The sequence below is a fragment of the Mycobacterium sp. TKK-01-0059 genome (assembly GCF_000709305.1).
GTDB lineage: Bacteria > Actinomycetota > Actinomycetes > Mycobacteriales > Mycobacteriaceae > Mycobacterium > Mycobacterium intracellulare.
The window spans coordinates 1,122,523-1,235,953 of sequence record NZ_KL446993.1; the positions used below are offsets into that span (position 1 = coordinate 1,122,523).

General features: G+C 68.7%; 113 protein-coding genes and 4 pseudogenes (1 of these 117 cut by a window edge). 48 read left to right on the top strand and 69 right to left on the bottom strand.

The features are described from left to right. Positions 1–183, top strand: partial view of a DUF7937 domain-containing protein gene (locus tag K883_RS05580; protein WP_036453963.1) — the final stretch only. Its footprint begins 1,527 nt before the window's first position; only the last 183 of its 1,710 coding nucleotides appear in the window; its start codon lies off the left edge, out of view; it ends in the stop codon at positions 181–183. A gap of 4 nt (positions 184–187) precedes the next feature. On the opposite strand, the gene K883_RS05585 is transcribed toward K883_RS05580, so the two are convergent. Beyond that, complete coding sequence (locus K883_RS05585; protein WP_036453965.1) at positions 188–1,216, bottom strand: NAD-dependent epimerase/dehydratase family protein; 1,029 nt, start codon at positions 1,214–1,216, stop codon at positions 188–190. Beyond that, a complete protein-coding gene (locus K883_RS05590; RefSeq protein ID WP_255358923.1) occupies positions 1,213–1,989 on the bottom strand; it encodes an S-methyl-5'-thioadenosine phosphorylase in 777 nt (258 codons plus the stop codon). Before K883_RS05590 ends, K883_RS05585 begins: the two co-directional genes overlap by 4 nt. A 78-nt stretch (positions 1,990–2,067) precedes the next feature. Between K883_RS05590 and K883_RS05595 the strand changes: the two genes are divergently transcribed. Both K883_RS05595 and K883_RS05600 read left to right on the top strand, forming a co-directional pair. Continuing rightward, on the top strand, positions 2,068–2,940 hold the full coding sequence (locus K883_RS05595; protein ID WP_036453967.1) for a 1,4-dihydroxy-2-naphthoate polyprenyltransferase: 873 nt from the start codon (positions 2,068–2,070) through the stop codon (positions 2,938–2,940). An 82-nt stretch (positions 2,941–3,022) separates the two neighbouring features. Further along, positions 3,023–4,030 carry a beta-ketoacyl-ACP synthase III gene (locus K883_RS05600; protein WP_008261082.1) on the top strand — a complete coding sequence of 336 codons (1,008 nt, stop codon included), beginning with the start codon at positions 3,023–3,025 and terminating at the stop codon, positions 4,028–4,030. 4 nt (positions 4,031–4,034) lie between these two features. Here K883_RS05600 and K883_RS05605 read toward each other — a convergent pair whose 3' ends face one another. Then, on the bottom strand, positions 4,035–4,397 hold the full coding sequence (locus K883_RS05605; RefSeq protein WP_036453968.1) for a DUF4229 domain-containing protein: 363 nt from the start codon (positions 4,395–4,397) through the stop codon (positions 4,035–4,037). 46 nt (positions 4,398–4,443) lie between these two features. On the opposite strand from K883_RS05605, the gene K883_RS27440 reads away from it, so the two are divergent. Next, on the top strand, positions 4,444–4,605 hold the full coding sequence (locus tag K883_RS27440; RefSeq protein WP_008261085.1) for a hypothetical protein: 162 nt from the start codon (positions 4,444–4,446) through the stop codon (positions 4,603–4,605). Between the two features lie 56 nt (positions 4,606–4,661). On the opposite strand, the gene K883_RS05610 is transcribed toward K883_RS27440, so the two are convergent. The 8 genes from K883_RS05610 to K883_RS05645 form a co-directional block, all read right to left on the bottom strand. Continuing rightward, positions 4,662–5,969 carry a MinD/ParA family ATP-binding protein gene (locus K883_RS05610; RefSeq protein ID WP_036453970.1) on the bottom strand — a complete coding sequence of 436 codons (1,308 nt, stop codon included), beginning with the start codon at positions 5,967–5,969 and terminating at the stop codon, positions 4,662–4,664. 73 nt (positions 5,970–6,042) lie between these two features. Next, the gene (gene ccsB, locus K883_RS05615; RefSeq protein WP_009952545.1) at positions 6,043–7,020 is read right to left on the bottom strand and encodes a c-type cytochrome biogenesis protein CcsB; all 978 of its coding nucleotides are present in this window, start codon (positions 7,018–7,020) and stop codon (positions 6,043–6,045) included. After that, positions 7,017–8,612, bottom strand: coding sequence for a cytochrome c biogenesis protein ResB (locus K883_RS05620; RefSeq protein ID WP_036453973.1), 1,596 nt, complete (start codon positions 8,610–8,612; stop codon positions 7,017–7,019). The genes ccsB and K883_RS05620 overlap by 4 nt, the downstream gene beginning before the upstream one ends. A gap of 113 nt (positions 8,613–8,725) precedes the next feature. Next, entirely contained in the window at positions 8,726–9,505 is a 780-nt protein-coding gene (locus tag K883_RS05625) for a cytochrome c biogenesis CcdA family protein (protein ID WP_008261093.1), read from the bottom strand. Continuing rightward, positions 9,502–10,086 carry a TlpA disulfide reductase family protein gene (locus K883_RS05630; protein WP_036453975.1) on the bottom strand — a complete coding sequence of 195 codons (585 nt, stop codon included), beginning with the start codon at positions 10,084–10,086 and terminating at the stop codon, positions 9,502–9,504. The genes K883_RS05625 and K883_RS05630 overlap by 4 nt, the downstream gene beginning before the upstream one ends. Positions 10,087–10,103: 17 nt before the next feature. Continuing rightward, on the bottom strand, positions 10,104–10,712 hold the full coding sequence (locus tag K883_RS05635) for a histidine phosphatase family protein (protein ID WP_036453977.1): 609 nt from the start codon (positions 10,710–10,712) through the stop codon (positions 10,104–10,106). Beyond that, on the bottom strand, positions 10,712–12,061 hold the full coding sequence (gene hemL, locus K883_RS05640) for a glutamate-1-semialdehyde 2,1-aminomutase (protein WP_036453979.1): 1,350 nt from the start codon (positions 12,059–12,061) through the stop codon (positions 10,712–10,714). Before hemL ends, K883_RS05635 begins: the two co-directional genes overlap by 1 nt. A 69-nt stretch (positions 12,062–12,130) precedes the next feature. After that, entirely contained in the window at positions 12,131–12,472 is a 342-nt protein-coding gene (locus K883_RS05645) for a hypothetical protein (RefSeq protein WP_008261101.1), read from the bottom strand. 73 nt (positions 12,473–12,545) lie between these two features. Between K883_RS05645 and K883_RS05650 the strand changes: the two genes are divergently transcribed. The 3 genes from K883_RS05650 to K883_RS05660 are packed head-to-tail and all read left to right on the top strand — an operon-like array spanning position 12,546 to position 15,048. Continuing rightward, on the top strand, positions 12,546–12,941 hold the full coding sequence (locus K883_RS05650) for a nitroreductase family deazaflavin-dependent oxidoreductase (protein ID WP_008261103.1): 396 nt from the start codon (positions 12,546–12,548) through the stop codon (positions 12,939–12,941). Positions 12,942–12,952: 11 nt separating this feature from the next. Beyond that, the gene (locus tag K883_RS05655; RefSeq protein ID WP_008261105.1) at positions 12,953–14,134 is read left to right on the top strand and encodes an enolase C-terminal domain-like protein; all 1,182 of its coding nucleotides are present in this window, start codon (positions 12,953–12,955) and stop codon (positions 14,132–14,134) included. Then, positions 14,131–15,048, top strand: coding sequence for a ketopantoate reductase family protein (locus K883_RS05660; protein WP_008261107.1), 918 nt, complete (start codon positions 14,131–14,133; stop codon positions 15,046–15,048). Before K883_RS05655 ends, K883_RS05660 begins: the two co-directional genes overlap by 4 nt. A gap of 167 nt (positions 15,049–15,215) precedes the next feature. Here K883_RS05660 and K883_RS05665 read toward each other — a convergent pair whose 3' ends face one another. The 3 genes from K883_RS05665 to K883_RS05675 form a co-directional block, all read right to left on the bottom strand. Further along, positions 15,216–16,574, bottom strand: coding sequence for an amino acid permease (locus K883_RS05665; protein WP_036453980.1), 1,359 nt, complete (start codon positions 16,572–16,574; stop codon positions 15,216–15,218). Positions 16,575–16,654: 80 nt separating this feature from the next. Further along, the gene (locus K883_RS05670; RefSeq protein ID WP_036453982.1) at positions 16,655–18,007 is read right to left on the bottom strand and encodes an MFS transporter; all 1,353 of its coding nucleotides are present in this window, start codon (positions 18,005–18,007) and stop codon (positions 16,655–16,657) included. A gap of 5 nt (positions 18,008–18,012) precedes the next feature. Next, the gene (locus K883_RS05675; RefSeq protein WP_014942971.1) at positions 18,013–19,158 is read right to left on the bottom strand and encodes an LLM class flavin-dependent oxidoreductase; all 1,146 of its coding nucleotides are present in this window, start codon (positions 19,156–19,158) and stop codon (positions 18,013–18,015) included. A gap of 346 nt (positions 19,159–19,504) precedes the next feature. On the opposite strand from K883_RS05675, the gene K883_RS05680 reads away from it, so the two are divergent. From K883_RS05680 to K883_RS05690, 3 genes are all read left to right on the top strand, one after another. Beyond that, a complete protein-coding gene (locus tag K883_RS05680; protein WP_179300164.1) occupies positions 19,505–20,368 on the top strand; it encodes an alpha/beta hydrolase in 864 nt (287 codons plus the stop codon). A gap of 49 nt (positions 20,369–20,417) precedes the next feature. Beyond that, positions 20,418–22,541 (top strand): acyltransferase family protein, encoded by a 2,124-nt coding sequence (locus K883_RS05685; RefSeq protein WP_014385863.1) that lies wholly within the window; start codon positions 20,418–20,420, stop codon positions 22,539–22,541. Positions 22,542–22,819: 278 nt separating this feature from the next. Then, a complete protein-coding gene (locus tag K883_RS05690; protein WP_014712424.1) occupies positions 22,820–26,140 on the top strand; it encodes a LuxR C-terminal-related transcriptional regulator in 3,321 nt (1,106 codons plus the stop codon). Here K883_RS05690 and K883_RS05695 read toward each other — a convergent pair. Then, on the bottom strand, positions 26,125–26,811 hold the full coding sequence (locus K883_RS05695) for an Rv0518 family GDSL lipase (protein ID WP_036453986.1): 687 nt from the start codon (positions 26,809–26,811) through the stop codon (positions 26,125–26,127). The two genes, K883_RS05690 and K883_RS05695, sit on opposite strands and share 16 nt — an antisense overlap. 90 nt (positions 26,812–26,901) lie before the next feature. Beyond that, entirely contained in the window at positions 26,902–28,140 is a 1,239-nt protein-coding gene (locus K883_RS05700; protein WP_014712426.1) for an acyltransferase family protein, read from the bottom strand. Between the two features lie 356 nt (positions 28,141–28,496). On the opposite strand from K883_RS05700, the gene K883_RS05705 reads away from it, so the two are divergent. Further along, complete coding sequence (locus K883_RS05705) at positions 28,497–28,937, top strand: STAS domain-containing protein (protein ID WP_014712427.1); 441 nt, start codon at positions 28,497–28,499, stop codon at positions 28,935–28,937. Here the strand turns inward: K883_RS05705 and K883_RS05710 are convergent. The 7 genes from K883_RS05710 to K883_RS05740 form a co-directional block, all read right to left on the bottom strand. Further along, positions 28,921–29,181 carry a hypothetical protein gene (locus K883_RS05710; RefSeq protein WP_008261140.1) on the bottom strand — a complete coding sequence of 87 codons (261 nt, stop codon included), beginning with the start codon at positions 29,179–29,181 and terminating at the stop codon, positions 28,921–28,923. The genes K883_RS05705 and K883_RS05710 overlap by 17 nt on opposite strands. Continuing rightward, positions 29,178–29,708 carry a DUF3093 family protein gene (locus tag K883_RS05715; RefSeq protein WP_008261142.1) on the bottom strand — a complete coding sequence of 177 codons (531 nt, stop codon included), beginning with the start codon at positions 29,706–29,708 and terminating at the stop codon, positions 29,178–29,180. Before K883_RS05715 ends, K883_RS05710 begins: the two co-directional genes overlap by 4 nt. Before the next feature lie 55 nt (positions 29,709–29,763). Further along, entirely contained in the window at positions 29,764–30,744 is a 981-nt protein-coding gene (hemB, locus tag K883_RS05720; protein WP_014712428.1) for a porphobilinogen synthase, read from the bottom strand. Further along, complete coding sequence (locus tag K883_RS05725) at positions 30,744–32,402, bottom strand: bifunctional uroporphyrinogen-III C-methyltransferase/uroporphyrinogen-III synthase (protein WP_014712429.1); 1,659 nt, start codon at positions 32,400–32,402, stop codon at positions 30,744–30,746. Before K883_RS05725 ends, hemB begins: the two co-directional genes overlap by 1 nt. A gap of 23 nt (positions 32,403–32,425) precedes the next feature. Then, positions 32,426–33,373: a hydroxymethylbilane synthase gene (gene hemC, locus K883_RS05730; RefSeq protein ID WP_014712430.1), complete on the bottom strand. Its 948-nt coding sequence runs from the start codon at positions 33,371–33,373 to the stop codon at positions 32,426–32,428. 13 nt (positions 33,374–33,386) lie between these two features. Beyond that, positions 33,387–34,757 carry a glutamyl-tRNA reductase gene (locus K883_RS05735; protein WP_014712431.1) on the bottom strand — a complete coding sequence of 457 codons (1,371 nt, stop codon included), beginning with the start codon at positions 34,755–34,757 and terminating at the stop codon, positions 33,387–33,389. 115 nt (positions 34,758–34,872) lie between these two features. Continuing rightward, on the bottom strand, positions 34,873–35,142 hold the full coding sequence (locus K883_RS05740) for a glutaredoxin family protein (protein ID WP_014712432.1): 270 nt from the start codon (positions 35,140–35,142) through the stop codon (positions 34,873–34,875). Between the two features lie 59 nt (positions 35,143–35,201). Between K883_RS05740 and K883_RS05745 the strand changes: the two genes are divergently transcribed. From K883_RS05745 to K883_RS05775, 8 genes are all read left to right on the top strand, one after another. Beyond that, positions 35,202–35,510 carry a WXG100 family type VII secretion target gene (locus K883_RS05745; protein WP_036453989.1) on the top strand — a complete coding sequence of 103 codons (309 nt, stop codon included), beginning with the start codon at positions 35,202–35,204 and terminating at the stop codon, positions 35,508–35,510. Beyond that, positions 35,503–35,793, top strand: a complete 291-nt coding sequence (locus tag K883_RS05750; RefSeq protein WP_014712434.1) for a WXG100 family type VII secretion target — start codon at positions 35,503–35,505, stop codon at positions 35,791–35,793. The genes K883_RS05745 and K883_RS05750 overlap by 8 nt, the downstream gene beginning before the upstream one ends. A 4-nt stretch (positions 35,794–35,797) precedes the next feature. Continuing rightward, entirely contained in the window at positions 35,798–38,248 is a 2,451-nt protein-coding gene (locus K883_RS05755; protein WP_014712435.1) for a putative adhesin, read from the top strand. Further along, positions 38,245–39,033, top strand: a complete 789-nt coding sequence (locus K883_RS27445; RefSeq protein WP_036453991.1) for a hypothetical protein — start codon at positions 38,245–38,247, stop codon at positions 39,031–39,033. The genes K883_RS05755 and K883_RS27445 overlap by 4 nt, the downstream gene beginning before the upstream one ends. 170 nt (positions 39,034–39,203) lie before the next feature. Beyond that, positions 39,204–39,419 carry a hypothetical protein gene (locus K883_RS26500; protein WP_081914349.1) on the top strand — a complete coding sequence of 72 codons (216 nt, stop codon included), beginning with the start codon at positions 39,204–39,206 and terminating at the stop codon, positions 39,417–39,419. A gap of 242 nt (positions 39,420–39,661) precedes the next feature. Beyond that, positions 39,662–40,573, top strand: coding sequence for an HAD family hydrolase (locus tag K883_RS05765; RefSeq protein WP_014712437.1), 912 nt, complete (start codon positions 39,662–39,664; stop codon positions 40,571–40,573). Between the two features lie 44 nt (positions 40,574–40,617). Continuing rightward, the gene (locus tag K883_RS05770) at positions 40,618–41,139 is read left to right on the top strand and encodes an FAS1-like dehydratase domain-containing protein (protein WP_008261173.1); all 522 of its coding nucleotides are present in this window, start codon (positions 40,618–40,620) and stop codon (positions 41,137–41,139) included. Then, positions 41,140–42,066 carry a cyclopropane mycolic acid synthase family methyltransferase gene (locus K883_RS05775; RefSeq protein ID WP_008261174.1) on the top strand — a complete coding sequence of 309 codons (927 nt, stop codon included), beginning with the start codon at positions 41,140–41,142 and terminating at the stop codon, positions 42,064–42,066. It begins immediately after the preceding gene. A 69-nt stretch (positions 42,067–42,135) separates the two neighbouring features. On the opposite strand, the gene K883_RS05780 is transcribed toward K883_RS05775, so the two are convergent. The 9 genes from K883_RS05780 to K883_RS05815 form a co-directional block, all read right to left on the bottom strand. Next, complete coding sequence (locus K883_RS05780; protein WP_170320613.1) at positions 42,136–43,224, bottom strand: lysophospholipid acyltransferase family protein; 1,089 nt, start codon at positions 43,222–43,224, stop codon at positions 42,136–42,138. Beyond that, complete coding sequence (locus K883_RS05785) at positions 43,206–44,333, bottom strand: SDR family oxidoreductase (protein ID WP_008261176.1); 1,128 nt, start codon at positions 44,331–44,333, stop codon at positions 43,206–43,208. The genes K883_RS05780 and K883_RS05785 overlap by 19 nt, the downstream gene beginning before the upstream one ends. 107 nt (positions 44,334–44,440) lie before the next feature. Next, positions 44,441–44,542: a 30S ribosomal protein bS22 gene (locus K883_RS26505; RefSeq protein ID WP_003402602.1), complete on the bottom strand. Its 102-nt coding sequence runs from the start codon at positions 44,540–44,542 to the stop codon at positions 44,441–44,443. 146 nt (positions 44,543–44,688) lie between these two features. Continuing rightward, a complete protein-coding gene (locus tag K883_RS05790) occupies positions 44,689–44,946 on the bottom strand; it encodes a cell division/environmental response transcriptional regulator (RefSeq protein ID WP_026071177.1) in 258 nt (85 codons plus the stop codon). A gap of 139 nt (positions 44,947–45,085) precedes the next feature. Further along, positions 45,086–45,961, bottom strand: coding sequence for a pyrroline-5-carboxylate reductase (gene proC, locus K883_RS05795; protein ID WP_179945045.1), 876 nt, complete (start codon positions 45,959–45,961; stop codon positions 45,086–45,088). Positions 45,962–45,988: 27 nt separating this feature from the next. Then, positions 45,989–46,825 carry a thioesterase family protein gene (locus K883_RS05800; RefSeq protein WP_036453994.1) on the bottom strand — a complete coding sequence of 279 codons (837 nt, stop codon included), beginning with the start codon at positions 46,823–46,825 and terminating at the stop codon, positions 45,989–45,991. Positions 46,826–46,850: 25 nt separating this feature from the next. Beyond that, entirely contained in the window at positions 46,851–47,693 is an 843-nt protein-coding gene (locus tag K883_RS05805; RefSeq protein WP_036453995.1) for a sugar phosphate isomerase/epimerase family protein, read from the bottom strand. 15 nt (positions 47,694–47,708) lie between these two features. Beyond that, the gene (locus K883_RS05810; protein ID WP_036453996.1) at positions 47,709–48,653 is read right to left on the bottom strand and encodes a dihydrolipoyllysine-residue succinyltransferase component of 2-oxoglutarate dehydrogenase complex; all 945 of its coding nucleotides are present in this window, start codon (positions 48,651–48,653) and stop codon (positions 47,709–47,711) included. Then, positions 48,650–49,666, bottom strand: a complete 1,017-nt coding sequence (locus K883_RS05815; RefSeq protein ID WP_008261202.1) for a Ppx/GppA family phosphatase — start codon at positions 49,664–49,666, stop codon at positions 48,650–48,652. Before K883_RS05815 ends, K883_RS05810 begins: the two co-directional genes overlap by 4 nt. Positions 49,667–49,785: 119 nt before the next feature. Between K883_RS05815 and K883_RS05820 the strand changes: the two genes are divergently transcribed. Further along, a complete protein-coding gene (locus tag K883_RS05820) occupies positions 49,786–50,589 on the top strand; it encodes a hypothetical protein (RefSeq protein WP_036453997.1) in 804 nt (267 codons plus the stop codon). Positions 50,590–50,592: 3 nt separating this feature from the next. On the opposite strand, the gene regX is transcribed toward K883_RS05820, so the two are convergent. The 6 genes and pseudogenes from regX to K883_RS05850 all read right to left on the bottom strand — a co-directional run bounded on the left by regX (position 50,593) and on the right by K883_RS05850 (position 56,657). Next, positions 50,593–51,276, bottom strand: a complete 684-nt coding sequence (gene regX / locus K883_RS05825; RefSeq protein ID WP_008261205.1) for a two-component sensory transduction protein RegX — start codon at positions 51,274–51,276, stop codon at positions 50,593–50,595. 90 nt (positions 51,277–51,366) lie between these two features. Next, a complete protein-coding gene (locus K883_RS05830; RefSeq protein WP_008261206.1) occupies positions 51,367–52,596 on the bottom strand; it encodes a sensor histidine kinase in 1,230 nt (409 codons plus the stop codon). 153 nt (positions 52,597–52,749) lie between these two features. Then, positions 52,750–53,499, bottom strand: a complete 750-nt coding sequence (locus K883_RS05835) for a phosphoglyceromutase (RefSeq protein ID WP_036453999.1) — start codon at positions 53,497–53,499, stop codon at positions 52,750–52,752. A gap of 25 nt (positions 53,500–53,524) precedes the next feature. Further along, positions 53,525–54,113, bottom strand: a pseudogene (locus tag K883_RS05840) (YbjN domain-containing protein). Beyond that, a complete protein-coding gene (mshA, locus tag K883_RS05845) occupies positions 54,110–55,384 on the bottom strand; it encodes a D-inositol-3-phosphate glycosyltransferase (RefSeq protein ID WP_036454003.1) in 1,275 nt (424 codons plus the stop codon). The pseudogene K883_RS05840 and the gene mshA overlap by 4 nt, the downstream one beginning before the upstream one ends. Before the next feature lie 22 nt (positions 55,385–55,406). After that, positions 55,407–56,657: an ROK family transcriptional regulator gene (locus tag K883_RS05850; RefSeq protein ID WP_196771132.1), complete on the bottom strand. Its 1,251-nt coding sequence runs from the start codon at positions 56,655–56,657 to the stop codon at positions 55,407–55,409. Between the two features lie 259 nt (positions 56,658–56,916). On the opposite strand from K883_RS05850, the gene K883_RS05855 reads away from it, so the two are divergent. Then, positions 56,917–57,666: an SDR family oxidoreductase gene (locus K883_RS05855; RefSeq protein ID WP_036454005.1), complete on the top strand. Its 750-nt coding sequence runs from the start codon at positions 56,917–56,919 to the stop codon at positions 57,664–57,666. Here K883_RS05855 and K883_RS05860 read toward each other — a convergent pair. Further along, positions 57,650–59,023: a L,D-transpeptidase gene (locus K883_RS05860; RefSeq protein ID WP_179945084.1), complete on the bottom strand. Its 1,374-nt coding sequence runs from the start codon at positions 59,021–59,023 to the stop codon at positions 57,650–57,652. The two genes, K883_RS05855 and K883_RS05860, sit on opposite strands and share 17 nt — an antisense overlap. Before the next feature lie 32 nt (positions 59,024–59,055). Further along, positions 59,056–60,174, bottom strand: coding sequence for a UDP-N-acetylmuramate dehydrogenase (locus tag K883_RS05865; protein WP_036454006.1), 1,119 nt, complete (start codon positions 60,172–60,174; stop codon positions 59,056–59,058). A gap of 26 nt (positions 60,175–60,200) precedes the next feature. On the opposite strand from K883_RS05865, the gene K883_RS05870 reads away from it, so the two are divergent. From K883_RS05870 to K883_RS05880, 3 genes are read left to right on the top strand one after another with little or no spacing between them, the layout of a single operon-like run. Further along, positions 60,201–60,725, top strand: a complete 525-nt coding sequence (locus K883_RS05870) for a DUF2505 domain-containing protein (protein ID WP_036454007.1) — start codon at positions 60,201–60,203, stop codon at positions 60,723–60,725. 34 nt (positions 60,726–60,759) lie between these two features. After that, complete coding sequence (locus tag K883_RS05875; RefSeq protein WP_036454009.1) at positions 60,760–61,587, top strand: carbon-nitrogen hydrolase family protein; 828 nt, start codon at positions 60,760–60,762, stop codon at positions 61,585–61,587. Next, a complete protein-coding gene (locus K883_RS05880; RefSeq protein WP_026071176.1) occupies positions 61,584–62,639 on the top strand; it encodes an LmeA family phospholipid-binding protein in 1,056 nt (351 codons plus the stop codon). Before K883_RS05875 ends, K883_RS05880 begins: the two co-directional genes overlap by 4 nt. Positions 62,640–62,658: 19 nt before the next feature. On the opposite strand, the gene deoC is transcribed toward K883_RS05880, so the two are convergent. From deoC to K883_RS05910, 6 genes and pseudogenes are all read right to left on the bottom strand, one after another. Next, a complete protein-coding gene (deoC, locus tag K883_RS05885; protein ID WP_009953535.1) occupies positions 62,659–63,336 on the bottom strand; it encodes a deoxyribose-phosphate aldolase in 678 nt (225 codons plus the stop codon). Then, positions 63,333–63,737, bottom strand: a pseudogene (locus K883_RS05890) (DUF2599 domain-containing protein). The gene deoC and the pseudogene K883_RS05890 overlap by 4 nt, the downstream one beginning before the upstream one ends. Positions 63,738–63,741: 4 nt before the next feature. Further along, positions 63,742–64,029 carry a DUF2516 family protein gene (locus tag K883_RS05895; protein WP_008261234.1) on the bottom strand — a complete coding sequence of 96 codons (288 nt, stop codon included), beginning with the start codon at positions 64,027–64,029 and terminating at the stop codon, positions 63,742–63,744. A gap of 87 nt (positions 64,030–64,116) precedes the next feature. Beyond that, positions 64,117–64,734: a heparin-binding hemagglutinin HbhA gene (hbhA, locus tag K883_RS05900; RefSeq protein ID WP_008261246.1), complete on the bottom strand. Its 618-nt coding sequence runs from the start codon at positions 64,732–64,734 to the stop codon at positions 64,117–64,119. Positions 64,735–64,923: 189 nt separating this feature from the next. Then, positions 64,924–65,362, bottom strand: a pseudogene (locus tag K883_RS05905) (helix-turn-helix domain-containing protein). An 82-nt stretch (positions 65,363–65,444) separates the two neighbouring features. After that, complete coding sequence (locus K883_RS05910) at positions 65,445–66,827, bottom strand: DUF445 domain-containing protein (protein ID WP_086427098.1); 1,383 nt, start codon at positions 66,825–66,827, stop codon at positions 65,445–65,447. A gap of 177 nt (positions 66,828–67,004) precedes the next feature. On the opposite strand from K883_RS05910, the gene K883_RS05915 reads away from it, so the two are divergent. Together K883_RS05915 and pcaA are read left to right on the top strand one after the other, a co-directional pair. Then, complete coding sequence (locus K883_RS05915; RefSeq protein ID WP_026071174.1) at positions 67,005–67,691, top strand: TetR/AcrR family transcriptional regulator; 687 nt, start codon at positions 67,005–67,007, stop codon at positions 67,689–67,691. Positions 67,692–67,871: 180 nt separating this feature from the next. Further along, positions 67,872–68,738 carry a cyclopropane mycolic acid synthase PcaA gene (gene pcaA / locus K883_RS05920; protein WP_008261257.1) on the top strand — a complete coding sequence of 289 codons (867 nt, stop codon included), beginning with the start codon at positions 67,872–67,874 and terminating at the stop codon, positions 68,736–68,738. Between the two features lie 60 nt (positions 68,739–68,798). Here the strand turns inward: pcaA and K883_RS05925 are convergent, their stop codons facing one another. The 4 genes from K883_RS05925 to K883_RS05940 form a co-directional block, all read right to left on the bottom strand. Next, a complete protein-coding gene (locus K883_RS05925; protein ID WP_009953526.1) occupies positions 68,799–69,659 on the bottom strand; it encodes a cyclopropane mycolic acid synthase family methyltransferase in 861 nt (286 codons plus the stop codon). A 99-nt stretch (positions 69,660–69,758) separates the two neighbouring features. Further along, entirely contained in the window at positions 69,759–70,622 is an 864-nt protein-coding gene (locus K883_RS05930) for a 3-hydroxybutyryl-CoA dehydrogenase (RefSeq protein ID WP_036454013.1), read from the bottom strand. A gap of 205 nt (positions 70,623–70,827) precedes the next feature. Further along, entirely contained in the window at positions 70,828–72,114 is a 1,287-nt protein-coding gene (aceA, locus tag K883_RS05935) for an isocitrate lyase (protein ID WP_036454015.1), read from the bottom strand. A 268-nt stretch (positions 72,115–72,382) separates the two neighbouring features. After that, positions 72,383–73,180: an acyl-[acyl-carrier-protein] thioesterase gene (locus K883_RS05940; protein ID WP_008261265.1), complete on the bottom strand. Its 798-nt coding sequence runs from the start codon at positions 73,178–73,180 to the stop codon at positions 72,383–72,385. A gap of 158 nt (positions 73,181–73,338) precedes the next feature. Here K883_RS05940 and ramB point away from each other — a divergent pair, with 158 nt between their 5' ends. Both ramB and K883_RS05950 read left to right on the top strand, forming a co-directional pair. Further along, positions 73,339–74,754, top strand: a complete 1,416-nt coding sequence (gene ramB, locus K883_RS05945; RefSeq protein WP_036454017.1) for an acetate metabolism transcriptional regulator RamB — start codon at positions 73,339–73,341, stop codon at positions 74,752–74,754. Continuing rightward, positions 74,751–75,311: a carboxymuconolactone decarboxylase family protein gene (locus K883_RS05950; protein ID WP_036454018.1), complete on the top strand. Its 561-nt coding sequence runs from the start codon at positions 74,751–74,753 to the stop codon at positions 75,309–75,311. Before ramB ends, K883_RS05950 begins: the two co-directional genes overlap by 4 nt. On the opposite strand, the gene K883_RS05955 is transcribed toward K883_RS05950, so the two are convergent. From K883_RS05955 to K883_RS05980, 6 genes are read right to left on the bottom strand one after another with little or no spacing between them, the layout of a single operon-like run. Then, positions 75,306–75,587, bottom strand: a complete 282-nt coding sequence (locus K883_RS05955) for a hypothetical protein (RefSeq protein ID WP_036454020.1) — start codon at positions 75,585–75,587, stop codon at positions 75,306–75,308. The two genes, K883_RS05950 and K883_RS05955, sit on opposite strands and share 6 nt — an antisense overlap. Before the next feature lie 7 nt (positions 75,588–75,594). Beyond that, entirely contained in the window at positions 75,595–76,992 is a 1,398-nt protein-coding gene (gene lpdA / locus K883_RS05960; RefSeq protein ID WP_036454021.1) for a dihydrolipoyl dehydrogenase, read from the bottom strand. A gap of 49 nt (positions 76,993–77,041) precedes the next feature. Then, entirely contained in the window at positions 77,042–77,614 is a 573-nt protein-coding gene (locus K883_RS05965; protein WP_036454022.1) for a hypothetical protein, read from the bottom strand. Continuing rightward, a complete protein-coding gene (locus K883_RS05970) occupies positions 77,607–77,885 on the bottom strand; it encodes a putative holin (protein ID WP_026071173.1) in 279 nt (92 codons plus the stop codon). Before K883_RS05970 ends, K883_RS05965 begins: the two co-directional genes overlap by 8 nt. A 19-nt stretch (positions 77,886–77,904) precedes the next feature. Next, a complete protein-coding gene (locus K883_RS05975) occupies positions 77,905–78,411 on the bottom strand; it encodes a DUF779 domain-containing protein (protein WP_051701172.1) in 507 nt (168 codons plus the stop codon). A gap of 28 nt (positions 78,412–78,439) precedes the next feature. Continuing rightward, the gene (locus K883_RS05980) at positions 78,440–79,963 is read right to left on the bottom strand and encodes an acetaldehyde dehydrogenase ExaC (RefSeq protein ID WP_008261276.1); all 1,524 of its coding nucleotides are present in this window, start codon (positions 79,961–79,963) and stop codon (positions 78,440–78,442) included. Positions 79,964–80,028: 65 nt separating this feature from the next. Here K883_RS05980 and K883_RS05985 point away from each other — a divergent pair, with 65 nt between their 5' ends. The 6 genes from K883_RS05985 (at position 80,029) to nrdF (ending at position 85,788) form a co-directional block, all read left to right on the top strand. Then, a complete protein-coding gene (locus K883_RS05985) occupies positions 80,029–82,155 on the top strand; it encodes a prolyl oligopeptidase family serine peptidase (RefSeq protein ID WP_036454026.1) in 2,127 nt (708 codons plus the stop codon). Positions 82,156–82,165: 10 nt separating this feature from the next. Further along, positions 82,166–82,477, top strand: coding sequence for a hypothetical protein (locus K883_RS05990; protein WP_008261279.1), 312 nt, complete (start codon positions 82,166–82,168; stop codon positions 82,475–82,477). Positions 82,478–82,484: 7 nt separating this feature from the next. Next, a complete protein-coding gene (locus K883_RS05995) occupies positions 82,485–83,396 on the top strand; it encodes a crotonase/enoyl-CoA hydratase family protein (protein WP_036454027.1) in 912 nt (303 codons plus the stop codon). Positions 83,397–83,475: 79 nt separating this feature from the next. Further along, the gene (locus K883_RS06000; protein WP_008261284.1) at positions 83,476–83,928 is read left to right on the top strand and encodes a DUF5078 domain-containing protein; all 453 of its coding nucleotides are present in this window, start codon (positions 83,476–83,478) and stop codon (positions 83,926–83,928) included. Positions 83,929–84,175: 247 nt separating this feature from the next. Beyond that, positions 84,176–84,823, top strand: a complete 648-nt coding sequence (locus K883_RS06005; protein WP_008261287.1) for a superoxide dismutase — start codon at positions 84,176–84,178, stop codon at positions 84,821–84,823. Further along, positions 84,820–85,788 carry a class 1b ribonucleoside-diphosphate reductase subunit beta gene (gene nrdF, locus K883_RS06010; RefSeq protein ID WP_008261290.1) on the top strand — a complete coding sequence of 323 codons (969 nt, stop codon included), beginning with the start codon at positions 84,820–84,822 and terminating at the stop codon, positions 85,786–85,788. Before K883_RS06005 ends, nrdF begins: the two co-directional genes overlap by 4 nt. A 33-nt stretch (positions 85,789–85,821) precedes the next feature. On the opposite strand, the gene K883_RS06015 is transcribed toward nrdF, so the two are convergent. The 3 genes from K883_RS06015 to K883_RS06025 all read right to left on the bottom strand — a co-directional run bounded on the left by K883_RS06015 (position 85,822) and on the right by K883_RS06025 (position 90,061). Further along, a complete protein-coding gene (locus tag K883_RS06015) occupies positions 85,822–88,752 on the bottom strand; it encodes an MMPL/RND family transporter (RefSeq protein WP_009953516.1) in 2,931 nt (976 codons plus the stop codon). Then, positions 88,749–89,297, bottom strand: a complete 549-nt coding sequence (locus tag K883_RS06020; protein ID WP_008261293.1) for an MmpS family transport accessory protein — start codon at positions 89,295–89,297, stop codon at positions 88,749–88,751. Before K883_RS06020 ends, K883_RS06015 begins: the two co-directional genes overlap by 4 nt. A gap of 77 nt (positions 89,298–89,374) precedes the next feature. Continuing rightward, entirely contained in the window at positions 89,375–90,061 is a 687-nt protein-coding gene (locus K883_RS06025) for a TetR/AcrR family transcriptional regulator (RefSeq protein ID WP_085976859.1), read from the bottom strand. Between the two features lie 112 nt (positions 90,062–90,173). On the opposite strand from K883_RS06025, the gene K883_RS06030 reads away from it, so the two are divergent. Further along, entirely contained in the window at positions 90,174–91,916 is a 1,743-nt protein-coding gene (locus K883_RS06030) for a cytochrome c biogenesis protein DipZ (RefSeq protein ID WP_008261296.1), read from the top strand. Between the two features lie 9 nt (positions 91,917–91,925). Here K883_RS06030 and K883_RS06035 read toward each other — a convergent pair whose 3' ends face one another. From K883_RS06035 to K883_RS06045, 3 genes are read right to left on the bottom strand one after another with little or no spacing between them, the layout of a single operon-like run. Further along, positions 91,926–92,780: a hypothetical protein gene (locus tag K883_RS06035; RefSeq protein WP_014385881.1), complete on the bottom strand. Its 855-nt coding sequence runs from the start codon at positions 92,778–92,780 to the stop codon at positions 91,926–91,928. 10 nt (positions 92,781–92,790) lie between these two features. Continuing rightward, positions 92,791–93,309, bottom strand: a complete 519-nt coding sequence (locus K883_RS06040) for a mycothiol transferase (RefSeq protein WP_008261300.1) — start codon at positions 93,307–93,309, stop codon at positions 92,791–92,793. 10 nt (positions 93,310–93,319) lie between these two features. Then, complete coding sequence (locus K883_RS06045; protein ID WP_008261301.1) at positions 93,320–93,691, bottom strand: VOC family protein; 372 nt, start codon at positions 93,689–93,691, stop codon at positions 93,320–93,322. A 47-nt stretch (positions 93,692–93,738) separates the two neighbouring features. Here K883_RS06045 and K883_RS06050 point away from each other — a divergent pair, with 47 nt between their 5' ends. From K883_RS06050 to K883_RS06065, 4 genes and pseudogenes are all read left to right on the top strand, one after another. Next, a complete protein-coding gene (locus K883_RS06050; protein ID WP_036454029.1) occupies positions 93,739–95,469 on the top strand; it encodes an N-acyl-D-amino-acid deacylase family protein in 1,731 nt (576 codons plus the stop codon). Between the two features lie 39 nt (positions 95,470–95,508). Then, positions 95,509–96,129 (top strand): annotated as a pseudogene (locus K883_RS06055) (PPE family protein); the annotation flags it as partial. Between the two features lie 62 nt (positions 96,130–96,191). Then, the gene (locus tag K883_RS06060; protein WP_036454030.1) at positions 96,192–96,593 is read left to right on the top strand and encodes a hypothetical protein; all 402 of its coding nucleotides are present in this window, start codon (positions 96,192–96,194) and stop codon (positions 96,591–96,593) included. A gap of 105 nt (positions 96,594–96,698) precedes the next feature. Continuing rightward, the gene (locus K883_RS06065; protein WP_036454031.1) at positions 96,699–97,262 is read left to right on the top strand and encodes a carboxymuconolactone decarboxylase family protein; all 564 of its coding nucleotides are present in this window, start codon (positions 96,699–96,701) and stop codon (positions 97,260–97,262) included. Here K883_RS06065 and K883_RS06070 read toward each other — a convergent pair. From K883_RS06070 to K883_RS06080, 3 genes are all read right to left on the bottom strand, one after another. Further along, positions 97,251–98,075 carry an SDR family NAD(P)-dependent oxidoreductase gene (locus K883_RS06070; RefSeq protein ID WP_036454033.1) on the bottom strand — a complete coding sequence of 275 codons (825 nt, stop codon included), beginning with the start codon at positions 98,073–98,075 and terminating at the stop codon, positions 97,251–97,253. The two genes, K883_RS06065 and K883_RS06070, sit on opposite strands and share 12 nt — an antisense overlap. A 291-nt stretch (positions 98,076–98,366) precedes the next feature. Next, on the bottom strand, positions 98,367–99,992 hold the full coding sequence (gene groL, locus K883_RS06075) for a chaperonin GroEL (RefSeq protein WP_008261313.1): 1,626 nt from the start codon (positions 99,990–99,992) through the stop codon (positions 98,367–98,369). Positions 99,993–100,167: 175 nt separating this feature from the next. Continuing rightward, the gene (locus tag K883_RS06080; protein WP_014385884.1) at positions 100,168–100,860 is read right to left on the bottom strand and encodes a M24 family metallopeptidase; all 693 of its coding nucleotides are present in this window, start codon (positions 100,858–100,860) and stop codon (positions 100,168–100,170) included. 29 nt (positions 100,861–100,889) lie between these two features. Between K883_RS06080 and K883_RS06085 the strand changes: the two genes are divergently transcribed. After that, positions 100,890–101,381 carry a cupin domain-containing protein gene (locus tag K883_RS06085; protein ID WP_014385885.1) on the top strand — a complete coding sequence of 164 codons (492 nt, stop codon included), beginning with the start codon at positions 100,890–100,892 and terminating at the stop codon, positions 101,379–101,381. On the opposite strand, the gene K883_RS06090 is transcribed toward K883_RS06085, so the two are convergent. Next, entirely contained in the window at positions 101,369–101,935 is a 567-nt protein-coding gene (locus K883_RS06090; protein ID WP_036454034.1) for a TetR/AcrR family transcriptional regulator, read from the bottom strand. The genes K883_RS06085 and K883_RS06090 overlap by 13 nt on opposite strands. A gap of 145 nt (positions 101,936–102,080) precedes the next feature. Between K883_RS06090 and K883_RS06095 the strand changes: the two genes are divergently transcribed. From K883_RS06095 to glp, 3 genes are read left to right on the top strand one after another with little or no spacing between them, the layout of a single operon-like run. Then, the gene (locus tag K883_RS06095) at positions 102,081–103,139 is read left to right on the top strand and encodes an alpha/beta fold hydrolase (RefSeq protein WP_014385887.1); all 1,059 of its coding nucleotides are present in this window, start codon (positions 102,081–102,083) and stop codon (positions 103,137–103,139) included. A 42-nt stretch (positions 103,140–103,181) separates the two neighbouring features. Further along, positions 103,182–104,132 (top strand): SDR family NAD(P)-dependent oxidoreductase, encoded by a 951-nt coding sequence (locus tag K883_RS06100; RefSeq protein ID WP_036455283.1) that lies wholly within the window; start codon positions 103,182–103,184, stop codon positions 104,130–104,132. Positions 104,133–104,151: 19 nt separating this feature from the next. Continuing rightward, a complete protein-coding gene (gene glp / locus K883_RS06105; RefSeq protein WP_009953499.1) occupies positions 104,152–105,357 on the top strand; it encodes a molybdopterin molybdotransferase MoeA in 1,206 nt (401 codons plus the stop codon). 26 nt (positions 105,358–105,383) lie between these two features. Here glp and K883_RS06110 read toward each other — a convergent pair whose 3' ends face one another. After that, positions 105,384–106,601 carry an MFS transporter gene (locus K883_RS06110; protein ID WP_051701145.1) on the bottom strand — a complete coding sequence of 406 codons (1,218 nt, stop codon included), beginning with the start codon at positions 106,599–106,601 and terminating at the stop codon, positions 105,384–105,386. A gap of 65 nt (positions 106,602–106,666) precedes the next feature. On the opposite strand from K883_RS06110, the gene K883_RS06115 reads away from it, so the two are divergent. The 3 genes from K883_RS06115 to K883_RS06125 are packed head-to-tail and all read left to right on the top strand — an operon-like array spanning position 106,667 to position 110,474. After that, a complete protein-coding gene (locus K883_RS06115) occupies positions 106,667–107,389 on the top strand; it encodes a phosphatidylserine decarboxylase (RefSeq protein WP_179945046.1) in 723 nt (240 codons plus the stop codon). Beyond that, positions 107,386–108,246, top strand: coding sequence for a CDP-diacylglycerol--serine O-phosphatidyltransferase (gene pssA / locus K883_RS06120; RefSeq protein ID WP_008261338.1), 861 nt, complete (start codon positions 107,386–107,388; stop codon positions 108,244–108,246). Before K883_RS06115 ends, pssA begins: the two co-directional genes overlap by 4 nt. A 56-nt stretch (positions 108,247–108,302) precedes the next feature. Next, a complete protein-coding gene (locus tag K883_RS06125) occupies positions 108,303–110,474 on the top strand; it encodes an AAA family ATPase (RefSeq protein ID WP_036455285.1) in 2,172 nt (723 codons plus the stop codon). On the opposite strand, the gene K883_RS06130 is transcribed toward K883_RS06125, so the two are convergent. Continuing rightward, positions 110,448–111,044, bottom strand: a complete 597-nt coding sequence (locus K883_RS06130; RefSeq protein ID WP_009952557.1) for a TetR/AcrR family transcriptional regulator — start codon at positions 111,042–111,044, stop codon at positions 110,448–110,450. The two genes, K883_RS06125 and K883_RS06130, sit on opposite strands and share 27 nt — an antisense overlap. 21 nt (positions 111,045–111,065) lie before the next feature. On the opposite strand from K883_RS06130, the gene K883_RS06135 reads away from it, so the two are divergent. Continuing rightward, positions 111,066–111,461 carry a hypothetical protein gene (locus K883_RS06135; protein WP_014381261.1) on the top strand — a complete coding sequence of 132 codons (396 nt, stop codon included), beginning with the start codon at positions 111,066–111,068 and terminating at the stop codon, positions 111,459–111,461. Beyond that, on the top strand, positions 111,458–112,021 hold the full coding sequence (locus tag K883_RS06140; protein WP_036454036.1) for a hypothetical protein: 564 nt from the start codon (positions 111,458–111,460) through the stop codon (positions 112,019–112,021). Before K883_RS06135 ends, K883_RS06140 begins: the two co-directional genes overlap by 4 nt. On the opposite strand, the gene K883_RS06145 is transcribed toward K883_RS06140, so the two are convergent. Beyond that, positions 111,963–113,339 carry a tetratricopeptide repeat protein gene (locus tag K883_RS06145; protein ID WP_225337356.1) on the bottom strand — a complete coding sequence of 459 codons (1,377 nt, stop codon included), beginning with the start codon at positions 113,337–113,339 and terminating at the stop codon, positions 111,963–111,965. The genes K883_RS06140 and K883_RS06145 overlap by 59 nt on opposite strands. Between the last annotated feature and the right edge of the window lie 92 nt (positions 113,340–113,431).

Below are 113,431 nucleotides of genomic sequence, written 5' to 3' on the forward strand. Positions count from 1 at the left end.
GCCGGGCCGTCGGCCGCGGCCACCAACCGCATGCCGACCGGGGGGCCCGGCGCGGAGAGCGACCCGCCCACCGCGGAGATCCCGCCGCTGGCCGGCTCGCCCCGGATCTTTCGCGGCGACGACTCCGGCACGCGGCAGATACCGGTGCGGGGGCCCCAGATCTTCCGGCCGCCGCAAACGTAGGGGTTCACCGAAGGGGCGCGAACGCGAACTCGCGCAACCCGTCACCCGGTAAGACCGCCGCGCGAAACCCCAGCACCTCGGCCGCCCGGGCCGGGTCGGCGACGATGTGGCGCACGTCGCCGCTGCGGTACTGGCCGGTGACCACCGGCGACAGCGAACCGCCCCGCGCGTCGCACAGCGCCGCGGCCACCTCGAAGATCGAAATCGGCCGCCCCGAGCAGACATTGGCCGCGAGGAAACCGTCGTCGTGCGCTAGCGCCGCGACGTTGGCGGCGGCCACGTCGTCGACGTGCACGAAGTCGCGCATCTGGCCGCCGTCCTCGAAAACCCTTGGCGGCTCGCCCTTTTCCAGTGAAGACCGGAAGATCGCCGCCACGCCCGAGTACGGGGTGTCGCGCGGCATGCCGGGGCCGTAGACGTTGTGGTAGCGCAGCGCCACCACCGAGCCGCCGGTGGCCTCCGACCAGGCCAGCGCGTAATGCTCCTGCGCGGTCTTGCTGGCCGCGTACAGGCTGCGGGGGCGCAGGCAGGCGTCCTCGTCGACGAGGCGCCACGCCAGCTCCTCCCCGCCGACCGGGCACCGGTGCTCGAAGGTCCCGGCGGCGAGGTCCGCGCGCCGGCGCGGCAGCGGGTCCACGCGCCCGTGCCGTCGGCAGTGATAGTTCCCCTGCCCGTAGACGACCATCGACGACGCCAGCACCAGGCGCCGCACCCCGGCGGCGAACATCTGCGCCAGCAGCACCGTGGTGGCCAGGTCGTTGTGGCCGCCGTAGGCGGGCGCGTCGGCGGCGTCCACGCCGGCGCCCACCATCGCCGCCTGATGGCACACCGCGTCCACGCCGTCCAGGAGCGGGGCCAGCGCGTCGGCGTCGCGCACGTCGACGCGCTGACATCCCTTCGGCAACACCGGGTTTGGGCCATGCGCGGCGGGCAGCAGGACATCGACGGCGACGACGTCGTGGCCGGCGGCGCGCAGCGCGGCGCCCACCCGCGAGCCGATGAACCCGGCCGCGCCGGTCAACAGCACCCTCATGGCAGCTCGATGGGCAGCGTCACCCCGGTGTGCGGCAGGCAGTGGGTGCAGGTGCGGTCGGCGGCGACCCGGCCGATGGCCGCGCGCACCAGCGCCTTGAACGGCCCGATGTTGCGTTCGAATTCGGCGAACACCTCGACGGTCCGCACGCCCTCCCCGGCGCTCACGCCGGCGTCCAGGTCGGTCACCAAAGCGATTGCCGCATAACAGATTTCGAGCTCGCGGGCGAGCACGGCCTCCGGGTATCCGGTCATGTTCACCAGCGAGAACCCGGCGGAGGCGAACCACCGGCTTTCGGCGCGGGTGGAAAAGCGCGGCCCCTGAATCACCACCATGGTGCCGCCATCGACGACGCGAGGGAGGTCGGTGACCGCCGCGCGCAGGGTCGGGCAGTACGGATCGGCGAAGTCGACGTGGATCCCGCCGGAGTCGAAATAGGTGTCGGCGCGGCCCCGGGTGCGGTCGACCAGCTGATCGGGCACCACGATGGAGCCCGGGCCGAGTTCGGGTTTGAGGCTGCCGACCGCGCACGGCGCGAGCACCCGCCGCACGCCGAGTTTCCGCAGGGCCCACATGTTGGCCCGATACGGCACGGTGTGCGCGGAGAATTCGTGCTTGGCGCCGTGGCGGGGCAGGAAGGCGACGTCGTGTCCCTCGATGGCGCCCACGGTGACCGGGGCGCTGGGCGCTCCGTAGGGGGTGTCGACCGTGACGTCGTCGGCGTCGGATCCGAAGAAGGTGTAGAAGCCGCTGCCGCCGATGACTCCGAGCATCCGACCATTGTGGTGCATGACCACGCGGTGATCGCGGGGCCTGGGGAGCGGCGGCCCGCATCCTGGCAGGATGGCGTTGTGGCCAATCTCGGGCAGTGGGTTTCGGGTGCGCGGCCGCGGACGTTGCCCAACGCGGTGGCGCCGGTCGTCGCCGGCACCGGCGCCGCGGCCTGGCTGGGATCCGCGGTGTGGTGGAAGGCGCTGCTGGCGCTGGCCGTCGCGCTCGCGCTGACCGTCGGCGTCAACTACGCCAACGACTACTCCGACGGCATCCGCGGCACCGACGACGACCGGGCCGGCCCGGTGCGCCTGGTCGGCTCGCGGCTGGCGGCTCCGCGGGCGGTGCTGGGCGCCGCGGTCGCGAGCCTGACGATCGGGGCGCTCGCCGGGATGGTGCTGGCGCTGCTGTCCGCGCCGTGGCTGATCGCGGTGGGCGCGGCCTGCATCGCCGGGGCGTGGCTGTACACCGGCGGCTCGAAACCCTACGGCTACGCCGGTTTTGGCGAGGTCGCGGTGTTCCTGTTCTTCGGGCTGGTCGCCGTGCTCGGCACCCAGTACACGCAGGCGTTGCGGGTGGACTGGGTGGGGCTGCTGCTGGCGGTGTCGGTGGGGGCGCTGTCGTCGTCGGTGCTGGTGGCCAACAACCTGCGCGACATCCCCACCGACGCGCGGTCGGGCAAGATCACCCTCGCGGTGCGGTTGGGCGACGCCCGCACCCGCGTCCTGTATCAGGCCCTGCTGGGCACCGCCGGTGTGCTGACCCTGGCGCTGATGGTGGCCACCCCGTGGTGTGCCGCCGGGCTGGTGGCCACACCGCTGGCCCTGCGCGCCATGGCCCCGGTGCGATCGGGCCGCGGCGGCCCGGAGCTGATCCCGGTGCTGCGCGACACCGGCCTGGCGATGGTGGTGTGGGCGATCGCGGTGGCGGCGGCGCTGGCGATAGGTACCTAGAGTGCGAGCAGAGGCAAAGGCCCCCGAAAACGGCGCTGGTGGGGTACTTTTGCGTCTGCCCCGGGGATAGCGAAGGACCGCAATGAAGCAGATTTCCGCGACCAGCGGGCCCACCAACATCGGCTTGCTCAGCGTCGGGTCATACCGCCCCGAACGCGTGGTGACCAACGACGAGCTCTGCGAAAACATCGACTCCTCCGACGAGTGGATCTATTCGCGCACCGGGATCAAGACGCGCCGGTTCGCCGCGCGCGACGAATCCGCCGCCTCGATGGCGACCGAGGCCGGGCGGGAGGCGATCGCCAAGGCCTCCCTCGAGGCCTCCGACATCGACTGCGTCATCGTGGCCACCAGCACCCACCTCCTGCAGACCCCCGCGTGCGCGCCCGCGGTCGCGGCGGCGCTGGGCGCCACCGGCGTGCCCGCCTTCGACATCTCGGCGGGCTGCGCCGGCTTCGGGTACGCGCTGGGCGTCGCGGCCGACATGATCCGCGGCGGGACCGCCGCCAGGGTGCTGGTCCTGGGCTCGGAGAAGCTGTCCCCCACGATCGACATGCAAGACCGCAGCAACTGCTTCATCTTCGCCGACGGCGCGGCCGGCGTGGTGGTGGGCGAGACGCCCACGCAGGGCATCGGGCCGACCGTCTGGGGTAGTGACGGCAACCAGGCCAGCGCCATCCGCCAGGACATCGACTGGCTCGACTACCTGGAGAATCCCACCGGCCCGCGCCCCTTCCTGCGGCTCGAGGGCAGCGCGGTCTTCCGCTGGGCGGCTTTCGAGATGGGCAAGGTCGGCCAGCAGGCCATGGACGCGGCGGGGATCCGGCCCGACGAGATCGACGTCTTCGTGCCGCACCAGGCCAACAGCCGAATCAACGAGATTCTGGCCAAGAGCCTCGAGTTGCGGCCGGACGCGGTGATCGCCAACGACATCGAGCACACCGGCAACACCTCGGCGGCGTCCATCCCGTTGGCCATGGCCGAGGTGCTGGCGACCGGGGCGGCCAAGGCCGGCGACCTGGCCCTGCTGATCGGTTACGGCGCCGGCCTGAGCTATGCCGCCCAGGTCGTCCGGCTGCCCAACGGCTGAGCCCTCACCCGTCCTCGCGCGCCTCGTCGGGCGGGGCGTCCCCGTGCAGCCGGGCCTGCAGCCGCTCGCGCTCCCGTCGGCGCCGTTCGCCGGCGATCGCCAGCGCCGCGGTGGCGCGCCGGCGCAGCGGCCCGAACACCCAGATGCCCAGCGGCATCGCGATGATCAGCGCGAACAGCGCGGCCACCACGAGGGGGAACTGCGCGATGCCCGCCAACCGCGCGACGCCGTAGATGACGGCGGTGAGCACGACCGCCAGCAGCAACCGCGCGGCCATGTATGCCAAAACGGGGACGACGACGTGGTTTTCGGCGCCCGCGCCGTTTCCCGGGCCCCCGGTGCTGTTGTCGCTACCTTCGTGTGACACAGCCAAAGCCTACGGCGCGGGTATATTCGCCCGAAGGAGGTGTTGTGTGGTCTACCTGCTGCTCGTCGTGATTTTGGGAACGCTGATCTACGTCGGCTGGCGTGCCGCGCGATCCCAGGTCCACCGACCGAAGACGCGCGTCATCGGGCCCGACGACGATCCGGATTTCCTGCGGCGGCTGGGCCACGGCGATAACAACCCGCGCTAGGTTATGGCGACGGCCCGCCGCGCCCGGCTCCGCCGCGCTTGCGACCGTCGCGCCAGTTAGCCGAGGACGCCCGGGTTGCGCTGGTCGCCGGGGAATCCGTCGGCGACGATGGCGGCCAGCTCGGTGAGCGCTTCGCGAGTGGGCCGCCGCAGCCGCTCCAGGTCGATCTCGGCGCCCTCCTCGAGGTGCGGGTCGAAAGGCACCAGCTGGACCGCGCGGCAGCGCCGGGAGAAGTGCTCGATCACCTTGTTCATGTCGACCTTGCCGGGGCGCGGGCGCACCCCGTTGATGACCGCGATCGAATTGCGGACCAGGTCTTCGTGGCCGTGGGCGTCCAGCCAGTCCAGCGTGGCCGACGCGCTGCGCGCGCCGTCGATGGAGGCCGAGCTGACCACGACCAGGGCGTCGGCCCTGTCCAGCACCGACTTCATCACCGAGTGCAATAGTCCGGGGCCGCAGTCGGTGAGCACCAGGCCGTAGAACCGTTCCAGGATGTCCAGGATCCGCCCGTAGTCCTCGGCGCTGAAGGCCTCCGAAATCGCGGGGTCGGTCTCCGACGCGAGCACCTCCAGGCCGCTGGGACCCTTCGAGGTGTAGCGGCGCACGTCGCTGTAGCGCTCGATAGTTCCGGCGTCGTGCAGCAGCTGACGCACGGTCGCGGCGGTCTCCAGCGGGATCTTCTGGCTCAGCGTGCCGCGGTCGGGGTTGGCGTCCACGGCCACCACGCGATCGCCGCGAATGGAGGCGAAGGTGGCGCCCAGCGTCGCCGCGATCGTCGTCTTGCCGACACCGCCCTTCAGCGACAGGAACGCCACCCGATACGAGCCGCGCAATGGCCGGTTCACCTGGGCGACCAGGTTGTTGTAGCGACTGGCGCGGGGGCTTTCGCCCAGGTTGATCAGCCCGCCGGACATCTTGTACAGCAGCAGCCGCCACCCGTCGGACGGCGGTGGCTGGACCGGCCGCAGCAACATGCCGGTGGACAGCTCCGGATACGGCGTGTGCGGCAGGTGCTCGGGGCGCTGCGGCGCCCCCTGCATCTGGGTGGGCGGGGCGTCCGGCCCGGCGTAATAGGCGCCGTAGGCGGTCGGGTCGACGCGCGGGATGCCGGTGACCGGCGTGGAGTCCCACGGCGGCATGGCGCCGGGCCGCGGCGCGGTGGGCGGGGCCGCCTGCTGGTGTTCGGGAGTGGGGACGCGGCGCTCGGTGCGGAATCCGGCGAAGGCGCGAGTCGGGGCGTCCCCGCCCGACTCCGGTTGCGGTTCGGCCGCGTCCTGCTGGGCGGGCGCCGATGACGTCTGTGGGGGAATTTGCGTGGTTGGTTGTTCGGGCGCCCCCACGCCCGCCGTTGGATGCTCGGACACTGCATTCCCCCTTGTTGTGCGCTTTGTCGTGCGCTATTCCGTTGTGTGCGCTATTCGGGGCGGTTGTTCGCTCTCACCCGACGCCCGCATACGAATGCAGGCCGACAGTCACCAGATTAACGAAGAACAAATTGAAGACCATCGCCACGAACCCCGCGACGTTGATCCAGGCGGCTTTGCGGTCCCGCCATCCGGCGGTCGACCTGGCGTGCAGGTAGGCGGCGTATATCACCCACGCGACGAAGGACACGGTCTCTTTGGGGTCCCAGCCCCAATACCTGCCCCAGGCCTCTTCGGCCCAGATGGCCCCGAAGATGACGCCGAACCCGAAGACCGGAAACGCGAAGATCGTCGTGCGGTAGGCGATGCGGTCCAGGGTTTCCGCGTCCGGGAAGCGCCGCACCAGCCGGGCCGCGGCGCTGTCGGTATCGGGGTCCCCCAGCCGCGAGGTGCGCAGCAGGAACAGGATGCTGGCGATCCCGGCGACCAGGAACACCCCGGATCCCAGGCTGACGACCGACACGTGGATGGGCAGCCAGTAGGACTGCAACGCGGGCATCACGGGCGCGGCGTTGGTGTAGAGCCAGCGTCCCGACACCGTGAGCAGGATCAGCACCGGCAGCAGCAGAAAGACCCACAGCGGACGGTATTGGGGGCGGCGCAGCACGACGGCCCCGGCGATCAACCCGCACAGGCAGGTCAGGTTGATGAATTCGTACATGTTGCCCCACGGCACCCGCACCGTGGCCAGCCCGCGCAGCACCAGGCAGGCGAACAGCAGGCCGATGCCCAGGTACACCACGGACAACCCCGCCCGCCCGACGCGCTCGTCGAGCGGGCGCTGGGCCGGCTGTTCGACCACGCCGGGGGTGGCGGAGTCGGCGCTCACCGCGCCCGCCAACACCCGGGCGCGCTGGTCCGCGCGGCGCCCGCCGGCGTACGCGAGCTCGAAGGCCAGCAGCAGCAGCGCGATGACCAGCGCGACGACGGCCGACGTGAACGCCCAGTCGGAGTAGCGCGCCAGCTCGACGTTGACATGCAGCGTGTTCATGTGACGTCCACCTGAGAACTCCTTTGGGACGCGGGGGGCGTCTCGGCGCGGCCGGCCCCGCCCAATCCGTCCAGCAACCGCTCGGTCAATCGCTCGAACTCGTCGCCCCACCCGGAGTTGTCGGTGCGCGCCAGCCCGCCCAGCTCGACGTTCACCGTACCGGGTGTCCCGCCGGCGTCGGGCGTCAGACGGACCCACACGCGGCGGCGGCGCACCAGCAGCGACACCAGCAGACCGCCCATCATCGTGATCGCGAAGACGAGCACCCAGGTCTGGCCGGGGTCGTGGGAGACCTGAAGGTTGACGAACGGAACGGCGCCGACGAAGCGGATCACGGTGCCGGCGGCCGGTCCCTGGTCGATCCGGACCGCCTGGCCCGCGCGCAGGTTGACCCGCTTCTCCTTGGTCAGCCGGCCCTGCTCGATCAGCCGGGGATCGAGGGTGAACAGCGACTGGGGCCGCCCGGTGTCCAGGCCGGTGTCGCCGCGGTAGATGTCGACGGCCACCGCGGGGGCGTTCAGGGCCGGGAACCGCGACGACAGCAGCGTGCCGTCCAGCTGCTCGGTCGGCGCGAGCAGGCCCTGGATCGCGATCTGGTGCGAGCGGCGCTCCGCCGGGGTGGGATAGCTGCCGGCCGGCGGGTCGATGCGGGCCACGCCCGAGGAGAGCAGGGTCTGCGGATTGTCGGGTCGCCACTGCACGGTCGACGTGCGGACCTGCCCGTCCGGGAACGTGACGCTGAAGGTGGGCGCGTAGCCGTGCCCCTGCAGGTACACCCGGTCACCGCCGAGCCGCAGCGGGTGGTTGACCTCGAGCCGGTAATGCCGCCAGGTGTTGGCGGTCAGGTCCTCGCCGGACTGGTAGGCGATGTTCGCCGCGAACGAGGTGGCCTGCCCGGACGGCAGGTAGTGCGCCGCGAAGTCGTCGACCCGGATGCACAGCGGGTGCAACGAGGTGCCGTCGACGGTGTTGCCGGCCCGGAACGAGTCGAACGCGGCCGGCGACGCGGAACAGAAGCCGGGGCCGCCGTCGGCGATGACGATCACGTTGCCCTCGTAGCCGAACAGCTTGCCGACGGCCACCGCGACCAGCAGGCCCAGCAGCGAGAAGTGGAAGACGATGTTGCCGAATTCGCGGAGGTAGCCCTTTTCCGCGGACACCTCCACGACGTCTGAAGCCGCGCCGTCTTCGTGGCGGATGGCGGTGCGCCAGCCGCGCAGCCGGTCGGTGATCGCGTTGGCCAGGGTGTTGAGCTCTTCGGCGCCGGCCCGGATCTGGTGGCTGGCGTGCTTGGGCAGCCGGGCCAGGTTGCGCGGGGCGGCGACCGGGGTCGACCGCAGGCTGCGGACGTGCTCGATCATCCGTGGGGTGAGGCAGCCGACCAGGGACACGAACAGCAGCACGTAGATGGCGGTGAACCAGAAGCTGGAGAACACGTTGAACGCCTGCAGCCGGTCCAGCCAGGGCCCGATCACCGGGTGGGCCTTGAGGTAGTCGTCGACCTTGCCGGCGTTGAGGTTGCGCTGCGGCAGCAGGGCGCCGGGGATGGCGCCGAGCGCGAGCAGGAACAGCAGCACCAGCGCGGTGCCCATCGAGGTCAGCGCGCGCCAGGTGTTGCGGGCTTTTTGCGCGAACAGACGCAGAATCGCACTGGGGCCGGTCTTTTTGTGCGATTCTGCGTCTGTTCGCGGCTCTACTGGTGCGCTCAAATCGGGAGCCTCACGTCGGACACGAACGCGTCGCGCAGCCAGGAGACGAAGTCGTTCCACACCCCGGTGACCAGCAGGGCGCCGACGGTGATGAGCAGCACGCCGCCGAACACCTGGATGGCCCGGGTGTGCCGGCGCAGCCAGCCCAGGCCCGCCACGGCGCCCGCCGAGCCGAATGCCAACAGCACGAACGGGATCCCCAGCCCCAGGCAGTACGCGATCACCAGCACGATGCCGCGCGCCACGCTGGCGCCGTCGGTGGCCGAGGCGACGGTGATCACGCCGGCCAGCGTCGGCCCCAGGCACGGCGTCCAGCCCAGCGCGAACACCGCGCCCAGCACCGGGGCCCCGGCGACCGTCGTCAGCTGCCGCGGGCTGAACCGGGCCTGGCGCTGCAGGGCCGGGATGAGCCCGACGAACACCAGGCCCATCACGATGGTCAGCACGCCGCCGGCCCGCTGCAGCAACAGCTGGTTGGTGATCAGGGTGGTCGTCATGCCCAGGACGGCGACGGTGCCCAGGATGAACACCGCGGTGAACCCGGCGACGAACAGCGCCGCCGATCCCGCGACCCGCCAGCGCGCACCCGGCGGGGCTTTCACGGCGCCGGGGGGCGGTTGTTCGTCCACGCCGACGACGGCGGCCAGGTACGACAGGTAGCCGGGCACCAGCGGCACCACGCAGGGCGAGGCGAACGACACCAGCCCGGCCAACAGGCACGCGCCGAGCGCCACCAAAAGCGGTCCGGCGGCGGCGATCTGGGTGAAACCGGTCACTCGTGGGCCAATCGTTGCACCACCGGCTGCAGGTCGCCCGCCAGCATCTCGCGCAGGAAGACCGCCGCGACGCGGTGCTGACGGTCCAGGACCAGCGTGGAGGGGATCACGGTGGTGGGGTACTTGCCGCCGAACGCGATCAGCGTGCGCATGGCCGGGTCGTAGATCGACGGGAACGTGACCTGGCGGTCGTTGACGAAGTCCAGCGCCGCCTGCCGGTTGTTGTCGCGAACGTCGATGCCGAGAAACGACACCCCGGCGCCGCGGGTGGCGTCATACACCTGCTGCAGCTGGGTGACCTCGGCGCGGCACGGCCCGCACCACTGCCCCCAGACGTTGATGACCACCACCCGGCCGGCGAAGATCGGATCGTCCAGCGACAGCGTGTGCGCGGGGTCGGCCAGGTCGGGGCCCGCCAGGGTGCCGGGGCGGCCACGGCTGGACGGCGGGTCGTAGGAGATGTCGGTCTTGCCGCCGGGCGAGACGAACTCGAAGGTGCCGCCCTGGGCGACCGCGTCGTGGCCCGAGGAACAGCCGGCGAGCAGGCCGGAAACCAGGGCCGCCAGCGCGGCCCCGGTCATCGCCAGCCCTCGTATGTTCAAGGGGCCGCCGGCTCGGAATACTCGACGCCGGCCAGCCGGTCGCCGTCGTAGACCAGGGTGGTCACCGACGCGAGGCCGCATTGCCGCCGCCGCGGGTCGTGCCACAGCCGCTGACCGGTCAGGTGCAGGCGCAGCGTCCACACCGGCAGTTGGTGGCTGACGCACACCACCTCGTGGCCGGCGCCGCGGGCGCGGGCCTTGTCCACCGCCGTCTCCATCCGGGCCGCGATCTCGGTGTAGGGCTCCCCCCACGACGGCCGGAACGGGTTGCGCAGCTGCCACCACACCCTGGGGTCGCGCCAGGCGCCGTCGCCGGGGCTGACGCGCCGGCCCTGGAAGAAGTTGGCGGACTCGATCAGGTCCGGGTCGGTGTCGACGGGGAGGCCGTGCTTGGCGGCGATGGGCGCGGCGGTTTCCTGGGCGCGTTGCAGGGGCGAGGCGATCACCGCGACGATGTCGCGGTGGTCGAGGGCCTCGGCCACCGCGGCCGCCTGCGCCCGGCCCGCCTCGGACAGGTGAAACCCGGGCAGCCGCCCGTAGAGGACGCCGCTCGGGTTGTACACCTCGCCGTGCCGCACGACGTGCACCCGGGTCTGCTCGGCCATCAGGACTTCCCCTCCTCGGCTTCGGCGGCGGCCCGCGCCGCGGCCGGCAGCGCCTCGGCGATGCGGTCGAAGGCGCCGTCGTCGAGCGCGGTCGAGACGAACCACGCCTCGAAGGCGCTGCACGGCGGGTAGACGCCCGCGTCCAGCAGCGCATGAAAGAACGGTGGATAACGCCAGGTCTGGCTGGCGCGCGCGGAGCCGAAGTCCGTGATCGGAGTGTCGGAGAAGAACACGCTGAGCATGTTGCCGGCCCGCGGAATCTGGTGCGCCACACCGGCATTCGTCAACGCGTCGGAAAAGAGCCCGGCCAGGCGGTCGGCGTTGGCGTCCAGCGTCGTGTAGGCGGCGGCATCGGCGTTGCGCAGTGTCGCCAGCCCGGCGGCCATCGCGACCGGGTTTCCCGACAGCGTGCCGGCCTGATACACCGGGCCCAGCGGCGCCAGCCGCTCCATCACCTCGGCCCGCCCCCCGAAGGCGGCGGCCGGCAACCCGCCGCTCATCACCTTGCCGAAGGTGAACAGGTCGGCGTCGACGGGATCGATTCCGTACCAACCGCTTCGGCTGACACGGAAGCCCGTCATCACCTCGTCGATGATCAGCAGCGCGCCGTGTTCGGCGGTGATGGTCCGCAGTGCCGCGTTGTAGCCGGGCGCGGGGGGAACCACCCCCATGTTGCCGGGACTGGCTTCGGTGATCACCGCGGCGATCTGGTCGCCGAACCGGGCGAAGGTCTCGCGCACGGCCTCGATGTCGTTGTAGGGCAACACGATGGTGTCGGCCGCCGTCGCCCCGGTGACGCCCGGTGAGGACGGCAGACCCAGCGTCGCCACCCCGGAGCCCGCGTCGGCGAGCAGCGCGTCGACATGGCCGTGGTAGCAGCCGGAGAACTTGATGACCTTGGCCCGGCCGGTGAAGCCGCGGGCCAGCCGCACCGCGCTCATGGTGGCCTCGGTGCCGGAGTTGACCAGGCGGACCCGGTCGACCGGTGCCACCCGCCCGATCATCTCGGCGGCCAGCTCGCTCTCCGCAGGCGTGGGCGCCCCGAACGACAGGCCCGAGGCGGCGGCCTTCGCGACGGCGTCGACCACGGCGGGGTGGGCGTGGCCCAGGATCATCGGGCCCCACGAGCAGACCAGGTCCACGTAGCGGTTGCCGTCGGCGTCGGTCAGCCAGCAGCCGCGCGCCTGCGTGATGAACGGCGGCGTCCCGCCGACCGCGGTGAATGCTCGAACGGGAGAGTTCACGCCGCCCGGAATGACGGCGCAGGCGTCCTCGAACAGCCGCGCCGAGGCCGCCGTGGCCCGAGGGGCTCCGGTGGCGTGCGCGGTCGCCCGATCACTGCTTCCCATGACGACTAGTGTCCCAGCCTTCGCGGCCCGTCCAACTACAGGGTGTAGCAGGGCAGGCCGGTCGGCCGGTCAGGCCCCTTGCCGTTCGGCTTCCTGCGCCTTTTGATAGTCGTGGCGCGCGGCGTCGCGTTCCTTTTCCGCCGCGCGCTGGTGCGCGGCGACATCGCCGAGGCGCTGGGCGACCGCGCGCTCATGGACTTCGGCGGCCCGCTCGTGCGCGACGGCGGCGTCGTAGTGGCGCTGCACTCCGCGGCGGTGAGCCTCCTCGTCGCGCTCGTGCGACGCCTCGGCGCGCTCGGCGGCGCGGCGCGCGTCGTCCACGGTGACGGCCTTGCCCGCGGCGAGTTCCTCCCCCCGGCGCACCAGCTCCTCCGCGCGCCGGGCGGCCTCGTTACCTGCCGCCTGCCCCATGAGACGACATTAGACCCGTGGCCCCACAAAGATCGGGTTGTCCTGGCCCGGGGCCTGCGAGTTGGATGGGAGGATGCAACTCCCCCAAGGACTTGCCCGGTTCAACCGTCACGTCACCAACCCGATCCAGCGGATGTGGGCCGGTTGGCTCCCGTCCTTCGGGATCCTGGAGCACGTGGGGCGGCGCTCGGGCAAGCCGTACCGCACACCAGTGAACGTGTTTCGCACCGAGGTCGACGGCAAACCCGGGGTGGCGATCCTGCTGACGTATGGCCCCGACCGGGATTGGCTGAAGAACCTGACCGCGGCGGGCGGCGGGCGCCTACGCACCCGGGGCAAAACCGTGGGTGTCGCCGATCCGCGCGTGGTCTCCAAGGCCGAGGCGGCGGCGCACGTGTCCCGCGGCGTGCGACGGGTTTTCGCCAGGCTGCCGTTCGAGCAGGCGGTATTGCTCACCCTGACGTCCTGAACGCGCGGGTGATGCGGATCGCGGCGATCGTCGAGCGGGCGGTCGGCCTCGAGGGCGGTCGACGCGGCGGGCCCGCCAACGCGGTGGTCAACTTCTCCGGTCACACCGTCTCATTGGTCGCGGTGATCGCCGACGTGATCCGGGGCGGGCGGCCCGTGGCGGGCGTGGCGTTCAACTCGATCGGGCGGTTTGCGCAGAGCGGGATCCTGCGCGACCGGATGATCCCGCGGGTAATGGCCGCCTCCCCCGACACGCTGCTGGATGCGTCCGGGTTCCTCGATCCGGCCGCGGTCGTGGCGCGCGCGCTGGCCGACGAGAAACCCGGCGGTCATGGGGACCGGGCGGCCGCAGCGGGAGCGCTGGAACTGGCGTGCTGGGACCTCAACGCCAAGCTGCGCGACGAGCCCGCGTGCGTGACGATCGCCCGCCACGCCGGGCGGGATCCCGCGCCGGCGGTGCCGGTGTATGCCGCCGGCGGCTACTACTACGCCGAGGGCGGCGTCGAGAGGCTGCGCCGCGAAATGCGCGGGTACCTCGACCTCGGCTATGACGCGGTCAAGATGAAGATCGGCGGCGCCGCGCTGGGCGAGGACCTGACGCGGATCGAGGCCGTCGTCGACGCCGTCGGCGACGCGGGACGGGTCGCGGTCGACGCGAACGGCCGCTTCGTCCGCGCACAGGCCACCCGCTGGGCGGACGCGCTGGCCCCCTACGGCCTGCGCTGGTACGAGGAGCCGGGTGATCCCCTCGATTACGCGCTGCACCGCGCGGTGACGGACCGCTACGACGGCGCGGTGGCCACCGGCGAAAACCTGTTCTCGGTGCCGGACGTCACAAACCTGGTTCGCTACGGGGGCATGCGGCCGAATCGTGATGTCTTCCAAATGGATCCGGGGCTGAGCTACGGGCTGGGCGAGTACATGCGGATGCTCGACGTCCTGGAGGCTCATGGTTTCGATCGCCGGTTCGCGTTTCCGCACGGCGGGCACCTGATCAACCTGCACGTCGCCGCCGGGCTCGGCTTGGGCGGGTGTGAGGCTTACCCGGGAGTGTTCGCGCCGTTCGGCGGCTATTCCGATGCCTGCGTGGTCTCGGGCGGCCGGATCGCGCCAACGGACGCAGCCGGGTTCGGCCTCGAGGAGAAGGCCGGCCTGGCCGAACTGATCGCGGAGCTGACCGGAGGGTGCGGATGAAGATCGCGGTAATCGGTTGCGGGGCAATGGGTTCCATTTACGCCGCCCGGCTGGCGACCGCGGGTAACGACGTGCTGGCCATCGACCGCCACGAGCCCAGCGTCGAACGGATCAGCCGCGACGGCCTGCGGGTCACCGGCCCGGGCTACGACCGGGTGGTGCCGCTGCGGGCCAGCACCACCGCGCCGGACGAGCCGATGGATCTGATCGTGCTGGCGATCAAGGCGGCCGACGTGACAGTCGGTGCGCGCCAAGCCCTTCCGATGCTGGGGCCGGCCACACCGGTGCTGACCATCCAGAACGGTTTGGGATCGGCGGAGACGGTCGCCGGCATCGTCGGCGCCGAGCGCGTCGCCGTCGGCATCGCCAGCGGGTTCGGGGCGTCGCGGGTGGCCCCCGGCCATGTGCATCACAACGCCATGCGGGCGATGCGCTTCGGCGCCCACTCGTCGCTGCCGCATGCGACGGTCGAAACGATCGCGCGGGCCTGGACCGACGCCGGATTCGACGCCGCCGCGGTCACCGACATCGCCGCCATGCAGTGGGAGAAGCTCATCTGCAACGCCGCCTACAGCGCGCCGTGCGCGCTGACCGGCATGACCGTCGGCCAGGTGATGGACGATCCGGAGATGGCTCCGGTCAGCCGGGCCGCCGCCACCGAGGCGTGGACCGTCGCCCGCGCGTCCGGCATCGCGGTGGCCGTCACCGACCCTGTCGCCCACGCGCGCGACTTCGGCGCGCAGATGCCCGACGCCAAACCGTCGGCGCTGCTGGACCACGAGGCCCGCCGCGTCAGCGAGATCGACGTCATCAACGGCGCGGTGCCGCGCCAGGGCGCACGGGTCGGCGTCGCGGCGCCGGTGAACGCGACGCTGACCGCCTTGATCAAAGCGATCGAACGGCAGTGGGGCTGACCGGGCTCCGCTAGAACGGGCCAGGACGGGTATACGGCACCGGCACGCGCCGCGATGAGAGGAAGCCGCCGATGACCGACACCGTCACCGACTCGGGCCGCGAGCAGCGCCTGACCGAGCGCGTCGAACAGCGCACGCGGGCTGAGGGACCGCGCGCCGGTGTGTGCTCAGTCGCCGGGAGCCACGCCGACGCGTCCGCGCCGCCGGGCGACGACGTAGAGCCCGATCACCACCGCCCAGGACAGCAGGCCGAGCCACAGCTGACTGCGCGCCCGCTGATCGAACGCCATCTGCACCAGCACCGCGGTGATCCCGGCCAGGGTGAGGATGGACAGCACCGGGAAGAACCACATCTTCACCGTCAGCTTGTCCGCGGGTGTGCGGCGGCGCAGGACGATCTGCGACAGCGCGATCAGCCAGTAGACGAACAGGATGACCGCGCCAGATGAGTTGAGCAGGAACAAGAATACCGTGTGGGGCGCGACCCGCGCCATGATGACACACCCGAATCCGACGGCCGACGAACACAGGATCGCGAGATAGGGGACGCCGCGGCCGCTCAGCCGGACCAACCGCTTCGGCGCCTCCCCCCGATCGGCGAGGACGAACAGCATGCGCGACGCCGTGTACAGCCCGGAGTTCAAACACGACAGCACCGCGGTGAGCACGACCGCGTTCATCACCTGATCCGCTCCGGGCAACCCCATGTGCTTGAGCGCGGCCACGTACGGCGAGCCGCCGAGTTGCACCGCGTCCCACGGCAGGATCGCGACGAGCAGGAAGACCGAACCGACGAAGAAGATGCCGATGCGCACCACGACCGACCTGGTCGCCCTTTGGACTGCGAGCTCGGGGTCGCGGCTTTCCGCCGCGGCGACGGTGACGATCTCGGCGCCCACCATCGAGAAGATCACCACCACGATCGCGGCGAACACCGCGCCCACACCGTGAGGAAAGAACCCGCCGTGTGCGTGCAGGTTGGCCAGGCCCCCGGGATGGCCCGGCACCAGGCCCAGGACGTACGTCGAGCCGACGGCGAGGAAGATCGCGATGCTCGCGACTTTGATTCCGGCGAACCAGAATTCGAACTCCCCGAACGACGTCACGGAGAAGAGGTTGGTCGCGGTCATCAACACCATCAAACCCAGCGACAGCGCCCAAAGCGGCGCGTGCAACCAGTAGGTGAGGACTTTACCGCCGGCGACCGCCTCGAAGCCCACCACGATCACCCAGAAGTACCAATACAGCCAGGCGACCGAAAACCCCGCCCATCGGCCCAGGGCGCGGGCCGCGTAGTCGGCGAACGAACCCGTCGACGGGTTCGCGGCCGCCATCTCGCCCAGCATCCGCATGACCAGGACGACGAGCAGGCCGCACAGGGCGTAGGTGAGGAATGCGGCCGGCCCGGTGTCCTTGATCACCACGCCGGATCCGACGAACAGGCCGGCACCGATCACGCCGCCGAGCGCGATCATGCTGAGTTGGCGCTGCGACAGGCCTTGGCGCAGTTGCGAAGTGCCAGCCATGACCAGCCACCCCCTGCGCGCATCCCGGTGTTGGTTATCAACCACAGCACATCGAGCGCCGCGACACCAGGTCCGCGCCCCTAAAGATACAGGTCGCGCTCGCGGATCAGCGCCGTGGCGACCACGCTAATGACCGCTGTCGCAACCAAATACCCGCAGGCTAGCCACGGCGCACCGCGGCGGGCGGCGATCAGCGCGGTCAATATCATCGGGGTGACCCCGGAGGCGTAGATCCCCGAGACCTGGTAGGCGAACGACAGCCCGGTGTAGCGGGTGCTCGTGGGATACAGGGCGGAATACAGCGTGCCCTGTGCCCCGTAGAACAGCGCGTGCACGACGCCGAAGACGATGATCATCGCCAGGCCGAACCACAGCAGCTTCTTGGTGCCGAACAGGGCGAAGGCGGGGAAGGCCGTCAGGCCGTAGCAGGCGATGCCCACCAGGTACACCCGTCGCGCACCGAAGCGCTCGGTCAATCGTCCCGAAATCGGCAGCAGCACAGCCATCAACAACGCGGCGATGGTCACGGCCACCAGGACCGACACCCGGTTCAGCCCCAACGCTCCCGTCGCGTAACTGATCGCGAACACGCCCCAGGTGTTGAAGGCCGAGCCTTCCGCCCAGCGCGACAGCAACCCGAGCAGCGTGTTGCGCCGCGAGCGGGGCTCGCGAACGATGTCCCGCAGCGGCACGGTGGACGCGGCCTGCAGGTCTTGCAGCTCCCGGAACGCGGGAGTCTCGTCGACCCGCAACCGCACCACGATGCCGATCACCACCAACAGCAGGCTCAGCAGGAACCCGATGCGCCAGCCGTACGCGAGGAATCGGTTCGGCCCCAACACAATCTGCAAGAACGCGAATATGCCCGTACCCATGGCCAGTCCGAGCGCCAGCCCGACTTGTGGGACGGCACCATAGCGGCCGCGCCGGTCGTCGGGGCTGTGTTCGACGGCCAACAGCACCGCGCCGCCCCACTCGCCGCCGAGCGCGAAACCCTGCAGCACGCGCAACACCAGCAGCAGTACCGGTGCCCACGCCCCGATCTGCGTAGCGGTCGGCAACAGCCCGATCAATGCCGTCGCGCCGCCCATGATGAGCATCGTCAAGGCCAGGCTGCGCTTGCGACCGATCCGGTCACCGATGTGACCGAACACCACGCCCCCGATGGGCCGCATGACGAACCCGACGGCGAAGGTGGCGAATGCCAATAGTGTCCCCACCAAGGAACTTTCATTCGGAAAGAACACCTTGTTGAAGACCAGTCCGGCCGCGGTGGCGTACAGGAAGAAGTCGTACCACTCGACCGTGGTCCCCAACAGGCTCGCCGCGACGACGATGCGCAACCGCCGACGCCGCTGGTCGGATCGCTCGGCGACCGGATACGCATCGGCCAGCCCGGCGGCGGGTGCCGATGCGGGCAACGTGGCGGCCATGGCCCTTAGTGCGCCGACGCGACCGCGAAGGGCGTCGCCGCGGCCGGATGCGACTGGCGGTTGGGGTGACGCCACAGGCCCATCCGCTCCAGAATCGGCAGCACGCCCTCGCCGAACCAGTAGGCCTCCTCCAGATGCGGATATCCCGACAAGATGAACTGGGTGATCCCCAAATTGGCGTATTCGGCCAGCCGTTCGGCGACCTCGGCGTGCGACCCGACCAGTGCGGTGCCCGCTCCCCCACGCACCAGGCCCACACCGGCCCACAGGTTCGGCGCGATCAGCAACTTGCTGCTGTCGCCGCCGTGCAGCTCCCGCATCCGGCGCTGGCCCTCGGATTCGCTGCGTGCCAGGCTGTCCTGAACCCGTGCGATGTCGGCGGGGTCGATGGCGGCCAGCAACCGGTCGGCCTCCGCCCATGCCTGCGCGGACGTGTCACGGCTGATCACGTGAATCCGCAAGCCGTACCGCAGGATTCGTCCGGCGTCAACGGCCAGCCCACGGACCCAGTCCAACTTCTTGGCGACCGCGGTCAGCGGCTCGCCCCAGGTGAGATACACGTCGGAGTGCTTGGCCGCCACCGGCCCCGCGGCCGCCGACGACCCGCCGAAGAACACCGCCGGTATCGGATCGGGCGGGTTGTTCAGTTGCGCGCCTTCGACCCGGATGTGCTCGCCGGAGAAGGTCACCGGCTCCCTCGAGGTCCACAGCTGCCGCACCACGTGCAAGAACTCGGCGGTGCGGGCGTAGCGCGCCTGCTTGTCCAGGAAGTCCCCGTAGGCGCGCTGCTCGTGCGGTTCGCCACCGGTGACGACGTTGAGCAGCAGGCGTCCGGCCGAGTGCCGCTGGAAGGTCCCGGCCATCTGGGCCGCCAGGGTGGGACTGAGCAGCCCGGGCCGAAAAGCCACCAGAAATTTCAGGGTCGCGGTCGATTCGACCAGCATCGCCGTCGTCAACCACGCGTCCTCACACCACAATCCGGTGGGGGTGAGAACCGCCTCGAATCCGTTGTCTTCGGCGGCCGTACAGATCTGGTGCAGGTACCGCAGCGTGGCGGGCCGGTCGCCGGACATCGGCGTGCCGTGCCCGCCCGCGACCAGATTCCGCGAATCGCCGTAGGTCGGCAGAAACCAATGAAACGCGAGACTCACGTCACAATCCTCTTTCGCCCCTGTGCACAGAAAGCTCCATCCTTCGCAATCCGCAGCCGTCGGGCGAGGGTTGAAACCTTCGAGATTGCATTCCCGGCGCGGGGGTCTGCCGCTGCGCCAGAAGGCAATACGATCGCAATGTTTCCGGTGGTGGCAAGACTCGTCGCCACCGCTACGATGTGAGCCGACGCCGCAACCCGTCGCGGAGGCCCCCTCCCGCCGGGCCGTCCGTGTCGCCCGTAAAGATCACCGCATCGTGACCGAAAGGTCACGCCAGATCACACAATGCTTCCAATACGGCGTGGCTCGGCGGGTAATCCCCGCTACGGGCGGCATCATTGCGATCATGCCTGACCTCACACGCCGGGCGGTGCTCCGGATGGGCGCCGGTGCCAGCCTCGGAGCCGCCGGCGTGTACGCGTTCAGCTCGCTGCTGGCCGCGGAGACGTCGCAGGCCGCGACGCTGCCGCAAGCTCCCGCCCCGTTCGAGCCGCCGACGGCGGGCAGCGCCCTGCCGAACAGGCTGACCGGGTCGTTCGTGTCGGCGGCCCGTGGGGGCATCAAGACCAACTACGTGATCGCCATGCCGCCCGGCCAGAGCAAGATGCTGCGTCCGGTGATCGCGCTGCACGGTGTGGACGGCGACGCCAACCAGATGATCGACATGGGCGTGCCCGACGGGCTGGCCCGGCTGGCCAAGGAGGGCAAGCCGCCGTTCGCGGTCGTCGGCGTCGACGGGGGCAACACCTACTGGCACAAAAGGACTTCCGGCGAGGACTCGGGCGCGATGGTGCTCGACGAGCTGCTGCCCATGCTGTCCACGATGGGTTTCGACACGTCCCGGGTCGGCTTCATGGGGTGGTCGATGGGCGGATACGGGGCGCTTCGTTTGGGCGCCAAGTTGGGCCCGTCCCGGACCGCCGGAATCTGCGCCATCAGCCCGGCCCTGTACACGTCGTACGCGACGAGCGCCCCGGGCGCGTTCGACAGCAACGAGGACTTCGTGCAGAACAGCGTGATGGGTGTGCCGGCGCTGAATTCCATTCCGCTGCGCGTGGATTGCGGCAACTTCGACCGCTTCTATTTCGCCACAAAGCAATTCGTCTACCAGTTGAAGACGCCGCCGGCGGGCAGCTTCTCGCTCGGCGGTCACGACGTCGCCTACTGGCGCAGCCAACTACCCGGCGAACTCGCCTGGATGGCGACCTGAGCCAACGATGACACTTCGGGAGGAATCAGTCGCCGGCAGCCCACACCGCGTGGAGCGGCGGATTACCCGAAGGGGATTCCGGCCCGACATCGAGGGGCTGCGCGCCGTCGCGGTGATCGCCGTCGTGCTCTACCACGCCGGCATCCCCGGGGTCAGCGGCGGCTACATCGGGGTGGACGTCTTCTTCGTCATCTCCGGCTTCCTCATCACCGGGCTGCTCTTCCGGGAGGCGGCCGCCACGAATACCGTTGCGCTGGGCCGCTTTTACGGCGCGCGAGCCCGGCGGCTGCTGCCGGCCGCGGCCATCGTCGGCACCGTCACCGCCATCGCCGCCGCCGCGGTGCTGCCGCCGCTACAGGCCCGCAGCGTGTTCCTCGACGGCATTGCCAGCGCGCTGTACGTCGGTAACTATCGGTTCGCCCTGCGCGGCACCGACTACCTGACCACCGACGCGCCGTCGCCGTTCCAGCACTACTGGTCGCTGGGCGTCGAGGAGCAGTTCTACCTCGTGTGGCCGGTGCTGATCATCGCCATCGCGTGGTTGGTCCAGCGCGTCCCGCTCCTGCGCGGCGCCGCTAAGCGGGCGGCGCCGTACGCGGCGGTCCTCGCGGTGGTCGCCGTCGCGTCGTTGACGGCGGGAGCGCTGTGGACCCGGACGTCGCCGTCGTGGGCGTTCTTCTCGCTGCCGAGCCGGGCCTGGGAACTGGCGGCCGGCGGCCTGGTGGCCCTGTCGCTCCAGCAGTGGCGCCGCCTGTCGCTGCTGACCGCGTCGATCGCCGGGTGGGGCGGCCTGGTGTTGATCCTGCTGACCTGCACCCAGCTGGGCGCCCACACCCCCTACCCCGGCGTCGAGGCGCTGCTGCCCGTGCTGGGCACCGCGCTGATCGTCGGCGGCGGAGCCGTCACCGGCGGGCTCGGGCCCGGCCGGCTGCTGTGCCGCCCGGCGATGCGCGCCATCGGCCGCATCTCCTACTCCTGGTACCTGTGGCACTGGCCGGTGCTGCTGCTGATGCCGGCGCTGCTCGGCGAGCCCGCCGGGCTGCCGGCCCGTCTGAGCGCGACGGCCGTGTCCGCCGGGCTGGCCGTCATCACGCTGCATCTGGTGGAAAACCCGGGCCGCTTCGCCGCGGCCCTGCGCCGCTCGGCGAAGGTCAGCCTGGCCGTGGCGGGCGGGGCCAGCGCCGCCACGGCGTGTGCATGCATGCTGCTGCTGAACGTGATCCCCGCGCCGGTGGGCCACGGCGTCGCGGCGCCGCGGGCCAATATCGTCGCGGCGCCCCCGGCCGGCGTCGCCGCCGTCAGCCCGCAGGAAGCGGCGGTCCGTCAGGCCTTCGACCAGGCGCGCGTCGTGCTCGCGGGGGCGGCCGGCCTGCGCGCCGTCCCGTCGAACCTCGACCCCCCGCTGGACAAGGCGCCGGCCGACAAGGCCGCCGTGTTCGTCAACGGCTGCGTGCGGTCCTGGCGCGACGTCGGCCAAAGCGAATGCGCGACCGGCGATACCGCCTCGCCGACCACCGTGGCCCTGATCGGCGACTCGCACGCCGCCATGTGGAACCCGGCGTTCGAGCAGCTCGCCGAGCAGCGGCACTGGCGGCTGGAGACCCTGGCCAAGGTGACATGCCCGCTGCAGGACCTGCACATCGTGAGCCCGTATCTGGGCCGCGAGTACACCGAATGCGAGCAGTGGCGCGCCGACATCATGGGCCGGATGAACGCCGAACACCCGCGCCTGGTCGTGCTGGACATGAGCCGGCGTTACGGCGGGGACTTCGGCTTCACCTCCTACGATCCGGCGTGGATCGACACCCTGGGACGCACCGTGGCGCAATTGCGCGCCACCGGCGCCACCGTCCTGGTGCTGGGGCCCGCCGCCGATCCGCACTCGCCCGCCCCGACCTGCCTGTCCGCCCACCTCGACGACGCAACCGCTTGTGCGCCAACGCGTTCCGCGGCCGTCAACGACGATGGGATCGCCGCCGAGCGCGCCGCGACCGTCGGCAACGGCGGGCATTACGCGGACCTGACCGACCTGTTCTGCGCCCCCGACCGCTGCCCGCTGATCGTCGGCAACACCCTGGTGTTCCGCGACGACAACCATGTGACGACGCAGTACGCGCGGCTGCTGGCGCCGGTGATGGGTGTGCTGGTGGACCGCGCCGTGGCGGACGGGTGAACGGCGATGAACTTCTCGCGGCGGACGAACGTCAGATCAGTGAAGGGTTTTTGGAGGGTTTAGCTCATGTCTCCACTGCTGCTGGTCTGCATCGCGGTCGCCGCGCCCTTCGCCGGAGTCGGCCTGCTCCACCTGCAAGATCGCCTGGAGCGGTGGGACTACGAGCGCCACGCGGAGGACTAGGCGGCCCGTAGCAAAGGAACCTTGCGAGTAAATCCGCATGGCGTATGTCTGGTTCTACGCGTTTGCGCTGATGTTTTTACACCCCTGGCGCCCGCATGCTGGCTAACATGATCAGCATTGATCCGCCGGCCGACATGCCGCTGCTGAACTGGAGCGAGCAGATCGTGAGCGAGCTGCCCACTGGAACCGTGACGTTGCTGCTCGCCGACGTCGAAGGCTCCACGCGGTTGTGGGAAACCCAGTCCGAGACCATGACAACCGCGCTCGAGCAGCTCAACCACACCGTGAACGATCTGGTCGCCCACTACGGCGGCGTGCGGCCCGTCGAACAGGGCGAGGGCGACAGCTTCGTGGCCGCGTTCGCGCGCGCCAGCGACGCCGTCGCGTGCGCACTGAAGCTGCAGCTAACCGTGCAGCCGCCGATCCGCATCCGCATCGGCCTGCACACCGGGGAGATTCAATTGCGCGACGCCGGCAACTACGCCGGGCCCACCATCAATCGGACCGCGCGGTTGCGTGACCTCGCCCACGGCGGGCAGACCGTGCTGTCCGGCGCGACCGAGCCGTTGGTGATCGACCGGCTGCCGACCGACGCGTGGCTGACCGAGCTGGGTGAGCACCCGCTACGGGATCTGCCGCGGCCGGAACGGGTCGTCCAACTCAACCATCCCGGTCTGCGCAACGACTTCCCGCCGTTGCGCGTGGCGAATGACGGTGCCAGTTCCCGTCTTCCGAGCCAGTTGACCAGCTTCGTCGGGCGCGGCACCCAGATCAGTGACATCGGGCAGGCCCTGCGCGACAACAGGTTGGTGACCCTGACCGGCGCGGGTGGGGTGGGAAAGACGCGGTTGGCGGTGCAGGTCGCCGATGTGATAGCCGGGGAGTCCGCCTGCGGGGCTTGGTTTGTCGATCTCGCCCCGGTGACCAACCCCCTCGTCGTGCCCGTCACCGTGGCGCGCACTCTGGGTCTTCCCGACCAGCCGGGCCGCTCCACCATGGAAACGCTGTCGAGGTTCGTCCGCAATCGAAAGATGCTGCTGATCCTGGACAATTGCGAGCACCTGCTGGACGCCAGCGCGGCGCTGGCCGTGGCCCTGCTCGACGCGGGCCCGGATGTCACCGTGCTGGCGACCAGCCGGGAGCCGATCGGCATCGCCGGAGAGCTCACCTGGCGCGTGCCGTCGCTGTCGGTGGATGGCGAGGCCGTCGAGTTGTTTATCGACCGGGCCCGCCGTACACGGCCGGATTTCCGTCTGTCCGAGGACAATTCGGCCGCGATCGTTGAGATCTGCCGGCGCCTGGACGGCATGCCGCTGGCGATCGAGCTCGCCGCCGCGCGCACCCGCACGCTGTCGCTGACCCAGATCGTCGATGGTCTCCACCACAACTTCCGCCTGCTCGCCGGAGGCGCGCGCACCGCGGTCCGCCGTCAACAGACGCTGCGCGCCTCCATCGACTGGTCGCACGCCATGCTCACCGAGCCCGAACGCATCCTGTTTCGCCGCCTGGCCGTGTTCATGGGCGGCTTCGATCTCGATGCCGCCCACGCGGTGGGCGCCGACGCGGACGTGGAGCACTTTCAGCTCGTCGATCAGCTCGGACTGCTCGTCGACAAATCGCTGATCGTCACCGAGGAAGTCGACACGATGATGCGATACCGCCTATTGGAGACCGTCCGCCAGTACGGACTGGAAAAGCTTGCCGAATCGGGCGAGGCCGAGGCGGTGCGGACCCGTCACCGCGACCACTACACCGCGGCCGCCGCGACGCTGGAATCGCAGACCCGCGGCGACGGGACGCCGTTGGTCCCGTGGGGCGAGCTCGAGATGGACAACCTGCGGGCGGCGCACGCGTGGAGTTGTGACGCCGGTGAGTTCGGCCCTGCGCTGCAATTGGTTTCAGCGTTGCAGCGACTGTGGGTGACGCGCGGGCGGTTTCGGGAGGGCGTCGCGGGGTTCGAGGCCGTCTTCACCGACGAGCGGTACCGCGACGACGACGTCGCTCCCGAGACCTGGATACGCGCCGTTGCCGACGCCGGATTGCTGGCGGTCTGGTTCTCCGTCCCGGCCAGCCTGCAGCGGGCGGAAGAGGCGTTGGCCGCCGCCCGCGAAGTCGGCGACCGGACGCTCGTCGCGCACTGCCTAATGACCTGCGGCATGCTGGCCATCGGCAACCCCGAGTTGGCGGAACCGTATCTCGCCGACGGCGTACAACTGGCTCGCGCGTCGAAAGATGCTGCGGCGCTTTGTCACCTGCGCGCCTATCAGAGTTTCGCCGAGGGCGTCGCCGGAGACCCCATCGCTGCGCAGGCGGCCGGCGAGGAGGGACGAGACCTCGCCGACGAACTCGGTGACAGCTTCATGTCCCGGTACAGCCGGACGTTCCTTGGGACTGCGCTGGCAACACAGGGCAAGCTGGCCGAGGCGCTCTCTGTGGCCCGTTCGCTGGTCGAGGAGGCGCGGGCCGCCGGGGACCGACCGATGGAAACGTTCGGCCTGATCGTATTGGCGCAGGTGCTCGCGTTCACCGACCCCGCGGCGGCGAGCACGGCGGCCGAAGCCGCCCTGGAAGTCGGAGCCGCCTTGGGTGGATTCCACGAGGATTCGGCCTACGTATCCCTGGCCAATGCCGCGCTGGCCAGAGACGATGCCGTCGCCGCCAAACAGGCCTGCGACGCCGCCTTGCGGCACACCTACCCGCTGAAGGAGCTGTTGACCCGAAGCACGCTGCCGATGGCCGAGGCGGCCATGGGCTGTGGTGATCTCGTCGCTGCCCGTCGTTGGGCCGACGACACGGTCCAGACCGTTCCGGGCTGGCATCGGCTGATGGCGCTGATCGCGCGCGCCCGGGTCGCCGTCGCGCAGGGCGAGCCGCAGCAGGCCGACCGCGACCTGCACGACGCCCTCGAAGTCGCCGAGCGCACCGGCGGATACCTGCACCTCCCGGACACGCTCGAATGCCTCGCCGCGCTGGCCGCCGCCACCAACCCCGAGCACGCCGCGCGGCTTCTCGGGGCGGCCGAAGCCGTGCGGCAGCGCCACGCCGAGGTTCGCTTCAGGGTCTTTGATGCGGATTACGCTGCTTCACTGGCGGCCATACGTAAAGCATTGGGGCAAACAAACTTTGAATCCGCCTGGTCCGAAGGCATGGCGCTGTCCACCCCCGAGGCCATCGCGTACGCGCAGCGGGGTCGCGGCGCGCGCGGCCGGCCGGCCAGCGGATGGGAGTCACTCACGCCGACCGAGCGCGATGTCGTTCGGCTCGTCAGCGAAGGGTTGCCCAACAAGGACATTGCGACGCGCCTGTTCGTCTCACCACGCACCGTGCAGACCCACCTGACACACGTCTACGCCAAACTCGCCGTGTCGTCGCGGGTGCAACTCGCGCAGGAGGCGGCCCGTCACGTCGACAGCTGAGTACGGATCAGCGGCGCGATCTTGTCCGCCATGTACTGGTGCCCCGCGTCGTTCGGGTGCACGCCGTCGGGGCCGATCAGGTCGGGCCTGCCGACGAACCAGTGCTCGGCGATCGGGTCGATGAACGTCGCCCCGGCGGCCCCCGCCGCGCCGCCCAGGACGTCGCGAATCAGGAACATCGCTGGCGGAACGTCGGCGGTCGGCCACGGCGGACCGATCACCAGCAAGCGCGCGGCCGGCGCAAACCGGCGCGCCAGATCCAAAGCGGCGTGGGTCTTTTCGGTCAGCAGCAGGGGATCGATACCCTGGTCGTTGCGGGAGCCGAAGAACACCACCAGCGCGTCATCGGGGTGGACGGCCCTGGCGGTCAGGTCCTCGAAGGTGCTGCCGTGGTCGCCGGGCGCGGCGTAACCGGCGCGGCCCTCGGCCGCCACATCGGCCGAAACCCGCGAGCCCCGCGCACCGAGCGCCTGCCACGCGCGCGACGGCCACGACCGCGCGCCCAGGCCGCCCTCATCGGTACCGGTGGTGTACGAATCGCCGATGACTGCCAGGTGATTCAGCCGGAAGTCCAGCGTCAGCGTCGCGTAGGTGCGCACCTGCGGTGGGTATGCGATGCCCACGCCCCCCAGAAAACTCAACCCAATGAGAAAGGTGGCCAGACGACTCACTCATACCTCCACTGTCAACGGCATGGTCGGGTGCCGCCGTGTTCTCATCGAATATTGCCCGTGACTCGCGGCCGGGCGCAAAAGCAGCCATCACACCGCGCGGACCGAAATCGCTTCCAGCGGACGGTCGATCGGATGGGGCTTGCCGTTCGTCGACTCGCCAGGATCACTCCTCGCGTTCACGGCCCGGACGTCGACCATCTTGCGCATCCAGCGGCGGGCGGGCTCTTCGACGGCGTGATACAACACGATCGAAAGGACCACGGCAATCGCGAGCAGACCGATGACGTTCCATTTCCACGGATTGTCCTGCGTTGCGAGCTCGAATTGTTCCACGGCCCAACCCCAGGACGTGTGCACCAGCTCGTGAACCATGTACAGGCAGAACGAGATCTGACCGCCGTACACCATCACCCGCGTCGACAACATCCTCGGCAGGCTCCCCAAGCCGACGGCCAGCGAGATCACCAGCGGAACGAACAACACGTCGACGACGCCGCCGCTGTCGTTTTCCACCACCCCGGATATCGGGTGTGCGCCAAACCAATACAGGACGCCCACCATCGCGGCCAACAGAAGCAGCGAGATGTACCCCGCGACGCGGCGGCCGCGGTCGGTCAGCCGCAATCTGCGCACGGCGGCACAGGCCAGCGCGCCAGCGGTGAACTGCGTGACGATCCGCGGCAGCCAGCTCCACGGCGTGTAGAAGTGCCCGCTGGCCAGCAGCATCACCACCGGCGGCAACGACGCCGCGAATGCCAGCACCATGAGGCTGCGCGCCCGCGTCGCCTGCTTCATCCGCAACAACACCAACACCAGCAGGGCGAAAAGCACGTACGCCAGCCATTCGGCGCTGATCGACCAGGCCGGCCCATCCCAGCTCGAGTCGTCGAAGAACGGCACAAACCACAACTGCACCAACAGGATCTGCCGCACGTAGCTGACCGCGGTGAGCGAGGCGGCGTCCGGCGACGGCACGTGGCCCACGTGCAGGGTGAAGATCACCCACAGGGCGGCGAGGTGCAACGTGACCAGGTACACCGGCCATACCCGGGCCAGCCGCAGCCACAGGAAGTGCAGGGTGGCACGGGTCGACCAGGACCGTCCCATCCGGTCGAGGTAGTTGTACGTCAGCACGAAGCCGCTGAGGATGAAAAAGAGGTCGACGCCCTGGGCGCCACAGTTGAGGACGGGGGCCAGCGCGTCGCGGAAATCGGGCGACGCATCCCCGAGCATCGGCCGGAAGTGAAACAGCACCACCCAGAGCGCGGCGACAATACGGAGTCCCGTCAGGGCCTTGATTTCGCCCCGGATCTCTCCGCCCCGCACGCTGCTCTTCCCGTCTGGATCCTGCCGTTCCGTTCTCCTGCTATCGGCTGAGCGGGCGATCTCGCCATTTCGCAAGCCCCCCCGACTAGCAACCGGCAGCCATGGCAGCCTAGCAGCGCAATCGCCGACATGCGGGGACGGTTGTGGTGTGGCACACGGCCTTCAGGGCCGCCCGGAATGCGCGACGTCGATTATGGAGGTTTGCTCGCCGCGAAATCGCATTTTGCTTCTTAGCAAAGCGTTAGGCGCGGCTACCGGTGTCCTTAGGCTTGCGGCCTAGCGTTTAAGGCAGCTTTGGTGAGCGGGGAGGCGCGCCCCAAGGCCAGCGCGAGCGACACGGAGAGTGAGGGGTCCTCATGACGATCGCAGGCACCGGGAGTCGCCACGACAACTGCGTCTTTGAGTGCGATGGCGCTCAGGTGCGGGCGCACTACCGCCACTTGGCGACAGTGGTGCATATCCGCGGCGAAATCGACGACGCCAATGTCGACCGCGTCAGTCGCCACATTCGGCGTTTCACGCTCGGGGAAAACCCTGTGGTGCTCGATGTCGCCGATGTCGGTCAATTTGCTGAGGCCGGTATTTCGCTCTTGTATGCGTTCGATGCCGATTGTCGGGCCGCCGGTGTGGATTGGACGCTGGTGGCCAGCTCGGCGGTCATCGCGGTGCTCGAGGACACCGATCATGACGCCAATTTCCCGCTGATGCGCTCCGTTCAGGAGGCACTGCGCGACCGGGCCGACGCCATCAGGGTCCGCCGCACGATGGCGTTGCCGCTGGTCAGGAAGACGTCGTAGCGCCGGAGCGGGCACGCCGCAGCCTGGCCGCGCCGACGACCACCAGCACGCCGGCGCTCGTCAACAGCACGAGTGTCAGAAGCAACAGCTGCGGGTCATAGACCACCGACGTCGTAAAGGGCTGCCCCTCCGCGATGGGCGCGACGGCCACCGTGTGATGCGAGCGCGTCCAGCTATATCCCGAGCCCGCGAGGGCGGCGACCGCCACGGCGAGCTCGACCAGCGCTCGGTAGCTGGCGATCATTGCGCGGGCCCGGCCTGATCGCCGGCGGGGTCGTCCGGATCGCCGTCGATGACGTCGGTGCCGGTGGGCTCCACCCGCTCTTGGACCAGCGGAGTCAGGGCCGCCCGCAGCTGGCGATGACGGCGCGCCCACGCCTGGGCGGTGCGGCCGTTGGTGAGCTTGAGGCCGATGCCGATCCGTCCGCGCGGCACCCCGACCAACTCGCCGAGCGCCCGCGCCGACTGCCAGCGCGCCAGCTCCTTGCCGGAGGCTTCGTGGTTCTCGGGCTCGGGATAAACCCTGACGATCTCGCGGACCAAGATGGTCTCGGTGCCTTGGCGCAGGGCGTCTTCGGTCAGCTCGACCGAGACGTGGATCCGCGCCGCCTTCACCTGCAACCCCACGAACGCCGACACCAGGACGAAGAAGATCGCGGGGACCACGAGCGACACCTTGGCACCGCTCCAGATTTCGATCAGGACCATGGCCGCCGCCGAGGCCGGGCCGCACGCCACCCACCACCAGGTGGCGCCGGGTTCGTAGAACAACGGCTTCGGTTGGGTATCGCTTCTGGTCGTCTCTGATGTCAACGCAAGCCCCGTCTCACGAAAGCCACCCTGCCGCATCCGCGGCCCAATAGGTGAGAACGATATCGGCTCCGGCGCGCCGGATGCTCGTCAATGATTCCAGCGCCGCCGCGCGCTCGTCGATCCAATTGTTCGCGGCCGCAGCGCAAATCATCGCGTACTCCCCCGACACCTGATAGGCGGCCACCGGCACCGGCGAAATCGAGGCCGCCGCCGACACAACGTCCAGATAACCCATCGCCGGCTTCACCATCACGATGTCGGCGCCCTCGTCCAGATCGAGCTGGATCTCGCGGAGCGCCTCGCGGGAATTGCCCGCCTCCTGCTGATAGGTGCGCCGGTCGCCGGAGAGGCTGGAACTGACCGCTTCGCGGAACGGGCTGTAGAACGCCGATGCGAACTTGGCGGCGTAGGCGAGGATCGCCACGTCGGTATGGCCGGCCGCGTCCAGCCCGTCGCGAATCGCGCCCACCTGACCGTCCATCATCCCGCTCGGACCTACCACGTGCGCGCCCGATTCCGCTTGCGCCACAGCGAGTTTCACATATCGGGCCACGGTCGCGTCGTTGTCGACCCGACCGCGGTCGTCGAGGACGCCGCAGTGGCCGTGATCGGTGAACTCGTCCAGGCAGGTGTCGGCCATCAGCACGGTGGCCTCGCCGAGGTCCTTGGCCAGGTCGCGCAGGGCGACGTTGAGGATGCCGTCGGGATCGGTGCCGGCCGACCCCACCGCGTCCTTGTCCTCATCACGCGGCACACCGAACAGCATCAGCCCGCCCACCCCGGCGGCGACGGCGCTGGCGGCGGCGCCGCGCAACGAATCGCGGGTGTGTTGGACCACCCCCGGCATCGAGGCGATCGGCCGGGGTTCGTCGATGCCGTCGGCGACGAACATCGGCAGCACCAAATGCCTTGGCTCCAGCGACGTTTGCGCGACCAATCGGCGCAACGCCGGGGTTGAGCGGAGCCGACGCGGACGCTGCCGCGGGTAGGACACTAGCGCCTGCGGCTCTTTTTGCGCGGCGGTGGCAGCGCGCCCTCGGCGCGCAACCGCGCGGCGTGTTCGGCCAAAGCGTCGACCAGCGGACCAACCGCGGCGGTCTCGGGCTGGACATCGACCCGCAGACCGAACTCGGCGGCGGTCTCGGCGGTCTTGGGGCCGATGCAGGCGATGATCGTCCGCGCGTGCGGCTTGCCGGCGATACCGACCAGGTTGCGCACCGTCGAGCTGGACGTGAAGCACACCGCGTCGAACCCGCCGGTCTTGATCATTTCCCGCGTCTCCGCCGGCGGCGGCGCGGCCCGCACCGTCCGGTAGGCGGTGACATCCTCGATCTCCCAACCACGTTCGCGCAGGCCCTCGGCCAGCGTCTCGGTGGCGATGTCGGCCCGCGGCAGCAAGACCCGGTTCACCGGATCGAAAACGCTGTCGTAGGGCGGGAAGTCGTCGAGCAGACCCAGCGAGGACTGCTCACCGGCCGGCACTAGCTCGGGGCTGATCCCGAACGCCCGGACCCGGTCGGCGGTCGACTCGCCCACGCATGCGATCTTCACTCCGGAGAACGCGCGCGCGTCCAGCCCGAACTCGCCGAACTTCTCCCACACCGCACGCACCGCGTTGGTGGAGGTGAACACCACCCACTGGAAGCGGCCGTCGACCAATCCCTTGACGGCCCGTTCCATCTGCGCGGGGCTGCGTGGCGGCTCGACGGCGATGGTCGGCACCTCGATCGGCAGCGCGCCGTAGGACGTCAGCCGCTCGCTCATTTCGCCGGCCTGGTCCTTGGTGCGGGGCACCAGCACGGTCCAGCCGTACAGGGCGCGGCTCTCCCACCAGTTCAGCTTCGCCCGGCTCGACACCGTCTTGCCGATGGTCACCACCAGCGGACCGGTCAGGGGGCCCGCCGGGTCGGTTCCACCCAGCACGGCCGAGTCGGTCAGGCCGTGCAGCGTCGTCTCGATGGAACGCTGCTGGCAGGTGGTGCCCTGCGCGGTCACCACGCACGGCGTGTTCTCGGCGAGCTCGTGTTCGATCAGGGTGCGCGCCGCGTCGGCCAGATGCGACGACGTGGCCTGCAGGATCAGCGGCCCCGGCGCCGCGGCCAAAGCCTCCCAATCCACATTGGGGTCGCGCACGTCGGCCACCGTGTGGGAGGAGCCCAGCGGCAGCCCCGCGTACGTCGGGACGGCGTTGGTGGGCGCCAGCCCCGGCACGATCTCGATGTGCAGGTGGCTCCGCGCGATGGCGTTGACCTCGGTGATGACGGCGTCGACCGTCAGCGGGTCACCGGCCACCAGGCGGACCACGTCGACGCCCGTCCGCGCCTCGTGGGTCAGGGTCTTGGCCACCTCGGCGGGGTCACCCAGCGCCGGGCGGATGTCGGGGCCACCGGAGATCACCGCGGGCTGCGTCTGGCCCTGGTCGGCGCCGTCGCCGCTGGAGGCGGCCGGGTCGGCCGGGGCCGGGCCGGAAACCGGCGGCAGGTCTTTGCCGATCAGCGCCAGCACCGGCTCGGGCACGTCAGGGTCGGTGAACACCAGAGCGGCGTTCGTCAGCACCGCCGCGGCCCGGGTCGTCAACAGTCCCGGGTCACCGGGGCCGGAGCCCACGTACGTGATGCGGCCGGGTGTCGGCTTACGCCCTCGCGTCGTCATTGTCGCTCCCACGTAACTCGCATTTAATTTCCTCGCGTCGGGTCTTGCCGCGCTCCGCGCATCAGCTCCCGGGCGCCAAGTTCGAACAGCTCCGCGGCGACCGAAAGCCCAAGCTCTCGTGCTCGACCGGGAGTGCCGATGCCGGACGCGCGGATCACGTCGGACCCGTCCAGCGCCGCCACGCAGCCACGCAGCGACAGCTCTTCGAAGATCCGGCCTTCCTCATCGATGGACTCGACCACTTCAGCGATCGCGCCCACCGGTGCGGAGCAGCCGGCCTCCAGTTCGGCCAACAGAGTTCGCTCCGCGGTGACCGACGCGCGCGTGTCCGCGTCGTCCAGCTCCGCCAGCACCGCCGCCAACCGGGTGTCATCGGCACGGCATTCGACGGCGAGCGCGCCCTGAGCCGGTGCTGGCAACATCTGCACCGGCTCTAGCGTCTCGGTGACGTCATCGAGGCGACCGAGTCGGGCCAGACCCGCCCGGGCCACCACGATCGCGTCAAGATCACCACTGCTTACCCTGTTCAACCTGGTATCTAGGTTGCCTCGTAGGGGGCGGATTTCCAAACCGAGACCCAATGCTCTAAGCTGCGCGGCCCTCCGCGGCGAGGAGGTACCCACCAGCGAACCCGGTGGCAACTCCCCCAGCACCAGTCCGTCCCGGGCTACCACCGCGTCACGCGGGTCGTTGCGCACGGGTATGGCGGCCACAGCAAACCTCGGGTCGTCGGCCGTCGGCAGGTCCTTGTGGGAGTGCACCGCGGCGTCCACGCGGCCCTCTTCCATGGCCTCGCGCAGCGCGGTGGTGAAGACACCCACCCCCAAGGATTCGATGGGGCCCGACGACCGGTCCCCGGCCGTGGTGATGGTCACCAGCTCCGCCGGGTGACCCAGCGCGATGAGGGCGTCTCTGACGACGCCGGCCTGGGTGGTGGCCAGCAGGCTGCCCCGCGTGCCTATCCGGATCACGTTCGCCAATCGGCTACTCGGCAGGTTGCTGCGGGGGGCCCGCGTCGAAACCGTTTGCGATGACTGGCAATTCGCCCGCGGCCACGGCGTCGACGGCGGTCTGGTCGAGTTCGAAAAGCTCGCGCAACGCCTCGGCGTAGCTGTCGCCGCCGGGGGCGCTGGCGAGCTGCTTGATGCGCACCGTGGGGGCGTGCAGCAGCTTGTCCACCACCCGCCGCACAGTGCGGGCGACCTCTTCGCGCTGCGCGCTGGCGAGCCCGGGGAGCCGGTTGTCCAGGCGCAGCAGCTCGGCTTCGACCACATCGGCGGCGCGCTGGCGCAGCGCCGTCACCGTCGGGGTGACCTCGGCCATCCGCTGGCCGGCCAGGTAGGCGGCAACTTCGGTGGCCACGATGGTGCGGGCCGCGTCGACGTCGGCCGCCGCGGCGTGGGCCGAGGGCTCGTGCTGCACGCGGTCCACGTCGACGACCCACACACCGGGCAGACCGGCCACCGCCGGGTCGACGTCGCGCGGCATGCCCAGGTCGCAGATCACCAGCGGGTCCGTAGCTTCGTCCCGGTTCGCGGCCGCGAGCGCGTGGTGCACGTCGGCCAGCGAGACCACCGGGCTCACCGCCCCGGTACAGCTGACCACCACGTCGGCACCCGCCAGGACGTCGGTCAGCCGCTCCAATGGCAGCGCGTCGGCCCGCACACCGGTTTCGCGGATCTTGCGGACCAGGCGCTGCGCCCGGGACAGCGACCGGTTGAGTACGTGGACCTGGGTGATACCGGCGCGAGACAGATGCGCCGCGGCCAGGGCGCCCATCGCCCCGGCGCCGACCAGCACGGCGGTCCGGCCCGACAGACCGCCCAGCCGGCGTTCGGCCATGTTCAGGGCAACCGACACCACGGAGGCGCCGGCGGCGTCGATGGCGGTCTCGGAATGCACCCGCTTGCCGACCGAGAGCGCGCGTTGGGCCAGCTCGTGCAGGACGCGGCCGACGGTGCGATTGGTCTCGGCGGTGGCGTACGCGCGGCGCACCTGACCGAGCACCTGCTGCTCTCCGATCACCGCCGAATCCAGGCCGCTGGCTACCGCGAACAGATGCTCGACGGCGGCCTCGCTGTACCGGACGTAGGCGTATTTGGTGAGGTCGGTCATCGACATCCCGGAATGCTCCGAGAGCACCTGTCCGATCACCGCGAGCCCGCCGTGGAACGCATCCACCACCGCATAGACCTCGACCCGGTTGCATGTCGACAGCACCATCGCCTCGGTCACCAGCGGCGACTGCAGCACCCGGTCGACGATCTTGCCTTGATCGGACTCGTCGATGCTGAGTTGTTCCAGGACGGAGACCGGCGCACTGCGGTGCGAAACCCCGAAGAGCAAGACGCTCACGGCAGCATCACCTGGCCAGCTCCCTTGCATCTCCCAGTAACTGAACTGCTGTCCACGGTAAACGTTTATCAGCTGGGCTACCAAATAATTGCCCCGCGGCCACCCGGCCGCCTCGTCAGCGGGCGAGATCCGCGCGCAGCCGGGGCTCGTCGAGCTCCCAGTAACTGTGTTCGCGCCCGTCGAGCAGGACCACCGGCAGCCGGTCACCGAACTCGGCGCGCAGCGCGGGGTCGCCGTCCGCGGCCGCGGCGTCGACGTCGGTCGTCGACAGATCGAAGCCCAGCTCACCGGCCAAAACGACCAGCCGGGCGTGGATGCGCTCGCAGATGGTGCACCCGTCGCGGGTCAACAACTCCACCTGCGGGCGGCCGGTCGCTCGGGTCATGGGAATCAGTGTGTCATCAGCGACTTGTGGGGGCGTCTACCAGGAGTTATGTTCCGGCTATGGCCGACAACACGGTGCGGGTCGATCCGGTGGTGATGCAGGGCGCCGCCGTCTCGCTGAGCGGTGCGGCCGAGCATCTTTCGGCCCAGCTGTCCCAGCTCGACGATCAGGTGGGCCAGATGCTGGGTGGTTGGCAGGGCGCGGCCGGGGGGGCCTATGCCTCGGCATGGGAGCTGTGGCACAAGGGCGCCCGCGAGGTCGAGATCGGGTTGTCGATCCTGGCGCGCCTGGTGGGCCAGGCTGGGGGCGCGTATGAGAGCAACGAGTCCGCCTGCGCCCAGGCCGAGCGGGCGGTGCGCGATGGCTGAGGCGTTTCGGGTTGATCCGCAGGCGTTAGCCGACGCGGTGCAGCGGATGGCGGCGTTTCAGCGCTACGCCGAAGATATGGTTGCCGAAATCGATTCTCGCGTAACGCGTTTGCATGGGACGTGGACGGGAGAGGCCGCGGCGGCCCATGCCGAGGCGCATCAGCACTGGGTGCGCGGCGAGGCGATGATGCGCGAGGCGCTGGCGCAACTGGAGAAGGTGGCCACGACAGCGCACGGCAACTACACCGGCGCGATGTCGACGAATCTCGGTATGTGGTCGTGAATACATGGCGCCGCTGGCGTGTGACCCGACTGCCCTAGATCGCGCCGGCGCCACGGTACTGTCCACCGGCGAGTCGCTGGGATCGGTGATCTCGGGCCTGACCACGGCGCTCGCCGGCAGCGTGGGCATGGCCGGTGACGATCCCGTCGGTGCGGCGCTGGGCCGCACGTACAACGGCGCAGCGGCAAAGGTCATCGAGGCGATGACCAGTACCCGCAACGGACTCTGCAGCATCGGCGACGGCGTGCGGATGTCGGCACACAACTATGCGCACGCCGAGGCGATGTCGGATGTGACGGGCCGCGCCGAAGGCTTGCCGACGCCGCCGGTGACCGCGCCATTGAGCGCGCCGTCGCATCCGCCGTCGGCGGTGGGCGCCGGTAGCAGTGCCCCGGCGGGCTGGAGCTGGGTTGCGCCGTACATCGGAATGATCTGGCCCACTGGCGATTCGGCGAAGTTGCGTGCCGCTGCGGCGGCATGGACGACGGCGGGCGTCAACTTCATGACGACCGAGATCGCGGCCGGTGGCGGGAGCATGGCCGCCATTGCCGGGCAGCAGATTCCCGAGGCCGCGGCCATCAACAAAGCGTTGGCCGATGCGTCCGGAGCCACGGCCAGCGTTGCGCAGCAATGCCAAACGATTGCCGCGCAACTCAACAGTTACGCGGCCCAGATCGACAAGGTGCACGCGGCGATCCTGGATTTGTTGTCCCGCATCTGCGACCCGATGACTGGGATCAAAGAGGTGTGGGACCTCCTGACCGATGAAGACGAAGACGAGATCAAGAGGATCGCCGACGACATCCGGACCGTCGTCAATAACTTTGCGCGGGAAGCCGAAACGCTGGGCGGCCAGATCGAGGCCACGATGTCGGCGGCCGAAACCGCCGCGAAGGATATGGCCCACTGGGCGGATAAAGAGTGGGACCACTTTCTGCACGGGACGCCGGTCGGCAGGGCCCTCAATCAAGTGGGCCAGACCCTGAAAGGCGTCGGCGTCGAGGGCTACGACTTCCTTGAGCAGCTCGCGAAGTTCAGCCCGAACCGGCTCCAGACCGATCCGATCGGCTACGCCAAAGACGTATACGGCATGGTCTCCGGGGCCGCGCCGCTCGTCGGCTTGGGCCCCGACGGAGGGCCCGGCGTCGCCGACTCGTGGAAGGCGCTCGGTAAGGACGTCACTCACTGGGACGAGTGGGGGTCCAACCCCGCCGAAGCGCTCGGCAAGACCCTTTTTGATGGATTGACCTTGGCCTTGCCTGGCGGACCACTCTCCAAGGTGGGCAAAGCGGGAAGCCGGGCGGCCGATGTGCTGAAGGGTTTGAAGAAGCCGCCTGAGATTCCTCAGCCTCCGTCGATCAAGCCGCCGGAGGTCAAACCGCCGGAGGTCAAGCCGCCGGAGCCGGGTCGTCCCGCGCCGGCTCCTTCGGGCAAACCGGCACTGGGCCCCGCCGACGGCCCCCTGCCGCACAGCCCGACGGAATCCAAGCCGCCGGTTGGCGGGACACCGCACAGCGCCGAACCGAAAACGCTTGGGGTCCCGCCGGAATCGGGGGGAAAGCCGCCGGTATCGGCGCCCGCGGAAGGCACGCCACCACATCCGCAGTCGCACGAGGCTGCGCCTACGCGGCTACCACCCGCGGAGCCGGCAGCGGCCGCGCCCGCCGCTTCGGCGCCCGCAGCTTCGATGCCGGCGGCCTCGGCTCCTTCGATGCCATCGATGCCGGAGCCGCCGTCGCTTCCCTCTATCCCAGCGGGCGGCCTCCCTGCCGAAGCACCTCCCGGCCTCGGCGAGGTGCCTCATGGCGGAGAACCCCCTGCCCATCCGCCCGAGCCGCCTGGCGGCGGTTCACACCCGCCCGGCGATGGGAACGGGGCTGACCTTCCTGGTGACGGGGCGCGCCCGTCGGGCTCCGGCCCCAATGAAACTTCAAAGGAGCCGCCATACAGCGGTGACCAACCGCCCGACCAAGGCCAGCATCAACCGGGGGAACTTCCCGGTCACGGGATTCCGCATGACGAGATGCCGCAAGGCGAGAGGCACACAATAAGCGGACATGGAAGTTATGATCCCGACAGCGGTTTCTTTACTGTGCCGAAAGGCTCAAGTATTACGACTTTTGCGGAACACGGCTCGACCATCACTGACTCATTGGGCAATCTCATCGAGACCGGCGGAGACACCTCCGGCGTTTATTCCAAGACTTTTAAAGCCGGTGAGCTTATTCCAAACTACACAATACATCCGCCGGACGGGTTAAACATTTTGGGAGCACCACAAACTGTGACGAGCCCTACCCTCATCAGTAATCTCATCCACGAAAACATGGGCCCCGTCGATTTAGCAGTATGCACATTTGACCCAACTTCGCCGACTGGCAAGGTGTATCACGTGCACGGAATATATGATAAATTCAATGACAAGTTCACGCCATACGAAAGGCATAAACATTGACGGCACCCCACAACGCTGGAATCGATGAACTGATTGATTTCGCTGCTCAACAAAAGTCGCCGCAGGCAGATCGACGTCTTTTTTTGGCACTTCGTGGTATCGAATTGTTTTTCCCTCGAACGACTGTTGAGCACGAGGGAAAGCAACTGAACGCCACCCCGTTGCTCCGATTGCCCGACGGTACAAATGCCATGATGCTATATACATCGGAAGACCACCCAGACCTGCCCAACACCTTCGCCGGAGGTGCTTTCGAAGATGCGCTTGCCGCAGCGCTCGACATGCCGGACCTAGACTGGGTGATCGTCTGCAATCGTACGTCGCAGTGGGTGGGAATTAATAAACAACAAATAACCGAAGTCCTCGATGTTCTGCGATCTAGAGAAACTCACGTGAATAAACTCACTGACCGTCCGCCGGATAACGAGAATGCGGTCGAAGATCTGATAACACGCGCTCTTCACACGCCGCCAGAAAAACTTTCGCCGTCGATCGGGTCTGTCCTGCGAGGACGCGAGCTATTCATTGAGCTAGCGAAAGCGCAAAGCGAAGACGGCCAACCGATTATGAAAACGTTTGCCGTCCAGCACATGCCACGGGTAATACGCGCATACACGACGCGAACACGTCCAGGGATCAGATACGGGGGCATGAAGTGGGAGGCGCTCAAGGATATGCTCAGAACCACCACCGAGCTCGACGGGGTCCAGATCGTCAACAACGCCGATGACTGGGTGATCTTCGATCGTGAATCACTGACCGCCAACGGAACAGACGAATCATAAACGTCTTTGCAGCAGACGCGTCCACATAACAATCAGTCGCCCGCGGTGTCCTCGGCTTCGTCTACTCTCAACCCTGGTGCCAGCTGTTCGGGCAGCTAGGACGATTATCGAAATGATCGAACGCTGACTAGCTGTTGACTCGCACCTCCTTGTCATGATGGGAGTCCTCAATGAGCAAAAGGATTGCCGGTAAGACGTTTTCGACGCCAGAAGAAGCCGGTGTCAGCGCGCCAACAGAAGAAGAATTAGCGCGCGCAAGAAACGCCTTCGACGAATTTCAGGCCAGAGTCGACGCTGTTGCGCCAGAAGACCGCAAAACAGACGTCTCGCCGAAATTTTGGGATGACACATCCGGTACCGAGTGGGATCCCAACAAGGAAGCTTAAGGCCGTTTCCTGCACTGACGCCCACGGACAAGTCTTGTCGCGCCCCGACCAACCCGGCCTGCCCAGCCACGAGTGTGACGGTGCAGTCACACTCGGCGTCGAACGTGACGCCAGCGTCACGTTCGGCAGGCCGAGGCATCAGCCCGGCAGCCATAACCGCCCCCACGCCAACTGCCCGATAGGGTTGGATATCGGGCACCCGCCGGGTCACCAGGCACCACAGCGATCTAGGAGGTTGGGCGATGACTTCCTTTGACCCGGTCAACGCAGACCACACCGGTTACGTTGACTTGGAGTCGCTGGGCGCGGACGCCAGCGCGGCCCGCGCGATCGAGGGCATGCAGGAGGAAGCCGCCGCCACCCCGGACCGTCCGCAACCCCCGGTCGACCTCACCGCCGCCGCCTTCTTCGACGTCGACAACACCTTGGTGCAGGGCTCCTCGGCGGTGCATTTCGGCCGCGGGCTGGCCACGCGCAACTACTTCACCTATCGCGATGTGATCGGATTCATCTACGCCCAGGCCAAGTTTCAGGTCCTTGGCAAGGAGAACAGCAACGACGTCGCCGCGGGCCGGCGCAAGGCGCTCGCCTTCATCGAAGGCCGGTCGGTCGAGCAGCTGGTGGCCCTGGGCGAGGAGATCTACGACGAGATCATCGCCGACAAGATCTGGCCCGGCACTCGCGAGCTGACCCAAATGCATCTCGACGCCGGCCAGCAGGTGTGGCTGATCACCGCCACGCCCTACGAGCTCGCCGCGACCATTGCGCGACGGCTCGGCCTGACCGGCGCGCTGGGCACCGTCGCGGAATCGGTCGACGGCGTCTTCACCGGCAGGCTGGTCGGCGACATCCTGCACGGCACCGGCAAGGCGCACGCGGTGCGGTCGCTGGCCATCCGCGAGGGGCTCAACCTGAAACGCTGCACCGCCTACTCCGACAGCTACAACGACGTGCCCATGCTGTCGCTGGTGGGGACCGCGGTCGCCATCAATCCCGACGCCCGCCTGCGCGCCCTGGCCCGGGAGCGCGGATGGGAGATTCGCGACTTCCGCACCGCTCGCAAAGCGGCCCGGATCGGGGTGCCGTCGGCGTTGGCGCTGGGCGCGGCCGGCGGTGCGCTGGCCGCGGTGGCCTCTCGACGGCAATCACGCTGATAGGCTGCGCCGCGCAGACATCTTCGAGCGGAGAGCACAGCGGCATGACAACCCCCAAAGAAGCCGAAGGACTCATCGGCAGCCATTACCGCGCACCTGACTACTTCGAGGTCGGGCGCGAAAAGATCCGGGAGTTCGCCCTGGCGATCAAGGACGACCACCCGGCGCATTTCGACGAGAATGAATCCCGGAAGGCCGGGTATACCGACATGGTGGCGCCGTTGACGTTCCTCGCGATCGCCGGGCGCCGCGTTCAGCTGGAGATCTTTACCAAGTTCAGCATCCCCATCAACATCGCCAGGGTCATTCACCGCGACCAGAAGTTCAAGTTCTACCGCCCGATCCTGGCTCACGATAGGCTTTTCTTCGACACCTACCTAGACTCGGTGATCGAGTCCCACGGCACCGTGCTGGCGGAAATCCGCAGCGAAGTGACCGATGCCGATGGAAAGCCGATCGTCACCAGCGTTGTCACAATGCTGGGGGAAGCCGCAAACCAAGCCGAGACCGAGGCAACCGCCGCGGCGGTCGCATCAATATCCGCAGGAAAGTTAGGGGCGTTGTAAATGTCACTACAGGGGGAAACCGGAACGCAGCTGCACCCGCCGGTCGAGGCGGTGCGATCGCACTACGACAAGTCGAACGAGTTCTTCAAGCTGTGGCTTGACCCGTCGATGACCTACAGCTGCGGTTACTTCGACGAAAACCCGGACCCACAGAATCTGACCAAGACGCTGGAAGAGGCGCAGTACGCCAAGCGCAAGCTCGCGCTGGACAAGCTGAACCTCGAGCCCGGCATGACGCTGCTCGACATCGGCAGCGGCTGGGGCTCGACGATGCGGCACGCGGTGGCGGAGTACGACGTCAACGTAATCGGGTTGACGCTGAGCGAGAACCAGTACGCCCACTGCGTGGCCGAGTTCGACAAGATGGACAGCCCCCGCCGTAAAGAGGTGCGGATCCAGGGCTGGGAGGAATTCCCCGGCGACGTGCCGATCGACCGGATCGTGTCGCTGGGCGCGTTCGAGCACTTCGCCGACGGCGCCGGTGACGCCGGGTACGAGCGCTACGCCACCTTCTTCAAGAAGTACTACGACCTGCTGCCCGACGACGGCCGCATGCTGCTGCACTCGATCGTGGTCCCCACCCGCGAAGAGGGCAACGCGATGGGCTTGAAGGTCAACATGACCCTGCTGCGGTTCATCAGCTTCATCTTGAAGGAGATCTACCCGGGCGGAAAGCTGCCCCAGGTCGACCTGGTCGACAAGTACGCGACGGACGCGGGTTTCAAGATCGAGCGACACCACTTCATCGGCAAGAACTACGTGCCGACCCTAACCGCCTGGGGCGATGCGCTCGAGGCGCACAAGGAAGAGGCGATCGCCCTCAAGGGGCAGGAGACCTACGACATTTACCTGAAGTACCTGAGGGGCTGCTCGGATCTGTTCCGCGACGGCTACACCAACGTCTGCCAGTTCACCATGGTGAAGTAGTCGACTACTTCAAAGGTCAACGCCGCCACGGGTTTCCGTGGTGGCGTTTCCTTTTGGGCGCGCCGCGGCTCAGCCGAAGAAGATGTTGCGGCGGCCGGCCAGCAACCGGTACAGCGTCTGCTGGATGGTCTCGCGCACCTGATCGGTCAGCTCGAAAGTGACCATCGGGTCGTCGGCGTCGGAGGCCGCGTAGTCGTCGGTGTAGATCGGCTCACCGAAGGCGATGTGCCATTTCGACGGCAGCGGCACCAGGCCCATGGGCCCGGCCAGCGGGAACAGCGGCGTGATCGGGAAGTACGGCAGTCCGAACAGCCGTGCCAGCAACTTGACGTCGGTCAGCATCGGGTAGATCTCTTCGGAACCGATGATCGAGCAGGGGATGATCGGCGCCTTGGTCCGCAGCGCGGCGGTGACGAATCCACCGCGGCCGAACCGCTGCAGCCGGTAGCGGTCCTCGAAGCGCTTCCCCAGCCCCTTGTAGCCCTCGGGGAACACGGCGGTGAGCTCGCCGGCGGCGAGCAGCCGGTGCGCGTCCGTCGTGCAGGCCATGGTGTGGCCGGCTTTGCGAGCCGCTTCGCCCACCACGGGCAGGTCGAACACCATGTCGGCGGCGAGCAGCCGCAGCTCGCGGTGCGCGGGGTGCTCGTCGTGCACGGCCACCGACAGCATCAGCCCGTCGAACGGCAGCACCCCGGCGTGATTGGCGACCACCAGCGCGGCGCCGTCGGCGGGCAGGTTCTCGATCCCGCTCACCTCGACCCGGAACCAGGACCGGAAGAACACCCGCAACAACGGCCGGACGATCGCGCTGTTGAAGTGCGGATCGAAACCGAACTCGTCGACGCTGTAGTCACCCGTCAGCCGCTGGCGGAGGAATGCGGCCACCGACGCGACGCGCTGCGCCAGCTCATTCAGCGGTGCCTCGCCGGGCGATGCCCCCGCGGCACGGCGGTGCTCGTCGATTTCGCGAACCACCGCGGCGATCTGCTCCGCCGAGGCGCGGCCGCGCGGATCGGTCAGTAACGAGGGGTGCTGGCGGGCTGACTCTGCCCTCTGGTCGGCTCTCCGACGCGCTGCGACACGGCCCCGATTCGTATGCAGTGGAATGACATTCGCTCTGGTTTCACCCGCCACGATACCTACCTGACCCCACCCCACGGAATTGGATTTCGGCTACCCCAGCGCTGGGCTAGAGATATGGCGCGACTCTCCAAGGAGCGTACCCGATGTGGGTCGATTATGGGAGTCAGGCCTCGGCCGCGAACATAGTCGTCAAAGGCCTCCGCCGTCGTCCATTTCGGCTGGTAGTTGAGTTCCGAGCGCATCCGGCTGGTGTCCATGACGCGGCCGTAACTCAAATAATCGAACTGATCGCGACTGATCTCGTTGTAGCGGTTGGCGCGGCGCAACGAGTCCAGGGCCCAGACACCGAAACCCGGTACGGGCAAAGGGATTCGGCCCGCCCGACGGATCGCCTGCGACAGCATGATGATGCCGTCGGCGCCGATGTTGAACGTTCCCGCCTTGCCGGCCATGGCCGCGCGCTCCAGCGCGCCGAGGGCGTCCTGCTCGTGCAGCAACTGCAGCCGGGCGTCGCGGCCGAACATCGTCGGCACCAACGGCCCGGCAAGATAACGCGACAGCGTGGTGTCCATCGCCGGGCCGATCATGTTGGCCAGCCGCAAGATCGTCACGGCGATGTCGGGCCGGCGCCGCCCCAATCCGCGCGCATAGGCCTCGATGTCGAGGCTGTCCTTGGCGAAACCGTCGCGGAACGGACGACGGCTGGTGCTGTCCTCGGTGAACATCACCGGATCGTGGGCGCTCGAGCCGTACACCTCCGACGTCGACTTGAGCACCACGCGGCGCACCGAGGGCGCCTTTTGACAGGCCGCGAACAGCTGCATCGCGCCCATCACGTTGATTTCTTTCAACGCCGCGGTGCCGCCGGACCGCGGAGCGTACGACGTGGCCGCCGCGTGCACCACGGTGTCGACGTCGCCGTTGCGAATCACCTTGGCAATGAAGGGATTACGGATGTCGGCGCGGACGAACTCGGCGCGCCCCATCCGGCGCAGCATGTCCTTGCTGGGGGCGATCGCGTCCACCGCGATGACCCCTTTGATCATCGGGTTCTGCGCGAGCCGAGCCGTCAGGTAGCCGCCCAGAAACCGGCAGGCACCGGTGACCAGCACGATTTTGGGGTAATGCGCCGCGTTGCCGGCGCTATCGTCCGGCCCGGTGTTCTCCCCATTCGACCCATCCACCCGGTCAGCCTAGCGGTCGGCGAGACGGCGGCACTATGGCGCGAAGCGACCAGTTAGGGCCTTTTTACGGTGGCCTTATGGCGGCCTTAGGAAGGCCGCCGCGGGAGTTACTTGCCGAGTTTTCTGCGCTGCACCCGGGTGCGACGCAGCAGCTTGCGGTGCTTCTTCTTCGACATACGCTTGCGCCGCTTCTTGATTACTGAACCCATGAACTCCGCTATCTAGACCGAGACCTGCTTCAAAGAATGGACCCGGACACTTTACCCAGCCGGACGCACCCAACGCCAAACCGCGTCGCGTGATCGCCGCCGAGCCGCGAAGCCAGGTGCCGCCCGCGAGCGGCCACCGGTTCGGGTCAGCCCGCGTCGAAGTAGGACGTCTCCAGCATGTCGTGGACGGCCTTGGCGTGCACCCGGAAGGACCGACCCACCCGGACCGCGGGTAGTTCGCCGTTGTGCACCAACCGGTAGACCGTCATCTTGGAGACCCGCATCAACGCGGCCACCTCGGCGACGGTGAGAAATTGCGTCCTGCCCTGCTGGCCATCGACGGAACCGGTGTCCCGCGGCTTACCTGCAGAATCTCGCGTTGATGGCCCATTCGTAGACGTCATCGCTACCCAATCGTGTCAGGCACGCGCATGCCAGCGGCTTCCCCTCCGCTGGCACCGACACGTGCTTACAAAGAGGAGAATAGCGGGACTGATGGGGTTACTGGTACTGGTGGGGGACAATCAGTTGAAAAATCTTGGATTACTCTGATGTAATTCTTAGCTGCTCAGAGCGCATTTTGGCGGCCTGAACCGCCGCATCCACGGCCGCTCGCAGGCCTCCCCGTTCCAGCTCACGCAGGGCCGCCGCGGTGGTGCCGCCGGGGGACGTCACGGTCGCCCGCAGCTGCGTCGCGGTGGCGTCCACCCGCATCCCGGACGCCTCGGCCTCGGAAAGCCGGCGATCGGCGTCCATCCGTTCCAGCAGCATCGCCGCCGCGCCGGCCATGGTCTGCGCGGTCAGATCGCCCGCCACCTCGCGGCTCAGCCCCGCCGCAACGCCGGCGTCGATGAGCGCCTCGACCATCAGGAAGAAATACGCGGGACCCGAGCCCGACAACGCGGTGACGGCGTCCATTTGGCCCTCGGGGACGCTCAGCACCCCGCCGACGGAGTCGAACAGGGCCGAGACGCCCTCCAGCTGCGGCGGGGTGACGAACCTGCCCTTGGCCAGGGCCGTGACGCCCGCGCCGACCAGCGCCGCGGTGTTCGGCATGGCCCGCACCACCGGCGTTCCGGCCGGGAGTTTGGCTTCGAAGTAGGCGATGGTGACACCGGCCGCGACCGTGACGAAGACCTGCTCGGCGGTATCGCTCTCCGCCGCCGCGGCCGCCCGCGCGACCTCCGACATCACCGACTCCACGTCGGCGGGCTTCACCGCGACCACGACGAACGACGCGTTTTCCACCGCCTCGGCCACCGACGTGATCAGCACCGAATAGGTGTCGGCCAGATACTTGGCGCGCTCGGGCACCCGCTCGACCACCACCAGGTCCTTGACCTGCCGGCCCGCGCGCAGCAGACCCGACAGCAGTGCCTCCCCGATGCTGCCGCCACCGATGATCGCGATTCTTGCCATGCCGGACAGCATCGCAGACACCGCCGGCTAGCGAGCGGCAGGGACCAACGCCAGCTGGCGGGCCTGCACCACCAGGCGCCCGAGGCTGTCGACGACCGTGTGGTCCTCGTCGAACCAGTCGTGCCCGATCTCGGTGCAGGTCGCGATGATGCGCAGCCAGCCGTCGGCGGGTAACCCCCGCAGGAAGGCGGTGAGCTGGATGGTGGGCGCCCAACCGGTGCGATCCACGGCGAAGGTCACCGGCGCCGACAGGTCGCCGCACATGAGCGCGAACAGCGCGTCCGGGGCCACGCCGCGGGGGCGCGCCCACATCTGGATCACCGGCGGGCGCCCGTCGTCGCGGACCTGCATCGTCGACAACACCGGCCGCACGTCGCAACCCTCGCCCAGGTGCACCAGGCCGGCCAGCGGATGCCCGGGGCCGATCGGCTCGATGTCGTCGGGCGGTTCGGGCGTCATCAGGTCGGCCACCGGGTTGGCCGACAGCAACGGCTTCACCGCGCCGTCGACCGGGTAATGCTCGGGCTCGCCGAGGTTGACCACGGCGTGCACCGCGGTGCGGTCACCCTGGGTGAGCTCGACATCCACGACACTGATCCGGCGGCCGCGCTTGCGGATCGACGTGACCAACTGCACCGGCCCCGGATCGGGCGCCCACAGGAAGCTCGCGGACACGGCGACCGGTTGCAGGTCCGGCCCGGCCGGCTGTCCGCCGCAGGCGGTGCGCGCGGCGTTGGCGCACAGGGCCAGCATCGCGCCGCCGTGCACCTTGGGACCGATGGTCCAGCGCTTGTCGAGCTCCCCTTCGTAAACGCCGGAACCGGCCTCCCGCAACGACATTGCGGTGGTGAATAACGCGTTCATGGACTTTTGCGGGTCTCCTGAATGATCAGCGGAGCAGATGCGTGCGGGCGAACTGCAGCGACTCGGCGAGCATGGCTTCGCGCTCATTGGCTGAGCGCGCGCTGGACGTCGACACCTCCAGGATGACGTGCCCGGCGAACTGGCCGCCGGCCAGCATCTGGCACACCTCGGCGGTGGGTTGGGTGCCGCGCCCGGGCACCAGGTGCTCGTCGGCGGGCAGACCATTGCCGTCGCACAGGTGCAGGTGGACCAGGCCGGCACCCATCCGCTGGGCCATGTCCAGCGAGTCGGTGCCCGCCGTCGCGGTGTGGGACAGGTCCAGCGTGTAGTGCGCGTGGTTGCCGTCGAGCGGGTCGTAGGAGGGCGCGAACGCCGAAATCGCCGGGCCGGGGCCGCCGCCCCGCCGGCGCATCCGTTCCAGCGACTGGCCGGCCCCGAAGAGCCGGTCCGCCCGGAACGGGAACATGTTCTCCACCGCGACCATCACGTCGCTCGACGCTTCCAGCTTCGCCACCTGCTCGCTGAACCCCTCGGCGTAGCGCCGCTGCCAGCGAAATGGCGGATGCACGACGACGGTCTGCGCGCCCAGCTGTTCGGCGACGCGCACGCTGCGGTCCAGCTTTGGGATCGGGTTGGGGCCCCACACCCGTTGCGAGATCAGCAGGCACGGCGCGTGCACCGACAACACCGGCACGCGATAGCGCCTGGACAGCTTCTTGACCGCCGCGACGTCCTGGCTCACTGACTCGGCCCAGACCATCAGCTCGACGCCGTCGTAGCCGAGCCGGGCTGCGTACTCGAAGGCGGCCTCGGCCCGCAACGGATACACCGAAGCCGTGGAGAGGCCGACTTTGATGGCTGGGCGCACTGGATGTGGGCGCCGCTAGCCCGACTGCAACGACAGCGCCAGGGGCCCCAGGGTGATCAGCGCACCCACCGCGACCGCGATCAACGTGCTGGCGATGTCCTCGGTTTTGCGGACCACCCGAACCCCGACCACCAGGCCGAGGATGACCAGCACCGAGAGCACCAGCGCCACGATGCTGTTCCAGCGCCACAGTTGGTCGAAGGCCACGAACAGCCCGCCGCCGAACGCGACCGCCAGGATCGACTGCAGCACAACCACGGCGCCGCGCCACAGCGCGTCGAGCCTCCCCTCCGCCGGGTGAGAGTCGGCGCCCTCCGCATGAGCGTCCTCGTCCTCGAGGCCGAGCAATCCGGTGTCGAGCGACCCCGCGCGCGCGGCGTCCCCGTCCTCGCCCAGATCCTCGTCCAACGAGCCCGAGGACCGCAGGTAGGAGCGCACGTAGGCGGAGTCCTCCAGTGCGGGTTCGGCTTCACGCACGTCGGAATCCATCACGTCGACGGGGATGTCGGCGTAATGGTCCATCGGATCAGGACTCATGTCCTCGGCGCCGGAGGGCTCCTCGGGCCGGGCGGTCCCGTTGGCCAAGGGCCGCGGGTAGGCGCTGCGCTCAGGGCCCGGCACCCGCTTGGGCTGCGGCGGCGACTTGGGCCAGCGCGGCTCGGGCTCGGACCAGTAGGCGGTCTTGGGCTTGTCTTCGGTCACCGGCTCGGCGGCGACGTCCTCGGCGGGTTCGACGGCCTCGATGGTGTCGCTAGCGCCGTGTTCGGCGTCGTCGTCGTCGCGGACCACCGGGATTTCGCCGGTGAGCTCGGCGACGGTCACCGCGTCGCTGTCACCGCGGCGACGGCGGCGCCGCCGGGTGACCGCCGGGGCGCCGATGGTCCCGTTTCTGGCCAGCAATTCGGCCACCGAGATCGGCCGAGTGCCCGGGCTCTCGGTCTCGGAGTGCGGTCCGGTCATGGTTTGTCGCCTCTCGATCGGTGCTGATTCCGATCAACTACCTGACCTCCAGCATTACGCACCGACGGGCCCATGAGGGCAGTTCCGTCGGCTTCACTGTCGAGTTTGCGCAGAATGAGACCTTCCCGTAATGCCCACGGGCAAATATCCACCACTTCGATCGACAGCGCTCGCATGCTCGCCTCCGCCACCAGCGCACCCGCCACAATCTGCGGGGCGCGCTCGGCGCTCACTCCTTCCAGTTCCGCCCGGTCAGCGGTCGTCATCCTAGAGATGAAAGATATGAGTTGCCTGAGGCCGTTTGCTGTCAGCGTCCTCTTGACCCGCGGTCCGGCGCCCGACGGGGCAGCGCCGGTGAGCCGCGCCAACGAGCGGAACGTCTTCGACGACGCCACCGCCAGGTCGGGACTGCCGGCGTCGAGGATCTTCGCGCTGGCCTCGGCGAGTTCGGCGTCCAGCCAATCCCGCAGCATCGCCACCCGGCGCCGCCCGGGCGGATCGTCGGGCAACCACTCGCGGGTCAGCCGGCCGGCGCCCAGCGGCAGCGACATCGCGACTTCGGGCTCCTCGTCCAGGCCGCTGGACATCTCCAGCGAGCCGCCACCGATGTCGAGGTTGATGATCCGCCCCGCGCTCCACCCGTACCAGCGGCGCACCGCCAAAAAGGTCAGCCGCGACTCGTCGACTCCGGTCAGCACCCGCAACTCGACGCCGGTCTCCTTGCGCACCCGGCTCAGCACGTCGTCGGAGTTGCCGGCGTCACGGACCGCCGAGGTGGCGAAGGCCATCAGCTCCTCGCAGCCCGAACTGTCGGCGATCTTGGCGAATTCGTCGATTGTGGAGATCAGCTTCTCGGCACCACGTTTGGTGATCTTGCCGGCGCTGTCGGTGGCCTCGGCCAGCCGCAGGGTGGCCTTCGTCGAACTCATCGGCGTCGGATGACCGCCCCGGTGGGCATCGACCACCAGGAGATGCACCGTGTTGCTGCCCACGTCGAGAACGCCCAATCGCACGTAGACAACCTAACGGGGCGTCGCCGGCAGGGTTTTGCGCGACCCGGTTAACCCACCGTGATCACGGCCATACCGGCGGCGAGTGTCAGCGGCGCGGCCGCGCCGAAATGTGGTCTAACGTGGACTCCGTGGCGAATTCGCACCCAGAACCCGGACAGCCGGGCCACGAGGTCGAACTGGATTTCGCCCGCGAATGGGTGGAGTTCTACGACCCCGACAACCCCGAGCACCTGATCGCCGCCGACCTGACCTGGCTGCTCTCGCGGTGGACGTGTGTGTTCGGCACGCCCGCCTGCCAGGGCACGGTCCAGGGCCGCCCGGACGACGGATGTTGCTCACACGGCGCGTTCTTGTCCGACGACGACGACCGCGCCCGCCTCGACGACGCGGTGAAAAAGCTAACCGCCGCCGACTGGCAGTATCGCGAAAAAGGCTTGGGCCGCAAGGGATATCTCGAGCTCGACGAGCATGAGGGCCAGCCCCAGTACCGCACCCGCAAGCACAAGGACGCGTGCATTTTCCTCAACCGGCCCGGCTTCGCGGGCGGCGTCGGCTGCGCGTTGCACAGCAAGGCCCTCAAGCTCGGTGTGCCGCCGCTGACCATGAAGCCGGATGTCTGCTGGCAGTTGCCGATCCGTCGCAGCCAGGAGTGGGTGACCCGGCCCGACGGCACCGAGATCCTCAAGACCTGGGTCACCGAATACGACCGCCGCGGCTGGGGTTCCGGGGGCGCCGACCTGCACTGGTACTGCACCGGCGACCCGGCCGCCCACGTCGGCGCCAAGCAGGTGTGGGAAAGCCTGGCCGACGAACTCACCGAACTGCTGGGCAGCAAGGCCTACGCGGAGCTGGCCGCAATGTGCAAGCGCCGCAGCAAGTTAGGACTCATCGCGGTGCACCCGGCGACTCGCATCGCCGAGTAGCCGCTAGCCCTCCAGCTTGTAGCCCAGGCCCCGCACCGTCACCAGGTGCACCGGGTTGGCCGGGTCGGCTTCGATCTTGGACCGCAGGCGCTTGACGTGGACGTCGAGCGTCTTGGTGTCGCCGACGTAGTCCGCGCCCCATACCCGGTCGATCAGCTGCCCGCGGGTCAGCACCCGGCCGCTGTTGCGCATCAGGTACTCGAGCAGGTCGAATTCCTTGAGCGGCAAGGTGATCGTGTCGCCGTTGACCGACACGACGTGGCGTTCGACGTCCATCCGCACCGGGCCCGACTCGAGCACGCCATCGCTGATCTCGGAGTCGTCCTCGCCGCCGCGGCGCAACACCGCCCGGATCCGGGCGATCAGCTCGCGCGCCGAATAGGGCTTGGTCACATAGTCATCCGCGCCCAGCTCGAGACCCACGACCTTGTCGATCTCACTGTCGCGGGCGGTCACCATGATCACCGGCACGCTGGAACGCGCCCGCAGTTGCTTGCAGACGTCGGTGCCAGACATTCCGGGCAGCATCAGGTCGAGTAGGACGATGTCGGCGCCGGCGCGGTCAAACTCGGCGAGCGCCGCCGACCCGTCGGTCACCACGGTGGCCTCAAAGCCCTCCTTGCGGAGCAGGAACGCCAGCGGATCGGCCAGCGACTCCTCGTCCTCCACGATCAGCACACTGGTCATCAGCGCGATTCCTCCTCATCGCTACGCTCTGCATCGTCATACGCGCGGGTCATCAGCGCGATTCCTCCTCGGCATCGTCGTACGCGCGGGTCATCGACTTAGTTCTTCCTCTCGTTGGGACCGGTCGGGCCGCACGTCGCGACCCTGCGCCTGCTCGGATTCGCCCTCGTCTCGAGGAGACGGCTTGGCCGCCGGAATGGACAGCGTGAATGTCGATCCGGTTCCCGGTTTGCTCCACACGCCGATGGTGCCGTTGTGGTTAGCCGCGACGTGTTTGACGATGGCCAGGCCCAGCCCGCTGCCGCCGGTGGCCCGCGAACGCGCTTTGTCGCCCCGGAAGAAGCGCTCGAAGACCCGCTCCTGGTCTTCGAGGGCGATCCCGATCCCGCGATCCGTGACGGCGATCTCGACGTTCTCGCCGCGGCGGCGACGGCTGATCGACACCGGCGAACCCGGCGGCGAATAGGCGATCGCGTTGGAGACCAGGTTGGCCAGCGCGGTGGTCAACAGCGTTTCGTCGCCGAGCACCCGCAAACCGCTGGGGGCATCGGTGCGGACCGCGATCTTGGTGTTCTCGGCGGCCACCTTGTGGCGCGAAATCGCTTCGCTCACAACCTTATCGACGTCGACGTCGACGACGTTGGGCAGCGGTTCGGCGCCCTGCAGCCGGGACAGCTCGATCAGTTCGGCGACCATGTCCCCCAAACGGTTGGCTTCGACGAGCACCTTCTCGGCGAACCGCCGCACGGTTTCGGAGTCGTCGGCCGAGGCCAGCAGCGCCTCGGCGAGCAGGGCCATCGCACCCACCGGGGTCTTGAGCTCGTGGCTGACGTTGGCGACGAAGTCGCGCCGAGTCGCTTCCATCCGCGCGTAGTCGGACTGGTCGTGGGCGAAGACCACGGCGAACCGGCGGTCCTCCTCGCTGAGCAACCGGGCCTGCCCGTGCACCGATAGCCCGGACCGGGCGCCCGTCCGTTTCGAGGGCTGCAGGTCGAACTCGACGTCGACACCGGTCAGCGCCTGCTGCGCCGCCTCCCAGGCCTGGTCATCGAGCTGACGATCGCGCACCAGGCCGAGCTCCTTGGCCCGGTCGTTGAGGTAGACGACGTCGCGGTGGACGTCCACCACCGCCGCGCCCACCGGCATCAGCGCCACGATGCATTCCAGCATCTGTCCGACGGTGATCCCGGTCCATTCGGTGCTCACCCGCTGCCGGCGCTGCATCGCGCGCGGCGACAGTCGGACCCCGACCGCCACTCCTGCGGCCAGTGCCAGCACGGACAACACCCCGGCGAGCAACAGCGCCGAGAACACAGTCACATAGCAAATCCTACAAATCTTCCTGAACGCTGCCCTAGCAGAACGAGGCCAAAATCGGACAAGTCACACCTTGCGTCACAGGTGTTCCGCTCCCGTTCACGTGATGTTTGGCTAACGGGGCGTTCGCGCGACGGATTGCGCCGGGCGCAAACGTCAGCCGCGTCCCTGGCCGGCGACCGCGGCGGCACCGGCGGCGGCCGCCTCGGGGTCCAGATAGGTGCCGCCGGGCACCACCGGCCGCAGGTTGGCGTCCAGGTCGTAGCGCAGCGGGATGCCGGTCGGGATGTTCAGGCCCACGATGTCGTCGTCGGACATCCGATCGAGGTGCTTGACCAGGGCCCGCAGCGAGTTGCCGTGCGCGACGATCAGCACCGTCTTGCCGCTGCGCAGGTCCGGGACGATGACGTCGGTGAAATACGGCAGGAAGCGGACGACCACGTCGGCGAGGCACTCGGTCAGCGGTCCGCCGCCGATGTCGGCGTAGCGGGGATCGGTGTCCTGGCTGTAGGTGCTGCCCTTCTCGATCGGCGGGGGCGGCGTGTCGTAGCTGCGTCGCCAGGCCATGAACTGGTCGTCGCCGTAGCGCGCCTTGGTCTCGGCCTTGTCCAGGCCCTGCAGCGCCCCGTAATGGCGTTCGTTGAGCCGCCAGGTGCGCCGCACCGGGATCCACAGCCGGTCGGCGGCGTCCAGCGCCAGGTGCGCGGTGGAGATGGCCCGGCGCAGCAGCGAGGTGTAGAGGATGTCTGGCAACAGATTGTGTTCGGCCAGCAGCTCGCCGCTGCGCACCGCCTCGGTGCGGCCCTTGTCGGTCAGCCCGACGTCCATCCAACCGGTGAACAGGTTCAGCGAATTCCATTCGCTTTCACCGTGACGGAGCAGGATCAGCGTGGCGGAGTCACCCATGCCGGTTAGTCTCTCACGCGCTCATTCAGCGGTCGTCGTCGTCCGCATCGTCGTCGTCGCGCCCGATGCTCGACTCCTCCTCATCGCGCTTCGCGCTCTGCATCGTCGTCTTCGTCGATCAGGTGGGCGAACGCCTGCAGATTCTTCAGCGACTCGCCACGCGATACGCGCCACTCCCACTCTTTCTGGATCGACGAGCGAAAACCCAACTCCAGCAACGTATTAAAGTCCGAGTCCACCGCTTCGAGCACCTGGCCGAGCACCCGGTCGATCTCGTCGGCGTCCACCGACGGCAGCGACATGCGGCCCACCAGGTAGATGTCGCCGACGTTGTCCAGCGTGTAGGCCACGCCGTAGAGCCGGCGATTGCGCTTGAGCAGGAACCGGTACACGCCCTCGTGGTTCTCGTCCGGCTTGCGGCACACGAACGCCTCGACCCGCACCGAATGCTCGCCCACGCTCAGGATGGTGTTGGTCTTGAGCTTGCGCTCACCGGGCAGTTCCACCACCAACCCCGACGGACCGCCATGCGCGCCAGCGTGTTTCGAGTAGTTCAGCCCGCTTGCCCGCAGGGCATCCTCGATCACCCGCGACACACCGGTAGAGGAACTCATGCGCCCACCTCGCGGCGCTCGGCGGTGTACTCGCGGATCGCGCGGCGATAGCTGGCCAGCAGCGCATCGGTGGTGTGATCCCAGGAGAAGGTCGCCGCGTGGGCGACGGCCGCGCGGCCCATCTCCCCGGCCGCCGGCGCCGGCCTGCGCAGCAGCCCGTCCAGGGCGGCCGCCCATCGATCGACGTCGTGCCCGGCGACCAGCGTGCCGGTGACCCCGTCGCGCACGGCCACCGGCAGCCCGCCGACCGCGGCCGCCGCCACCGGGGTGCCGCAGGCCTGCGCCTCGAGGGCGACCAGGCCGAAGGACTCCGAATAACTCGGCACCGCAACGACATTGGCGGCCTGGAACAAGGTGGCCAGGTTCGACCGCGACTGCGGGGGCAAAAAAGTCACCCGCGCGGTGATGCCCAGCTCGTCGGCCAGGCGGGCCAATCCGTCCGGGGAAGCCAGGCCACTGCCCGACGGTCCGCCCGCCACGACGATCCGCACCCCCGGCAGTTTCGCCGCGGCACGCAACACGATGTCGGGGGCCTTCAGCGGCTGGATCCGGCCGACGAACGCCACGATGGGTTCGTCGGGTGGCAGGCCCAGCGCGGCCCGGGCGGCCCGACGATCGCCGGGCCGGAACACGTCGAGGTCCACGCCGGGATGGACGACGTCGATCCGCGCCGGGTCGGCGTGGTGAATCGTGATCAGCTGCCTGGCCTCGTCGTCGGTGTTCACGATCAGCCGGTCGGCCTCGTCGACCACCTGCTGCTCCCCCACCGTGCGCAGCGGCGGCTCGGGCGAGTCCCCCTCGGCCAGCGCCGCGTTCTTGACCGCCGCCAGGGTGTGCGCGGTGTGCACCAGCGGCACCGCCCAGCGGTCGCGCGCCAGCCAGCCCACCTGCCCGGACAGCCAATAGTGCGAGTGCACGATGTCGTAGTAACCGGGCTCGTGGGATGCCTCGGCGCGCAATACGCCGGCCGCGAACGCGCACAGCTGGGTGGGCAGATCGTATTTGTCCAGCCCTTCGAACGGCCCCGCCACCACGTTGCGGACCAGCACCCCCGGCGCCACCCGCGCGACCGGCGGGTCGGCGGACGCGGTCGCCCGGGTGAAGATCTCCACCTCGATGCCCCGGCGCGCCAGATGCAACGCGGTCTGCAGCACGTAGACGTTCATGCCGCCCGCGTCGCCGGTGCCGGGCTGGGCCAGCGGGGAGGTGTGGACCGCCAACACTGCGACCCGGCGCGGTTCGTTCAGCCGGAAAACGTCATCGTGGCGCACCCTGTCATCTTTACAGGACGGCTCAGGCGGACGACTCGTCCCGGGTGACCTCGTGCAGCCGGGCGTCGAGCGCGCCCGCCCGCCGCATCGCGCCCAGCGGGTCGGCGTACAACCCGGACAGCGACACGGTCCCCGCGCCGGCCTCCTGCACCCGGTTGCCGAACGCGGTGAGGCGGATGTCGCGCGGCCCCAGCACCGAGCGTGCGGCGAACGCCGCCTCCACCTGCTCCATCGCCTCGGGGTATTCGGTGAACGCCTGGCCACCGACGACCAGTTCGTCGGGGTTGAGCATGTCGCGCAGCAACGCCACCGCCTCGCCGAGCACCCGGCCCCGCTCGGCGAGCAGATCCTTGGCCTGCTGGTTGCCGGCGCGCGCCACCCGCAACAGGTCGGCGATGCCGGTGGCGGGCCCGTTGGCGCGGTTCGCCGGGGCGAACGGCAGGATGCGCTGCTGGCGGGCGACGGCCACCACGGCCTCGTCACTGACGGTCGATTCCAGCTGACCGGTGCCGCCGAGCAGCTCGGACTGGGCCGGCAGGCTCGCGATGGTGCCCGGCCCGCTGGACGGGCAGTGCACCCGCCCGCCGATCACCAGCGCGTAGCCCACGGTCTCGCGGGCGTAGACGTACAGGCTGGTCGGCGAGCTGGGCAGGAACCGGCGCATGCCCAGCAGCAGCTCGGCTCCGGCCATGGCGTCGACGTGCGAGGCCACCGAAACCGGCAGGCCCAGCGCGTCGGCCAGCACCTGGCCGACCGGCGCCTGCCGCCAGCCCAGCCGCGGGTGGTCCACCTGGCCGGTGGCGCCGTCGACGGTGCCACCGATGGCGACCCCGACCCACAGCGGCCGCCGCCGATGCCAGCGCCGCAGGTATCGCCGGGCGCTGTCGGCCAGCGACGCCAGCGCGGGCCCGGCCGGGTTGCGCGGCGTCGGGGTCTCGACGGTGTCGAGGGTGCGGCCGAACAGGTCGGTGGCCACGATGCTGGTGGTGCGCGCACCGATGTGGATGCCCAGCGTCACGAACGGCTCGTGGTTGACCTCGACCGGCACGCGCGGGCGGCCGATCGCGCCCGAGACGGCCAGGTCGGCGCGCTCGCGCAGCAGGCCCGCCTCCAGCAGGGCGATGACCTGACGGTTGACCGTCGCGATGCTCAGCGAGGTGACGCCGGCGATGACGTCACGGCCGACGGGACCGCGCAGCCGGACGGCCCGGAACACGGAGGCCGCCGCGGAGTCGGGGATGTGCAAGGCCGGCGGCACGATCTGCCGGCGCACCGAGCGGTGGCCCTTCTGGCCGGAGTAGCCGACGACGCGGCCGGCCGAAAGATGGGTATGGGTGAGGGTATTGGTGGGCACGAGCGTCCTTTTGTCCGAATTTGCTGGCCATCTTGGCCACACCTGGCATGGGGTCAGGAGCGGCAAAGTGCGCAGCAACAACACGCACCCGCCGCGCACAGACACGCGGCGGTGGTGATGTCGGACAGGGCGCTGTGAAGCACACGGAAAATTTAGCACGTTCACTAAGGTTGTTTCGATGGTTGAAACTGGCAGGAATGAACGCGTCGCGGTGATCACGGGAGCCAGCTCCGGAATCGGCGCGGCGACCGCTCGAACCCTGGCTGCGCAGGGCTTTCACATCGTCGCGGTGGCGCGCCGCGCCGACCGGATCCACGACCTGGCCGAGGAGGTCGGCGGCACCGCGATTGTGGCCGATGTCACAGACGACGCGTCCGTCGACGCGCTGGCGAGCAAACTGAGCCGCGTCGACGTGCTGGTCAACAACGCCGGCGGCGCCCGCGGACTGGAACCCGTCGCCGATGCCGACCTCGACCACTGGCGGTGGATGTGGGAGACCAACGTGATCGGCACGCTGCGGGTCACCCGCGCGTTGCTGCCCAAGCTGATCGAGTCCGGTGACGGGCTGATCGTCACCGTCACTTCCGTTGCGGCACTTGAGGTTTACGACGGCGGCGCCGGCTATACGGCGGCCAAACACGGCCAGGGCGCGCTGCACCGCACGCTGCGGGGCGAACTACTGGGCAAACCGGTGCGGCTGACCGAGATCGCCCCGGGGGCCGTCGAAACGGAATTCTCGCTGGTGCGCTTCGACGGCGACCAACAGCGCGCGGATGCCGTCTACACCGGCATCACCCCGTTGGTGGCGGCCGATGTGGCCGAGGTGATCGGATTCGTCGCCTCGCGCCCGGCCCACGTCGATCTGGACCTGATCGTGATGAAGCCGCGCGACCAGGCGTCGGCCAGTCGCTTTAACCGCCGGGGGTAGCCGGACCGGTGGTGGCGGGCGTCGTCGTGGTCGGGGTGCCCGACAGGGTCGGGGCGTTGGACGGCGTCACGGGCGCGGTGACCGGGATCTGCGTTGACGGCGGGTGCGCGGTGGGCGGCGGCAGGGCCGACATGGCCACCCAGGTGTCCCAGTCCACGGCCCAGTCCCAGATGTCGCCATCGGAGTAGGACAGCTGGATCGAGCTCCCGGTCACTTCGACCGGGTCGCCGTACATCGCCGACTGGTAGTACTGCTCGGCGTCGCTCGTGGACAGGTTGATGCAGCCGTTGGTGACGTTGGTGTTGCCCTGCGCGCCGGCGCTCGCCGGGTTGGCGTGGATGAACTCGCCGTTGTTGGAGATCCGCACCGCCCAGCGTTCGTGGATGTGGTTGTAGCCGGCCGCCGGGTTGGACATGTAGAAGTCGGCGTACTTCTCGCTGACCACGTGGATGCCGTTGCGGGTGACGTTGCGCGCCTTGTCGGCCTCGCCGTAGCTGCACGGGAAGTCCATGACGACGCCCTCGTCGCGGACCACCTGGATGCGGTGCGACGAGACTTCGGCCTTGACCACCTGCCGGCGGCCGATCTGGATGTTCAGCGAGATGTCCTCGGCGCCGTACGCGCTGTCGCCGAAGGGCAGGCCGTACAGCTTGGCCTCGACGCTGACCGTGGTGCCCGCCGGGTAGTACTCGCGGGTGCGCCAGTGCGCGCGGGCGCCCTGCGCCTCGTCGGGCAGCCAGGCCCAGCTGCCCTCGACGGGCGGGTTCGTCGTGACGGTCAGCGCCTTTTCGACGGCGGCCTTGTCGGTGATCGGGGCGTCGAACTGCAGGATGATCGGCGCCGCGACGCCGACGGTCTGGCCGTCGGCCAGCTGGAACGCCCCGCCGATCTTCTTGCTGGGCGAGACCGTGGTGAACTTCCCCGCAACCGGGACCGGCTTGCCGTCGTGCCCGACGGCCGAGCCGCTCCACGTGTAGGTCATGTCGTAGCCCAGGGGTTCGGAGGTCGTGTAGACGGTCCGGTCCTGGTTGAACGTTCCGGCGACGGCCTTGCCCGACGAATTCGACAGCGTGACGTGCTGGAACCACCCGTCGCTCACCTGGACGCTGACCGGGGCGATCGGCACCACGTTCTGGGTGGCGTCGGCGGGCTGGTACTTCAGCTGCAGCGCCGGCTGCTCCTTCTTCTCGGCTTGTTTCGCGGACGTGCCACCGCATGCGGCCAGCGCATTGGGGGCGAGCACGCCGAGCCCGAGGGTCGCCAAAGCAACGCGCCGGTTGAACGGCCGCGGGGCGCGGGACGGGGTCACGAAAATCAAAGATACCGGGGAAAATCCGCCGACCCGCCCGCGACAAATGGGGGTCTGGCCCGCGTCGGCAAATTTTGCGGCTACAGCCTGCACCCCAGCAGGACGGGCTCGGGCATCAGTGTGACACCAAACACGTCCGCGACGCCGTCGCGGACGGCGCGGGCCAGCGCGATCACGTCGTCGGCGCGGGCGCCCCCGCGGTTGGTCAGCGCCAACGCGTGCTTGGTGGACAGCCGGCAGGGCGCTTCGCGTCCGCCCGGTCCCGGCTCCGGATAGCCCTTGGCGAAGCCGGCCCGCTCCACCAGCCAGCCGGCGGCCAGCTTCACGCCGTCGGGCGCCGGGTAGTTCGGGACGGGCCCGTCGACGGTCGCCGCCAGCCGCTCGTAGACCTCGGGGGCGACGACCGGGTTGGTGAAGAACGAGCCCACGCTCCAGGTGTCGTGGTCGGCCGCGTCGAGCACCATGCCCTTGCGCGCCCGCAGGGCCAGCACGGCTTCGCGGACCGCCCGCGGCTCGGCACGCTCCCCGACGCCGACGTTCAGCGCCGCCGCCAACTCCGCGTAGCGCACCGGCGCGCTGCGCCCCGATGCGTCCAGCGCGAACTCCACTTCCAGTACGACGGAAGGGATTTCGAAGCCGCCGGCGCCACCGCGTTTGAACACGCTGGTGCGGTAGCCGAAGCCCAGCTCGCCGCCCGGCACCCAGCGCACCTCGCCGGTGCCGCGGTCGAGCACCTTTACCCGCGTGATGGTGTCGGACACCTCCGCGCCGTAGGCACCCACGTTCTGCACCGGGGTGGCCCCGGCCGAGCCGGGGATGCCGGACAGGCATTCCAGCCCGCCGAGGCCGTGCTCGATGGCGGCGAGCACGACGTCGTCCCACACCGCGCCCGCCTGGGCGCGGATCAGGTTGCCGTCGACCGTGATGCCGTCGTTGGCCAGCTTCACGGCGGTCAGGTCGGCGCACGTGTCGGAGATCACCAGGTTGGAGCCGCCGGCGAACACCAGCACCGGGCCGCCTTGTCCCGCACGCGATTCCGCGTCCAGGTGCCCCAGCGCGGCGACGACCTGGTCGCTGTTGGTGCACGTGACGAGGCGCCGTGCGATCGGCCCGACCCGCAGGGTCGTCAGCGGCGCCAGTGGCACCGAATCGGCCACCGACGCGCCGGCGAACACCGAACCGGCACCGCTGGATTTCATGGCCCGTAACGGTAGCCTGACCTGCTATGCCGCGTTCATTCGACTTGTCGGCCGACTACGACGGCAGTGTTGACGAGGTGCACCGGGCCTTCACCGATGCGAACTACTGGCGGGCCAGGCTGGCCGAATCCGGGGCCGACGTCGCCACGCTGGAGTCGATGCGGGTCGGCGGGCAGTCCGGCGACGACGACACCGTCGAGGTCGTCACCCTGCAGGTGATCCGCAGCGACAAGCTGCCCGGGATGGTCACCCAGCTGCACAGCGGCGACCTGCGCATCCGGCGCGAGGAGACGTGGGGGCCGGTGACCGACGGGGCCGCGGCGGGATCGGTCATGGGCTCGATCGTGGGTGCGCCCGTGAGCCTGGAGGGCACCGCCGTGCTGGAACCGATCGGACGGACCGGGGGCACCCGGCTGACGTTCCGGGCCACCGTCCACGTGCGCGTCCCGATCATCGGCGGCAAGTTGGAGAACATCATCGGCGCGCGCCTGGCCGAGCTGATCGCCGCCGAACAGCGCTTCACCACGGAGTGGATCGCCAAAACGGCCTGAGACCTCACCGGGCCTTCGCTCTAAGCTGGCCTTCATGCGAATCGCCCTGGCGCAGATCCTCAGCGGCACCGATCCCGCAGCAAATTTGCAGCTGGTGCGCCAATACAGCCGCCGGGCCGCCGATGCGGGCGCGAAGCTGGTGGTGTTCCCGGAGGCCACCATGTGCCGGTTCGGCGTCCCGCTCGGCCCGGTCGCCGAGCCGCTCGACGGCCCCTGGGCCGACGGGGTGCGCAGCGTCGCGGCCGAATCGAAGATCACCGTCGTCGCCGGCATGTTCACCCCGGCCGGCGACGGGCGGGTGAAAAACACGCTGCTCGCCGCGGCACCCGATGAGCCGGGCGACCACTACGACAAGATCCACCTCTACGACGCGTTCGGCTTCACCGAATCGCGGACGGTCGCGCCGGGACACGAACCCGTGGTGATCACGGTCGACGGCGTCGGCGTCGGGTTGACCGTTTGCTACGACATCCGTTTCCCGGAGCTCTACACCGAGCTGGCCCGCCGCGGTGCCCAGGTGATCGCCGTGTGCGCGTCCTGGGGAGCGGGCCCGGGCAAACTCGACCAGTGGACGCTGCTGGCCCGCGCCCGCGCGCTCGACTCGATGAGCTACGTCGCCGCCGCCGGTCAGGCGGACCCCGGTGCGGCGCAGGCGGAATCCGGATCGGGCGCACCCACCGGGGTCGGGGGGAGCCTGGTCGTTTCGCCGCTGGGCGAGGTCGTCGCGTCGGCCGGTGCGGAGCCGCAGCTTGTGGTCGCCGACGTCGACGTCGACAGGGTCGCCGAGGCGCGCAAAGCCATCGCAGTCCTCAGCAACCGCTCGGCCTTTGCTCAGGTGGATAGGGCAGAATCGGTACGGTGACGAACCCACAAGGACCCCCGAACCAGGACCCGTCGAAGTGGGCCCGTCCCTCCAACCAGGGACCGTTCGGGCAACCTCCCACGGAACGGCCAACCGAGCGGATCAGCACAGGCGGCCCAGGTCACGTGCCCCCGCCGGCACCGCCACCGCCGCCCGCTCAGGGTCCCCCGCCGGGCCAGACGGAGCGGTTCGGGACGCCCCAGCCCAACATGCAGCAGCGCGGCTACCCGCCGCCGCCCACCCCGCCCGCCGGCCCGACCGAGCGGCTGGCCACTGCGCCCGGCGATGACGCCACGCCGGGGAAGAAGAAGCGCCGCTTCGGTCGTGATCCGGTCTCGGTCCTGCTGATCTTCATCATCGTGTTCGCGCTGATCATCGCCGGGCTCATCGGGGCCGAGCTGTACGTGCGCCACGTCGCGGACACCAAGGTCGCCGAGGCAGTGGCCTGCGAGGTCAAGGACCAGGCCACCGCGTCCTTCGGGGTGACACCCCTGATGCTGTGGCAGCAGGCGACCAAGCATTACACCAACATCTCGGTGCAGACTGCCGGCAACAACATCCGCGACGCCAAGGGCATGAAGCTCTCGCTCAACATCAACGACGTCCGGATCAAGGACACGGCCAACTCGAAGGGCACCATCGGCTCGCTGGACGCGACCATCAGCTGGACGAGTGACGGCATCAAGGAATCGGTGCAGAACGCGATCCCGGTGCTGGGGCCGTTCGTCACCAACACCGTGACCACGCACCCCGCCGACGGCACGATCGAGCTCAAGGGCATGTTGGACAACATCACCGCCAAGCCGGTGGTGGAGGGCACCGGGCTGAAGCTGCAGATCGTCAGCTTCAACGCGCTCGGCTTCACGATGCCCAAGGAATCCGTGCAGTCGACCCTGGACGACTTCACCTCGAACCTGACCAAGAACTACCCGCTGGGCATTCACGCCGACAGCGTGCAGGTCACCGACAAGGGTGTGACCAGCCACTTCTCGACACGCAACGCCAGCATCCCCGCCGGCGACAACAACAACCCCTGCTTCGCCAACCTCTGACGCCCGGGCTCGGGCGGTTTCAGCCGAGCCCGTCGAGCACTCCCCGGGTGCCCGAGAGGCCCAGCCGGGTCGCGCCGGCATCCAGCATCGCGAGCGCGTCCGCGGCGGTGCGGATGCCGCCGCTGGCCTTCACGCCCAGCCGGCCACCGACCGTCTCGGCCATCAGCGCGACGGCCCGCGCGGACGCGCCGCCGGTCGGATGAAACCCGGTCGATGTCTTGACGAAGTCGGCGCCGGCGTCTTCGGCCGCGCGGCACACCCGCGCCAGCGTGCGCTCGTCGGCCAGCGCCAGCAGCGCTGAGGATTCCACGATCACCTTGAGCACCGCGCCGCCGACGGCGTCGCGCACGGCCTGAATATCGGAGCGCACCGCATCGACGTCGCCCGCCAGCGCCGCGCCGACGTCGATGACCATGTCGACCTCGCAGGCGCCGGACGCCACGGCCAGCGCGGCCTCGTGCGCCTTGACCGCCGAAACATGCTTGCCCGACGGGAATCCCGCGACGCTGGCCACCCGCACCCCGGCGCCGGCGTGCACCGCGACGGGAACCATCGAGGGCGAGACGCAGACCGCGTACACGCCGAGTTCGGCCGCTTCGGCGACCAGGGCGGTCACGTCGGCGGCGGTGGCTTCGGGTTTGAGCAGGGTGTGGTCGACGAACGCCGCCAACTCCGCCCGGGTGGGGTGGCCGGTCATCCGAACGATTCTTCCCCACCGCCCGGATTGCAGTCGGAGGCAACCATTTCGGCATCGTCGACGACCGGCCGCCAGGGCTCCAGATTCCAGCTGGTCTTGCCGGGCCGCGCCAGTTCGGCGAACTGCCAGTGGCACAGGAACTGCCCACGCATCCCCGGGGTGTCGGCGTCGGGCGCCAGGGCGAGCACCTCGGACCAGGCCTCGTCGGCCCAGGCCATGCTCGTGGGCGTGCGGGAGGCGGTCCGGCCGGCCGGCGTCGGGAAGACCCGCAGGCTGCTACGGCCCTGCCACTGCGCCCATTCGGTGTGGTCGACCAAGGGTTAGGGCGCGGCGATCGCATGCGGGGGCGGGCAGCACAGCGCGACGAGCGCGGCGGCCGGCGCCGTCAGCAGCAGCCTCATCCCGCTAGCGCGACTTGCCCTGAATTTCCAGGAGTTTGGGCCGCACGTCGACCAGGTACACGCCGGCCGCGCAGGCCGCGATCGCCATGCCCAGCACGCCGAAGACGAAGCCCAGGATGGATGTCAGGGCCACGGCCCCGGCCAGAATCAGCAACCACACGGGCTTGGTCAGCTTGTCGGCGGCGGTGTAGGCGTCGGGTCGCTGCAGCGCGGCGTGCACGAACGCGTAGATCGCCGTGACCAAGACGGCGATCTGCAAAACCAGCATGACGGTACCCACGAGGTGGTTCACGCCTCAAGCGTAGGCGGGCACCCTCCAAAACGTCGACTCCGAGTCACCCGGGGGCGACTCGGAGCCGAACGTCGTGTGAGCGTCGTACTACTTCTGGGTGACCTTCTTGGCCGCCGCCTTCTTGGCGGGAGCCTTCTTGGCCGGAGCCTTCTTGGCGGGCGCCTTCTTCGCGGGCGCCTTGCCGACGGCCTTCTGGGCCTTCTTGGCGGTCGCTTCGGTCTTGCCGGGCAGCTCGATGCCGACCAGCTTGGCGGCGCGCTCGCCGACCGCGCGGGTCTGCGACGCGACGGTGCCCAGCGCCTCCTGGGTCAGCTCGACGGCCTGGTCGACGTAGCCCTCCGCACGCGCGGAGGCGTCCTCGAACGCCGTCTGGCTGCGCAGCCGCTGCAGAGCCGCCTCGCCGCGCTCGACGAGCTCGTTGTACCGGCTGGTCGCCGCCTCGAGGTAGCCCTCGGCGGCCTTGCGCAGCTCGTCGGCGGTGAAGCGGTCGCGCAGCTCGGTGAACTGCTCGGGCAGGTCCTCCTGCAGCTTCGTCAGGCGAGCGCGGCGCTCTTCCACCCGGGTGCGGGTTTCGACGCGGGTCTCTTCGGCGCGCTCGCGCAGGCTGGCGATCAGGTCGTTAACCGTGGCCAGGGCCAGGTCGGCCGCGCCCAGGGCCGCGAGCAAAGGAGCCCGCAAGTCTTCGATGTTCGAGTTTTCCGCCATGGTTTTTCCTTTCATGGTGTGGTTTGGCATTTGGTGTTTTCCGTTGTCAGGTGTCTGGTCGGGAAGTTAGGTGCAAACGTCTCCTTCGCAACTGGGGCCGCCAGAACCCGGGGTAGCTCGCCCAGCACGTGGGCTGGAATCGGTAAATCCCTCTTTGTGGGGTAACCCCGGCGGCCGGTCGTCTATACATCACCGACCCGAGAGCGACTGTTCACTCGGTGTCGGATTGGGTCGAACACTCCTCATCGGTGGATTCGTTTTGCTGGGTGAACGATGCGTAGATGTCGAGCAGGATCTGCTTTTGGCGCTCGGTGATCGCAGTGTCGGTGACGATCGCGTCCCGCACCTGACTCTTGTCGGTGGGCTCGAGAATCCCGGCGCGCACATAGAGAACCTCGGCGGAAACCCGGAGGGCCTTCGCGATCTGGTTCAGGACGTCGGCGGAGGGTTTGCGCAATCCACGCTCCACCTGGCTCAAATACGGATTGCTGACCCCGGACTTCTCGGCGAGTTGCCGCACCGAAACCTGCGCGAGTTCACGCTGGCTGCGGATGAAGCTGCCGATGTCGGAGGCCATATCGGAGGCAGCGTTGGACACCTTGGCGGAGAGCTTCTCCTCGGGCGCCATGCGTGCTCCTGGGTCGGGCGGTTGATCTTGACGCCACCAGGGTACAACAAGTGCTTGCTATTGCAAGCACTTGTTAGCACTACTAGAAAAGCAGCTGCGCGACGGCGTAGATCACCAGGCCGGCCAGCGAGCCGACCACCGTTCCGTTGATCCTGATGAATTGCAGGTCACGGCCCACGTGGAGTTCGATGCGCCGGCTGGCCTCCTCGGCATCCCAGCGTTCGATGGTGTCGGTGATGATCGCTGTGATCTCCACCCCATATTGCGAGACCAGGTGCTGGGCCGCCCGCACGAGCCAGTTGTCGACCTTGTCACGCAGGTCGACGTCGTCGCGCAGCGACTCCCCGATGCGCACGACCGTGTCGGCGATGCGCGTGCGCAGCGTGCTGGACGGGTCGTCCACGCCCTCGAGCACCAGGCGTTTGAGCGTCGTCCACGCGGTCGCGGCGGCGTTGGCGATCTCGTCGCGCGCCATGAGCTGCTCTTTGATGGCGTCGGCCCGCGCGATGGTGTCCGGGTCGTGCTGCAGGTCGTCGGCGAATTCGAACAGGAAGCGGGTCGCCGACCGGCGCAGCTCGTGGTCGGGGTTGCGGCGCACCTTGTCGGTGAAGTCCATCAGCTCGCGGTGGATGCGATCGCCGACCAGATGGTCGACGAACCGCGGCGACCAGGTCGGCGAGTCGCGCTCGACCACCCGCTGGATGACCTCACCGGCGTTCAGCGACCACTGAAAGGCCCGGTCGGCCAGCAACTGGATCAGCGCCTCCTGCCGGTTCTCGGCCAGCAGCGTCGCCAGGACCCGGCCGACGGGCGGCCCCCATTGCGGTTCGGCGATGCGGCGCACGATCATCCGGTCGATCACCTGCTGGACGTCCTCGTCGCGCAGCAGCTCGACCAGCACCCGCAGCACCGTGGCCGTCTCGCTCGCCACCCGCTCGGCGTGCGCGGCCTCCGACAGCCATTTCCCGAGCCGGCCGGACACCTCGGCGTCGCGCAGCTTGGTTTCCACCACCGCCGGGGACAGGAAGTTCTCCCGCACGAACGCGCCCAGGCCCTCGCCCAGCTGGTCTTTCTTGCGCTTGATGATCGCGGTGTGCGGGATCGGTATGCCCAGCGGGTGCCTGAACAGCGCGGTCACGGCGAACCAGTCCGCCAGGGCGCCCACCATCCCGGCCTCCGCGGCGGCACCGACATACCCCACCCAGACGCCCGCGCCCGCATGCGCCTGGGCCCACCGGCAGGCGAGGAACACGCCGGTGGCACCGATCAAAAAGCTCAGCGCGACCATCTTCATCCGGCGCAGCGCCACCCGACGCTGCGCGTCGGCCTCACGATCGGCTCCCGCGAAGGACTCGGCAAACGAGGTGCGTCCCCGGGCCGCGGCCGTCAACGGCGTCGCCGAACTGGGCCTCGCCGTCGGCGGGCCGGATGCGTCGCCTCGCACCGAGGCTCTGTGTGCCACCACTTCATCATCTATGTTCCCGGCGATTGGTGTGACGACACTGGTTGCCGAGCCCCTCAAACGCCGCTACATGCCCGGCCAGGACCACAAACCGACCTGTCCACGCCGTAGTATCGAGGGCGTCTAGGGAATGGGAACTCGGCGACAGTGACAGAACAAATCACGGTTGTGCGCGTCAAAATGGATGGGCGCAAGCGGCGCTGGCATCAGCACAAGGTGGAGCGTCGTAACGAACTCGTTGACGGCACGATCGACGCGATTCGCCGCCTCGGCGGCGCCCTGAGCATGGATGAGATCGCCGCCGAGATCGGCGTCTCGAAGACGGTGCTCTACCGCTATTTCGTCGACAAGAACGACCTCACCACCGCCGTGATGATGCGGTTCACCCAGACCACGCTGATCCCGAATATGGCTGCGGCGCTGACGTCTAACCTCGACGGCTTCGACCTGACCCGCGAGGTCATCCGGGTATACGTCGAAACGGTCGCGAACGAACCCGAGCCCTATCGCTTCGTGATGGCCAACAGTTCCGCCAGCAAGAGCAAGGTCATCGCCGACTCCGAGCGGATCATCGCCCGCATGCTCGCGGTGCTGATGCGCCGGCGCATGCAACAGGCGGGCATGGACACCGGGGGCGCGGAGCCGTGGGCGTACCTGATCGTCGGCGGCGTGCAGCTGGCCACCCACTCCTGGATGTCCTATCCGCGGATGACTCGCGACGAGTTGATCGACTACCTGACGATGCTGAGCTGGAACGCGCTGAAGGGGATCGTCGAGGTCGGCGGGTCGCTGGAGAAATTCCGCGAGGAGCCGCACCCGTCGCCGATCGTCCCGCCCCGGGACGACGACGACGCGGCCGCCGGCTGAGACGGCCCGGGCGGCGCTTTTGGAATCCTGTCGGTCTCATGTGAGGCTGGGACGCAGCCCCTGGGTAGGACGACTTCGCCTGCCTCAGGGATTAGCATGCAGGAAGCGTCGGGGGACATAGCGGGGTTCTTGTCGGCTGTGCGCCCCTGCCCCTCCGCAAAAAGAAAGGCTCGTGTCGACATGTCTGTGCAGCTCACGCCGCATTTCGGAAACGTGCAAGCCCATTACGACTTGTCTGACGATTTCTTCCGGCTGTTCCTGGACCCCACCCAGACCTACAGCTGCGCCTACTTCGAGCGCGACGACATGACCCTGGAACAGGCGCAGCTCGCCAAGATCGATTTGGCGCTGGGGAAGCTCAAGCTCGAGCCGGGAATGACGCTGCTGGACATCGGTTGCGGCTGGGGCGCCACCATGCGGCGAGCCATCGAGCGCTACGACGTCAACGTCGTGGGCCTGACGCTGTCGGAGAATCAGGCCGAGCACGTGCAGAAATCCTTCGACCAGATGGACACCACCCGCACCCGCCGTGTGCTGCTGGAGGGCTGGGAGAAGTTCCACGAGCCGGTGGACCGCATCGTCTCGATCGGCGCGTTCGAGCACTTCGGCCGCCAGCGCTACGGGCGCTTCTTCAAGATGGCCTACAACGCGCTTCCGCCCGGCGGAATCATGTTGCTGCACACCATCGTTCGGCCGTCGTTCAAGGACGCCCGGGCCAAGGGCCTGAGCCTGACCCACGAGATCGTCGAGTTCTCGAAATTCATCCTGGCCGAGATTTTCCCGGGTGGCTGGCTTCCGACGCCCCAGACCGTCGGCGAGTACGGGGTCACGGTGGGCTTCGAGCTCACCCGCGTCCAGTCGCTGCGGCTGCACTACGCGAGGACGCTGGACCTGTGGGCCGAGGCGCTCGAGGCCAACCGCGAGGAGGCCCTCGCCATCCAGTCCCAAGAGGTCTACGACCGGTACATGAAGTACCTGACCGGCTGCGCCGAGCTGTTCCGGGATGGGTACACCGACGTCAACCAGTTCACGATGGAGAAGAAGTAACCCGCTCCACGAAAACAATCAGCCCCGAACGGATCACCGTTCGGGGCTGACTCGACTGGGCTATTTGACCAACGTGAATTGCCCCACGTTGCTGATGCCCTTGCGGAAGAAATTCTCGCACCCGGTCAGATAGTGCATGTACTTGTCGTAGACCTCTTGGGATTGGACGGCGATCGCCTTTTCCTTGTTGGCTTCCAGATTCGCCGCCCAGATGTTGAGGGTCCGCGCGTAATGCTCCTGCAGCAACTGCACCCGCTCGACCGAGAACCCGGCGGCCTCGCCGAACTTGAAAATGTCCTCCTGCGCCGGCAGTTGGCCGCCCGGGAAAATCTCCTGGCCGATGAATCGCGCGAACCGGATATCGCTCATCGTCAATGTGACGCCGAGCGCGGGATATTCCTGCCATTGATACATCAGAATGGTGTGCAAAAGCATCCGGCCGTCGTCGGGAAGGATGTCATAGGCGAGGTCGAAAAATGCGGGATAGCGCTCCATCTTGAAGGCCTCGAAGGCGCCGATCGTCACGATCCGGTCGACCTTGTCCTCGAACTCTTCCCAGCCCTGCAGGCGCACTTCGATGTTACGGTCCGTCGGCAATCCGGCCAGCATCTTCTTGCTGTACTCGAATTGGTTGCGGCTCAGCGTGATTCCGATGACGTTGACGTCGTAGCGCTCGACGGCCCGTTTGAGCGCGCCGCCCCAGCCGCAGCCGATGTCCAGCAGGGTCATCCCAGGCTCGAGGTTCAGCTTTCCCAGCGCCAGGTCGAATTTCGCAATCTGGGCCTCTTCGAGGGTCATGTCGTCGCGCTCGAAATAGGCGCACGTGTAGGCCATCGTCGGGTCGAGAAACAATGCGAAGAATTCGTCCGAGACGTCGTAGATGGACTGCGACTCCTCGTAATACGGCTCAAGCCTCGTCATCCGCGGTACATACCTTTCGTCGTATTAAACGCACGCATACTAGCCGACGGCATAGCGGCCAGCGTGTCACGCGCCCCGCGGTATGTCACCCGCGAGTGGTCAGTACTTGTAGAAGCCCTGGCCGGTCTTCTTGCCGAGCCGGCCGGCCTCCACCATGCGCAGCAGCAGCGGCGGCGGCCCGTACTGCGGCTCCTTGAACTCCTCGAACATCTTGTCCGCGATCAACTTCAAGGTGTCCAGGCCGACCAGGTCGGACAGGCGCAGCGGGCCCATCGGGTGCGACAACCCGGCCACCACAGCCTTGTCCACATCCTCGACGGTGGCAAATCCGGCCTCCACCATGCGGATCGCCGACAGCAGGTAGGGCACCAGCAACGCGTTCACCACGAAGCCGGACCGGTCCGAGCAGCGCACCACCTGCTTGCCCAGGACCGCGCTGGCGAACTCCTCGGTACGCGCGGCGGCGGCCTCGTCGGTGACCAGCGTGCTGACCAACTCGACCAGCGGCAACACCGGAACCGGGTTGAAGAAGTGCAGACCCAGCACGCGTTGCGGGTTCTTGGTGGCCGCGGCGATCTTCATGATCGGGATGCTGGAGGTGTTGGACGCCAGCACCGCGTCGGGATCGGTGATCACGCGGTCGAGTTCGGCGAAGACCTGCGCCTTGACGGCGTCGTCCTCGATGATCGCCTCGATGACCAGTTGGCGGTCGGCGAGGTCGTTCAGGTCCGTGGTGAAGGTGAGCTTGCTCAGCGCGCGGTCACGTTCGCGCTCGGTGACCTTGCCCGCGCTGACGCCGCGCTCCAGCGACTTGACGATGCGGTTGCGTCCCGCCGTGATGAGGGCCTCGGTGGTCTCGAACACCGTCACGTCGACGTCGGCACGGACCGAGACCTCGGCGATGCCGGATCCCATCTGGCCGGCCCCGACTACGCCTACTCGCTGAATCGCTGCGTCACTCACTTCAATTCTCTCCGGTTCTCTGCGGTGACCGTATCGTCTTGCACCGCAATAGGCCCCGCCCAGGGTTGGCCTGGGCGGGGCCTACGCTACTTCATCTCATTTTCGGTGCGACGAGCGTGTACTCAGGGCGAAAGTTCGGCCGAATTCTCGCCACCGATGCACGCTCGGCGCGCTTGCGGCATGCGCCGCCCGGGCTCAGCTCAGCTCAGTGAAACTGGCCCTCTTCGGTGGAGCCGGTCAGCGCGGTGGTCGACGAGCTCGGGTCGACCGTGGTGGCGATGCGGTCGAAGTAACCGGCACCCACCTCACGCTGGTGCTTGGTCGCGGTGTAGCCACGCTCCTCGGCGGCGAACTCGCGCTCCTGCAGCTCGACGTAGGCGCTCATCTGGTTGCGGGCGTAGCCGTAGGCCAGGTCGAACATCGAGTAGTTCAGGGCGTGGAAGCCGGCCAGCGTGATGAACTGGAACTTGAATCCCATTGCGCCAAGCTCCTTTTGGAACTTCGCGATGGTGGAGTCGTCCAGGTGCTTCTTCCAGTTGAACGACGGCGAGCAGTTGTAGGCCAGCATCTGGTCGGGGAACTCGGACTTGACGCCCTCGGCGAACTTCGCGGCGAGCTCGAGGTCCGGAGTGCCGGTCTCCATCCAGATCAGGTCGGAGTACGGCGCGTACGCCTTGGCCCGGGCGATGCAGGGCTCCAGGCCGTTGCGGACCCGGTAGAAGCCCTCCTTGGTGCGCTCACCGGTGATGAACGGCTGGTCGCGCTCGTCGACGTCCGAGGTGATCAGGGTGGCCGCCTCGGCGTCGGTCCGGGCGATGACGACGGTCGGCACGTCGCACACGTCGGCCGCCAGCCGGGCCGAGGTCAGGGTGCGGATGTGCTGCTGGGTCGGGATCAGCACCTTGCCGCCCAGGTGACCACACTTCTTCTCCGAAGCCAGCTGGTCCTCCCAGTGCGAGCCCGCCACACCGGCCGCGATCATGGCCTTCTGCAGCTCGTAGACGTTGAGCGCGCCACCGAAACCGGCCTCACCGTCGGCGACGATGGGGGCCAGCCAGTTCTTCACCGAGGTGTCGCCCTCGACCTTGGCGATCTCGTCGGCGCGCAGCAGCGCGTTGTTGATCCGGCGGACCACCTGGGGCACCGAGTTGGCCGGGTAGAGGCTCTGGTCGGGGTAGGTGTGCCCGGACAGGTTCGCGTCCCCGGCCACCTGCCACCCGGACAGGTAGATGGCCTTCAGGCCGGCGCGCACCTGCTGGACGGCCATGTTGCCGGTCAGCGCGCCGAGCGCGTTGATGTACTCGAGGTCGTGGAGCTGCTCCCACAGCACCTCGGCGCCGCGGCGGGCCAGGGTGGCCTCCTCGACGACGGTGCCCTGCAGGGCGACGACGTCCTTGGCGCTGTAGGTGCGGGTGACGTCCTTCCACCGCGGGTTGGTGTCCCAGTCCTTCTGAATCTGTTCGGCGCTCTTGGGGGTGCCAACGGCAGACATGGGCATGCTCCTTCACGATCTTCACTACTGGGTTGCTGAACGCCTCACCGGCGGTAGCTAGCGGCTCAACTTCACTGGTGTGCTAACTCGAAGATGGCACAGCTCAGGGGGGCCGGTCCACCCGTTTCAATTGCCAATTTCAGCAACGGGAACGGGCAAATTTGCGAATCTTGTTAAGTTGCTAACTTGCTTGACCGTTTCAGAAGCTACCCGTCAGTAACCCCAAAGCCGCAGGTCAGAGGGCAATTTAACCGGGACGCTTGTCCTGTTACCTAGCAAAGATCGACGCGACGGCTTTCGTCTCGTCGCCGACGGCGTATGTGAGCGTTGTAACAGTGCGATCGGCCAGGTCGGGACCGAATTGCTCGGTCGATCCGGCGGGGTGGATGTGCGAGATGATCTCCAGCTTGTCCCCCAGCGCCACCGGCGCCTCGTGCTCGATCGTGATGCGCAACGGCGCCTGCATCAGCTCGGTGTGCGAGGCCAGGTAGTCCTCGACCACGCTCCAGTACACCGAGTTGTTCATGTGGTCGAACAGGTCGATGTCGGTGACCCGGACGGGAAACTCGTGGATCTCGACCGCGTCGTCCCGGCTGCCCGGCTTCAGATAGGACTTCCATCGCAGCCGGTCGACCGACGTGGTCTTGTGCAGGCCCGCCAGGAAGTCGTCGGCGATGCGCGAGGGCATCTGGGTCTCCCGGTTGATGTTGATCCAGAAGGCCTCGGACTCGATGAGCCCGCCCTTGCGCTTGCCGTCGATGCGGACCCGCATCTCGCACCAGCGATTGGAGGTGCCCGAGCACCATCTGCGCATCCGCAGCATGTCGCTGAACTCGACCGGTCGGATCAGGTCGATCATGGTGCGCCGGACGATCCACAGCGGATGCGTCTCCTCGAAACCCATCTCGCGCAGCTGGTCCTGGCCGATGTCCTGGATGTGCCGGCACGCGGCGTCCAGTCGCAGCCGGCCCGTGCGGTCGATATCCCCGACCCGCAACGGCCACTGGCGGTCGAAAACGTCCGGGTGACCGTCGGGCACCGGCATCAGTTGTTTATCCAGGCTCACGGTGCGCTCCCCGTTTCCTCCTCGCGGTCACCCCAGGTTAAGGCCCAAGGCCCCGGTCGAATAATGCCAACGAGGGCCATCGAACACCAATCGCGACGCGCGAGACCCGGTGCCAACTCTGCGAACCAAAGCTTCGCAAGGCCGGTAACCTCGGTGAGGTGTCCAAGACGTTCGTCGGCTCGCGGGTCCGCCAGCTGCGCAACGAGCGCGGGTTTTCCCAGGCCGCGCTGGCTCAGATGCTCGAGATCTCCCCGAGCTACCTCAACCAGATCGAGCACGACGTTCGCCCCCTGACGGTGGCCGTGCTGTTGCGCATCACCGAGGTGTTCGGGGTGGACGCCACGTTCTTCTCCTCGCAGGACGACACCCGGCTGGTCGCCGAGCTGCGCGAGGTCACCCTGGACCGCGACCTCGACATCGACGTCGACCCGACCGAGGTCGCCGAGATGGTCAGCGCTCATCCCGCGTTGGCGCGGGCGGTGGTCAACCTGCACCGCCGTTACCGGATCACCACCGCGCAGCTGGCGGCCGCCACCGAGGAGCGGTTCTCCGACGGCAGCGGCAGCGGATCGATCACCATGCCGCACGAGGAGGTGCGCGACTACTTCTACCAACGGCAGAACTACCTGCACGAGCTGGACACCGCCGCCGAGGAGCTCACCATCAAGATGCGGTTGCACCACGGCGATCTGGCCCGGGAGTTGACGCGCCGGCTCACCGAGGTGCATGGGGTGCACATCAACCGCCGCATCGATCTCGGCGACACCGTGCTGCACCGCTACGACCCCGCCACCAAGACGCTGGAGATCAGCAATCACCTCTCGCTGGGGCAGCAGGTGTTCAAGATGGCCGCCGAACTGGCCTACCTCGAGTTCGGGGACCTGATCGATGACCTGGTCGCGCAGGGCAAGTTCACCAGCGACGAGTCGCACACGCTGGCCCGGCTCGGTCTGGCCAACTACTTCGCCGCGGCCGCCGTGCTCCCCTACCGCCAATTCCACGACGTCGCAGAGAATTTCCGCTACGACGTCGAACGGTTGTCCTCGTTCTACTCGATCAGCTACGAGACCATCGCGCACCGGCTCTCGACGATGCAGCGCCCGTCGATGCGCGGGGTGCCGTTCTCCTTCGTCCGGGTCGACCGTGCCGGCAACATGTCAAAACGCCAGTCCGCCACCGGTTTTCATTTCTCCTCCAGCGGCGGCACCTGCCCGCTGTGGAACGTCTACGAAACCTTCGCCAACCCGGGCAAGATCCTGGTCCAGATCGCGCAGATGCCCGACGGCCGCAACTACATGTGGGTGGCCCGCACCGTGGAACGACGCGCGGCCCGGTATGGTCAGCCCGGTAAGACCTTCGCGATCGGTCTGGGCTGCGAGCTTCGCCACGCGCACCGGCTCGTCTACTCGGAAGGACTCGACTTGTCGGGGGAAATCTCCACACCGATCGGCGCGGGATGCCGGGTCTGTGAGCGCGACAACTGTCCGCAGCGCGCCTTCCCGGCGCTCGGGCGCGCGCTCGATCTCGACGAGCATCGCAGCACCGTGTCCCCGTACCTGGTGACGCAACCGTGAGTCCCGGCGGCCGCATCCCGCCGGGGCGATTCCGCCAACTGGGACCGATCAATTGGGTGATCGCGAAGCTGGGTGCGCGCACCGTGCGCGCACCGGAGATGCACCTGTTCACCACCCTGGGCCAGCGCCAGTTGCTGTTTTGGACGTGGCTGGCCTACGGGGGCCGGCTGCTGCGCGGCAAGCTCCCGACCATCGACACCGAGCTGGTGATCCTGCGGGTCGGACACCTACGGGCGTGCGAATACGAACTGCAGCACCATCGCCGGATGGCGCGCAAGGCCGGGCTGGACGCCGACGCGCAGGCCGCGATCTTCGCGTGGCCGCAGCAACTGGACCCGGTCGAGGGGCGCCTGACCGTGCGTCAGCAGGCGCTGCTGGCGGCGACCGACGAGTTCGTCAACGACCGCGCCGTCACCGACGCCACCTGGCGCGAGCTGGCGACTCACCTGGACCGGCGGCAGCTGATCGAATTCTGCTTGCTGGCAAGCCAATACGACGGGCTGGCCGCGACGATGGCCACGCTCGAGATTCCGCTGGACAACCCGCGGCAGCTATAGGTAGACGTCGGCCAAAATGGCCAGCGTCAGGACCACGGGAAGTACCGGCAGGCCGAAGGCGAACGCCGCCCAGCCCCGCTTCCCGCGTCGACGCTGCCAGGCACCCCAGATGCCGGCGCCGATTCCCAGCACCACCGAGGCCAGCAAGACCAGCGGACCCCACTGGCCCGCCGTCGCGTTGTCCCCCGTCGAAATGCCCAGCAGCCACACGACATAACCGGTCGCCAGGCCGGCGACGGCGCCCGCGATCGTCTGGGGCGTGACGGTGCGAATCATGCGCGGCTCAGAAATTGATCATGTGTCCGGTCAGGCCGTGGAAGCATTCCTGCAGCGCCTCGGACATGGTCGGGTGGGTGTGCACGTTGCGGGCCAGCTCGGTGGCGGTCAGATCCCACTTCTGCGCCAGCGTCAGCTCCGGGAGCAACTCCGAGACATCGTGCCCCACCAGGTGACCGCCCAGCAGCTCACCGTATTTCGAGTCGGCGATCAGCTTGACGAACCCGCTCGGGTCGCCGACACCGTGGGCCTTGCCGTTCGCGGTGAACGGGAATTTCGCCACCACCACGTCGTGGCCTTCCTCGCGGGCCTGCTCCTCGGTGAGGCCGAAGCTGGCCACCTGAGGCTGGCAGAAGGTCGCGCGCGGCATCATCCGGTAGTCACCGAGCGCCAAAGTCTCTGCGCCGGCGATGGTTTCGGCCGCCACGACGCCCTGGGCCTCGGCGACGTGGGCGAGCTGCAGCTTCCCGGTGACATCGCCGATGGCGTAGATGTGCTCGATGTTGGTGCGCATGTAGTCGGTGATGCCGATGGCCTTGCGGTCGGTCAGCGCGACCCCGGCGGCCTCGAGGCCGTAGCCCTCGACGTTGGGCGCAAAACCGATGGCCTGCAACACCTTCGCGGCCTTGAGCTCCTGGGTGTTGCCGTCCTTGCTGACGGCCACGGTCACCTCGGCACCGTTGTCGGAGATCGACTCGACCTTGGTGCCGGTGAGGATTTTGACGCCCAGCTTCTTGAACTGCCTCTCGACCTCCTTGGACACCTCGGCGTCCTCGTTGGGCAGCGCGCGCGCCAAGAACTCCACGACGGTCACGTCGACCCCGTAGTTGCGCAGCACGTAGCCGAACTCCATGCCGATCGCTCCGCAACCGGCGATGATGATCGACTCAGGCAGCTCGCGGGACAGGATCAGTTCCTCGTAGGTGACCACGTTGGCGGACAGCGAGGTGCCCGGAACCAGCCGGGTGCTGCTGCCGGTGGCGATGATGGCGTTGTCGAACGTGACCGTCTCGGTCCCGCCGTCGTTGAGTTCGACCGAGATGGTGTTCGCGTCGGTGAACCGGCCGTAGCCGTGGATCTCGGTGATCTTGTTCTTCTTCATCAGGAAGTGCACGCCCGCGACGCGGCCCTCTGCCACCTTGCGGCTGCGGTCGAAGGCGACGCCGTAGTCGAAGGTCGCCTCTCCGGTGATGCCAAAGGTCTTGGCCTCTTTGGTGAAGATGTGCGCGAGTTCGGCGTTGCGCAGCAGCGCCTTGGACGGAATGCAGCCGACATTGAGGCAAACCCCGCCCCAGTACTTCGGCTCGACGACCGCGGTGGAAAGGCCGAGTTGTGCGGCGCGAATGGCCGCGACATATCCGCCGGGGCCGGCCCCGAGGACGACGACGTCATAGTGAGAAGTCACGTGCCCACCCTAGTGGGCCATGCCCCCTGGTGGCCGCCCGGGCGAGGCGTCAATAGGGAATGACGCCGACCAGGCAGTGGCCCACTCGCTCGCAGTAGTAATAGCCGTACAGGGGTGCCGCGCCGGCCACGGCGGCGAACGGCCCGGACATCAGCGCCACCGACAGCGCGGAAACCAGCGGCCTGCCGTGCACCATCGCGAGCATCACGCCGCCGACCACGCACACCGCCACGTAGACCAGCACCGCGAACAGCGCCGGGGTCTTGTCGATCGAGTCGTACCACCACGAGAACAAACCCAGCCCGACCACGGCCGCGGCGGCCCACACGCCCAGGAGCACCAGGGCCAACTTCCACCACTTGACGTAGAAGTAGCGACCGGGGACGGTGACCGACTGCACCGGGACGGCGGATCCGGTGGCGACCTCCGGTTCGGGCTCGCCGGCTTTGGGCTCGGTGGCCGCCGGCCGCTCGCCGGTGTCCGCGATCTCGGAGTCGGAGTCGTCGTCGAAATCGGGGACCCAGGACTGGGTCCCGGTGTCCTCGGTCTCGCGTTCATCGTCGGAGAAGTCCGGCACGAAGGCCTCGGTCCCGGGGCTCGCGGCGTCCTTGTCGTCAGGCACCGGCGGTCACCCGCAACGCGACGAGCACACCGAACCAGCCCGGCGCCGCCGCCAGGATGAACGCGCCCAGCGCGGTGACCCAGCGGCGCCCGGAGAACAGGATCATCGTCAGCCCGACGACGCTGGGGATGCCGACCACCGACGCGATCGCGATGTCCGGGCGGACGCTGGCGTGGACCACGACGGTGTACGCCACGCACGCCAGGGCCCCGACCGCGCTTCCGATCAGCATGGCGCCGGCCAGTAACCAGGGACGGGGCAGGGGAATCACTTTCTCGACTGTACTGCGGTCACCGAGGCGCAGGGCAGGTCTGCGCGCCCGCGTCGGCCACCACCGGACCGCGTGTCGCGGGCCGTTCACCCCGCTCGTAACCGGCGCCCGTGATGACCGGCGCGCCGGCCAAGGACGCTTGCTCTTCGGCGGTGAAGACGCGGCCGCGGGACAGGAACCGGACGCCGTCGGGCGCCTCCAGGCTGAACCCGCCGCCGCGGCCGGGCACCACGTCGATCACCAACTGGGTGTGCTTGTCGCGATAGTGGGCCGCATACTGCGGGCCCGAAATCCACACCGGCACCCCGTCGGGTCCGACGTCAAGCACGCCGAGCAGGACGTCGCGATCGCCGACGAGGAAGTCGCCGAGCGGGTAGCACATCGGCGACGAGCCGTCGCAGCAGCCGCCGGACTGGTGGAACATCACCGGGCCGTGCGCCGCCTGCAGCCGCGCCAGCACCTCGGCGGCCGGGGCGGTGATGGCCACTCCGGCGGGCGCGAGACCCTTGGCGCCGCTCCTCCTCATCGCTTCGCTCTGCATGGTCGCCGGCGCGTCAGAAGAACCCTTGCGCCTTCTCGGAGTAGGACACCAGCATGTTCTTGGTCTGCTGATAGTGGTCCAGCATCATCTTGTGGTTCTCCCGGCCGATGCCGGACTGCTTGTAGCCGCCGAACGCCGCGTGGGCGGGATAGACGTGGTAGCAGTTCACCCACACCCGGCCGGCCTGGATGTCGCGCCCGGCCCGGTAGGCGGTGTTGCCGTCGCGGCTCCACACCCCCGCCCCCAGGCCGTAGAGGGTGTCGTTGGCGATCGACATGGCGTCGTCGTAATCGGAGAACGACGTCACCGCCACCACCGGCCCGAAGATCTCCTCCTGGAAGACCCGCATCGAGTTGTCGCCGCCCAGGATGGTGGGCTGCATATAGAAGCCGCCGGACAGGTCGCCGCCGAGCTCGGCGCGTTCGCCGCCGGTGATCACCTTGGCGCCCTCGTCCTTGCCGATTTCGATGTAGGACAACACCTTTTCCAGCTGGTCGTTGGACGCCTGCGACCCCAGCATGGTCTCGGAGTCCAGCGGGTCGCCCTGCCGGACCGCCTTGGTGCGGATCGCGGCCAGCTCCAGGAACTCGTCGTAGATGTCGGCCTGGACCAGGCTGCGCGACGGGCAGGTGCACACCTCGCCCTGGTTGAGGGCGAACATCGTGAAGCCCTCCAGCGCCTTGTCCTGATAGTCGTCGGCCTTGGCCATCACGTCGGAGAAGAAGATGTTGGGGCTCTTGCCCCCGAGCTCGAGGGTGACCGGGATCAGGTTCTGCGACGCGTACTGCATGATCAGTCGCCCCGTGGTGGTCTCGCCGGTGAACGCGATCTTGGCGATCCGATTGCTCGATGCCAGCGGCTTACCGGCCTCGGCGCCGAACCCACTGACGACGTTGATCACCCCGGGCGGCAGCAGATCGCCGATCAGCGACATCAGGTAGAGCACCGAAACCGGCGTCTGCTCAGCGGGTTTGAGCACCACCGCGTTGCCGGCGGCCAACGCGGGCGCCAGCTTCCAGGCGCCCATCAGGATGGGGAAGTTCCACGGGATGATCTGCCCGACCACGCCGAGCGGCTCGTGGAAGTGGTAGGCGACGGTGTCGTCGTCGATCTGGCTCAGCGAGCCCTCCTGGGCGCGCAGCGCCGCGGCGAAGTACCGGAAGTGGTCGGCCGCCAAGGGGATGTCGGCGGCCAGCGCCTCGCGGATCGGCTTGCCGTTGTCCCAGACCTCGGCCACCGCCAGCGCGGCGGTGTGTTCGTCGATGCGGTCGGCGATCTTGTTCAGGATCGCGGCGCGCTCGGCCGGCGCCGTCTTACCCCACGCCGGCGCGGCCGCGTGGGCGGCGTCGAGCGCCTTGTCGACGTCGGCCTCATCCGAACGGGCCACCTCGCAGAACGTCTGGCCGGTGACCGGTGTCGGGTTCTCGAAGTAGCGCCCCCGCGCCGGCGGAACCCACTGCCCCCCGATGAAGTTCTCGTAGCGAGACTCATACGACATCAACGCCCCGGCGGCACCTGGACGTGCGAAAACGGTCACTGCTCTCACTCCTCGTTCGGCTGTGTAATACACCTCACAGTACCGCCGTGGCCACAATGGCTTCCATGGCTTCCAACGCTTCCACGACGCCGCACGCGCGCACCGACCCTCAGGACAGCGAAGACCCCTACCTCTGGCTCGAGGACGTCACCGGCGACGAGGCGCTGGATTGGGTGCGGGCGCGCAACGAGCCGACGCTGGCGCGCTTCCGCGACACCGATTTCGAGCGGATGCGCACCGAGGCGCTCGAGGTGCTCGACACCGACGCCCGCATCCCCTACGTGGTACGCCGCGGCGAATACCTCTACAACTTCTGGCGTGACGCGGCCAACCCCCGCGGGCTGTGGCGGCGCACCACGCTGGACAGCTACCGCACCGATACCCCCGAGTGGGACGTGCTGATCGACGTCGACGAACTGGGCCGGGCCGACGGCGAGAAATGGGTGTGGGCCGGCGCCGCCGTCATCTACCCCGAGTACACCCGCGCGCTGGTCAGCCTCTCCCGCGGCGGCTCGGACGCCTCGATCGTGCGCGAATTCGACATGCTGACAAGGGAATTCGTCACCGACGGATTCGAGCTGCCGGAAGCCAAGTCGCAGGTCAGCTGGGAAGACCCCGACACCGTCCTGGTCGGCACCGACTTCGGGCCCGACACGCTCACCGACTCGGGCTACCCGCGGGTGGTCAAGCGGTGGCGCCGGGGCACACCCCTGGCCGAGGCCGAGACCGTCTTCGAGGGCGCCCGTTCCGACGTGAACGTGGCGGCCAGCGCCAGCCGGATCCTTGGGTACGAGCGCACCCTGATCGGGCGGGCGCTGGACTTCTGGAACGAAGAACTCTACGAGCTGCGCGGCCCGGAGCTCATCCGCATCGACACCCCCACCGACGCCAGCGTGAGCCTGCACCGCGAATGGCTGCTGGTCGAGCTGCGCAGCGATTGGTTCTTCGGCGACACCACCTATGGCGCCGGGTCGCTGCTGGCCGCCGACTACGAGGAATTCCTCGCCGGCACAGCGCAATTGCAGGTGGTCTTCGAGCCCGACGACCACACGGCGCTCAACCACTACGCGTGGACCCGCGACCGGCTGGTGATCGTCTCGCTGGTGGACGTGGCCAGTCGCGTCGAGATCGTCACGCCGTCACGGCCATCGGGTGACGACCCGCTGCGCCCGGCTCCGCCGCGCTTGCGATCGTCACGGGCATCCTGGCGCCGCGAACCCGTGGCCGGGATCCCGGCCGCCACCAACACCGTCGTCGTCTCCGCCGACGACACCGGCGACGAGTTCTTCCTGGATTCCAGTGGATTCGACACACCGTCCCGGCTGATGCGGGGCACCGACGACGGGGCCCTCGAACAGCTCAAGTCCGCCCCGGCGTTCTTCGATGCCGAAAACATCTCGGTGACACAGAACTTCGTGAAGTCGAAGGACGGCACGCCGATCCCCTACTTCGTGGTGCGGCCCGCCGGCCCGGCGTCCGACGGACCGGCGCCCACCCTGCTCTACGGCTACGGCGGATTCGAATCATCGAACACGCCCGGTTACAGCGGCGTGCTGGGGCGGCTGTGGCTGGCCCGCGGCGGCACGTACGTGTTGGCCAACATCCGCGGCGGCGGCGAATACGGCCCCGCGTGGCACACGCAGGCGATACGTGAGGGCCGGCACAAGGTCGCCGAGGACTTCGCCGCCGTGGCAACCGATTTGGTGGACCGCGGTATCACACGCGTCGAGCAGCTCGGCGCGCAGGGTGGCAGCAACGGCGGTCTGCTGATGGGCATCATGCTGACCCAGTACCCGGAGAAATTCGGCGCACTGGTGTGCAGCGTGCCGCTGCTGGACATGAAGCGCTACCACCTGCTGCTGGCCGGCGCGTCGTGGGTGGCCGAGTACGGTGACCCTGACAACCCCGACGATTGGGAATTCATCGCCGAATACTCGCCCTACCAAAACATTTCGGCGACGCGCCGGTACCCGCCGGTGCTGATGACCACGTCCACCCGCGACGACCGGGTGCATCCGGGGCACGCCCGCAAGATGACCGCGGCCCTCGAGGCCGCCGGCCACCCGGTGTTCTACTACGAGAACATCGAGGGCGGCCACGCCGGTGCGGCCGACAACGAGCAGGTCGCCTTCAAGTCGGCGCTGACCTACTCGTTCCTATGGCAGATGCTGGGCGGGCGCACGCAGTCATAGGATCGACGACGTGTCAGCGGCGCAGCGCATCGAACTCACCCTGTTGGCGACCGGGCTGATCTTCATCCTGGCGTCGGCGGCCCAGGCACGGTACCGCTTCATCAACGACCGCCGCGCGGGCCGGCGGTTCTACTGGGCGACCGCGATCATCGGCATCGCCTGCTTCGCGGTGGGGACGGGCCAGCTGTGGCCCAACGGGGTCGTCGTGGCCGCGATCTTTTCGGCCATCGTCGCCTTCTCGGCCTACCTCACCACGCCATATCTGAAGATCGCCGGGCGGATCTACGCCTCGTCACCGGAAAACCGGCAGCCCGACCCCTAAGGACGCCATGCCAAGCAGCGACTTCCAGACCGTGCTCTACCGCACGGCCGGCCCGGTGGCCACCATCACGCTGAACCGGCCCGAGCAGCTGAACACGATCGTGCCGCCCATGCCCGACGAGATCGAGGCCGCGGTCGGCCTGGCCGAGCGCGACCCGGCCGTCAAGGTCATCGTGCTGCGCGGGGCGGGCCGGGCGTTCTCCGGCGGCTACGACTTCGGCGGCGGTTTCCAGCACTGGGGCGAGTCCATGATGAGCGACGGGAAGTGGGATCCCGGCAAGGACTTCGCGATGGTCAGCGCCCGCGAGACCGGGCCGACGCAAAAGTTCATGGCCATCTGGCGGGCGTCCAAACCGGTGATCGCCCAGGTGCACGGCTGGTGCGTGGGCGGGGCCAGCGACTACGCGCTGTGCGCCGATCTCGTCATCGCCAGCGAGGACGCCGTGATCGGCACCCCCTACAGCAGGATGTGGGGCGCGTACCTGACCGGGATGTGGCTCTACCGGTTGAGCCTGGCCAAGGTGAAGTGGCACTCGCTGACCGGGCGTCCCCTGACCGGCGTGCAGGCCGCGGAGATCGAGCTGATCAACGAGGCGGTGCCCTTCGAGCGCCTCGAAGCGCGGGTGGCCGAGATCGCGGCCGAACTGGCGCAGATCCCCTTGTCGCAGTTGCAGGCGCAAAAGCTGATCGTCAACCAGGCCTACGAGAACATGGGCCTGGCCTCCACCCAGACGCTGGGCGGCATCCTCGACGGCCTGATGCGCAATACGCCCGACGCCCTGGGCTTCATCAAGATCGCGGAGGACGAGGGCGTGCGCGCCGCCGTCGAGCGCCGCGACGGCCCATTCGGGGACTATAGCCAGGCCCCGCCGGAGCTGCGGCCGGACCCGTCACACGTCATCGCCCCTGATCGGGACTGATACTGAGACAGGCTAGAGATCCCCTGGCAGTCAGCTGGGAAATATCCGCGTCCGGCCAAAAAGTGCTACCGTAACTGCTATGTCTCGGCTGAGTACCGGCCTGCGTGCAGGCGCTGTGTTCCTTGCTCTGGGTGTTACCGCTGCGATCTTCCCGTCGACCGCGGTAGCCGACTCCACGGAGGACTTCCCGATCCCCCGCCGGATGATCAACACCACATGTGATGCTGAGCAGATCCTGGCGGCAACCCGGGACACCAGCCCGGTGTACTACCAGCGCTACATGATCGACTTCAACAACCACCCCAACGTGAACCAGGCCGCCATCGACAAGGCCCACTGGTTCTATGCGTTGTCGCCGGCCGACCGCCGGAACTACTCCGAGAACTTCTATGCGCCACAGGCCGATCCGCTGTGGTTGGCCTGGCCCAACCACATGAAGATCTTCTGGAACAACAAGGGCGTGGTCGCCAAGGCCACCGACATCTGCAACACCTACCCGCCCGGCGACATGTCGGTGTGGAACTGGTCGTAATCCTCACGGCATAAGCGGTATTCACCCACCCAGCGCCCAGGAATCTCCTCCTGGGCGCTGAGTTTTTTGGTGTGCCCTGCTGCCGTTTCACCACTGAAAGGTACGGCCCGCACCGGAGAACCGGTGCGGGCCGCGTGGCTGTCGGTACACCCACCGACACGAATTACGGTACCTCGGAACAAATTATTTGGCTACCCGAAATCTCGCGGTATGTTCGGACGACAGCCCACACCGACGAGGGAGAGCCATGCCCCACTACGTCCTGCCCGACCTGACCTATGACTACGGTGCGCTCGAGCCCGCGATCAGCGGCGAGATCATGCAGCTGCACCACGACGCGCATCACGCCGCCTACGTCAAGGGCGCCAACTCGACCGTCGACCAGCTCGCCGAGGCGCGTGCCGAGCGCAACCTCGCCCACTTGCCGGGCCTGGAGCGGACGCTGGCGTTTCACCTCGCCGGCCATGCCTTGCACTCGATCTTTTGGACGAATCTCTCGCCGGAGGCCGCCGAAAGGCCCGAGGGGGAACTGGCCGCCGCCATCGACGAGTTCTTCGGCGGATTCGAGGCGTTCCGCGCCGAGATGACCGGGGCCACCTCCAGCGTGCAGGGTTCGGGGTGGGGTGCGCTGGCGTGGGACCCGATCGGGCGTCGTCTGGTCGTGCACCAGATTCACGATCACCACGTCAGCGTGGCGATCACCAGCACTCCGCTGCTGGTGTTCGACGCCTGGGAGCACGCGTTCTACCTGCAGTACCGCAACGTCAAGGCCGACTACGTCGACAGGCTGTGGTCCATCGTGAATTGGGCCGACGTCGCCGTCCGCTTCGAGGCCGCTCGCCGCGGCGACCTGTCCGGGCTACACAGCAGCGACGAGATCGGCGGCGCGCGATGAGCATCCGATCGGTGGATCGAATGCGGGCGGTCAACTGGAATCGCCTGCCCGACCCCAAGGACGCGCAGGTATGGGATCGGCTGACGGGCAACTTCTGGCTGCCGGAGAAGGTGCCGCTGTCCAACGACTCGGCGTCATGGCAGACGCTGACCGCGCAGGAGCAGCAGACGACCGTGCGAGTGTTCACCGGGCTCACGTTGCTCGATACGACGCAGGCCACCGTCGGCGCGGTGTCGATGATCGCCGATGCGGTCACGCCCCACGAGGAGGCGGTGCTGACCAACATCGCGTTCATGGAATCGGTCCACGCCAAGAGCTACAGTTCGATCTTTTCGACGCTGTGCTCCACCCGCCAGATCGACGACGCCTTCGACTGGTCCGAGCGCAATCCGCACCTGCAGCGCAAGGCTCAGATCGTCGTCGACTATTACCGCGGGGACGACGCCCTCAAACGCAAGGCGGCGTCGGTCATGCTGGAATCGTTTCTGTTCTACTCCGGTTTCTACCTGCCGATGTACTGGTCCTCGCGCGGCAAGCTCACCAACACCGCCGACATCATCCGGCTAATCATCCGCGACGAAGCCGTGCACGGCTTCTACATCGGCTACAAGTGTCAGTGCGGACTCGCCGAGCTTTCGGAATCAGAGCGGTCCGGCCACCGCGAGTACACCTACGAGCTGCTGAATGCGTTGTACACCAACGAGATTGATTATGCCCACGATCTGTACGACGGCCTGGGCTGGACCGACGACGTACTGCCCTACATGCGGTTCAACGCGAACCGGGCCCTGGCCAACCTCGGGTACGAGCCGATGTTCGGGCCCTCGGACTGCCGGGTGAACCCAGCGGTGCTCTCGGCGCTCGATCCCGGCGCCGGCGAGAACCATGACTTCTTCTCCGGGTCGGGCAGCTCCTATGTCATCGGCTCCCACCAGGCCACCGAGGACGCGGACTGGGACTTCTGACCACCCGCAGCGGGCTGCTCACGCTTTGTAGGATCAGCGCGGCTGTACCAATCCGCCCGGCGGGTGCTCCTCGACGTCGTTGAGGATCAGCTCGCGCACCGCGGGACGCGGTCCGTACGGTCGCAGCATGGTGCTGGCCGGCCGTGGCCGCACGTGCTGCGGCCACCAGAACCAGCGCCCGAGCAAGGTGGCCAGCGACGGTGTCATGAACGACCGCACGATCAAGGTGTCGAACAGCAGACCCAGCGCGATCGTCGTACCCACCTGGGCCATCACCAGCAGCGGGCTGAACATGAACGTGGCCATCGTCGCGGCGAACACCAGACCGGCGGAGGTGACCACCGAGCCCGAACCGGCCATCGCGCGGATCGTCCCGGTCTTGAGCCCGGCGTGGATTTCCTCTTTGAACCGCGATATCAGCAGCAGGTTGTAGTCCGAGCCGACCGCCAGCAGCAGGATGACCGCCATCGCCAGCACCATCCAGTGCAACTTCAAACCCAGGATGTACTGCCATAAGAGCACGGAGAGTCCGAACGAGGCGCCCAGCGACAGCAACACCGTGCCGACGATCACGACGGCCGCCACGACGCTTCGGGTGATCACCAGCATGATGACGAAAATCAAAGTGGCCGCGGCGATTCCGGCGATGATCAGGTCGATGTCGGAGCCGTCGTGCATGTCCTTGTACGTCGCCGCGGTGCCGCCGAGGTAGACCTTGGCGCCCTCCCAGGGGGTGCCCTTGATCGCCTCGTGCACGGCCTGCTTGATCGGCTCGATGTGGTTGATGCCTTCGGGGGTCGCCGGGTCGCCTTCGTGGGAGATGATCAGCCGGACGGCGTGCCCGTTCGGCGATATGAACTGCTTGAGACCCCGCGCGAAATCCGGGCTCTTGAACGCCTCCGGCGGAAGGTAGAACGTGTCGTCGTTCTTCGCCTTGTCGAAGGCATCGCCCTGCGCGGTGGCGTTGTCGGCCTGCGCTTTCGCCTGTTCGTTAAGTCCCTGTGTGATCGCGTAATTCGACATGATGGTGTCGAGGTTGCGCTGCTGGCTCTCGATCTGCGGGGGGATCAGCGCCACCAGCTTGGGCTGGATCCGATCCAGCTTGTCCAGGTTCGCGCTCAGGTTCACGATGTTCTCGGCCACCTGGTCGATGCCGTCGAGCGCGTTGAAGACCGACCGGAGTGCCCAGCAGGCCGGGATGTCGTAGCAGTGCTTCTCCCAGTAGAAGTAGCTGCGGATCGGCCGGAGGAAGTCGTCGAAGTTGGCGATGTCGTCGCGCAACCTCTCGGTGATCTGCACGGTTTCCTTGGTGAGCCTGGTGGTTTCGTGCGTGGTGTTGCTCAGATCCTGGGTCACCTGCATCTGCTCGTGCAGCGTTGCCATCGTCTTGTGCAGCTCGTCGGCCTGCTTGAGCAGATTGTTCGCCTGCTCCTCTTGGTAGTGCTGGGTCTGGATCCGCCCCGCGGCTTGCGCGCCCATCTGAAACCCGAGGGTGCTGTGGTCGAGCGGCGTGCCCAACGGCCGGGTGATGGTCTGCACCCGGCCGATACCCGGGATGTGGAACACCGCCTTGGCGACCTTGTCCAAGACCAGGAAGTCGGCCGGGTTACGCAGGTCGTGATCGGTCTCGATCATCAACAGCTCGGGATTGAGCCGAGCCTGGTCGAAGTGCCGATCCGCGGCGGCATAACCGACATTGGCCGGGGTGTCCGCCGGCAGGAAGTGGCGGTTGTCGTAGTCCGTCTTGTAACCGGGCAGGGCGAGCAGACCGACCAACGCGACCGCGATGGTCACCGCGAGAACGGGTGCGGGCCAGCGGACCACCGCGGTGCCCATGCGACGCCAGCCCCGGGTCTGCAGCTTGCGCTTCGGGTCCATGAGCTTGAAGAACGACGCCACCGTCAACACCGCCGGGCCCAGCGTCAACGCCGCTAGAACCGCCACCAGCATGCCGACCGCGCACGGCACGCCCAGCGTCTGGAAGTACGGCAGCCGGCAGAAGCTCAGGCAGTACATCGCGCCGGCGATGGTCAATCCCGACCCGAGCACGACATGCGCGGTGCTGTGGAACATGGTGTAGAACGCTTTTTCGCGCGATTCGCCCAGACCACGGGCCTCGTGGTAGCGGCCGACCACGAAGATCGCGTAGTCGGTCCCGGCAGCGATCGCCATCAGCACCAGCATGTTGTTGGCGAAGGTGGAAAGCCCGATGATCCCGTAGTTTCCCAGGACCGCGACGACGCCACGGGCCGCCGCCAGTTCGATGAACACCATGACGAGCATGATCAGCATGGTGATCGCCGACCGATAGACGAACAGCAGCATCAAGATGATCACCAAGAACGTGACGAGCGTGACCTTCGCTACGCCCTTCTCACCCGCGTGGGATTGATCGGCGAACAGCGGACCCGCGCCGGTGACGTATGCCTTGATTCCCGGCGGCGCGGGTACCGAGTCCACGATCTTGCGGACGGCCGCGGCGGACTCGTTCGCCAGGCCGCCGCCCATGTTGCCGGCGAGGTAAACCTGGACGTACGCGGCCTTTTGGTCGTGGCTCTGGGAACCCGCCGCCGTGAGCGGATCGCTCCAGAAATCCTGGACGTGCTGGACGTGTTTCTTGTCTTGCTCGACGCGCCTGACGATCTCGTCGTAGTAGCGGTGCGCTTCGGCCCCGAGTGGCTTGTCGCCCTCCAGCAGGATCATGGCCGAGTTGTCGGAGTTGAACTCTTTGAACGTCGACCCGACCTTCATCATCGACTGGAAGGACGCCGCGTCGGTCGGACTCATCGACACCGAGTGGGTTTTGGCGACGACCTCCAGCTGCGGGGCCACGGTGTTGGTGACGAACACGATGCCCAACCACACCAGGACGATCGGCAGGGCCAGCTTGTGGATCATCCGCGGCAGGAACGGCGGGATCAGCGGCTGATCGACGCGCGGCGGAACCTCGCCCGGCTCGCTCATGCGGACTTGTCCAGGCAATAGACGAAGGCGTTCACGGTTTGGTTGGGATCCGAGCGATTCGGCGTCTTGATGACGTCACCGCTTCCGTCGTGCTTGTTCACCACGAACTGGCAGGCGATCCAACTGCCGTCGCCTTGCGCCACCAGGTTTGCCGGGATGCCGGGCTTCGTTGAACTCAATACTTTGCTCCAGGGCAAGGGCACGTTGAGGGCCTGCTGCGGATGGGAGTTTTCGTCGAGGTAGTTGATGGTCGCCGTGCTGCCCGGCGGGCCCCAGACCTGGAGCGTGATCGTCTTGGCGTTGAACTCGTCGAGGACCTCTCCCGAGGTGCCACCACCGAACGAACCGCGGTGAACGCCGAAGACGCCGTGCAACCGGTACACGACGAAACCCGACAGCGCGACGACAGCCGCGATCGTGAGCACCAGCCAGAAACGCCCCAAAACCCCCTTTTTCTTGGCGCGCTGCGGAGCGGCCTTTTCGCCCTCCCCGCCGGCGGAGCCCTGCTGCTGCAGCGGCTCGGTCCTTGGCTCAGTCGTCGTCATGGGCGCTCCAAGTCCCTTCCCGTGTTCACCGGTTGAAGATCGCCAAGCCACAGCGTTACCGGCCTCCCTCCCTGAGTTCATGCGGCTTCCGCGATGAGCCCGATGCACGTGGCAGTCAGCAGGCGCGTCAGCGCGGTCGCGAAGTCCAGATTCCACTCCGGCGGAGCCACTTCCGGCTCCTCGGCGTAGACGTCAGTGAGATCCGCCGGCGGGTTCGCGACCTGCCACAGGGTGGCCGCCAGCGAGTACGCGGCCAGCAGGATGTCGAGCGACCCCGACCGCCCGAGCTCGGGCAGCGCCCTCTCGATGGCATCGGCGAGCGAGCGCGTGGCGGCGGTGCTGATGCGCCTGACCTCGATGACCCGCTCCGCGTCCACCTCGTGCTCCAGGTGCAGGTGCAGGTTGGCCAGCAGGTCGCAGAACAGCGGATCGTCGGCCAGCGCCTCGGCCAGCGTCCCGGCGATGCGCGACGGCGATTTGGCGCCGGGCTCGGCCAGCTTGTCCGACACGGTGTTCGACCACCGCACCCACCCCTCGGCGGACAGGCGCAGCAGCACTTCCTTGTGCGAGGTGAAGTAGCGGCGCACCGCCGAATAGTGAATTCCGGCGCGGCTCGCCACCGCGGTCAGGGTGACCGACGCGACGCCCGTCTCCATCGCCAGCGAGCGTGCGGCTTCCACGAGGGCCTCCGCACGTTGGCGCTTCTTTTCCTCGGTGCGGGCACGCTGGAATGTCAGTTGCGCCACCGGAAGAGCGTAACGCACGTCGTGTGATTTGTATAACGCACGTTGCGTGATTTGTGCGAGGTCACTCTCGTCGGCGGCGCGAACGGGTAAAGCTGGAACCATGCTCCCGTCGCGTCCTTGGAAATAGCGCGTGCAGACCATCGCCCTGATCGGGTTTCTCGGCGGGCTGATCACCGGCATCTCGCCGTGCATCCTGCCGGTGCTCCCGGTGATCCTGCTGTCCGGTGCGGGCGGTACCCGAGCCGACTCCCGCCGCGTGAGTTCGGTGTCCCGCCCGTATCTGGTGATCGCGGGGCTGGTGTGCAGCTTCAGCCTGGCCACCCTGCTCGGCTCCGCGCTGCTGACGGCGCTGCACCTGCCGCAGGACGCGATCCGGTGGGCCGCCCTGGTGGTGTTGACCCTCATCGGCCTGGGGCTGATCTTCCCGCCGGTGCAGCACCTGATCGAACGGCCGTTCGCCTACCTCCCGCAGCGCCAAATCGGCGCCAACGCAGACGGTTTCGGTCTCGGTCTGACGTTGGGCGCGCTCTACGTGCCGTGCGCCGGTCCGGTGCTCGCGGCGATCGTGGTCGCCGGCGGAACCTCGTCGATCGGTCCGGGCGCGCTGGTGTTGACCGCGACCTTCGCCCTCGGAAATGCCGTGCCGCTGTTGGCCTTCGCGCTGGCCGGGCGCCGCGTCGCCGAGCGCGTCGCCGCGTTCCGCCGACGGCAGCGTGCGATTCAGATCGCCGGCGGGATCGCGATGATCGTGCTGGCCGTGGCGCTGGTGTTCAACCTGCCGGCGATGCTGCAGCGGGCCGTCCCCGACTACACGACGGCGATGCAGAACAAGCTGGGCGCCAACGACATCGGGCACAGCCTAAACCCCACCCCCGCGCAGCAGCCGAACCGCGGCACCGGGCTGGCGCTGAGCCCGCCCAGCGTCACCGTCGAGGGGGCGCTCAGCGACTGCTCCAGCGGTTCGGACGAGCTGCAACAGTGCGGGCCCGCGCCCGCCCTGACCGGCGTCACCGGGTGGCTCAACACCCCGGACGGCAAGCCGCTGGACCCCGCCGAGGTGCGCGGCAAGGTCGTGTTGATCGACTTCTGGGCCTACTCGTGCATCAACTGCCAACGCGCGATCCCGCACGTAATCGATTGGTACAACAGGTATCACGACGCCGGATTCGTCGTCATCGGGGTGCATACGCCGGAGTACGCGTTCGAGCGGGTCCCCGAGAACGTGGCCAGCGGCGCCGCCGACCTGCACATCCCCTACCCCATCGCCCTGGACAACGACTACGCGACGTGGAACAACTTCCACAACCTGTACTGGCCGGCCGAATACCTGATCGACGCGAACGGGCAAGTGCGGCACACGAAGTTCGGGGAAGGCGACTACGACGGCACCGAAAAACTGATCCGCCAACTGCTCGCGGACGCCCACCCCGGCGCGCCGCTGCCCGCGCCGACGAGTTCGGCCGACACCACCCCGCAGACCCGGCTCACGCCCGAAACCTACCTCGGTGTCGAAAGGTCCGGAAACTACGGCGGCACCGGCGATTACACGTCGGGCACCGTCACGCTGAGCTTTCCGCCGACCCTGGCCGACGACAAGTTCGCCCTGCGCGGGCGCTGGACCCTGGACGATCAGGGCGCCACCGCCGAGGGCGACGACGCCACCGTCCGGCTGAACTACACCGCGAAGGACGTCTACGCCGTCATCGGCGGCACCGGCACGCTCACCGTGACCCGGGACGGCACGACCACCACCACACCGATCGGCGGGGCGCCCACGTTGCACCGGATCGTCGCCGACGACTCCGCGCACCGCGACCAGCTGGACATGCGGGTCAGCAAGGGCCTGCAGGTCTTCTCGTTCACGTTCGGGTAGCGGGGCGGCTCACGACTTCTTCCACAGACTGCCGACCATCGCGACGACCACGCCGAGTCCCACCAGGGCGGCGCCGGCCAGCAGCGTGACGTTGAGCCATTGGTGCAGACCGGCTTCGGCGTGTCCGACCATCGCCTCGGCGACGCGCCGGATGTCGCCGGTGGTGCGGTTGAGCGCCTTGTCGACGTAGCGGCCGGCGACCTCGAGGCCGGCCCACCCGGCCGCGCCGACGAGCAGGGCGGACACCCCCAGGCTGCTGAGCGCCTTGCCGCGCCGGCGCGCGGCGGCCAGCGTGAGCAGCGCGCAGACCCCGCACAACGCCGCCGCCCCCACGCTCACCCACGGCCCCCAGGTGGATAGCCGGCTCAGCCGCCCCTGACGCATCGCTTGTGGCATCGAAACCGTCAGCGGGACAGCCAGTTTCGCGGGAACCGTCACGTTGTAACGGCTGAGCAGCGGCCGGATCGAGTCGTCGCCCAGCATCGGGGCGACGTCGACCGCCCACTGATCGCCGTTCTCGCCGCCCCCCGGGTCACCGAACAGCCAGCCGTGCGCCGCGCGGTTGGCCTGGGCGAACAGCGGCGGGAAGGTTGGCCCGGCGGTGAAAGCGCTGGCGGCATCGTGCACGTCGGAGCTGTCGACGGGATAACGGCCCCCGCCGTGTTCGGCGATGAGAGCCATTGCCCGCGTGGTCAGTTCGGCCGCCATGGCGGACTGCAGGTCCGGGTCGGCCGCCGCCCCGCGCGCCAGCGCCGCGTAGCCGTCGGCGTCGACGACGTGCAGCTGCGTCCACGCCGCGGGGATGGCCACCGCCAGCGCCAGCGTGGTGATGAGCCACAACAGCACGCTCGCCGCGAATCGCACGCCTGCGAATCTACGCAATCCCCCGCACGTACGCGGCCTGCCCGAGGTGCTGGGCGCAGTCGTCGATGATGCTGACCAACCGGGCGCTGGCCGTCACCGGCGGATCCCAGTTGGTGTCCACGACGCGGGCTAGCTCCTCGGCGGTGATCCCGCTGAGGTATTCGAGGGTGAGCTCGTGCACCGCGTGGTAGTAGCCGGACAGCAGGTCCGCGGGCGCCTTCACCTTGGCGACGTCGTCGGGCGAATGCCCGTAGCCCATGTCGCCCTGTGGCAGGTCCAGTCCGAACCGGTCCACCCACCCGTCGCGCAGCCAGACCTGCTCGACCCCGGCCACGTCGGCCAGCTGGAGGTCCTGCACCCGCGCGCTGTGCCAGAGCAGCCACGCGATGCTGTTGGCGTCCGGGGTCGGCCGATAGGACGACACCTCCTCGGTCAATCCCTCGGTGATCTCGTCGACGTGTTCGATCAACCGGGTGAAGGCGTCGCGCAGGAGGTCTTGGATTACGGCGGCATCGTCGGTGCGGGCCATACTCGCGACACTACGGGAGCGCGCCGTGGAAGACAGCCTCGACGTTGTTGCCGTCGGGGTCGCGCACGAACGCGCCGAAGTAGCCGGGGTGGTATTCCGGCCAGAGCCTCGGCTCGTGCAGCGGTTCGGCGCCCAACTCCACGGCCACCCGATAGAAGGCGCGCACGGCGTCCTCGTCGGGCGCCTCGAACGCCAGGTGAACCTCGCGATTGGGTCCGGCCAGCGCGCCTGAGATCCAGAAGGTCGGCTTGCCCCCACGGCCATACCCGATGGCGGGGCCCACATCCAGCTGCCGGGAGAAGCCCAGCGTCTCCAGCACCGCGTCGTAGAACCGCTGGGACTTTGCGTAGTCGGCGCAGTTGATGCCCACGTGGTCGATCACGGAGAAGATCCTGGCACGAGCCGCCGCCACGGTCGTAGATTGTTTGGATGACTTACGACCTCATCATCCGCAACGGCACCATCGTCGACGGGCTGGGGGGTGAGCCGTACGTCGGTGACGTGGCGGTGGCCGACAACGTCATCAAGGCGGTCGGCGACGTGAACGGCGCCGCGGCGAACCGCGAGATCGACGCCACCGGGCTGTTGGTCACGCCCGGCTTCGTCGACCTGCACACCCACTACGACGGCCAGTCCATCTGGTCGGAGCGGCTGACGCCGTCGTCGGCGCACGGGGTGACGACGGTGGTGATGGGCAACTGCGGGGTCGGCTTCGCGCCGTGCCGCCAGTCCGACCACGACGTCCTCGTCGACGTGATGGCCGGCGTCGAAGACATCCCGGGTGTCGTGATGACCGACGGCCTGCCGTGGACGTGGGAAACCTTCCCCGAATACATGGACGCCCTCGATGCGGGCAAGCGTGACATCGATGTGGCCGCGTACCTGCCGCACTCGCCGCTGCGCGTGTACGTGATGGGGCAGCGCGGCGCCGACCGCGAGCCGGCCACCGAGGACGACCTGGCGAAGATGCGGGCGCTGGCCAAGGAGGCGATCGAGGCCGGCGCGCTGGGCTTCGCCTCGTCGCGGTTGACCATCCACAAGACCGAAAGTGGTTCGCCCATACCGAGTTACGACGCAGCCCGCGAGGAGATCGAGCAGATCGCCCGCGGCGTCGTGGACGGCGGCGGCGGCCTGCTGCAGTTCGTCCCCGACATCCCGGCCGGCGGCTACCAGCCCGTGCTGCAGACGGTGTTCGACGTCGCCGAGGACGTCGGGCTGCCGCTGACCTTCACCCTCGTCGTCGCCAATTCGGGCGACCCCTCGTGGCCCGACGCCATCACCATGATCGAGAAGGCCAACGCCGCCGGCGGGGACATCACCGCGCAGTTGCTGCCGCGGCCCATCGGGTTGATCATCGGGCTGCAACTGTCGGCGAACCCGTTCGTGCTCTACCCCAGCTACCGCGAGATCGCGCACCTGCCACTGGCCGAGCGGGTCGCCGAGATGCGCAAGCCCGAGGTCCGCGCCCGCATCCTGGCCGACAAGCCGGGGCAGGGCCACCCGATCCTGTACGTCGCCCAAATGTGGGACTGGATCTACCCGCTGGGCGAGGACCCCGACTACGAGCCCGACCCGTCGACCAGCATCGGCGCCCGCGCCCGCGCCAAGGGTGTGGAGCCGATGGAGGAGGCCTACGACAGGCTGCTCGACGACGACGGCAAAGCCATGCTGCTGGTCGCGACCAGCAACCTGCAGGGCAACTCGCTGGACACCGTCGGGGAGCTGCTGCACCGCGACGACGTGGTGCTGGGCCTCGGCGACGGTGGCGCGCACTACGGGATGATCTGCGACGCCAGCTACTCGACGTACTTCCTGACGCACTGGGCGCGGGACCGCAAGGCCGGACGGTTCACGGTGCCCGAGGCGGTTCGCGAGCTCACCTCGGTGCCGGCGCGCATCGCCGGGCTGCGCGATCGCGGCCGTATCGCCGTGGGCTACAAGGCCGATCTCAACGTCATCGACCACGCCGCCCTGCGCCTGCACAAGCCGGTCATCACCTACGACCTGCCCGCCGGCGGGCGGCGCCTGGACCAGACGGCGGACGGGTATGTCGCCACGATCGTGTCCGGGGAAATCATCGCTGAACACGGCGTCCCCACCGCCGCCCGTCCGGGCAAGTTGGTGCGGGGCCGTCAGCCCGCTCCGGCGCCCTTGCAATAACGCCACCAAAAGTGGCATATACCAGCTAAGTTGGGTCCCGTGACGAACCCGCATTTTGCGTGGTTGCCGCCGGAAGTCAACTCGGCACTAATTTTCTCCGGTCCTGGTCCCGGGCCGCTGCTTGCTGCCGCGGCGGCGTGGGACGGGCTCGCCGGAGAGTTGGCGTCGTCGGCGTCGTCCTTTTCTTCGGTGACGTCGGATCTGGCCAGCGGGTCGTGGCAGGGCGCGTCGTCGGCGGCCATGATGACCGTCGCCAGCCAATACGTGAGTTGGCTGTCCGCGGCGGCCGCGCAGGCGGAAGAGGTGTCCCACCAGGCCTCGGCCATCGCGACCGCGTTCGAGGTGGCGCTGGCGGCCACGGTGCAGCCCGCGGTGGTGGCGGCCAACCGGGCCCTGGTGCGGGCGTTGGCGGCCAACAATCATCTGGGCCAGAACACCCCGGCGATCGCCGACATCGAGGCGGCCTACGACCAGATGTGGGCCTCGGACGTGGCGGCGATGTTCGGGTATCACGCCGACGCGTCGGCGGCCGTGGCGAAGTTGCCGCCCTGGAACGAGGTGCTGCAAAACCTCGGGTTCTCCAACACCACCACCGCGGTCACGCGGCCCGCCAGTTCCGGCGCCGTCGCCCGCGGCTACACCTCGCGCATCGCCGGGTTCCTCACGCCCCCGGCGCCGCACTAGCGCGGGGCCGCATCGGTTCGCGCCTATCCTGGAACATCATGCGCAGCAAGAAGAAGGTCGATTTCGCGGCGCTCGCCGACGCGCTCGTCGATTACCCGTACGCGTACCTGATCACCGTCGACGACGAATACCGCTCGCACACCGTGACGGTCGAACCCGAGTTGCGCGGACAGGCCCTCGAGGTCGGTCTCATCGGCGGCCGCACGCAGCAGAACCTGGCCCGGCGCCGCGACGTCACCCTGCTGTGGCCCCCGGCCGAACCGGGCGGCTACTCGCTGATCGTCGACGGCGCGGCCGAGGTGTCGCCCGAAGGCGGAGCCGGTGACGCGGTGCGGCTCACGGTGACGCCCACCCGCGCGCTGCTGCACCGCGACGCCGACTCCCCCGATGCGGCGAGGGGCTGCCTGCACGACTGTGTGGTGTTCTCGCTGCCGGCCTAGCGGCGATCGCAAGCGCGGCGAAGCCGGGCGCAGCGGGTCGCCGCCATCGGCCTAGCGGGGCGCAGGGGGTCACCGCCATCGGCCTAGGGCCGTACAGTCTCATCCGTGAGCCGCATCGCGCCCCTCGCCCCGCCGTGGAGCGAAGAGGATGCCGCCGGCATCAACAGCTGGGGCCACCCGGACCGCACCTACGAGCCGCTGCTGTTGGTGCGTTGCCTGCAGCGGCATCCGGCGCTGGCCTCCCGGCTGCGCAAGCTCGGTGAATCCCTTTACACCGCAGCGCTTTTGCCGCCCCGGACGCGGACCATCGCCATCCTTCGCATCTGCGCGCTGCTGCGCTGCGCCTACGAGTGGGGCGGGCAGGCCGCCTTCTGGGGTCCGATCGCCGGCGTCAGCGACGACGAGTGCGACGCGCTAGTGTTGGCCGGGGCCGACGACCCGCGGTGGGGCCCTGCCGAGCGGACACTGATCGCGGCGGTCGACGAGTGCGAGCGCACCGGCTCGTGGTCGGAGGCGACATGGGAAGCGCTCGGCGACTTTCTTGACGACGAGCAGCGCATCGAATTGCTCACGGCCGTCGGTTGGTACCGCACGATCTGCACGCTGTGCAACGCGCTCGCGCTTCCGGTGGAGGGCTGGATGCGGCCCTGGCCGGGCTCAGCCGGCTGACCGGTCCCTGCGCAGGCTCGGATGCTGATTCTTCAACAGCGGCAGCAGCACTCGTCGCGGCATGAACTGGAACAGGCGGGTGCTGATCTGGCTGGGCAGGCCGGGGATCACGGTTGGGCGGTCGCGGTCGAGCGCGTCGACCCCGGCGCGCGCCACCTCACGCGAGGGCTTCCACATGAACTTTGGGAACGCGTCGGCGAAGTCGCGCTCGTCCATGCCGGCGCTCTTCACGAACTCGGTGCGCACCGGGCCGGGACACAGCAGCGCGACGGTGACGCCGGTGCCGGCGAGTTCACCCCGCAGCCCTTGGGTGTAGTTGTTGACGAACGCCTTGGTGGCCGCGTACCCGGCCTGCCCGGGGAAGGGTTGGTAGCCGGCGGTTGAGCCGACGTTGAGGATCGCGCCGCGGCCGCGCGGCACCATCCGCTGGACCGCGCGGGTGCTCAGGTCGATGACGGCCTCGACGTTGACCCGCACCTGCGCGATCTCGTCGGCCACGGGAATTTTCGTCACCGAGCCCATGGTGCCGATGCCGGCGTTGTTGACCAGGATGTCGACCGTCAGGCCGCGGCGCTCGACCTCGTCGAACAGGCCGGCGCGGGCGGCGGAATCCGCGACGTCGCAGGCGATCACCTCGACGCGCACCCGGCCGGCGAGTTCGTCGGCCAGATCCCGCAGCCGGTCTTCGCGGCGGGCGACGAGCGTCACGCCGTGGCCGCGGTCGGCCAACTCGCGGGCGATGTCGGCGCCGATGCCCGACGACGCGCCCGTCACGACGGCGGTGCTGGTGGGTGAGGGAGCGGGAAGCGCCACGCGTTCAAACGTACAAGGCCGGCCAGGCGCCTCGAGTGTGCACTCTGGGCGTCGAGTGTGAGGCCAGGGCTTCGCGAGTGAAACCAGGGCGGGAAAATCGCGAAAAGCTCGCCGTGAGCTCACACCCAAAGCCCTGAGCTCACACTCGATGCGCGCCGCGGCGGCGTACCCGCCGAACGTGAAACCAGGGCGGGAGAATCGCGAAAAGCCCGCCGTGAGCTCACGCTCGGCGCCATCGCCACGAAAAAACCCGGCCCCTTGTGAGGGCCGGGTTTTTTCGTTGGCGACTTTTTAGAAGTCCATGCCGCCCATGCCACCGGTCGGGTCGCCGACGGGAGCGGCGGCCTTCTCCGGCTTGTCAGCGACGACGGCCTCGGTCGTCAGGAACAGGCCCGCGATCGACGCGGCGTTCTGCAGCGCCGAACGGGTCACCTTCACCGGGTCGGCGACGCCGGCCTTGAGCAGGTCCTCGTACTCACCGGTGGCGGCGTTCAAGCCGGTACCGGCGGGCGAGTTGCGGACCTTCTCGGCCACCACGCCGGGCTCCAGACCACCGTTGAAGGCGATCTGCTTCAGCGGAGCCTCGAGCGCGACGCGGACGATGTTGGCGCCGGTCGCCTCGTCACCGGTGAGCTTCAGCTCGTCCAGCGACGGGGTGGCGTGCAGCAGGGCCACGCCACCACCGGCGACGATGCCCTCCTCCACGGCCGCCTTGGCGTTGCGCACCGCGTCCTCGATGCGGTGCTTGCGCTCCTTGAGCTCGACCTCGGTCGCGGCCCCGGCCTTGATCACCGCAACACCGCCGGCCAGCTTGGCCAGGCGCTCCTGCAGCTTCTCGCGGTCGTAGTCGGAGTCGCTGTTCTCGATCTCGCTGCGGATCTGGGCCACCCGGCCGGCGATGGCGTCCGAGTCACCGGCGCCCTCGACGATGGTGGTCTCGTCCTTGGTGACGACGACCTTGCGGGCCTTACCCAGCAGGGCGACATCGGCGCTCTCGAGCGACAGGCCGACCTCTTCGCTGATGACCTGACCACCGGTGAGGATGGCCATGTCCTGCAGCATCGCCTTGCGGCGGTCACCGAAGCCGGGGGCCTTGACGGCCACCGACTTGAAGGTGCCGCGGATCTTGTTGACGACCAGGGTGCTCAGAGCCTCACCCTCGACGTCCTCGGCGATGATCAGCAGCGGCTTGCCGGCCTGGATGACTTTCTCCAGCAGCGGCAGCAGGTCCTTGACCGTCGACACCTTGGAGCTGACCAGCAGGATGAAGGGGTCCTCGAGGACCGCTTCCTGACGCTCGGCGTCGGTCACGAAGTAGCCCGAGATGTAGCCCTTGTCGAACCGCATGCCCTCGGTGAGCTCGAGCTGCAGGCCGAAGGTGTTGGACTCCTCGACGGTGATGACGCCCTCGTTGCCGACCTTGTCCATCGCCTCGGCGATCAGGTCACCGATCGACTGGTCGCCCGCCGAAATCGCCGCGGTGGCAGCGATCTGGTCCTTGGTCTCGACCTCCTTGGCCGACTTGAGCAGGGTCTCGGTGACCTTCTCGACGGCCTTCTCGATGCCGCGCTTGAGACCCAGCGGGTTGGCGCCGGCGGCGACGTTACGCAGGCCCTCGCGGACCAACGCCTGAGCCAGCACCGTGGCCGTCGTCGTGCCGTCACCGGCGACGTCGTCGGTCTTCTTGGCGACTTCCTTGACCAGCTCGGCGCCGATCTTCTCGTACGGGTCCTCCAGCTCGATCTCCTTGGCGATGGACACACCATCGTTGGTGATCGTGGGGGCACCCCACTTCTTCTCCAGGACGACGTTGCGACCCTTGGGGCCCAACGTCACCTTTACCGCGTCGGCGAGGGCGTTCAGCCCCCGCTCGAGGCCGCGGCGGGCCTCTTCGTCGTACGCAATTGTCTTGGCCATTGCGAAGTGATTCCTCCGGATTGGGGATGACACGTTCTGGCCGGGTGCAGTGCCCGCGACGGACGACCGGGCTGTCGTTGGACCTGGTCTCACCGTCCCGACCTAGCACTCACTGGTCGCGAGTGCCAAGTCATTCTTAGCACTCGCCTATGCCGAGTGCAAGAAGTAGCGGGGCTCAGGGCAGGTCGAGCAGCTGCTCGTAGAAGCCGCCGAAGCCGCGCGGGCGGTCGACCAGATGGATCTCGAGGATCCAGTGGCAGATGCGCCCGCGCGGGTCGGTGCGGCGCATCGGCTTGTCCGAGCCGGGCATGATGTACCACTCGATGCCGGGGCCGGCGATCTTCTTGTGCGGGAACTCCCCCACCAGGTGCCCGGCGATCCGGCTGGCCCACGCGAAGCCCTCCGCGTGGGCCGCCCCGACGACGAAGTCGAACAGCTCGGCGCCGGTGACGTCGGGATTGCCGGCGAAGTAGTCGCGGCCGGCCTGCCACACGCGGGGCAGCGCGTCGCGGACGGCCCTCTTGTGTGGGTCGTCGCCCAACAGGAAGGTCCGGCCGAAGTCGGCCTCCCACTCCTCGAAGATCGGCCCCAGATCCAGGAAGACGATGTCGTCGTCGACGATCAGCCGGTCCGGCGGGCGCTCGTGGAACGGTTGCAGCGTGTTCTCCCCGGCGCGCACGATCCGCCGATGCCAGTGCCGGGTCACGCCGAACATTTCGCCGGCCAGATCGTGGATCTCATCGGAGAGCTCCTTCTCCCCGACCCCGGGCCGAATCATGGCCCGCCGCTCGATCTCGTCGAACAGTTGCGCCGCTTTGCGTTCGGCGTCCAGCAGCCGTTCCACGCGCAGTTCCTCCGCGGCCTCCATCCACGCGATGTTATGCGCACACTGGAGCCATGTCCCTCGTCGTGCCGCCCTACCCGCCGGCCCGCTACACCGCCGAAGAGCCGGAGATCAACGCCTGGCTCAAGCGGGCCGACCAGCCCCCGGACTACGAGACCTCCGGCGTCAAATACCACTACCTGGCCAACCAACAGGACACCGCCGGCGACTACGGCCTCTATCGCGTCGACATCGCCCCGGCCGGCGGCGGTCCCCCGGCTCACTTCCACCGGGCCATGTCGGAGGCCTTCTTCGTGCTCTCCGGGACGATGAAGCTCTACGACGGCACCGAGTGGGCCGACGGGCACCAGGGCGATTTCCTCTATGTCCCCCCGGGCGGCGTCCACGGCTTCCGCAACGAGGCCGACGAGCCGGCGTCGATCCTGATGCTGTTCGCGCCGGGCGCCCCCCGCGAGGCCTACTTCGAAGGCTTCGCGGCGCTGGCCGACATGACCGACGAGGAACGCCGGGAGTGGTTCGTCCGCCACGACAACTACTGGGTCTGACCGCCCAGGTCGCCGTCGACGTAGCGCTGCAGGTTGGGGGCGATCGCGGCGATGGCCTCGTCGTCGGTCATCGAGGCGACGGGCTCGATCTTCCACACGTAGCGCATCAGCGCGAACCCCATCATCTGTGACGAGATGAGGCCGCTGCGGATCAAGCGGTCCCGGTCGTCGCTGCCGAGCCCCGAGACCCCCATCAGGCTGCCCTCGACCACTCGACGGAGTTTGTCGCGGGTGACGGGGTCGTGCGCCGCGGTCTGCAGGATGGCCCGCAGCGTCGGCCCGATCTCGTCGTCGGCCCAGCTGGCCAGCAGCAGCTGCAGCAGCGCGGCGCCGAGCCGCTCGACCGGGGTGGCCCACACCTCGGCCACGCGGTCCAGCCACTGCTGGGGCGGGTTGGTCGCGGCGTCGAGCAGCCCTTCCTTCGACCCGAAGTAGTGGTAGACCAGCGCCGGGTCGACGTCGGCCCGCCGCGCGACCGCCCGGATCGTGGTGCCGGCCCAGCCGTGCACGGCGAATTCGTCGCGCGCCGCCGCGGCGATCCGCGCGGCGAGCACCCCCCGTTTGTCCCGGGGTCCAGGCGTCGTCGCCGTCTTCGCCACGAGTTTCATCGTAGCGTGAATTTCTCCTTGCGTTGAAACTAATTTCATCGTAGCGTGAGACTAGTCTCAACGGTCCGTGAAAATCTTGAGGAGCGGTCCCATGTACACCTACGACATCGATGCCGCGGCCATGTTCGACGACCGCACCGACCAGTTCGCGAAGTTCGGCGTTCCGCTCGAGGACATCGAGCGGGTCCGCTCCGCCGTCGACGACATGTGGGACGACGCGCCGGGCGGCTGGGTCTACGAATGGTCGCGGGTGGCAAGGGATTACGCCGAGCGCGGGGACCACCGGATGGCGTCCCTGGTGTATGGGTGCGCCAAGTTCCCCTGCCTGACGGACGCCGCCCGGGTCAAGGCGCTGCAGCACCAGCTCGAGCAATTTCAGTTGGCGGCCAACGGCTTTCCGGTGCACTTCGAGCGCCGCATCGTCGCCGTCGGGTACCGCGGCGGATCGGTCGAGGTGCCGGTGCACCTGTATTCGGCCGACGGCCGATACGTGGACCGGGCGGTGCTGATCGCCAGCGGCGGTGTGGACACCTGGAAGATGGACATCCACCCGTGGTGGGTCGCATTCACCCAGGGCGCGGGCGTGACCACGCTGGCCTTCGACCATCCCGGCACCGGCGAGACGGACATCCCGCTCGATGAACACGCCGACGAGGTGATCCGCGGCCTCATCGGCTACGCCCGGACGCTGGGCGACGGCCGGGTCGCCCACTTCGGCGCGTCATTCGGCGGGAACTTCGCCGCGATGTCCGGGCTCACCGGAATCGTCGACGCCGCAATCGAACTCGGCGGCCCGGTGGTCGACGCGTTCGCCGTCGAGAACATCGCAAAGCTGCCCTACGGCATGCGCGACATCGTGGGCAACGCCATGCACTGGGATCACTCCCCCACCCTCGAGGAGCTCAGCGTCGGCCTCAGCCGACTCAACCGACGGGATCTGCTTGCCCGGCAAGGCAATTCGGAAATGTTGGTGATCAATGGCGCCGACGACTACTTCGTCCCGCAGTCCGACACGCTCGTCTTCCAGGGCCGCCCCGACACCGAGGTGCACCTCATCGAGGGCACCGGCCATGTCGCCATGAGCAAGGCGCCCGAGGTGGTGCCGCGGGTCATCGCCTGGCTGCGCGCGCAGATGACAACCGAGCGATGACGCGCCCGGCAACATCCGGCCGGGGTGAGTATGTTTTGGGCCATGGCTTCCAACGACAAAGAAACCCGCGCCTGGTCGGAGAGTGACGTCCCGGATCAGAGCGGGCGCGTCGTCGTCATCACCGGCGCGAACACCGGCATCGGGTATGAGGCGGCCGCCGTGCTGGCCCACCGCGGCGCCCACGTCGTGCTCGCGGTGCGCAACCTCGAGAAGGGCAACGCGGCGCTGTCGCGCATCGTCGCCGCCGGGGGGCAAGGGTCCCGAGAAGTAGACGTCACGCTGCAGCAGCTAGATCTGACCTCGCTGGACGCGGTCCGGTCGGCCGCCGACGCGCTGCGCGCGGCCTACCCGCGCATCGACCTGCTGATCAACAACGCCGGGGTGATGTGGACGCCCAAGCAGGTCACCGCGGACGGATTCGAATTGCAGTTCGGCACCAACCATCTGGGCCACTTCGCGCTGACCGGGTTGCTGCTCGACCACCTGCTCCCCGTGCGGGATTCGCGGGTGGTGACCATCAGCAGCCTCGGCCACCGGCTGCGCGCCGCGATCCACTTCGACGACCTGCAATGGGAACACCGGTACGACCGGATCGCCGCCTACGGGCAATCCAAGCTGGCCAACCTCCTGTTCACCTACGAGCTGCAGCGCCGGCTGGCGGCCACGCCCGACGCGAAGACGATCGCCGTGGCCGCGCACCCCGGCGGCTCCAACACCGAGCTGACCCGCAACCTGCCGGCGATCTTCCGGCCCGCCGCCGCGGCGCTGGGCCCGGTGCTGTTCCAGAGAGCGGCCATGGGTGCGCTGCCGACGTTGCGGGCCGCCACCGATCCGGACGTCCAGGGCGGGCAGTACTTCGGCCCGGACGGATTCCTCGAGCAGCGTGGCCACCCGAAGCTCGTCAAGTCCAGCGCCCAGTCCCACGACGCGGAACTGCAACGCCGGCTGTGGGCCGTCTCCGAAGAGCTCACCGGCGTCCGCTTCCCGGTCTGACGCGCGGATAATGGCCCCGATGCGATCAGTCGCGGAACATCAGCGCGTCGTCACCGATTTGATTCGTCCGCGGCCGCCGGTTTCGGTCGCGCTGACCGACGCCCAGGGCCTGGTGCTGGCCGAGGACGTCATCGCACAGCTGGCCCTGCCGGTCTTCGACAACTCCGCGATGGACGGCTACGCGGTGCGCGCCGAGGACACGGCGTCCGCGACGCCGGAAAACCCGGTGGTGTTGCCGGTCGCCGAGGACATTCCGGCCGGGCGCACCGACGAGCTGACGCTGCAACCCGGTACGGCGCACCGGATCATGACGGGCGCCCCGCTGCCGGCGGGGGCGACGGCGATCGTTCCGGTCGAGGCCACCGACGGCGGGGTGGACGTCGTGTCGATCCGCGAGCCCCGCGAGGCCGGCAAGCACATCCGGCGCGCGGGTGAGGACGTCGCCCCCGGCACCACCGTGTTGCGCCGCGGCCAGGTCGTGACGCCGGCGGTGCTCGGCTTGGCCGCCGCGCTGGGGATCGCCGAGCTGCCGGTGATCCCGCGCCAGCGGGTGCTGGTGATCTCGACCGGATCGGAGCTGGTGACCCCGGGCGTCCCGCTGCGGCCGGGGCAGATCTACGAGTCCAACTCGATCATGCTGGCCGGGGCGGTCCGGGATGCGGGCGCCGATCTGGTCGCCGTCGCGACCGCGGAAGACGATGTGGCCCAATTCAGTTCGATCATCGACCGGTACGCGGCCGACTCCGATTTGATCATCACCAGCGGCGGTGTCAGCGCCGGCGCCTACGAGGTGGTCAAGGACGCCTTCGGGCGCGAGGGCGATCAGGGCGTGGAATTCGTCAAGGTTGCGATGCAGCCCGGGATGCCGCAGGGCGTGGGCCGGGTGGCGGGCGCGACGATCGTCACGCTGCCCGGCAACCCGGTCAGCGCGCTGGTGTCCTTCGAGGTGTTCATCCGGCCGGCGCTGCGCACGGCGATGGGCCTGCCCGACCCCGAACGCCCGCACCGGTCCGCCGTGCTCGCCGAGTCGCTGACCTCGCCGCGGGGCAAGCGGCAGTTCCGGCGCGCGGTGCTCAGCGACGACGCGAGCTCGGTCACCAGCTACGGGCCGCCGGCCTCGCACCACCTGCGCTGGCTGGCGTCGGCGAACGGGCTGCTCGACATCCCCGAAGACGTCGTCGAGGTGCCCGAGGGAACGCGGCTGCAGGTCTGGGATCTGCGCTAGCTGTACTGACCGGGGACGTTGGTGACCTAGCCCGCGGGCGTGGCCACGTCCCGGTGGAATTCGTCGGCCTTGTCGAAGGCCGGGTTGTAGCGGATCGCGATGCCGACGATCGACATCATCACCGGGATGGTGGCCAGCGCCGCCGACAGCCCCACCCAGCCGGACAGGTGACCGATCAGCGGCGGGCCGAGCAGGTAGCCCAGCCAGCCCGTCGCCGCCACGATGGCGATCGCCGATCCCGCTTCGCTCGCGCCGTAGGCCGCGCTGAACGCGGTGGGCACCAGCAGCGCCACGCCGACGCCCAGTGCGGCGAAACCGAGCACGCCGACGGCCGCGTTGGCGGTCGCCAGCGTCACGCTCATGCCCGCCACAGCCACCACCGCCAGGGCCGGCAGCAGCCGGCGACTGGGAACCCGCGCGTGCAGCCGGGGCGCTCCGAACCGGGTGATCACCATCGTCAGCGTGTAGGCCGCGTAGCTCAACGCCGAGACGCTCGGGCCGGCGCCCACGACGTTGCGCAGGTAGTTGGCCGACCAGTCGGTGGCCGCGCCCTCGCACAGAAACGACGCGAACGAGACCGCGGCCAGGATCGCCACCGTCGGCGTCATCCAGGCCCGCCGGCCTTGGGGGGTGGGTCCCGAAGACGTGTCGGAGTCATCTGCCGCATCGGGGATCAGGCGACGGGTGAGCGTTCCCACCACGATCAGCACGACCGCCCCGAGGACCGTCAGCTGGGCGGTCAGCCCGATGCCCGCGCCGACGCACGCCGCGCCGATGACGGCCCCCACCAGCGTCCCGACGCTCCACATGCCGTGGAACCGCGCCATGATCGGCGCCCGGGCGGCCCGCTCGACGGTCGCGGCCTGGGTGTTCATCGCGACGTCCAGCGCGCCCTGGAACGTCCCCCACAACGCCAGCGCGCCGAAGAGGGCGGCCCCGGATTTGGCCAGCCCCACCGTCGTCCCCGCGACCGCATAGCCGGCGACCATGACCGGGATCAGGCGGTGGCTGCCCCAGCGGCGCAGCGCCCAGTGGCTTGCCAGCGTGGCCACCACCGATCCCAGCGGGGCGCCGAACAGCGCCGTTCCCAACGCCGCGTCGGAGAGGCCCAGCTCGTCCTTGACCCGCGGAATGTGGGCGGCCCACGACGAAAACACCAGACCGTGGGCGATGAATGCGGCCGTGACACCGCGTTTCGCCCGACGCACCGGTGTCGCCCGCCGATCAGCACTGTGCGGTTGCATGTCGAAGGTGAACGTTCCCTCTGCGGGCGTCCACGAATCAATCGCGGGCTCCGTAAGATGGCCGCGTGGCACGACGCCCCCGCACTATCGGCCCCACGGCTTCGGACCCGGGCTTCAGCCCCCAACACGCGCTGGAGCTGGTGCGCTCCGCCGTCCCGCCGGTGCACCCGGCCGGGCGGCCGTTCATCGGCGCCGGGCTGGCGCTGGCCCTGGCCGGCCGCCGTCACCGCTGGGTGCGACGGGCGGGCCTGCTGGCCGCGGGGGCCTGCGCGGGGTTCTTCCGGCATCCCCCACGGGTGCCGCCCACCCGGCCCGGGGCCGTCGTCGCCCCCGCCGACGGCGAGATCTGCGTGATCGACTTCGCCACCCCGCCCGCCGAATTGAGCATGGGCGACGCGGCGCTGCCGCGGGTCAGCATCTTCCTGTCGCTGCTGGACGCCCATGTGCAGCGCGCACCGGTCAGCGGCGAGGTGATCGCCGTGCAGCACCGGCCGGGCCGCTTCGGGTCGGCCGACCTGGCCGCCGCCAGCACCGAGAACGAGCGGACCAGCCTGGTCATCAGCACCCCGGGCGGTGCCGACGTGGTCGCGGTGCAGGTCGCGGGGCTGCTGGCGCGGCGGATCATCTGCGACGCGCACGTCGGGGACAAGCTGTCGATCGGCGACACCTATGGGCTGATCCGGTTCGGCTCCCGGCTCGATACCTACCTGCCGGCCGGCTGCGAACCGCTGGTGAAAGTCGGCCAGCGCGCGATCGCCGGCGAGACCGTGCTGGCCGAGCTGCCATGATCAGCAAGCCGCGCGGCCGGGCGGTCAACCTGCAGATCCTGCCCAGCGCGATGACGGTGCTCTCGGTGTGCGCGGGCTTGACCTCGATCCGGTTCGCCCTCGAACACCAGCCCAAGGCCGCGATGGCGTTGATCGCGGCGGCGGCCATCCTCGACGGTCTGGACGGGCGGGTGGCGCGCATCCTGGACGCCCAGTCGCGGATGGGCGAGGAGATCGACTCGCTGGCCGACGCGGTGAACTTCGGCGTGACGCCGGCGATCGTGCTCTACGTGACGCTGCTGACCAACTCGCCGGCGGGCTGGGTGGTGATCCTGCTCTACGCCGTCTGCGTCGTGTTGCGGCTGGCGCGGTTCAACGCGTTGCAGGACGACGGCAGCCAGCCCGCCTACACGCACGAATTCTTCGTCGGCATGCCCGCGCCGGCCGGGGCGATCTCGATGATCGGCCTGATCGGGCTCAAGCTGCAGTTCGGTGACGGCTGGTGGACCTCGCCGCTGTTCCTGTGCATCTGGATCACCGGGACCTCGATCCTGATGGTCAGCAAGATCCCGATGCGCAAGATGCACGCGGTCGCGGTGCCGCCGAGTTGGGCCGCCCCGCTGCTGGCGATCCTCGCGATCTGCGCGGCCGCGGCGGTGCTGGCGCCCTACGTTTTGATCTGGGTGATCATCATCGCCTACCTGTGCCACGTGCCGTTCGCCATCCGCAACCAGCGCTGGCTGGCCGCCCACCCCGAGGCGTGGGACGACGAACCCAAGCAGCGTCGCGCCACCCGCCGCGCGATCCGCCGGGCGCAGCCCAACCGTCGATCGGTCGCGCGGCTGGGCCTGCGAAAGCCGGGCAGGCGCGTGCCGTGACGGCCGGCGGGTCCGGCGACGATGCGGGCCGCTCCGGGCCGCTGAGGAGCGGAGCCATCAATCCCGCGTCCCGTCAGCTCACCTTGACGGCTCGGCTGAACACCTCGGCCGTCGACTCCCGCCGCGGCGTCATCAGATTGCATCCGAGCGCCGTTGCCGCCCTGGGGATTCGGGAGTGGGACGCGGTGTCGCTGATCGGGTCGCGGACCACGGCGGCGGTCGCGGGCCTGGCCGGCCCGGGCACGCCGGTCGGCACCGTGTTGCTCGACGACGTGACGCTGTCGAACGCGGGGCTGCGGGAGGGGTCCGCGGTGGTCGTCGGCGCGGTCACGGTCTACGGCGCGCGGTCGGTGACGCTGTCCGGCTCGACGCTGGCCACCCAGTCGATCACGCCGGACACGCTGCGCCAGGCCCTGCTCGGCAAGGTGCTCATGGTGGGCGACGCCGTGTCGCTGCTGCCCCGCGACCTGGGACCCGGCACGTCCACCTCGGCCGCCACCCGGGCGCTGGCCACGGCGGTGGGCATCAGCTGGACCTCGGAGCTGTTGACCGTCACCGGTGTCGACCCCGTGGGGCCGGTCAGCGTGCAGCCCAACTCGCTGGTCACCTGGGGCACCGGCGATGTCGCGTCCGGCGCCGCGACGCCGTCGCGGATCTCGGTCGAGGTCGCCCGGCCGGAGATGGTCGTCGAGGAGCTCAAGGGCACCCAGCCGCAGGCCGCCAAGCTCGTCGAATGGCTCAAGCTCGCGCTCGACGAACCGCACCTGCTCAAGACCCTGGGCGCCGGCACCAACCTCGGGGTGCTGGTGTCCGGCCCGGCCGGGGTGGGCAAGGTGACGCTGGTCCGCGCGGTCTGTGGCGATCGCCGGCTGGTCACGCTGGACGGCCCGGAGGTCGGCGCGCTGGCCGCCGAAGACCGCCTCAAGGCGGTGGCCTCGGCGGTGCAGACGGTGCGCGACGGCGGTGGCGTGCTGCTGATCACCGACGTCGACGCCCTGCTGCCGGCCGCCGCCGACCCGGTGGCCTCGCTGATTCTGGGCGAGCTGCGCACCGCGGTGGCCAGCGACGGCGTCGCGCTGATCGCCACCTCCGCGCGACCCGACCAGCTCGACGCCCGCCTGCGGGCGCCCGACCTGTGTGACCGCGAGCTGGGCCTGCCGCTGCCCGACGCCGCCACCCGCAAAGCGCTACTGGAGTCGCTGCTCAAGAACGTCCCCGCCGGCGGGCTGGATCTCGACGAGATCGCCTCACGCACACCGGGTTTCGTCGTCGCCGACCTGGCCGCGCTGGTGCGCGAGGCTGCGCTGCGGGCGGCGTCGCGGGCCAGCGCCGACGGCCGGCCCCCCGAGCTGAACCAGGAGGACCTGGTCGGCGCGCTGAGCGTCATCAGGCCGCTGTCCCGTTCGGCCAGTGAAGAAGTCAGCGTCGGCGACATCACCCTCGAGGACGTCGGCGACATGGCCGAGGCCCGCCAAGCGCTGACCGAGGCCGTGTTGTGGCCGCTGCAGCATCCCGACACCTTCGCCCGGCTGGGCGTCGACCCGCCGCGCGGCGTGTTGCTGTACGGCCCGCCCGGCTGCGGCAAGACATTCGTCGTGCGCGCGCTGGCCAGCACCGGGCAGCTGTCCGTGCACGCGGTCAAGGGCTCCGAGCTGATGGACAAGTGGGTGGGCAGTTCGGAAAAGGCGGTGCGCGAACTGTTTCGGCGCGCCCGGGATTCGGCGCCCTCGCTGGTCTTCCTCGACGAGGTCGACGCGCTCGCGCCGCGGCGCGGGCAGAGCTTCGACTCGGGCGTCACCGACCGGGTGGTGGCCGCGCTGCTGACCGAGCTCGACGGCGTCGATCCGCTGCGCGACGTCGTCGTCCTGGGCGCCACCAACCGCCCGGATCTCATCGACCCGGCGCTGCTGCGTCCCGGCCGGCTGGAGCGGCTGGTCTTCGTCGAACCCCCCGATGCCGCCGCCCGCCGCGACATCCTGCGCACCGCAGGCAAATCGGTTCCGCTGAGTGCCGACGTCGACCTCGACGAGGTGGCCGCCGGGCTCGACGGCTACAGCGCCGCCGACTGCGTGGCGCTGCTGCGGGAGGCCGCCCTCACGGCCATGCGCCGATCCCTCGATGCCACCGACGTGACGGCCGCCGATCTCGCGGCGGCGCGCGAAACCGTCCGCCCCTCATTGGATCCCGCGCAGGTCGAGTCCCTACGGGCGTTCGCCAAAGCTGTTTAGCACGGCCAGCGCCGAGGCGGCGACGTCCTTTTCGAGCCAGGACGGCATCGGGTCGTCGTGGGCGTGGCGGCGCACCACCGCGTAGGGCAGGTCGGCGACCGCGCGCGCGACGGCGTCGACGGAGCGCGGCCTGGCGTTCCCGTACAGCTGCCGGGCCAACACCGCGATCCGCTCGGTCAGCGGGGCGTTCATCGCGGTGAGCGTCTGCCGGAATGCCGCGTCGGGCTCCTCGTCGAGCAGGTCGCCCGGGCGGATCGTCAATAACAGCCGGGCGTCCTCGGGCAGGGCGCGCGCGAAGCCGACGGCCGCCACCGCCATCGCCACGGCCGTGTCCGCCGGCGTGTCCCCGTCGGCTGCCAGCGCCCGCGCCTGGAAGCGTTCCAGCGCCCGCAGCCACGCCGCCGTCAGGACGCCGTCGCGGTTGCCGAAGCGGTGATACAGCGTGCCCGCCGGTGCTCCACTGGTTTTCGCGATGGCGGCGACGCTGGCCGCGCGCGGTCCGCCGTCGAGCACCAGCGCCCGGGCGGCGTCGAGGATCACATCGGTTTCATGCTTCCGCGGAGGCGCCATGATCTAGTACAGTCCTTCTATATGGAACGATTACCCTATATCGACGAGCATGCCATAACCCTCGACGCGAACCGCGCAGACACGTGGTCGGCGCTGCTGCGGGTGATGTGCCGCGACCCGCATGACGCGACGACGGTGCCGGTCGGCTTCGTCCTGGACGAAGCGCGCGCGCCGGCGCGGTTCGCGCTGAAGGGCCGCCACTGGTTCGCGATCTACCGGTGGGTGTTCGAGCTCGACGAACTCGACGGCACCGCCCGCACCCGGCTGCGCGCGGCGACCTGGGCCGCGTTCCCGGGCATCCACGGGAAGGCGTATCGGGCGCTCGTCATCGGCACCGGCGCGCACCGCGTCGCCGTAAGGTGGACGCTGAAACGCGTTGCGGCAAGGGTTCATTCACGTAGTACGCCGGTTCCGTGACGCCGGGCCTGACGTGGGGGGTCAGGCCCTGGGAGCGAACGACACCGCTGCCCTGCGACGGCGTCCTGCCCTCGGCCGGCGTCCGGGCCGACCGCGCGATCAGCATCGCCGCGCCCCCGTCGATCGTGTTCGGTTGGCTGTGCCAGTTGCGCGTGGCGCCTTACAGCTACGACAGCCTCGATAACCTCGGGCGCCGCAGCCCCCGCCGGCGCGACCCCGAGCTGACGCGACTTGCGGTCGGGCAGCGATTCATGACCATCTTCGTCTTGCGGTCGTTTCTCGACGGTCGGCAGATCACCTTGCGGTCCAAGGGTGTGGCCGTCACGTATGCGATCCGCCCCGAAGGGGAGGGCTCGCGGCTGCATGCGCGCGTGTTGTTCGCCGGGCCCCGGCTCCTCGCTCAGGCCCTGGCGCTGGGGGACCTGCTGATGATGCGCAAGCAGTTGCTCACGCTGAAGTCATTGGCCGAGACCGAAGCCGGCCACCGTCGGATTCCAGCTCTCACACCAGCGCGCTCCCATCCCAGAACGGGCTCAACCCACCCCAGACCCGGTTGGTGATGTGGTGGTCGAGGGTCCGCGTCGCATCGATGAGTGGGTGATCTTCACCGAGCACACGACCACCGTCATCGATGAGCTTTCGGGTGCGCGCCGCGGCCGGGTCGAATTCGTGGCCGTTCCATAGCCACCAGGCGAGGTAGTACCTCCATTGCAACGTTTCGATGTGATCGTTGCCCAGCGTGCGGGCGCAGCGGGCGAGCGCCCTTTTCACCTCCACCGCGTGTTCCATGAGATCCACGCGCTCGGAGCGTTGTTCGTCGGCGTCTTCGGCGACTTTGGCCACGGCGTCGTCGTCGAGATTGCCCGGGTCCATCCAGTCCCGCCCGGGCATGACATCGATCTCGCGGTCTTCGGATTCGGCGTCGACGAAGAGATCGAAAGCAATGTTGCGGGTCTCGTTGACGCTGTCCTCCCATTCGGCGCGGGCGGCGCCGAGTCTCTGGGCAGCCTCGACCGTCACGGGATGCTGCTCGCCGAGAACGCGCGCGAGATCCTCGGCCAGGACCTCCCATTCGGAAACTCGCTCGACCTCGTCGGCAGTCTCCGGTGTCCAGACAGCGCGGTTGTAGCGCGCGATCAGCGTGTGCTCGTGGTCGTGGCCGAGCGTGTTCTGCAGGGCCACGATCAGCTCGTCGAACTCGTTGAGGGTGTGATCATTGATACCCTCGGCCTCCCCCAGCCACGTCAGCCGCGACAGTTGCGCGGCCAGCGTGTGGGGATGATGCTCGCCGAGCAGACGCCGGCGGTAGCCGACGACGATCAACGCGTCGGTGCTGGCGCCGAAGGGGTCTCCGAGGTCGTGGCGTGCTTGTGCCACCCCGAAGGCGGCCGCCAAGGTCAATTCGTTACGGGGGCCGAAGACCCGAGTCTCGGCGCCGCACAACTGCACCCAGCGCAGCAGCCGGGCGGCGGGATCACCGCCGGCATCCTCGGCGGCGGCCAAAGTGTGGGTGACCCACAACGTGTCCGCTTGCTCGGCGCCGAGTACCCGGGTCATCACCGGGACGAGCTCGCGCAGCTCATCGACGCTGCCCTCGTCGCCGCGGTGGTAGCGCCAAATCGCGACCAGCCCCGCCACGCCAAGGGTGGAGGGATGTTCGTCTCCGAGTGTTTCGCGCCTGACGGCCAGCACCTGGCCGGCATCGTGGACGGCACCGAGGCTGTCCCCGGCGGTCCAGCGCGCGGACGCCAGCGCGAGCAGCGCGGTCAAGGTTGACTCGTGATGGGGCCCGAATGTGGCAAGCGCCGAGCGCCATTCCGTGTCGGCGCGCGCAACCGGATCGGCCGCGTCGGCGGGTTGATCTGGGCCGTCAGACATGTGCACTCCTTTTCGTCATGCCAGTCTCCGGCTCCCGAGCCCGCGCCGCCAGTCACCGGCGGTAAGGACTTCGCAGCCGCGAACCAGCCGCG

Coding starts and splice junctions, on each gene's coding strand:
- pcaA (WP_008261257.1), top strand. CDS start 67,872: ATGTCTGTGCAGCTCACGCCGCATTTCGGAAACGTGCAAGCCCATTAC.
- K883_RS05710 (WP_008261140.1), bottom strand. CDS start 29,181: ATGATCGCCAGCTACCGAGCGCTGGTCGAGCTCGCCGTGGCGGTCGCC.
- K883_RS05590 (WP_255358923.1), bottom strand. CDS start 1,989: ATGCTCGGAGTCATCGGCGGCAGCGGCTTCTACACCTTCTTCGGATCC.
- K883_RS05975 (WP_051701172.1), bottom strand. CDS start 78,411: ATGAGGAGGAGCGGCGCCAAGGGTCTCGCGCCCGCCGGAGTGGCCATC.
- K883_RS05620 (WP_036453973.1), bottom strand. CDS start 8,612: ATGGGCACCGCGCTGGTGCTGCTGTTCCTGCTCGCGCTCGGCGCCATC.
- K883_RS06100 (WP_036455283.1), top strand. CDS start 103,182: ATGGCTTCCAACGACAAAGAAACCCGCGCCTGGTCGGAGAGTGACGTC.
- K883_RS05765 (WP_014712437.1), top strand. CDS start 39,662: ATGACTTCCTTTGACCCGGTCAACGCAGACCACACCGGTTACGTTGAC.
- ccsB (WP_009952545.1), bottom strand. CDS start 7,020: ATGAACACGCTGCATGTCAACGTCGAGCTGGCGCGCTACTCCGACTGG.
- K883_RS05800 (WP_036453994.1), bottom strand. CDS start 46,825: ATGAACGCGTTATTCACCACCGCAATGTCGTTGCGGGAGGCCGGTTCC.
- proC (WP_179945045.1), bottom strand. CDS start 45,961: ATGGCAAGAATCGCGATCATCGGTGGCGGCAGCATCGGGGAGGCACTG.
- regX (WP_008261205.1), bottom strand. CDS start 51,276: ATGACCAGTGTGCTGATCGTGGAGGACGAGGAGTCGCTGGCCGATCCG.
- pssA (WP_008261338.1), top strand. CDS start 107,386: ATGATCAGCAAGCCGCGCGGCCGGGCGGTCAACCTGCAGATCCTGCCC.
- K883_RS05725 (WP_014712429.1), bottom strand. CDS start 32,402: ATGACGACGCGAGGGCGTAAGCCGACACCCGGCCGCATCACGTACGTG.
- K883_RS05705 (WP_014712427.1), top strand. CDS start 28,497: ATGACGATCGCAGGCACCGGGAGTCGCCACGACAACTGCGTCTTTGAG.
- K883_RS06050 (WP_036454029.1), top strand. CDS start 93,739: ATGACTTACGACCTCATCATCCGCAACGGCACCATCGTCGACGGGCTG.
- K883_RS26500 (WP_081914349.1), top strand. CDS start 39,204: ATGAGCAAAAGGATTGCCGGTAAGACGTTTTCGACGCCAGAAGAAGCC.
- K883_RS05650 (WP_008261103.1), top strand. CDS start 12,546: ATGCAACTCCCCCAAGGACTTGCCCGGTTCAACCGTCACGTCACCAAC.
- hbhA (WP_008261246.1), bottom strand. CDS start 64,734: ATGGCGGAAAACTCGAACATCGAAGACTTGCGGGCTCCTTTGCTCGCG.
- hemL (WP_036453979.1), bottom strand. CDS start 12,061: ATGGGAAGCAGTGATCGGGCGACCGCGCACGCCACCGGAGCCCCTCGG.
- K883_RS06130 (WP_009952557.1), bottom strand. CDS start 111,044: ATGGCGCCTCCGCGGAAGCATGAAACCGATGTGATCCTCGACGCCGCC.
- K883_RS05645 (WP_008261101.1), bottom strand. CDS start 12,472: ATGGGGCAGGCGGCAGGTAACGAGGCCGCCCGGCGCGCGGAGGAGCTG.
- K883_RS05865 (WP_036454006.1), bottom strand. CDS start 60,174: ATGAAATCCAGCGGTGCCGGTTCGGTGTTCGCCGGCGCGTCGGTGGCC.
- K883_RS06080 (WP_014385884.1), bottom strand. CDS start 100,860: ATGGAGGCCGCGGAGGAACTGCGCGTGGAACGGCTGCTGGACGCCGAA.
- aceA (WP_036454015.1), bottom strand. CDS start 72,114: ATGTCTGCCGTTGGCACCCCCAAGAGCGCCGAACAGATTCAGAAGGAC.
- K883_RS05630 (WP_036453975.1), bottom strand. CDS start 10,086: ATGACCGGGGCCGCGCTGGCGGCCCTGGTTTCCGGCCTGCTCGCCGGC.
- K883_RS05660 (WP_008261107.1), top strand. CDS start 14,131: ATGAAGATCGCGGTAATCGGTTGCGGGGCAATGGGTTCCATTTACGCC.
- K883_RS05875 (WP_036454009.1), top strand. CDS start 60,760: ATGCGAATCGCCCTGGCGCAGATCCTCAGCGGCACCGATCCCGCAGCA.
- K883_RS05670 (WP_036453982.1), bottom strand. CDS start 18,007: ATGGCCGCCACGTTGCCCGCATCGGCACCCGCCGCCGGGCTGGCCGAT.
- K883_RS06020 (WP_008261293.1), bottom strand. CDS start 89,297: ATGACGACGACTGAGCCAAGGACCGAGCCGCTGCAGCAGCAGGGCTCC.
- K883_RS26505 (WP_003402602.1), bottom strand. CDS start 44,542: ATGGGTTCAGTAATCAAGAAGCGGCGCAAGCGTATGTCGAAGAAGAAG.
- K883_RS05745 (WP_036453989.1), top strand. CDS start 35,202: ATGGCCGACAACACGGTGCGGGTCGATCCGGTGGTGATGCAGGGCGCC.
- deoC (WP_009953535.1), bottom strand. CDS start 63,336: ATGACCGGCCACCCCACCCGGGCGGAGTTGGCGGCGTTCGTCGACCAC.
- K883_RS05925 (WP_009953526.1), bottom strand. CDS start 69,659: ATGACGAGGCTTGAGCCGTATTACGAGGAGTCGCAGTCCATCTACGAC.
- K883_RS06060 (WP_036454030.1), top strand. CDS start 96,192: ATGCGCAGCAAGAAGAAGGTCGATTTCGCGGCGCTCGCCGACGCGCTC.
- K883_RS06005 (WP_008261287.1), top strand. CDS start 84,176: ATGCCCCACTACGTCCTGCCCGACCTGACCTATGACTACGGTGCGCTC.
- K883_RS05750 (WP_014712434.1), top strand. CDS start 35,503: ATGGCTGAGGCGTTTCGGGTTGATCCGCAGGCGTTAGCCGACGCGGTG.
- K883_RS05835 (WP_036453999.1), bottom strand. CDS start 53,499: ATGGGTGACTCCGCCACGCTGATCCTGCTCCGTCACGGTGAAAGCGAA.
- K883_RS06015 (WP_009953516.1), bottom strand. CDS start 88,752: ATGAGCGAGCCGGGCGAGGTTCCGCCGCGCGTCGATCAGCCGCTGATC.
- K883_RS06110 (WP_051701145.1), bottom strand. CDS start 106,601: ATGCAACCGCACAGTGCTGATCGGCGGGCGACACCGGTGCGTCGGGCG.
- K883_RS05790 (WP_026071177.1), bottom strand. CDS start 44,946: ATGACGTCTACGAATGGGCCATCAACGCGAGATTCTGCAGGTAAGCCG.
- K883_RS05680 (WP_179300164.1), top strand. CDS start 19,505: ATGCCTGACCTCACACGCCGGGCGGTGCTCCGGATGGGCGCCGGTGCC.
- groL (WP_008261313.1), bottom strand. CDS start 99,992: ATGGCCAAGACAATTGCGTACGACGAAGAGGCCCGCCGCGGCCTCGAG.
- glp (WP_009953499.1), top strand. CDS start 104,152: ATGCGATCAGTCGCGGAACATCAGCGCGTCGTCACCGATTTGATTCGT.
- K883_RS06145 (WP_225337356.1), bottom strand. CDS start 113,339: ATGTCTGACGGCCCAGATCAACCCGCCGACGCGGCCGATCCGGTTGCG.
- K883_RS05855 (WP_036454005.1), top strand. CDS start 56,917: ATGGTTGAAACTGGCAGGAATGAACGCGTCGCGGTGATCACGGGAGCC.
- K883_RS06095 (WP_014385887.1), top strand. CDS start 102,081: ATGTACACCTACGACATCGATGCCGCGGCCATGTTCGACGACCGCACC.
- K883_RS05870 (WP_036454007.1), top strand. CDS start 60,201: ATGCCGCGTTCATTCGACTTGTCGGCCGACTACGACGGCAGTGTTGAC.
- K883_RS06000 (WP_008261284.1), top strand. CDS start 83,476: ATGTCTCGGCTGAGTACCGGCCTGCGTGCAGGCGCTGTGTTCCTTGCT.
- K883_RS05665 (WP_036453980.1), bottom strand. CDS start 16,574: ATGGCTGGCACTTCGCAACTGCGCCAAGGCCTGTCGCAGCGCCAACTC.
- K883_RS06085 (WP_014385885.1), top strand. CDS start 100,890: ATGTCCCTCGTCGTGCCGCCCTACCCGCCGGCCCGCTACACCGCCGAA.
- K883_RS05775 (WP_008261174.1), top strand. CDS start 41,140: ATGTCACTACAGGGGGAAACCGGAACGCAGCTGCACCCGCCGGTCGAG.
- K883_RS05985 (WP_036454026.1), top strand. CDS start 80,029: ATGGCTTCCAACGCTTCCACGACGCCGCACGCGCGCACCGACCCTCAG.
- K883_RS05915 (WP_026071174.1), top strand. CDS start 67,005: ATGGATGGGCGCAAGCGGCGCTGGCATCAGCACAAGGTGGAGCGTCGT.
- K883_RS05740 (WP_014712432.1), bottom strand. CDS start 35,142: ATGACCCGAGCGACCGGCCGCCCGCAGGTGGAGTTGTTGACCCGCGAC.
- K883_RS05655 (WP_008261105.1), top strand. CDS start 12,953: ATGCGGATCGCGGCGATCGTCGAGCGGGCGGTCGGCCTCGAGGGCGGT.
- K883_RS05690 (WP_014712424.1), top strand. CDS start 22,820: ATGCTGGCTAACATGATCAGCATTGATCCGCCGGCCGACATGCCGCTG.
- K883_RS05995 (WP_036454027.1), top strand. CDS start 82,485: ATGCCAAGCAGCGACTTCCAGACCGTGCTCTACCGCACGGCCGGCCCG.
- K883_RS06135 (WP_014381261.1), top strand. CDS start 111,066: ATGGAACGATTACCCTATATCGACGAGCATGCCATAACCCTCGACGCG.
- K883_RS05770 (WP_008261173.1), top strand. CDS start 40,618: ATGACAACCCCCAAAGAAGCCGAAGGACTCATCGGCAGCCATTACCGC.
- K883_RS05600 (WP_008261082.1), top strand. CDS start 3,023: ATGAAGCAGATTTCCGCGACCAGCGGGCCCACCAACATCGGCTTGCTC.
- K883_RS05810 (WP_036453996.1), bottom strand. CDS start 48,653: ATGACCGGACCGCACTCCGAGACCGAGAGCCCGGGCACTCGGCCGATC.
- K883_RS05585 (WP_036453965.1), bottom strand. CDS start 1,216: ATGAGGGTGCTGTTGACCGGCGCGGCCGGGTTCATCGGCTCGCGGGTG.
- nrdF (WP_008261290.1), top strand. CDS start 84,820: ATGAGCATCCGATCGGTGGATCGAATGCGGGCGGTCAACTGGAATCGC.
- K883_RS06040 (WP_008261300.1), bottom strand. CDS start 93,309: ATGGCCCGCACCGACGATGCCGCCGTAATCCAAGACCTCCTGCGCGAC.
- K883_RS05635 (WP_036453977.1), bottom strand. CDS start 10,712: ATGGCCGAGCAGACCCGGGTGCACGTCGTGCGGCACGGCGAGGTGTAC.
- K883_RS05955 (WP_036454020.1), bottom strand. CDS start 75,587: ATGATTCGCACCGTCACGCCCCAGACGATCGCGGGCGCCGTCGCCGGC.
- K883_RS05755 (WP_014712435.1), top strand. CDS start 35,798: ATGGCGCCGCTGGCGTGTGACCCGACTGCCCTAGATCGCGCCGGCGCC.